Annotated in this window: 112 protein-coding genes, 4 tRNA genes and 3 pseudogenes; 77 read left to right on the top strand and 42 right to left on the bottom strand. The window is 61.4% G+C overall.

Translation table 11 applies throughout. From position 1 onward, the window contains the following. Nucleotides 1-175 precede the first annotated feature (175 nt). Nucleotides 176-313: a hypothetical protein gene (locus FJ548_RS29945; RefSeq protein ID WP_181165518.1), complete on the bottom strand. Its 138-nt coding sequence runs from the start codon at nt 311-313 to the stop codon at nt 176-178. Here FJ548_RS29945 and FJ548_RS20390 point away from each other — a divergent pair, their 5' ends adjacent. Next, complete coding sequence (locus FJ548_RS20390) at nt 314-880, top strand: hypothetical protein (RefSeq protein WP_140778807.1); 567 nt, start codon at nt 314-316, stop codon at nt 878-880. A 243-nt stretch (nt 881-1,123) separates the two neighbouring features. Next, complete coding sequence (locus FJ548_RS20385; RefSeq protein ID WP_140607510.1) at nt 1,124-1,393, top strand: hypothetical protein; 270 nt, start codon at nt 1,124-1,126, stop codon at nt 1,391-1,393. 62 nt (nt 1,394-1,455) lie between these two features. On the opposite strand, the gene FJ548_RS30765 is transcribed toward FJ548_RS20385, so the two are convergent. Then, the gene (locus tag FJ548_RS30765; protein WP_281406639.1) at nt 1,456-1,587 is read right to left on the bottom strand and encodes a hypothetical protein; all 132 of its coding nucleotides are present in this window, start codon (nt 1,585-1,587) and stop codon (nt 1,456-1,458) included. 75 nt (nt 1,588-1,662) lie between these two features. Between FJ548_RS30765 and FJ548_RS20380 the strand changes: the two genes are divergently transcribed. Beyond that, a complete protein-coding gene (locus FJ548_RS20380; protein WP_140607509.1) occupies nt 1,663-1,902 on the top strand; it encodes a hypothetical protein in 240 nt (79 codons plus the stop codon). Between the two features lie 274 nt (nt 1,903-2,176). Here FJ548_RS20380 and FJ548_RS20375 read toward each other — a convergent pair whose 3' ends face one another. The 6 genes from FJ548_RS20375 to FJ548_RS20350 all read right to left on the bottom strand — a co-directional run bounded on the left by FJ548_RS20375 (nt 2,177) and on the right by FJ548_RS20350 (nt 5,169). Then, nucleotides 2,177-2,374 carry a hypothetical protein gene (locus FJ548_RS20375; RefSeq protein WP_140694420.1) on the bottom strand — a complete coding sequence of 66 codons (198 nt, stop codon included), beginning with the start codon at nt 2,372-2,374 and terminating at the stop codon, nt 2,177-2,179. A 70-nt stretch (nt 2,375-2,444) separates the two neighbouring features. Next, nucleotides 2,445-2,792 carry a hypothetical protein gene (locus FJ548_RS20370; RefSeq protein ID WP_140778806.1) on the bottom strand — a complete coding sequence of 116 codons (348 nt, stop codon included), beginning with the start codon at nt 2,790-2,792 and terminating at the stop codon, nt 2,445-2,447. A 116-nt stretch (nt 2,793-2,908) separates the two neighbouring features. After that, a tRNA-Leu gene (locus FJ548_RS20365) sits at nt 2,909-2,994 on the bottom strand. A gap of 333 nt (nt 2,995-3,327) precedes the next feature. Continuing rightward, the gene (locus FJ548_RS20360) at nt 3,328-3,993 is read right to left on the bottom strand and encodes an outer membrane protein (protein ID WP_140607506.1); all 666 of its coding nucleotides are present in this window, start codon (nt 3,991-3,993) and stop codon (nt 3,328-3,330) included. A 92-nt stretch (nt 3,994-4,085) separates the two neighbouring features. After that, nucleotides 4,086-4,298 carry a hypothetical protein gene (locus FJ548_RS20355; protein WP_140607505.1) on the bottom strand — a complete coding sequence of 71 codons (213 nt, stop codon included), beginning with the start codon at nt 4,296-4,298 and terminating at the stop codon, nt 4,086-4,088. A gap of 19 nt (nt 4,299-4,317) precedes the next feature. Next, nucleotides 4,318-5,169 (bottom strand): alpha/beta hydrolase, encoded by an 852-nt coding sequence (locus tag FJ548_RS20350; RefSeq protein ID WP_140607504.1) that lies wholly within the window; start codon nt 5,167-5,169, stop codon nt 4,318-4,320. A 147-nt stretch (nt 5,170-5,316) separates the two neighbouring features. Between FJ548_RS20350 and ade the strand changes: the two genes are divergently transcribed. Beyond that, entirely contained in the window at nt 5,317-7,134 is a 1,818-nt protein-coding gene (gene ade, locus FJ548_RS20345; protein WP_140778805.1) for an adenine deaminase, read from the top strand. A 23-nt stretch (nt 7,135-7,157) separates the two neighbouring features. Here ade and FJ548_RS20340 read toward each other — a convergent pair whose 3' ends face one another. Both FJ548_RS20340 and FJ548_RS20335 read right to left on the bottom strand, forming a co-directional pair. Then, a complete protein-coding gene (locus FJ548_RS20340; RefSeq protein ID WP_140778804.1) occupies nt 7,158-8,321 on the bottom strand; it encodes an alpha/beta hydrolase in 1,164 nt (387 codons plus the stop codon). A 143-nt stretch (nt 8,322-8,464) separates the two neighbouring features. Next, the gene (locus FJ548_RS20335; RefSeq protein WP_181165517.1) at nt 8,465-9,589 is read right to left on the bottom strand and encodes an alpha/beta hydrolase; all 1,125 of its coding nucleotides are present in this window, start codon (nt 9,587-9,589) and stop codon (nt 8,465-8,467) included. 345 nt (nt 9,590-9,934) lie between these two features. On the opposite strand from FJ548_RS20335, the gene ilvA reads away from it, so the two are divergent. Next, complete coding sequence (gene ilvA, locus FJ548_RS20330; protein WP_140699878.1) at nt 9,935-11,191, top strand: threonine ammonia-lyase IlvA; 1,257 nt, start codon at nt 9,935-9,937, stop codon at nt 11,189-11,191. Further along, nucleotides 11,188-11,745, top strand: coding sequence for a DUF1697 domain-containing protein (locus tag FJ548_RS20325; RefSeq protein WP_140699881.1), 558 nt, complete (start codon nt 11,188-11,190; stop codon nt 11,743-11,745). The genes ilvA and FJ548_RS20325 overlap by 4 nt, the downstream gene beginning before the upstream one ends. 12 nt (nt 11,746-11,757) lie before the next feature. Here the strand turns inward: FJ548_RS20325 and FJ548_RS20320 are convergent, their stop codons facing one another. Further along, on the bottom strand, nt 11,758-12,051 hold the full coding sequence (locus tag FJ548_RS20320) for a DUF2218 domain-containing protein (RefSeq protein ID WP_140607498.1): 294 nt from the start codon (nt 12,049-12,051) through the stop codon (nt 11,758-11,760). A gap of 139 nt (nt 12,052-12,190) precedes the next feature. Then, nucleotides 12,191-12,631 carry a VOC family protein gene (locus tag FJ548_RS20315; RefSeq protein WP_140607497.1) on the bottom strand — a complete coding sequence of 147 codons (441 nt, stop codon included), beginning with the start codon at nt 12,629-12,631 and terminating at the stop codon, nt 12,191-12,193. Nucleotides 12,632-12,848: 217 nt separating this feature from the next. Between FJ548_RS20315 and FJ548_RS20310 the strand changes: the two genes are divergently transcribed. The 3 genes from FJ548_RS20310 to FJ548_RS20300 are packed head-to-tail and all read left to right on the top strand — an operon-like array spanning nt 12,849 to nt 14,821. Then, nucleotides 12,849-13,445, top strand: a complete 597-nt coding sequence (locus tag FJ548_RS20310) for a cold-shock protein (RefSeq protein ID WP_140607632.1) — start codon at nt 12,849-12,851, stop codon at nt 13,443-13,445. Nucleotides 13,446-13,469: 24 nt separating this feature from the next. Then, nucleotides 13,470-14,033 carry a DUF192 domain-containing protein gene (locus tag FJ548_RS20305; protein ID WP_140767273.1) on the top strand — a complete coding sequence of 188 codons (564 nt, stop codon included), beginning with the start codon at nt 13,470-13,472 and terminating at the stop codon, nt 14,031-14,033. Between the two features lie 20 nt (nt 14,034-14,053). Continuing rightward, the gene (locus tag FJ548_RS20300; RefSeq protein WP_181168857.1) at nt 14,054-14,821 is read left to right on the top strand and encodes an alpha/beta hydrolase; all 768 of its coding nucleotides are present in this window, start codon (nt 14,054-14,056) and stop codon (nt 14,819-14,821) included. Nucleotides 14,822-14,843: 22 nt separating this feature from the next. Here the strand turns inward: FJ548_RS20300 and speB are convergent, their stop codons facing one another. Beyond that, entirely contained in the window at nt 14,844-15,809 is a 966-nt protein-coding gene (gene speB / locus FJ548_RS20295) for an agmatinase (RefSeq protein WP_140778803.1), read from the bottom strand. 135 nt (nt 15,810-15,944) lie between these two features. After that, nucleotides 15,945-16,550 carry a hypothetical protein gene (locus FJ548_RS20290; protein WP_140699893.1) on the bottom strand — a complete coding sequence of 202 codons (606 nt, stop codon included), beginning with the start codon at nt 16,548-16,550 and terminating at the stop codon, nt 15,945-15,947. Between the two features lie 133 nt (nt 16,551-16,683). On the opposite strand from FJ548_RS20290, the gene cysE reads away from it, so the two are divergent. Together cysE and FJ548_RS20280 are read left to right on the top strand one after the other, a co-directional pair. Beyond that, nucleotides 16,684-17,532 carry a serine O-acetyltransferase gene (gene cysE, locus FJ548_RS20285; protein WP_140699896.1) on the top strand — a complete coding sequence of 283 codons (849 nt, stop codon included), beginning with the start codon at nt 16,684-16,686 and terminating at the stop codon, nt 17,530-17,532. Between the two features lie 153 nt (nt 17,533-17,685). Continuing rightward, entirely contained in the window at nt 17,686-17,889 is a 204-nt protein-coding gene (locus FJ548_RS20280; protein ID WP_140699899.1) for a DUF3126 family protein, read from the top strand. Between the two features lie 52 nt (nt 17,890-17,941). On the opposite strand, the gene FJ548_RS20275 is transcribed toward FJ548_RS20280, so the two are convergent. Continuing rightward, entirely contained in the window at nt 17,942-18,673 is a 732-nt protein-coding gene (locus tag FJ548_RS20275; RefSeq protein ID WP_140778802.1) for a hypothetical protein, read from the bottom strand. A 122-nt stretch (nt 18,674-18,795) separates the two neighbouring features. Between FJ548_RS20275 and FJ548_RS20270 the strand changes: the two genes are divergently transcribed. Both FJ548_RS20270 and FJ548_RS20265 read left to right on the top strand, forming a co-directional pair. Then, complete coding sequence (locus tag FJ548_RS20270; RefSeq protein WP_140778801.1) at nt 18,796-19,137, top strand: hypothetical protein; 342 nt, start codon at nt 18,796-18,798, stop codon at nt 19,135-19,137. A 19-nt stretch (nt 19,138-19,156) separates the two neighbouring features. Next, the gene (locus FJ548_RS20265) at nt 19,157-19,684 is read left to right on the top strand and encodes a gamma carbonic anhydrase family protein (protein WP_140607488.1); all 528 of its coding nucleotides are present in this window, start codon (nt 19,157-19,159) and stop codon (nt 19,682-19,684) included. Between the two features lie 113 nt (nt 19,685-19,797). Here FJ548_RS20265 and FJ548_RS20260 read toward each other — a convergent pair whose 3' ends face one another. The 5 genes and pseudogenes from FJ548_RS20260 to FJ548_RS20240 all read right to left on the bottom strand — a co-directional run bounded on the left by FJ548_RS20260 (nt 19,798) and on the right by FJ548_RS20240 (nt 23,638). Continuing rightward, nucleotides 19,798-20,292 carry an ankyrin repeat domain-containing protein gene (locus FJ548_RS20260; RefSeq protein WP_246678720.1) on the bottom strand — a complete coding sequence of 165 codons (495 nt, stop codon included), beginning with the start codon at nt 20,290-20,292 and terminating at the stop codon, nt 19,798-19,800. A 46-nt stretch (nt 20,293-20,338) separates the two neighbouring features. Then, nucleotides 20,339-21,091, bottom strand: a pseudogene (locus FJ548_RS20255) (NYN domain-containing protein). Between the two features lie 271 nt (nt 21,092-21,362). After that, the gene (locus FJ548_RS20250; protein ID WP_140778800.1) at nt 21,363-21,971 is read right to left on the bottom strand and encodes a transglutaminase-like cysteine peptidase; all 609 of its coding nucleotides are present in this window, start codon (nt 21,969-21,971) and stop codon (nt 21,363-21,365) included. A 297-nt stretch (nt 21,972-22,268) separates the two neighbouring features. Continuing rightward, nucleotides 22,269-22,886 carry a PilZ domain-containing protein gene (locus FJ548_RS20245; protein WP_091578409.1) on the bottom strand — a complete coding sequence of 206 codons (618 nt, stop codon included), beginning with the start codon at nt 22,884-22,886 and terminating at the stop codon, nt 22,269-22,271. Between the two features lie 119 nt (nt 22,887-23,005). After that, complete coding sequence (locus tag FJ548_RS20240) at nt 23,006-23,638, bottom strand: PAS domain-containing protein (RefSeq protein WP_140607485.1); 633 nt, start codon at nt 23,636-23,638, stop codon at nt 23,006-23,008. Between the two features lie 388 nt (nt 23,639-24,026). On the opposite strand from FJ548_RS20240, the gene FJ548_RS20235 reads away from it, so the two are divergent. From FJ548_RS20235 to FJ548_RS20215, 5 genes are all read left to right on the top strand, one after another. Continuing rightward, nucleotides 24,027-24,782, top strand: a complete 756-nt coding sequence (locus FJ548_RS20235; RefSeq protein ID WP_140607484.1) for a rhomboid family intramembrane serine protease — start codon at nt 24,027-24,029, stop codon at nt 24,780-24,782. 87 nt (nt 24,783-24,869) lie between these two features. Beyond that, nucleotides 24,870-25,301 carry a CBS domain-containing protein gene (locus tag FJ548_RS20230; protein WP_140607483.1) on the top strand — a complete coding sequence of 144 codons (432 nt, stop codon included), beginning with the start codon at nt 24,870-24,872 and terminating at the stop codon, nt 25,299-25,301. 263 nt (nt 25,302-25,564) lie between these two features. Then, nucleotides 25,565-27,064 (top strand): Asp-tRNA(Asn)/Glu-tRNA(Gln) amidotransferase subunit GatB, encoded by a 1,500-nt coding sequence (gene gatB, locus FJ548_RS20225; RefSeq protein WP_140699049.1) that lies wholly within the window; start codon nt 25,565-25,567, stop codon nt 27,062-27,064. Between the two features lie 5 nt (nt 27,065-27,069). Further along, nucleotides 27,070-27,570, top strand: a complete 501-nt coding sequence (locus tag FJ548_RS20220) for a GNAT family N-acetyltransferase (protein ID WP_140766878.1) — start codon at nt 27,070-27,072, stop codon at nt 27,568-27,570. Between the two features lie 144 nt (nt 27,571-27,714). Then, on the top strand, nt 27,715-28,413 hold the full coding sequence (locus tag FJ548_RS20215) for an AIM24 family protein (protein WP_140699055.1): 699 nt from the start codon (nt 27,715-27,717) through the stop codon (nt 28,411-28,413). Nucleotides 28,414-28,549: 136 nt separating this feature from the next. Here FJ548_RS20215 and panC read toward each other — a convergent pair whose 3' ends face one another. Continuing rightward, on the bottom strand, nt 28,550-29,407 hold the full coding sequence (panC, locus tag FJ548_RS20210) for a pantoate--beta-alanine ligase (RefSeq protein ID WP_140699058.1): 858 nt from the start codon (nt 29,405-29,407) through the stop codon (nt 28,550-28,552). Beyond that, nucleotides 29,404-30,246 carry a 3-methyl-2-oxobutanoate hydroxymethyltransferase gene (gene panB, locus FJ548_RS20205; protein ID WP_140699061.1) on the bottom strand — a complete coding sequence of 281 codons (843 nt, stop codon included), beginning with the start codon at nt 30,244-30,246 and terminating at the stop codon, nt 29,404-29,406. The genes panC and panB overlap by 4 nt, the downstream gene beginning before the upstream one ends. Nucleotides 30,247-30,473: 227 nt before the next feature. Here panB and FJ548_RS20200 point away from each other — a divergent pair, with 227 nt between their 5' ends. The 3 genes from FJ548_RS20200 (at nt 30,474) to FJ548_RS20190 (ending at nt 32,069) form a co-directional block, all read left to right on the top strand. Further along, nucleotides 30,474-30,872, top strand: a complete 399-nt coding sequence (locus tag FJ548_RS20200) for an NADH:ubiquinone oxidoreductase subunit NDUFA12 (RefSeq protein ID WP_140607477.1) — start codon at nt 30,474-30,476, stop codon at nt 30,870-30,872. 142 nt (nt 30,873-31,014) lie between these two features. After that, on the top strand, nt 31,015-31,608 hold the full coding sequence (locus tag FJ548_RS20195) for a DUF2155 domain-containing protein (RefSeq protein ID WP_140699064.1): 594 nt from the start codon (nt 31,015-31,017) through the stop codon (nt 31,606-31,608). Nucleotides 31,609-31,682: 74 nt separating this feature from the next. Then, entirely contained in the window at nt 31,683-32,069 is a 387-nt protein-coding gene (locus FJ548_RS20190; protein WP_140607475.1) for a hypothetical protein, read from the top strand. Between the two features lie 10 nt (nt 32,070-32,079). Here FJ548_RS20190 and aat read toward each other — a convergent pair whose 3' ends face one another. From aat to FJ548_RS20160, 6 genes are all read right to left on the bottom strand, one after another. After that, nucleotides 32,080-32,697, bottom strand: a complete 618-nt coding sequence (gene aat / locus FJ548_RS20185; RefSeq protein ID WP_140699067.1) for a leucyl/phenylalanyl-tRNA--protein transferase — start codon at nt 32,695-32,697, stop codon at nt 32,080-32,082. Between the two features lie 12 nt (nt 32,698-32,709). After that, nucleotides 32,710-34,053 (bottom strand): acetyl-CoA carboxylase biotin carboxylase subunit, encoded by a 1,344-nt coding sequence (gene accC, locus FJ548_RS20180; RefSeq protein ID WP_140607473.1) that lies wholly within the window; start codon nt 34,051-34,053, stop codon nt 32,710-32,712. 10 nt (nt 34,054-34,063) lie between these two features. Then, nucleotides 34,064-34,528, bottom strand: a complete 465-nt coding sequence (gene accB, locus FJ548_RS20175) for an acetyl-CoA carboxylase biotin carboxyl carrier protein (RefSeq protein ID WP_140699070.1) — start codon at nt 34,526-34,528, stop codon at nt 34,064-34,066. A gap of 26 nt (nt 34,529-34,554) precedes the next feature. Next, on the bottom strand, nt 34,555-34,989 hold the full coding sequence (aroQ, locus tag FJ548_RS20170; RefSeq protein WP_056566522.1) for a type II 3-dehydroquinate dehydratase: 435 nt from the start codon (nt 34,987-34,989) through the stop codon (nt 34,555-34,557). Nucleotides 34,990-35,134: 145 nt separating this feature from the next. Beyond that, on the bottom strand, nt 35,135-35,935 hold the full coding sequence (locus FJ548_RS20165; RefSeq protein WP_140699073.1) for a DsbA family protein: 801 nt from the start codon (nt 35,933-35,935) through the stop codon (nt 35,135-35,137). Between the two features lie 73 nt (nt 35,936-36,008). Further along, complete coding sequence (locus tag FJ548_RS20160) at nt 36,009-37,400, bottom strand: M48 family metalloprotease (RefSeq protein ID WP_140778799.1); 1,392 nt, start codon at nt 37,398-37,400, stop codon at nt 36,009-36,011. Nucleotides 37,401-37,546: 146 nt separating this feature from the next. On the opposite strand from FJ548_RS20160, the gene FJ548_RS20155 reads away from it, so the two are divergent. Both FJ548_RS20155 and FJ548_RS20150 read left to right on the top strand, forming a co-directional pair. Beyond that, nucleotides 37,547-38,695: an aminotransferase class I/II-fold pyridoxal phosphate-dependent enzyme gene (locus tag FJ548_RS20155; RefSeq protein WP_140778798.1), complete on the top strand. Its 1,149-nt coding sequence runs from the start codon at nt 37,547-37,549 to the stop codon at nt 38,693-38,695. Nucleotides 38,696-38,699: 4 nt separating this feature from the next. Continuing rightward, entirely contained in the window at nt 38,700-39,629 is a 930-nt protein-coding gene (locus FJ548_RS20150; protein ID WP_140778797.1) for a glutaminase, read from the top strand. Between the two features lie 104 nt (nt 39,630-39,733). Here the strand turns inward: FJ548_RS20150 and FJ548_RS20145 are convergent, their stop codons facing one another. Continuing rightward, entirely contained in the window at nt 39,734-42,727 is a 2,994-nt protein-coding gene (locus tag FJ548_RS20145; RefSeq protein ID WP_140778796.1) for a ribonuclease E/G, read from the bottom strand. A 651-nt stretch (nt 42,728-43,378) separates the two neighbouring features. Here FJ548_RS20145 and FJ548_RS20140 point away from each other — a divergent pair. The 7 genes from FJ548_RS20140 (at nt 43,379) to FJ548_RS20110 (ending at nt 51,575) form a co-directional block, all read left to right on the top strand. Then, nucleotides 43,379-44,641: an N-acetylmuramoyl-L-alanine amidase gene (locus FJ548_RS20140; RefSeq protein WP_140778795.1), complete on the top strand. Its 1,263-nt coding sequence runs from the start codon at nt 43,379-43,381 to the stop codon at nt 44,639-44,641. A gap of 214 nt (nt 44,642-44,855) precedes the next feature. Then, nucleotides 44,856-47,312, top strand: coding sequence for a penicillin-binding protein 1A (locus FJ548_RS20135; protein WP_140609739.1), 2,457 nt, complete (start codon nt 44,856-44,858; stop codon nt 47,310-47,312). A gap of 225 nt (nt 47,313-47,537) precedes the next feature. Next, a protein-coding gene (gene prfB, locus FJ548_RS20130) for a peptide chain release factor 2 (RefSeq protein WP_140778794.1) occupies nt 47,538-48,669 on the top strand; the annotation gives its coding sequence in 2 pieces (ribosomal slippage) (nt 47,538-47,603 and nt 47,605-48,669; 1,131 coding nt in all). Nucleotides 48,670-48,977: 308 nt separating this feature from the next. Continuing rightward, complete coding sequence (locus FJ548_RS20125; protein WP_140609741.1) at nt 48,978-49,355, top strand: hypothetical protein; 378 nt, start codon at nt 48,978-48,980, stop codon at nt 49,353-49,355. Nucleotides 49,356-49,561: 206 nt separating this feature from the next. Continuing rightward, nucleotides 49,562-49,930, top strand: coding sequence for a GFA family protein (locus FJ548_RS20120; RefSeq protein WP_140699104.1), 369 nt, complete (start codon nt 49,562-49,564; stop codon nt 49,928-49,930). Between the two features lie 143 nt (nt 49,931-50,073). Then, complete coding sequence (locus FJ548_RS20115; RefSeq protein WP_140609742.1) at nt 50,074-50,724, top strand: OmpA family protein; 651 nt, start codon at nt 50,074-50,076, stop codon at nt 50,722-50,724. Between the two features lie 242 nt (nt 50,725-50,966). Beyond that, on the top strand, nt 50,967-51,575 hold the full coding sequence (locus tag FJ548_RS20110) for a hypothetical protein (protein WP_140778793.1): 609 nt from the start codon (nt 50,967-50,969) through the stop codon (nt 51,573-51,575). A gap of 168 nt (nt 51,576-51,743) precedes the next feature. Here the strand turns inward: FJ548_RS20110 and FJ548_RS20105 are convergent, their stop codons facing one another. Together FJ548_RS20105 and FJ548_RS20100 are read right to left on the bottom strand one after the other, a co-directional pair. Then, nucleotides 51,744-53,333 (bottom strand): DEAD/DEAH box helicase, encoded by a 1,590-nt coding sequence (locus tag FJ548_RS20105; protein WP_181168856.1) that lies wholly within the window; start codon nt 53,331-53,333, stop codon nt 51,744-51,746. 191 nt (nt 53,334-53,524) lie between these two features. Further along, the gene (locus FJ548_RS20100; protein ID WP_140699101.1) at nt 53,525-54,298 is read right to left on the bottom strand and encodes an NAD kinase; all 774 of its coding nucleotides are present in this window, start codon (nt 54,296-54,298) and stop codon (nt 53,525-53,527) included. Between the two features lie 964 nt (nt 54,299-55,262). Between FJ548_RS20100 and FJ548_RS20090 the strand changes: the two genes are divergently transcribed. From FJ548_RS20090 to FJ548_RS20080, 3 genes are all read left to right on the top strand, one after another. Then, nucleotides 55,263-56,297, top strand: a complete 1,035-nt coding sequence (locus FJ548_RS20090; protein ID WP_140778791.1) for an extracellular solute-binding protein — start codon at nt 55,263-55,265, stop codon at nt 56,295-56,297. Between the two features lie 96 nt (nt 56,298-56,393). Then, on the top strand, nt 56,394-57,821 hold the full coding sequence (locus tag FJ548_RS20085) for an amidase (protein WP_140698575.1): 1,428 nt from the start codon (nt 56,394-56,396) through the stop codon (nt 57,819-57,821). A gap of 29 nt (nt 57,822-57,850) precedes the next feature. Continuing rightward, nucleotides 57,851-58,615, top strand: coding sequence for a TetR/AcrR family transcriptional regulator (locus FJ548_RS20080; RefSeq protein ID WP_246673507.1), 765 nt, complete (start codon nt 57,851-57,853; stop codon nt 58,613-58,615). Nucleotides 58,616-58,620: 5 nt separating this feature from the next. On the opposite strand, the gene FJ548_RS20075 is transcribed toward FJ548_RS20080, so the two are convergent. Genes FJ548_RS20075 through FJ548_RS20055 form a run of 5 tightly spaced genes read right to left on the bottom strand, consistent with a single transcriptional unit; the run spans nt 58,621 to nt 63,193 of the window. Next, the gene (locus tag FJ548_RS20075) at nt 58,621-59,379 is read right to left on the bottom strand and encodes an MBL fold metallo-hydrolase (RefSeq protein ID WP_140698578.1); all 759 of its coding nucleotides are present in this window, start codon (nt 59,377-59,379) and stop codon (nt 58,621-58,623) included. 3 nt (nt 59,380-59,382) lie between these two features. Beyond that, nucleotides 59,383-60,447, bottom strand: a complete 1,065-nt coding sequence (locus tag FJ548_RS20070; RefSeq protein ID WP_140698581.1) for an ABC transporter ATP-binding protein — start codon at nt 60,445-60,447, stop codon at nt 59,383-59,385. Continuing rightward, the gene (locus FJ548_RS20065) at nt 60,444-61,226 is read right to left on the bottom strand and encodes an ABC transporter permease (RefSeq protein WP_140778790.1); all 783 of its coding nucleotides are present in this window, start codon (nt 61,224-61,226) and stop codon (nt 60,444-60,446) included. Before FJ548_RS20065 ends, FJ548_RS20070 begins: the two co-directional genes overlap by 4 nt. A gap of 1 nt (nt 61,227) precedes the next feature. After that, complete coding sequence (locus FJ548_RS20060; protein WP_140609751.1) at nt 61,228-62,094, bottom strand: ABC transporter permease; 867 nt, start codon at nt 62,092-62,094, stop codon at nt 61,228-61,230. Nucleotides 62,095-62,107: 13 nt separating this feature from the next. Continuing rightward, the gene (locus tag FJ548_RS20055; RefSeq protein WP_140609752.1) at nt 62,108-63,193 is read right to left on the bottom strand and encodes a spermidine/putrescine ABC transporter substrate-binding protein; all 1,086 of its coding nucleotides are present in this window, start codon (nt 63,191-63,193) and stop codon (nt 62,108-62,110) included. A gap of 91 nt (nt 63,194-63,284) precedes the next feature. On the opposite strand from FJ548_RS20055, the gene FJ548_RS20050 reads away from it, so the two are divergent. Together FJ548_RS20050 and FJ548_RS20045 are read left to right on the top strand one after the other, a co-directional pair. Beyond that, nucleotides 63,285-63,899, top strand: a complete 615-nt coding sequence (locus tag FJ548_RS20050; protein WP_140609753.1) for a TetR/AcrR family transcriptional regulator — start codon at nt 63,285-63,287, stop codon at nt 63,897-63,899. A gap of 128 nt (nt 63,900-64,027) precedes the next feature. Further along, the gene (locus tag FJ548_RS20045; RefSeq protein WP_140778789.1) at nt 64,028-64,594 is read left to right on the top strand and encodes a DUF2569 family protein; all 567 of its coding nucleotides are present in this window, start codon (nt 64,028-64,030) and stop codon (nt 64,592-64,594) included. A gap of 58 nt (nt 64,595-64,652) precedes the next feature. On the opposite strand, the gene FJ548_RS20040 is transcribed toward FJ548_RS20045, so the two are convergent. Continuing rightward, nucleotides 64,653-64,728 (bottom strand) — tRNA-Thr (locus FJ548_RS20040). A gap of 156 nt (nt 64,729-64,884) precedes the next feature. On the opposite strand from FJ548_RS20040, the gene FJ548_RS20035 reads away from it, so the two are divergent. The 3 genes from FJ548_RS20035 to FJ548_RS20025 all read left to right on the top strand — a co-directional run bounded on the left by FJ548_RS20035 (nt 64,885) and on the right by FJ548_RS20025 (nt 65,997). Next, entirely contained in the window at nt 64,885-65,052 is a 168-nt protein-coding gene (locus FJ548_RS20035) for a hypothetical protein (RefSeq protein WP_081850636.1), read from the top strand. Between the two features lie 201 nt (nt 65,053-65,253). Next, nucleotides 65,254-65,466 carry a hypothetical protein gene (locus FJ548_RS20030; protein WP_140778788.1) on the top strand — a complete coding sequence of 71 codons (213 nt, stop codon included), beginning with the start codon at nt 65,254-65,256 and terminating at the stop codon, nt 65,464-65,466. Nucleotides 65,467-65,691: 225 nt separating this feature from the next. Next, the gene (locus FJ548_RS20025; protein WP_140609755.1) at nt 65,692-65,997 is read left to right on the top strand and encodes a BA14K family protein; all 306 of its coding nucleotides are present in this window, start codon (nt 65,692-65,694) and stop codon (nt 65,995-65,997) included. Between the two features lie 75 nt (nt 65,998-66,072). On the opposite strand, the gene FJ548_RS20020 is transcribed toward FJ548_RS20025, so the two are convergent. Continuing rightward, on the bottom strand, nt 66,073-66,507 hold the full coding sequence (locus tag FJ548_RS20020) for a hypothetical protein (RefSeq protein WP_140778787.1): 435 nt from the start codon (nt 66,505-66,507) through the stop codon (nt 66,073-66,075). Nucleotides 66,508-66,633: 126 nt separating this feature from the next. Next, nucleotides 66,634-67,452, bottom strand: coding sequence for an HTH-type transcriptional regulator BhcR (gene bhcR / locus FJ548_RS20015; protein ID WP_140778809.1), 819 nt, complete (start codon nt 67,450-67,452; stop codon nt 66,634-66,636). Nucleotides 67,453-67,666: 214 nt separating this feature from the next. On the opposite strand from bhcR, the gene gcl reads away from it, so the two are divergent. The 3 genes from gcl to FJ548_RS20000 all read left to right on the top strand — a co-directional run bounded on the left by gcl (nt 67,667) and on the right by FJ548_RS20000 (nt 71,372). After that, a complete protein-coding gene (gene gcl / locus FJ548_RS20010) occupies nt 67,667-69,448 on the top strand; it encodes a glyoxylate carboligase (RefSeq protein ID WP_140609757.1) in 1,782 nt (593 codons plus the stop codon). 17 nt (nt 69,449-69,465) lie between these two features. After that, complete coding sequence (otnI, locus tag FJ548_RS20005) at nt 69,466-70,263, top strand: 2-oxo-tetronate isomerase (RefSeq protein WP_140778786.1); 798 nt, start codon at nt 69,466-69,468, stop codon at nt 70,261-70,263. A 191-nt stretch (nt 70,264-70,454) separates the two neighbouring features. After that, a complete protein-coding gene (locus FJ548_RS20000) occupies nt 70,455-71,372 on the top strand; it encodes a 2-hydroxy-3-oxopropionate reductase (RefSeq protein WP_140609759.1) in 918 nt (305 codons plus the stop codon). Between the two features lie 132 nt (nt 71,373-71,504). On the opposite strand, the gene FJ548_RS19995 is transcribed toward FJ548_RS20000, so the two are convergent. Beyond that, nucleotides 71,505-72,353, bottom strand: coding sequence for an RNA methyltransferase (locus tag FJ548_RS19995; RefSeq protein WP_140778785.1), 849 nt, complete (start codon nt 72,351-72,353; stop codon nt 71,505-71,507). A gap of 200 nt (nt 72,354-72,553) precedes the next feature. Here FJ548_RS19995 and FJ548_RS19990 point away from each other — a divergent pair. The 6 genes from FJ548_RS19990 to FJ548_RS19970 all read left to right on the top strand — a co-directional run bounded on the left by FJ548_RS19990 (nt 72,554) and on the right by FJ548_RS19970 (nt 75,091). After that, a tRNA-Tyr gene (locus tag FJ548_RS19990) sits at nt 72,554-72,638 on the top strand. Nucleotides 72,639-72,729: 91 nt separating this feature from the next. Further along, nucleotides 72,730-72,803 (top strand) — tRNA-Gly (locus FJ548_RS19985). Between the two features lie 183 nt (nt 72,804-72,986). Further along, nucleotides 72,987-73,466 (top strand): hypothetical protein, encoded by a 480-nt coding sequence (locus FJ548_RS29940; protein WP_181168855.1) that lies wholly within the window; start codon nt 72,987-72,989, stop codon nt 73,464-73,466. Then, nucleotides 73,427-73,996: a tyrosine-type recombinase/integrase gene (locus FJ548_RS29935; RefSeq protein ID WP_181168854.1), complete on the top strand. Its 570-nt coding sequence runs from the start codon at nt 73,427-73,429 to the stop codon at nt 73,994-73,996. The genes FJ548_RS29940 and FJ548_RS29935 overlap by 40 nt, the downstream gene beginning before the upstream one ends. A 416-nt stretch (nt 73,997-74,412) precedes the next feature. Beyond that, entirely contained in the window at nt 74,413-74,619 is a 207-nt protein-coding gene (locus FJ548_RS19975; protein WP_140609762.1) for a CsbD family protein, read from the top strand. Between the two features lie 244 nt (nt 74,620-74,863). Continuing rightward, nucleotides 74,864-75,091, top strand: coding sequence for a hypothetical protein (locus FJ548_RS19970; RefSeq protein ID WP_140778783.1), 228 nt, complete (start codon nt 74,864-74,866; stop codon nt 75,089-75,091). 24 nt (nt 75,092-75,115) lie between these two features. Here FJ548_RS19970 and FJ548_RS19965 read toward each other — a convergent pair whose 3' ends face one another. Continuing rightward, nucleotides 75,116-75,421: a hypothetical protein gene (locus FJ548_RS19965; protein WP_140778782.1), complete on the bottom strand. Its 306-nt coding sequence runs from the start codon at nt 75,419-75,421 to the stop codon at nt 75,116-75,118. A gap of 125 nt (nt 75,422-75,546) precedes the next feature. Between FJ548_RS19965 and FJ548_RS19960 the strand changes: the two genes are divergently transcribed. The 4 genes and pseudogenes from FJ548_RS19960 (at nt 75,547) to FJ548_RS19945 (ending at nt 78,194) form a co-directional block, all read left to right on the top strand. Then, nucleotides 75,547-75,990: a hypothetical protein gene (locus tag FJ548_RS19960; protein ID WP_140778781.1), complete on the top strand. Its 444-nt coding sequence runs from the start codon at nt 75,547-75,549 to the stop codon at nt 75,988-75,990. Nucleotides 75,991-76,042: 52 nt separating this feature from the next. Then, on the top strand, nt 76,043-76,615 hold the full coding sequence (locus FJ548_RS19955; RefSeq protein ID WP_140778780.1) for a flavodoxin family protein: 573 nt from the start codon (nt 76,043-76,045) through the stop codon (nt 76,613-76,615). A gap of 110 nt (nt 76,616-76,725) precedes the next feature. Then, nucleotides 76,726-76,923, top strand: a pseudogene (locus tag FJ548_RS19950) (ACP phosphodiesterase); the annotation flags it as partial. 641 nt (nt 76,924-77,564) lie between these two features. After that, nucleotides 77,565-78,194 (top strand): DsbA family protein, encoded by a 630-nt coding sequence (locus tag FJ548_RS19945; protein ID WP_140778779.1) that lies wholly within the window; start codon nt 77,565-77,567, stop codon nt 78,192-78,194. Nucleotides 78,195-78,349: 155 nt separating this feature from the next. Here the strand turns inward: FJ548_RS19945 and cls are convergent, their stop codons facing one another. Next, a complete protein-coding gene (cls, locus tag FJ548_RS19940; protein ID WP_140778778.1) occupies nt 78,350-79,810 on the bottom strand; it encodes a cardiolipin synthase in 1,461 nt (486 codons plus the stop codon). Between the two features lie 463 nt (nt 79,811-80,273). Here cls and FJ548_RS19935 point away from each other — a divergent pair, with 463 nt between their 5' ends. The 26 genes and pseudogenes from FJ548_RS19935 (at nt 80,274) to FJ548_RS19810 (ending at nt 108,033) form a co-directional block, all read left to right on the top strand. Beyond that, on the top strand, nt 80,274-82,541 hold the full coding sequence (locus FJ548_RS19935; RefSeq protein ID WP_140778777.1) for an FdhF/YdeP family oxidoreductase: 2,268 nt from the start codon (nt 80,274-80,276) through the stop codon (nt 82,539-82,541). An 89-nt stretch (nt 82,542-82,630) separates the two neighbouring features. Continuing rightward, nucleotides 82,631-84,043, top strand: a complete 1,413-nt coding sequence (locus FJ548_RS19930) for a cytochrome ubiquinol oxidase subunit I (RefSeq protein WP_181168858.1) — start codon at nt 82,631-82,633, stop codon at nt 84,041-84,043. 5 nt (nt 84,044-84,048) lie between these two features. Further along, nucleotides 84,049-85,053 carry a cytochrome d ubiquinol oxidase subunit II gene (cydB, locus tag FJ548_RS19925; protein WP_140609768.1) on the top strand — a complete coding sequence of 335 codons (1,005 nt, stop codon included), beginning with the start codon at nt 84,049-84,051 and terminating at the stop codon, nt 85,051-85,053. After that, complete coding sequence (locus FJ548_RS30760; RefSeq protein WP_140609769.1) at nt 85,053-85,169, top strand: DUF2474 family protein; 117 nt, start codon at nt 85,053-85,055, stop codon at nt 85,167-85,169. Before cydB ends, FJ548_RS30760 begins: the two co-directional genes overlap by 1 nt. Before the next feature lie 64 nt (nt 85,170-85,233). After that, nucleotides 85,234-86,523: a mechanosensitive ion channel family protein gene (locus tag FJ548_RS19915; protein WP_210242683.1), complete on the top strand. Its 1,290-nt coding sequence runs from the start codon at nt 85,234-85,236 to the stop codon at nt 86,521-86,523. Between the two features lie 93 nt (nt 86,524-86,616). Beyond that, nucleotides 86,617-87,615: a cation diffusion facilitator family transporter gene (locus tag FJ548_RS19910; protein WP_246671488.1), complete on the top strand. Its 999-nt coding sequence runs from the start codon at nt 86,617-86,619 to the stop codon at nt 87,613-87,615. 106 nt (nt 87,616-87,721) lie between these two features. Beyond that, on the top strand, nt 87,722-89,506 hold the full coding sequence (locus tag FJ548_RS19905) for a KUP/HAK/KT family potassium transporter (protein WP_140778775.1): 1,785 nt from the start codon (nt 87,722-87,724) through the stop codon (nt 89,504-89,506). A gap of 48 nt (nt 89,507-89,554) precedes the next feature. Continuing rightward, nucleotides 89,555-89,764: a hypothetical protein gene (locus FJ548_RS19900; protein WP_140609771.1), complete on the top strand. Its 210-nt coding sequence runs from the start codon at nt 89,555-89,557 to the stop codon at nt 89,762-89,764. 479 nt (nt 89,765-90,243) lie between these two features. Beyond that, on the top strand, nt 90,244-90,810 hold the full coding sequence (locus FJ548_RS19895; protein WP_140609772.1) for an HdeD family acid-resistance protein: 567 nt from the start codon (nt 90,244-90,246) through the stop codon (nt 90,808-90,810). A gap of 124 nt (nt 90,811-90,934) precedes the next feature. Further along, complete coding sequence (gene grpE / locus FJ548_RS19890) at nt 90,935-91,585, top strand: nucleotide exchange factor GrpE (protein ID WP_140609773.1); 651 nt, start codon at nt 90,935-90,937, stop codon at nt 91,583-91,585. Nucleotides 91,586-91,660: 75 nt separating this feature from the next. Then, complete coding sequence (locus FJ548_RS19885; RefSeq protein WP_140609774.1) at nt 91,661-92,077, top strand: hypothetical protein; 417 nt, start codon at nt 91,661-91,663, stop codon at nt 92,075-92,077. Between the two features lie 152 nt (nt 92,078-92,229). Continuing rightward, a complete protein-coding gene (gene dnaK, locus FJ548_RS19880) occupies nt 92,230-94,179 on the top strand; it encodes a molecular chaperone DnaK (protein WP_140609775.1) in 1,950 nt (649 codons plus the stop codon). A 140-nt stretch (nt 94,180-94,319) separates the two neighbouring features. Next, nucleotides 94,320-95,012: a CDGSH iron-sulfur domain-containing protein gene (locus FJ548_RS19875; RefSeq protein WP_140778774.1), complete on the top strand. Its 693-nt coding sequence runs from the start codon at nt 94,320-94,322 to the stop codon at nt 95,010-95,012. A gap of 75 nt (nt 95,013-95,087) precedes the next feature. Then, nucleotides 95,088-95,990 (top strand): J domain-containing protein, encoded by a 903-nt coding sequence (locus FJ548_RS19870; RefSeq protein WP_140778773.1) that lies wholly within the window; start codon nt 95,088-95,090, stop codon nt 95,988-95,990. 2 nt (nt 95,991-95,992) lie between these two features. Continuing rightward, on the top strand, nt 95,993-96,268 hold the full coding sequence (locus FJ548_RS19865) for a chaperone modulator CbpM (RefSeq protein ID WP_140778772.1): 276 nt from the start codon (nt 95,993-95,995) through the stop codon (nt 96,266-96,268). Nucleotides 96,269-96,400: 132 nt separating this feature from the next. Beyond that, nucleotides 96,401-97,798 carry a sigma-54 dependent transcriptional regulator gene (locus FJ548_RS19860; RefSeq protein ID WP_140609779.1) on the top strand — a complete coding sequence of 466 codons (1,398 nt, stop codon included), beginning with the start codon at nt 96,401-96,403 and terminating at the stop codon, nt 97,796-97,798. 8 nt (nt 97,799-97,806) lie between these two features. Further along, complete coding sequence (locus tag FJ548_RS19855) at nt 97,807-99,819, top strand: HAMP domain-containing sensor histidine kinase (protein ID WP_140778771.1); 2,013 nt, start codon at nt 97,807-97,809, stop codon at nt 99,817-99,819. Between the two features lie 147 nt (nt 99,820-99,966). Further along, nucleotides 99,967-100,274: pseudogene (locus FJ548_RS19850) on the top strand (co-chaperone GroES). Nucleotides 100,275-100,350: 76 nt separating this feature from the next. Next, nucleotides 100,351-101,955 carry a chaperonin GroEL gene (gene groL, locus FJ548_RS19845; RefSeq protein ID WP_140609781.1) on the top strand — a complete coding sequence of 535 codons (1,605 nt, stop codon included), beginning with the start codon at nt 100,351-100,353 and terminating at the stop codon, nt 101,953-101,955. Between the two features lie 104 nt (nt 101,956-102,059). Then, complete coding sequence (gene clpB / locus FJ548_RS19840) at nt 102,060-104,672, top strand: ATP-dependent chaperone ClpB (protein ID WP_140778770.1); 2,613 nt, start codon at nt 102,060-102,062, stop codon at nt 104,670-104,672. A gap of 92 nt (nt 104,673-104,764) precedes the next feature. Then, complete coding sequence (locus tag FJ548_RS19835; protein ID WP_140609783.1) at nt 104,765-105,019, top strand: DUF2171 domain-containing protein; 255 nt, start codon at nt 104,765-104,767, stop codon at nt 105,017-105,019. A 97-nt stretch (nt 105,020-105,116) separates the two neighbouring features. Continuing rightward, the gene (locus tag FJ548_RS19830) at nt 105,117-105,821 is read left to right on the top strand and encodes a type 1 glutamine amidotransferase domain-containing protein (RefSeq protein ID WP_140778769.1); all 705 of its coding nucleotides are present in this window, start codon (nt 105,117-105,119) and stop codon (nt 105,819-105,821) included. Nucleotides 105,822-105,921: 100 nt separating this feature from the next. Further along, nucleotides 105,922-106,785, top strand: coding sequence for a succinate dehydrogenase iron-sulfur subunit (locus tag FJ548_RS19825; RefSeq protein WP_140778768.1), 864 nt, complete (start codon nt 105,922-105,924; stop codon nt 106,783-106,785). 2 nt (nt 106,786-106,787) lie between these two features. Beyond that, entirely contained in the window at nt 106,788-107,192 is a 405-nt protein-coding gene (gene sdhC, locus FJ548_RS19820) for a succinate dehydrogenase, cytochrome b556 subunit (RefSeq protein WP_140778767.1), read from the top strand. Nucleotides 107,193-107,246: 54 nt separating this feature from the next. Continuing rightward, nucleotides 107,247-107,579, top strand: coding sequence for a succinate dehydrogenase, hydrophobic membrane anchor protein (gene sdhD, locus FJ548_RS19815; protein WP_140778766.1), 333 nt, complete (start codon nt 107,247-107,249; stop codon nt 107,577-107,579). Between the two features lie 259 nt (nt 107,580-107,838). Next, nucleotides 107,839-108,033 carry a hypothetical protein gene (locus tag FJ548_RS19810; protein WP_140778765.1) on the top strand — a complete coding sequence of 65 codons (195 nt, stop codon included), beginning with the start codon at nt 107,839-107,841 and terminating at the stop codon, nt 108,031-108,033. Nucleotides 108,034-108,213: the final 180 nt, after the last annotated feature.

Here is a 108,213-nt window from a genome sequence, read left to right as displayed (position 1 = left end):
ATCCAGCAGACATGATGAATCAGATATTCTCGCCGATGGGAATCCCTCGCGATTCCGTCAGGTCAGATTATGCTCTAATTGACGATCTTCTTCCCGCATTTCCGAAAAAAGGCGACCAAGGTCAGGGATGACCGACTCTACCATTGGGGCGTTCCTTTCTTAGGAAAAAGCCCGCTCAATCAGCGGGCTTTTCTTCCTTTTTGACCGGCTTCTTACCGGGCTTTGCGCTGGCCTTGTTGGGGTCAGGCGGCGTCTTCACCAAGCGCTCCATGATGCGCCTCGTTTCATCCAGGTCTTTGTCGGTCTCAGCCATATGCCGGAATTCCCAAAAGAGCTAGTTTTCCGCCCAACGCGCGACGAAACCTACATCGCATTTGCTGCTGCCGTCGACGCTTGGTCGAAGGTCGAATGGCAAATGATGTTTCTGTTCAATTCCGTCAGCACTCCCACCGATCTTAACAAGTCTGGCTCGATCCTCCTGTCAATCATCGGGATTCAAGCGCAGTTGCGCGTCATAGAAGCAGCTGCGCGGTCTCACCTTCGCAAACACCCCGATCTTCTGAAAGACGTAGAACGCACAACCGAAAAAATCGGGAAGAAGGCGACGGTCAGGAACCGTATAATTCATGGGCGATGGAATGAAACGCATCACTTTATTGGCGAAGAATACCAGCATACTGAACCGCTCCGCACCTTCTCTGTCGAGCAGATTTTCGGTCCTAGCTACACAACGGAACAAGAGCGGAAGGCTTTGCTAGGAAAATTCCTTTTCGACAAAGCCGAACTCGACAAGGCAGCCGAGATGTTCGAGCATTTATCGAAAACCATATTTGAACTTCAGTTCAGGATCGTGAGCGCGTTCCTGCCAAGATTGGGTTAGCGAGCAGCTGCGCAGCAATCAGCTCGAAACGCGACTGAGAATCGTTAGCACCAACGCCAAGCCCAACCGCCTCGCGTATTTCGTTCGCAAACGCGGTTATGATTCCTTGATCTGTTGGCGGGTTTCCGCCTAGTGCCGGCCTGTCGCCTTCCGGCTTATGTGATTTGGTCGCTTTTGTCATGTATATAATTAGGAATATAATCCTTCCGTAGCGGCGACCCCTTCAAGAACGGAGATCGCCAAATGGCCAGGAGCAAACCATCCAAACAGCTTTCCGAGGCGGAAATCGAGCGCTTCCTAGCGGCGGCCGAGGCGCTTCACTTGAGCATCGTGAAGCCATTTATATCGCCGCAGTGCAATCATTACCGCTCAATGCAAGACCTTCATGAGGCGCTGTTGAAGGCCGTGCGGGAAGTGACGGGAAAGGAGGTCGAGTTCATCCAGTGGAATACCACGGGGCCGGTGCGGCCGAGTGACCCTTATGAGATCAACCCGCTACAGCGTGGCCTATAGCGATGCCCAGGCCGATCGCGAAGCCTTGCGGACGCGTCGAAGCCCTATCTATCTACGTCGTTTCAAACAAGCCCCGACGTTTGGATCAGGTGGGCAACTCGCATACCGAGGCGAATGGTGAATTCGCCTTGATTGGCGGCGAAGTCCCAGCCGAAAATTGCCGCCCAGCCAAAAAGCACAATGGAGAAGCGCATGCTCCAATTCTAAATTGGGCGCATTGAACAAACGTTAAGGTGTGGCTTGGCTGGTGTGCGCTCGGCCCGCAGACTGTGAGCGGCTTTGACGACGGCAGGGGCATCCCATACGACGATCGCGAACTGGACAACAGCGACGATGAGGACGACGGCACCGAGGAGCCGACGCTAGGCGCACCGAACCGTCACCACAATCAAACGCATTGGGCGGACGGCGCGCGTGGCGACCATGAACGGGAGGTATGCACCGACCGCGAAATGGACCATGCCGAGTGCGATTTTCCCGGCTTTATCGAGGGCGGGCAGGGGATCTGAAATCCCCAGTTTTATCAAAGTCTAACGACCGGGAAAGCGAACTGGAAAGGACACTTAGTAACAGTTGATTCAACCATTGCTGGTATTATTCCATGTATGGTGGCGGCTCCGACAGTGCGGCGGGGGCTGGGTTGCCGGAGCCGCCTGCGCAGTCCGGTTGGGGGTTTGACCGCGCTGTTCCAAAATAGGACAGCGCGGTCAACGATTCATTAAGATGCTCCCCAGCACCTCCGCTGATTGCCCGGCGGCTTCGGCTTCCGGGCCTTTTTACTGCTCAGTCGAACTCCGCTGGTGTGTCAGGATCGTTCGACCAGATGGTCTTGCCATCCTTGTCGATCGCCAAGAACAGGAAGCGGCGCGACTCAAAAATCTCTTGAGCTTTGTTTTTTGCTTCCTCGCGGTCCTCAGTTTCCAAAAAGCAATAGGTCCACTCGTCTTCGCTGTTCGAGGCCCAAACCTGATAGACGGCCATTACCATCCCCTTTTTGGCCCAACCGCTTAATGGCCGGGCTGTGTCTTTTTAATCGACCCTGTAAGCAAAATTATTGCAGGCTTCGAATCCTCTGCACCAACCGGAACTTTAGGCCTTCCTCCGGGCTGTATGTGACATCATCCACCGCGTAGATCGCGATGTAGCCCTTGCGTTCGAAGCCAATTAGGTTTCCAGCAGCATCAACGATCGGTTTGTCGTCGGTGAGGATCACCCGCTCGGTTTGTTGAACTGCTTGGACCAATTCCAAAATTTGCGAAGAGTTAGCGTAGCCTCGCCTCTGAAAGCGGTCGTGGTGGACGAGACCTTTGACCCAATACTTGTGGACGCATGGGAGGCTCTCTCCGTCGACATTGGCGAACCACGATCCTCGATGGCCCTTAGCTTTTGCTGGCGTCATGCAAGTGTTCTCCCTCCTAGTTGACTGTCTCGGCTACCTTGGCGGCTACCCACGTCACGTTTTTTCAGGGTAGCCTACGGCAATGGTAGATTTCAAATAAGTAAGCAATTTCAAACTGGTGCGGACGACGGGAATCGAACCCGTACGATCAGAGATCGAGGGATTTTAAGTCCCTTGCGTCTACCAATTCCGCCACGTCCGCAGGCCAGCCCTTTTCAGATGCCAGACACAGGCCGTCAAGTCGTGTTCTCGCGTTCTCGAACGCGCAACCCAGAGGAGGGGGGCGTGGCGATACTGGCGCGATCGCGGAATTATCAACGGCGCAGGCATTGCTAAACATCCTCGCGGTGGATTTGATCCGCCAATTCCGGCGCCTCTCAGGCCACCCCATTCCCCCGCCCCCTGCGGGCGTCGGCCGCCCCACATCCGGCAGGATTGATCCGCGCGCCATCTGTCCAGCAGTGGCGCTGTCAAAGCAATTCCAGGAAAGCTGTGCAGGCGGCTTTCCCTTCGGAATGGCGGGGAAGAGCCACGCTCAGAACTTGTAGCTCAGATTGACGCCGACGGTGTTCAGCTTCACGTCCTGATCGCGGTCGGTGAAGCCGTTCGACCCGTCATAGTGCTCGGAGCCGAAATCGTAGTAACGATACTGCGCGCCGACGACGAACTTGTCCGTCAGCGCGTAGTCGACGCCGGCGCCCACGGTCCAGCCGACATTCGTACGTGTGTTGGAGAATGCCGGGCCCGCGGCTTGCGAGGTTTCGACGCCGGCGAAGGCGACGCCGCCTATGCCGTAGACCAGCACGCGGTTCATGGCATAGCCGGCCTTGGCATTCATCGATCCGAACCACTTGATGTCTGTGCCGAACACGTTCCCCGGTTCGGGTTCGGCCGTGCCGTCGATCGAGGAATAGTTGAGTTCGGCCTCGGCGCCGAGCACCGCCTGGTCGAACTGCCACAGACCGGCGACATGACCGCCGACGAAACCGCCGTCGAGATCGGGCGAGACCGAAAACGGCCCGCCGCCTGTCCCGGTGATATCCGATTGCCCCCAGCCATAGCCGGCCTGCAGGCCGGCATAGTAGCCGGTCCAGTCAAAGCCGGGCGCGGTCATTGGCAAACCGGCACCAACGTCCGCGGCCGAGGCCGGCCCGGACAGCAGGGCAAGAAAACCGGCACTGGCGAGCGTTAATCGACGCATCGAGCACCCCGAAATGGCGGTTTCGAAAGACTCCTGGCGCACAACCTAACCTTATTCGCCGCGAAACGGAATTGGCTTCAGGCAACAGCGGTTTACGTTGGCGGGTCGCGCGCCCTGTCCTCCAAATCGCGCTGCTTCTCCAGCGGCGATGCCAGCCGGTTGAAGGCGTATTCCGCGAGCACCGAGCCGGCGATGAAAATCAGTATCGGCGCCAGCCATATCCAGAACGAATGCAAAGCGAAGAAGGCCAGGCCGGCGAGGCAGGCCGACACCGCGAAGATCGCGAACCTGATCGTCTGTGCCATCGACAAGGCTCGTCACCGGCTATTTGGCGTCGATGAAATCCAATACAGCCTGGCTGTATTGGTCCGGCGCCTGCAGCATGGCGAAATGGCTGGCGTTGGGCAGGATGATCAGCTTCGCGCCCGGGATGGCGGAGGCCATGTACTCGGTGTGTTCGCGCTTGATCGCCTCGTCATGGTCGCCGGCGACGATCGCCGTCGGGGTTGTTATCTTGCCGAGCTGTTCCTTCGTCCAGGCCGGCTGCGATTCCCACATATGGCTGATCTGCGCGACAAAGGCATCATACTGGGCCGGGGTCTTCGACAGCTTCTTGTAGTCACGGCCTGAGCGGTCGATGTAGGCGGCGAAGGTCTTGTTAGTCATGACGCCCGGGTCGACGCCATCCGTGGTGACGTTGGCGGCCTGTGCAAACAGCCGCGTCAGACGTTCGGGATGATGAAGCGCGATGTCGATGCCAATGATGCCGCCATCGCTCCAGCCGACAAGGGCGGTCTTGTCGATCTTGAGGTAATCCAGCAGCGCCAGATAGTCCGAGGCCATAAGGTCGTAGCCGTAAGGCTCGTCCGTGCGGGTCGAGCGGCCGTGGCCGCGGCTGTCGGCGACGATCACCTTGTGGGTCTTGGAAAGTGTCGCCACCTGGTTCGCCCAGACGTCCGCATGGCCGAGGCCGCCATGGATGAGCAGCACCGGATCACCCGTCCCGAAAACGGCGTAGTACATCTGGATGCCGTTGACCGGCGCATAACCGCTCTGCTCGGCCTTGGGCATGGCCGCTGGCTCCGGCAACGTCTGCCAGCGCTCCTCTGCAACGGCAAAAGACGTCGATACAATGAACAGGATGATGGTGGCGAACGCTTTCCAGTAACGGGTCATGGCTCCCTCGTATGGTTCGGGTTCGACAGTCAGCATCGCCTTTTGGCTGGAATAGTCAACGCGCGGCTTTCCGGCGGATGGCGGGCAAACGGCTCTGGCTCCGCGCTCCGAGATTTGCCAGACTGGCCGCAGCAAAGGAACCTCCCCATGACGCATGCCAAACCCGCCAGCCCCACAAAGCCCAAGCCTTGGACCGAGATGGCGAGGCATCTGGTCGATGTCGCCATGGGCAGGAAACCCGCCGACCTCGTCGTCCGCAACGGGCGCTGGGTGAACGTGCATTCCGGCGAGATCATCGCCGGCACCGATGTCGCCATTGCCGGCGGCCGTTTCGCCTATTGCGGGCCGAACGCCAGCCATGCCATCGGCCAGGGCACCAAGGTGGTCGATGCCGGCGGGCGCTATCTGGTGCCTGGCCTGTGCGACGCGCACATGCATGTCGAGAGCGGCATGGTGACGGTGACCGAATTTTGCCGCGCCGTCATCCCGCACGGCACCACGTCGATGTTCATCGATCCGCATGAGATCGCCAATGTGCTGGGCCTGCCTGGCGTGCGGCTGATGCATGACGAGGCGGTGGCCATGCCCATCAACGTGCATGTGCAGATGCCGTCCTGCGTGCCCTCCGCACCCGGGCTCGAACATGCCGGCGCCGAGTTGACGGTCGCCGATGTGACGGAGGCGATGACCTGGGAAAACATCATCGGGCTCGGCGAAGTGATGAATTTTCCCGGCGTCGCCGCCAACGATCCGGTCATGTCGGGTGAGATCGCCGCGACGGTTCATGCGGGCAAGACGGTTGGCGGCCACTATGCCTCGCGCGATCTTGGCCTGCCCTTCCACGGCTATGTCGCCGGCGGACCCGAGGACGATCATGAAGGCACGCGCGCCGAGGACGCCATCGCCCGCGTGCGCCAGGGCATGAAGGCGATGCTGCGGTTAGGCTCGGCCTGGTATGACGTTGCCTCCCAAATCAAGGCGGTGACGGAAGGCGGCATCGATCCGCGTAACTTCATCCTGTGCACCGACGACAGCCATTCCGGCACGCTTGTCCACGAAGGGCACATGGACCGGGTGGTGCGCCATGCGATCCAACAGGGGCTGAAGCCGATGACGGCGATCCAGATGGCGACGATCAACACCGCCCAGCATTTCAGGCTGGAGCGCGAGATCGGTTCGATCGCGCCGGGCCGGTTGGGCGATCTGCTGATTGTGTCCGATCTCGCCGCAATGACCATCGACGAGGTCTATGCGCGCGGCGTGAGACTGGCCAAGGGCGGCAAGCTCGATATCGACATTCCGGCCTATGATTACCCGAAGTCCGCGAAGAACACCGTCAAGCTCGGCAAGAAGCTGAAGGCAACCGATTTCGACATCGTGGCCCCCAAGGGCGCCAACGAAGTGCGGGTGCGGGTGATCGGCGTTATCGAGAACCAGGCACCGACGCGCGCGCTGGAGGCCGACCTTGCCGTCGAGGACGGGCTGGTCGCCATGGATCGCCGCAACGACATCTGCCAGATCGCGCTGGTCGAGCGTCACCGGGGTACCGGCGGCGTCACCAACGCCTTTGTTTCCGGCTTCGGCTATATGGCCGATTGCGCCATGGCCTCCAGCGTGGCGCATGACGCCCACCACATCATCTGCGTCGGCACCAACAAGCAGGACATGGCGCTGGCGGTCAACCGACTGGGCGAAGTCGGCGGCGGCGTCGTGCTGTTCTCCAAGGGCAAGGAACTGGCGCTGGTCGAAATGCCGATCGCCGGGCTGATGTCCGACGAGCGCGCCGAGATCGTCGCCGCCAAGGCCGAGAAACTGACCGAGGCGATGCGCAAGATGGGCTGTTCGCTGAACAACGCCTACATGCAGCACTCGCTGCTGGCACTGGTGGTCATTCCGGAGCTCAGGATTTCAGACGTCGGGCTGATCGACGTGACGAGCTTCCAGAAGGTCGATCTGTTCGTCTGAGATCAGCCGCCGGCGCTTCGCTCTCAGCCGCCGGTGGCGATGGTCAGCACCTTGAACGGCGTCGTGATGACGATCTCGGCGACCGAGCCGACGGCCTTGCCAAGGCCCTGGCCGAGATTGTCGAGCTGACCTGGCGGCGTCTCGTCCGACGCCAGACCGGCCGGCGCCCGCAGGCGGTCGCCAAGCAATTGCACCAGGAAGGGGTTGTCGGCGAATTTGGCGTGGTTCAGTTGGTCGCCGCCCTTGGTTTTGGTCAGATCGACGACCGCCACGCCATAGCTGGCAAGATCCGCCGCATTGCCGTAGTCGCCGACGCGCGGCTTGTCGCCAGAAATGAACGACGAGAGCTTCAGTGCCCGGTCGTCGCCCGAAAGCAGGATCGCGAAAGGCTTGGTCGGTTTGCCGTAGCGGATCATCTGCTTCTTGAACACATCGACATCGATGTCCGGCGAGGCCAGGATCACATAGCCGAGCTTGCCGTCAAGATCGCGGTCGCCGGTGATGGCGAGCTGGCGCAGCGCTTCCATGGTCAACCAGGTTCCCATCGAGTGGGCGATGATGTCGATGCTCTTGACGCGGGTCTTGGCCAGCATCCGCAACGTCGCCTCGAGGTCGTCGCGCGCGGCATTGGCACTGTCCTTGTCGTAGAGATAGCCGGTCGTCTTGGCGCTTGAGGCCCATGAGAACAGCACTGGCGTGCCGGGATATTTCGTATCGTGGGCGACCTGCGTCAGGCGGTAGATGCCGTCGTCGAAACCATTGTTGAAGCCGTGCACGAAGACCAGCGCGCGGTCGCCGCGCATGGCGATGTCGGTCCCAAGCGCCTTGGCGAATTGCGGTGCATCCTTGTAGTAGATCACGTCCTTCGCGGTGAAGTCCTTGGCCGGGTTGCTGTTTGCGGACCCCTTGGCGCGCTCGATGGCGCCGACCTTGTGGCTCTTAGGAACTGTGACATCGACCCGGGCGTAGCTGGTGGTGAGCGAGCGATCACCATCGAACACCTGCCGCGGCTCCTTGGTCGCCTTCTGCCGGGTCGTGGCGACGAAGATCTCGTGCGTGGCCGCGATGTCGGATGCGGGCACCGCGACAGTCGTCCTGTTGAGCAGGTCATGCGTGTTTTGGCCGGCACAGCCGGCAATGGTGAGCGCAAACGCGGCGGCGACGACACTCTTGAAGCGAAAGCTCACGCGCCGGCTCCCGTAGGGGACGTCAAACGCCTGACGTCGCTCCTATCCCCGATAAAGCCAGAGACCGGCGCGGTCCAGTTCAAAGTGGGCCGATATATCTCAACGATGGTGAAGCAGATACGGCGAAACCCGCGGCGCCGCATCTATTGGCCGAGCAGGCTGATGCGGTCGGTCACGTCTCGATCGCTGGCAAAGCCGTCATCCTCGCGCAGCCGCTGGCCGATCATCTTCACCAAAGCGGGATTGTCGGCGAATTTCGTATGATTGAAACTGTCGCTGCCCTTGACCTTGGAGAGATCGACGACCGTAACACCATAGGAGGCAAGATCGGCGGCATCCTTGTAGTCGCCGACGCGCGGCCGCGCACCGGCGATCAGGCCGGAGAGCCGGAGCGCACGATCATCGTCCGACAACAGCAGGATGAACGGCTTGTTGGGCTTGCCATAGCGTCGCATCTGACTCTTGAATACATCGACGTCGATGTCGGGCGAGGCGAGCACCACGTCGCCGAGCTTGCCGCCGAGATCGCGGTCGCCGGTGATGGCGAGCTGGCGCAGCGTCTCCATCGTCACCCAGGTTCCCATCGAGTGGGCGACGATGTCGATGCGCCGCGCGCCGGTCTGTGCCAGCATCCGCAACGTCACTTCAAGCTGGTCGCGCGCGGCACTGGCGCTTTCCTTGTCATAGACATAGTCCGTCGTCTTGGCGCCCGAGGCCCAGGAGAACAGCACCGGCGTGCCGGGATAACCGGAATCGTGAACGATCTGGGTCAAGCGGTAGACGGCGTCGTCAAAGCCGGTGTTGTAGCCGTGAACGAAGACCATGACGCGGTCGCCGCGCGCCGCGATATCGGTGCTCAGCGCGCTGGCGAATTTCGGCTGCGTGTCGTAGCCGACGACCTCGGAAGCCATGAAATACTTCGTCGGATCATTCGATTTGCCGCGCGAGCGCCGCTCGATCTGGCCGGTTGTGTGGGTGCCCGGTACGGTGACATTGACGCGCGCGTAGTTCAGCGTCGCCGAGCGTTCACCGTCGAAAACCTTGTTGGGGTCGTCGGAAGGCTTGCGCGTCGTGGCAATGAAGATCGAGTGGTTGCCGGCGATTTCCGTCACCGGCACGGACATGACCGCGCTGCCGAGCAGTTCCTCGGTTTTGCGGCCGCCGCCACAGCCTGCCACCAGCAAGGCAAGTGCAAGAATGCAAATAGTCTTCAAATGCACGTCAAAATTCCACTCGAGCCCAAAAGGGCCTTCCACTCTCCGCGACATCTTCCCAGCAGGCGAAGTGCGGCGGAAGTAAGTCGTCTCCCGCCGAAATGTGGTTGGCGTCCGGCAGCGGCCATTGCACTGTTGCGCGAAAGCGAAGATGTCGGCGAGAACGGCCACAACAGGAGAAGGTCAGCGCTCTGGGTCTGCGCCGGAGATGCCGCACAATGCCCGTGAAGGTGCCGAAACCTCGATCCGGCTGGCATGAACAAACGCTTCCAAGCGCCTGCAAGCATGGCGGGAATGCCCGTTGCAGGCGTAAGCTCAACCTGGCAATGGTCTTGCGGGGCCGGATGTGCGATAGCCTTCCGTCTAACGCGCCTGCGGGCGGACCGGGATGATCTTGCCATGACCAGTTTTGCCTCGCGCGTCGCCATCGCTGCCTCCGCGATCCGCCAGATCTTTCCGGAAACGCCGCTGCAGGAAAACGACTATCTGTCGAAGAAAACTGGCGCCCGGGTTTTGTTGAAGCGCGAGGACCTGAGCCCGGTGCGTTCCTACAAGATCCGCGGCGCCTTCAACTTCTTCCGCAAGGCGCTTGCCGCCGGCAATCAGGCCGAAATGTTCGTCTGCGCGTCCGCCGGCAACCATGCGCAGGGCTTCGCGTTCGTCTGCCGTCATTTCGGCAAGAAGGGCGTGGTCTTCATGCCGGTGACGACGCCGCAGCAGAAGATCGACAAGACCCGGCTCTTCGGCGGCGATTTCGTCGAAATCAGGCTGGTCGGCGACTTTTTCGACGACTGTTATCGCGCCGCCTTCGAATTCACCGAAAGCTCCGGTGCGCACATGGTGCCGCCTTTCGACCACAAGGACATCATCGAGGGGCAGGCCACGGTCGCCTACGAGATCGTCGATCAGATGCCGGGCGCACGCATGCCCGACATCGTCATGCTGCCTGTTGGCGGCGGCGGGCTCGCCGCCGGCGTCACCCACTATTTCGCCGATCAGGGCCGGGAAGCGCGTTTCATCTTCTGCGAGCCTGCTGGGGCGCCGAGCCTGCATGACAGTCTTGCAGCGGGAAAGCGGCTGAAGCTCGCCAAGGTCGACAATTTCGTCGATGGCGCGGCGGTGGCCGAAGTCGGCCGCGAACCCTTGCGGTACCTCAAGGAATTCGCCGCCGACACCGTGCGGCTAATCCCGGAAAACCGGCTCTGCGCGACCATGATCGAGATGCTCAATGTCGAAGGCGTCGTGCTCGAGCCTGCGGGGGCATTGGCCATCGATGCGTTGAAGGATTTTTCCAGGAAGGAGATCCGGGGCAAGACCATCGTCGCCGTGGTATCGGGCGGCAATTTCGATTTCGAGCGGCTGCCTGACGTCAAGGAACGGGCGCTGCGCTTCGAAGGCCTGAAGAAATACTTCATCATCCGGTTCCCGCAGCGGCCGGGCGCCTTGCGCGACTTCCTTGAGATGCTGGGTCCCGACGATGACATCGCGCGCTTTGAATATCTGAAGAAGTCGGCGCGCAATTTCGGTTCGGTGCTGATCGGCATCGAAACCAAGGACCGCCGCAATTTCGACCTGCTGAAGGCGAACTTCGAGGCCGAGGGTGTTCAGTATCAGGACATCACCGACAACGAGACATTGGCGGGGTTCATCATATGAGCGGGAAGGTCTTCATCGCCCTTTTTTCGGGCATCAATGTCGGCGGCAATCGCATCGTCAAGATGGCGGAACTGCGTTCGTTCTTCGAGGATCTCGGCTTTTCCGACGTCGCCACCTATGTGCAGAGCGGCAATGCCGTGTTCCGGGCTGACAAGGACGATGCCGCCACGCTGACGAAACAGATCGAAGCAGCCTTCGAGAAGAAATGGGGTTTTCATTCGCGCATCATGGTGCGCGACGCGGATTGGTTCGAGCGGCTGGTCGCGCAAAATCCCTATCCGGAAGTTGCCGGCGAGCCGACCAAGCTCCACGCCTATGCGCTGGAGCGGGAACCGACCGAAGAGGAGGCGGCCCGGTTATCGGAAAAATGCACAGGTCCGGAAAAATTCGAGATCAAGGGCGACGTGCTTTACCTGCATGCCCCCGATGGACTTGGAAAGTCTGTGTTCGCCGGCCTGATCGGGCGCACGCTGAAAGTACCAGGCACCGCGCGCAATTGGCGTTCGGTGCAGGCATTGTTGGAGATGGCCGGTAAAGCCGGCAGCGGCGGCTGACTTCGGATATTTTTACGCTGCCGGAGCCTGCTTCCAGTCGAACACCAGCTCTTCGCGGAAAGCGAAGCGCTTGATGTGATCGGCGACGACGCTTTCCAGGCGTTCGAGCGATCCCGCTTCGTCGGTCGACACGATGATGTGCAGCGCGCTCGCATCGGCATCCATGACCGTGCGGCCAAGCGACAGTTCGATCGTGCCATGATGCGGATCGAACTCGACCGGGAATTTGTGCGCCCAGTGCTTGCACAATTGCTGCAGGTAGCGGCTGGCATGTTCGGTGGCGACGTCGGCACGGCTGGACGGCATGACTGGATTCTCCTCGGGCGGGCGCCCGGTTGCATGACAATGCGCCGGCGCCGGGGCCGGCGCGACTTCAGGCAGATAGGCGCTGGCTCGCCGAAAGGCAAAGGCCGGCGATATCCGCGCCCGGCAAGGGGCTATAGCCTTACCAGCTTCCGGTGTTCGCCATCGACGCCCAGGGTTCGGCCTTGGCCTTGGCAGGGCCTTTCTGCAAAAGCTCGATGGAGATGCCGTCCGGAGACCTGATGAAGGCCATGTTGCCGTCGCGCGGCGGCCGGTTGATGGTGACGCCCTTGTCCATCAGGTTCTGGCAGGTCGCATAGATATCGTCGACCTCATAGGCGAGGTGGCCGAAATTACGCCCGCCCTTGTAGTCTTCGGGATCCCAATTGTAGGTGAGTTCGACTAGCGGCGCCTTCTCGTTGATGCCGCTTTGCTCGTCCTCCGGCGCGGCGAGGAAGATCAACGTGAAGCGGCCTTGCTCGTTTTCGTAGCGGCGGACTTCCTTCAGGCCGAGCTTGTTGCAGTAGAAATCGAGCGAGGCATCGACATCGGCGATGCGGACCATGGTGTGCAGATAGCGCATGTGTTTTCCTCGATTTGTTGGGTTGCGGCGCAACATAGGGTCGGCCCGGTCAAAGGGCAATCGCCCGGCGGCCGGCAATGCCGGCAAAGAACAAATCCGGTATTCCCGCAATGAACCGTGAAAAAAGGCACGGCAGGTCTTGCACACACCGGAAGCCGCAGTGTTAATCTGGTATCAAGAATCAGTTGCAGTGTTCTTGAACAAAGGGGGCATTCTTATGGGGGAAAAGGCCTCTTTGACGGGGCGGGCCGGAACCCTTGGCGACGCTGTGAAGCGCGACGAAGGCGGCGAGGCCGCCGACCTGACCGAAATTGCCGGCGCCATTAAATGGTTCGATGTGGCCAAGGGCTACGGGTTCATCCTTCCGGATGATGGTGTTTCGGGCGATATCCTCCTCCATGTGACATGTCTTCGACGGGACGGTTTCCAGACAGCTCTGGAAGGCGCGCGCGTGGTCTGTCTCGTCAAACAAGGCGAGCGCGGACTGCAGGCCTTCCGTGTGCTTTCCATGGACATCACCACTGCCGTCCACCCCGCCGAAATGCAGGAACAGCGCACCCATGTTTCGGTGACGCCGGAGAGTGGGCTCGAACGCGCGCTGGTCAAGTGGTTCAACCGCACAAAGGGCTTCGGCTTCCTGACGCGCGGCGAGGGAACCGAGGACATTTTCGTCCATATGGAGACCTTGCGCCGCTACGGCATCACCGAGCTTCGGCCGGGGCAGGTGGTGCTTGTGCGTTTCGGACGTGGTGACAAAGGCCTTATGGCCGCCGAAATTCACCCCGATATGGGCACCTTGCCGGTTTCGCACTAGGGCGACCCCGGCCGAGGATTTCGCATGACTCACATGAACAGGCTGACGGCGGGCGTGATGTGCGCCGTTGCCGCCGTCATCATCGCCGCGGGCGCCTTCTTCTATTTCCAGGCACCCAGCTCGGCCAATGGCCGGGCGATGATCCTTCCCGTCGATCCGGCGCCGCTGATCGCGGTGACGAAAAATGGGGAACGCTCCTTCTCTATCGAAGTCGCCGATACCGATGCCGAGCGGGAAGCCGGCCTGATGTTTCGCGAGGACATGGCCGCCAATCATGGCATGCTGTTCGTCTTCGACGAGACACGCGACGTCAATTTCTGGATGAAGAACACGCCGATGCCCCTTGACCTGATCTTTGTCGGCCAGGACGGCAGGATCCGTGCGATCAAGCAGGGCGAGCCGCAATCCGAGGCGATCGTGTCGCCGGGTGAGCCGGTCCGCTTCGTGCTCGAGCTCAAGGCCGGCACCGCAGCCCGCGACGGCATCAGGGATGGCGATCTGCTGCGTCATCCCGTGATCGGCACCGCACCGGAGCCCGGCATGCCGCCGGCGAACAAGGGCGATTCTCCGAACGTCGATTCCGACTGAACGCGAGGGGATCGCTTCCCATGCAGTTTTTCTCCCATGATGGATTCGATCTCGCCTTCCTCGACCGCCAGCCGGCATCGGGCGAGGGCGATCCGGTGCTCATGATCCACGGTTTCGCCTCGAGCCACTACGTCAACTGGGTGTCGCCGGGCTGGTTCAAGACGCTCAACGACGCCAGCTATCGCGCCATCGCCTTCGACAATCGCGGCCACGGCTCGTCGTCGAAGAGCTATGACGAGGCCGATTATACACCAGCGAAAATGGCTTCGGATGCCGCCGCCCTGCTTGACCATCTCGGTATCGAACGGGCCCATGTCATGGGCTATTCGATGGGCGCGCGGGTCGCGGCGTTCATGGCACTGTCCGATCCCGACAAGGTGGCGACGCTGGTCTTTGGCGGCTTGGGCATCGGTATGATCGACGGGGTTGGCGATTGGGATCCGATCGCGGAGGCCCTTCTTGCCGACGATCCGGCCGCGACCACCCATCCGCGCGGCCGCTCGTTCCGCGCCTTCGCCGATCAGACCCGCAGCGATCGCCGGGCGCTTGCCGCCTGCATCGCCACGTCTCGCGAATTGCTGAGCGAGCAGGATATCGCCCGCATCGCCCAGCCGACGCTGATCGCGGTCGGCACCGCCGACGACATTGGCGGCTCGCCCGACGAGCTTGCCGCCCTGATGCCGAACGCCAGGGCCTTTCACATCGAGGGCCGCGACCACATGCTGGCGGTTGGCGACAAGACCTTCAAGCAGCGCGTGCTGGAGTTCTACGCCGAATATCCGCTTTGATCCTGTGCAGGCATGCTTGGGGTCAGTCCGGCGCTCTCGCTTCTTGAACCGATTTCGCCAGCACACACAACAGTTCGAACATCATCGTTGCACCCGCCAACGCCGTCATGCCGCCAAGATCGAAGGGCGGCGCCACTTCCACCACATCGGCGCCGACAATGTTCAACCCGTCAAGCAGGCGCACCATTTCCTGCGCCTCGCGGGTGGTGAAGCCGCCGAGCTCGGGCGTGCCGGTGCCCGGTGCCATCGACGGATCGATGCAATCGATGTCGAAGGTCACATAGGTCGGTCCGCTTCCGGCGATGGCGTGCGCTTCTTCCATGACGCTGGCGGCGCCGCGCCGAACGAACTCTTCCATGTAGATGATGCGGATGCCCTGGGCGACCGCCCAATCATGCTCGCCGGGTTCATAGATCGAGCCGCGAATGCCGATCTGCACGACCCGTTTGGGATCGAGCAGGCCCTCTTCGATCGCGCGTCGGAACGGCGTGCCATGCGTGTAGGGGTTGTCGCCGAAATAGCGGTCATTGGTGTCGGAATGGGCGTCGAAATGGATCATGCCGACCGGCCGGTTCCTGGCAACGGCACGCAACACCGGCAGCGTCGTCAGATGATCGCCGCCCGCCGCCAGCGGAATGGCACCCGCCGCCACGATAGCCGCGATGCCCTCCTCGATGCGCTTCAACCCATCCAGCAGGTTGATCGGATTGACCGAGAGATCGCCGACATCGGCGACATTGGCGATGCTGAACGGCTCGATGCCGGAGACATGATGGGCGCGCCGCATCAGGCTCGATTGGTTGCGGATCTCGCGCGGGCCATGCCGCGCGCCGGCGCGGTTGGTCGTGCCGCCGTCCCAGAGTATGCCGACCAGCGCGATGTCGAGCCCCTCGGCGGTTGTCACCGCTGGCAACCGCATGAAGGTCGAGAGCCCGGCAAAGCGGGGAACGGACGAGGCGTCGACCGGCTGGAAGAAATTGCTGCTCATGATGTCGGCACCTCAGAAGAATTCATGTTGGACGATACCCTCGGAAGGCGTTTTTCGCAGCCCGCTTCGATACTGTGCCCGCGGCAAGGCCGATACAGGGCCACATGCAAGCGCTATGATATCTTCCGACAAAAATCATGTGGAGCTTTCCAGGGCCTCCAGCGACCGCGCCATGTTCAGCCTGGCTTGAGGCTCGAAACGCCGGCGAAATTCTTCGGTGTGGAAAATGTGCGGGCGGGCAAGGAAAGCCTTCAGCACGGCGGCACGTCCGGCGCGCCACATCGGCTCCTCCACCCAGTCATATTCGCGGCGGACTGCGCGTTCATAAGCGTCGAACGCGGCCGGCGCGGCACCCAGGATCGACAGGTCCATGTCGAGGAAAAGACCGGCGTCGCGCATTGCCGCTGCGTCTTCGAAGCGGGGCAAATGATGCGTGGCTGTGGCGAGGATCATCGCGCTGATGCGGGCCAGGCGACCGGCATCGCCGCGGCCCGCGAGCCTTGTCTCGGCAAGGGCGGCACTTTGCGCCTCATTGTCCTTGGCCTTGCTGTCGTAGATGGCGTCGTGGAACCAGATCGCCGCTTCGACGGCTTCCGGGTCGCCTAGTAGCCCCCGGTAGTCGCCGGCCAGCGCAAGCATCGCCTCGATATGGGTAAGATTGTGGTAGTGGCGATCCCCGGCCCGGTAGAGCGCTGAAAGCTCGGTTTTCAGGGCTTCGTCGATCAGGGGTTCGTTTTCCATCGCGGCTTGAATTCCTGCCAACCAAATCCATTTGACAAAGCACTAAGGAAAATTGAGTTCAACCGTGCTATGATCTGGCTTATATGTGCGGCCGCACAACAGGCAAGCCCGCAGGACGCAGGACAAGACGTCGATGAACAGCATCAGCATTTCCCGCCACGGCGCATTGCAGCCGGTCGATCCGATCTGGCGCTCCATCCGTGACGAAGCCATGGAAGCGGTCAACCGCGATCCGTTGCTGGCCGCGTTCCTCTATTCGACGATCCTCAACCAGGAGAATCTGGAGGAAGCGGTCATTCATAGGATCGCGGAGCGGCTTGCCCATCAGGATATCGGTTCCGATCTCATCCGCCAGACCTTCAAGTCGATGCTGGCCGATGACAAGGACTGGCCGACGACGGTGCGCGTCGACATCCAGGCCTATTATGACCGCGACCCGGCCTGCGACCGGTTCATCATGCCGGTGCTCTATTTCAAAGGCTTTCACGCCATCCAGACCCATCGGCTGGCGCACTGGCTGTGGAACCAGGGCCGCAAGGATTTCGCGCTCTACCTTCAAAGCCGCTCATCGTCGGTCTTCCAGACCGATATCAACCCGGCGGCGCGCATCGGCAAGGGCATCTTCATCGATCACGCCACCGGTCTTGTCGTCGGCGAGACCGCGGTCATCGAGGACGACGTATCGATCCTGCACGGCGTGACGCTGGGCGGTACCGGCAAGGCCGGCGGCGACCGTCATCCCAAGATTCGCCGTGGCGTGCTGATCGGCGCCGGAGCCAAGATTCTCGGCAATATCGAAGTCGGCCATTGCTCCAAGATCGCCGCCGGATCGGTGGTGCTGTCGCCCGTGCCGCACAACAAGACAGTCGCCGGCGTGCCGGCGCGCGTCGTCGGCGAAACCGGCTGCGATCAGCCTTCGCGCCAGATGGACCAGCTCCTGCCGTCGCAATCGATGGACCAGGTCGTCAGCTTCGACATCTGATTTTTCACGCCGGCGCGTCCTCCGCCCTTGACCGCGTTTTGCCCGGCGGTGCTGCCGCTTCCGGTGCAATACGGCCCGCTTGCCTTTACATCGCCATTGTCGGCGTGCCAGAAGCGCCGTTCAAACCAGCAAGCCGATGATCGGAGAAGACTGTTGAAGCCGGACGAAATCAGAAAGCTGGACGCCTATTTCAAGCGCGTCTTCCAGAACCCCAAGCTTATGGTCAAGGCACGGCCGCGCAAGGAAGATTCGGCCGAAGTGTATGTCGATGAGGAGTTCCTCGGCATCGTCTTCAAAGACGAGGACGACGGCGACTACAATTTCTCGATGGCGATCCTCGACATCGATCTGGGCTGAGCCCGCAATCCGAGGGCGGGCCACGCTGAGCGCGGCCTGCCCCACCGGTCCGTCAATGTCCGGTTTTCAGGAAACGTCCTGCCTCGGCCGTGATCGCAGCATCGAGCGCCTGCCAGTCGCCAAGGAATTCCTTGGGAAAACGGTAGGTGAGGCTGAGATCGTCGCCGACATGGATGTCCCGCTCGCAGGGCGCCAGCGATTCGCCGGCACTCGGTCCGCTCAGGCAGCGGGCCACGAAGGGGTCCTTGCCCCCGCGCTTGCCGACCACCAGCACCTCGTTCAGATAGCCTGATTTTTCATTGAAGCCGTAGACCGTCGTGGCGCCAGGTCCCGGAATGCCGGGCTGGACGATCAGCGCACTGTAGATCGGCGCGAACCGGCCGCTCATGTCGCGCGACATCATCCGCGGTTCGAAGGACAGAAAAATGATGTTCCTGTTGGTTCCGGAATGGTTGAAATCGTCGCGGGCCGCCTCGCTGTAGCCGTCCATCTGGGGATAGCGCAGATAAAGATCGAGACGTGAGGCAATACCGTCGCGGCGGGCCTGCTCGAAACGGATGAAATTGGCCGGCACGGAAATCACATTGTTGCCGATCACCACCTCGCGCACTGTCGTATCGTCGGTGTATCCGGCCATGGCGATGGAACGGCCGAACCATTTGCCGCCAAGACTGATCGCCATCGACAGCAGCGCCAACGCCGCGAAGGCGTAGAACACCCGCTTCATCAGCATGGAATCGACCACGGTGAGTTCAGGGCCGTCGGCGATCGCTGCCTGCTTCATCTCGGTCCTCGGATCCAGCTTGCTTGCGCCCTTGGGTGTCCCTTGGCGGCACACATCGCTCGGCATGGCTCTTGCAGCCTTGTGGAGCGACTGTGCAGTTTCATGGTAAATGGACGGTAAAGATGGGCCAGATCGAACTTACTCTGTTTGCTTTTGTCGTCGGGCTGACGGCGTGCGGGCTGGCTGGCTCGGCGATGGAACTGGTGTCTGGCCGCAAGGTCGCCTTCGCCGAACCTTACGTCTCGCCTTCGCATGTGGTGCGCTCGCTAGCGGCGACCGCTTGTGCGGGGCCGTTCATGCTGGTCAACGATGCCCTCGATGCCCGGCGCGAGAACCGCATTTCGACAATGGCGCTCTTGTCATACGGCTGTACGGCGATCACATGGTCCCTGGTGCTGGGCATCGTCGTGCTTGCCATTGCCTCATGGACGATCCGTCTCCTAGGGTCCGGCATTCCAGCCTGAGACGATTCGGAGGCCGACAATGCCGCTTTATGCGATCAATGGAACAGAACCCAGCTTCGCCGACGCAGAATCGAACTGGGTCGCGCCCGACGCGACGCTGATCGGCGACGTCAGGGTCGGCCGCAATGCCGGCTTCTGGTTCGGCGCCATCATTCGTGGCGACAACGAGCCGATCGTCATCGGCGCCGACACCAATGTGCAGGAACACACGGTCATGCATACCGACCCCGGCTTTCCGCTCACGATCGGGCAGGGCTGCACGATTGGCCACCGGGCCATGCTGCATGGCTGCACGATCGGTGACAACAGCCTGATCGGCATGGGCGCCATCGTGCTGAACGGCGCCAGGATCGGCAGGAATTCGCTGGTCGGCGCCGGTGCCTTGGTCACCGAAGGCAAAGAATTTCCGGACAATTCGCTGATCGTCGGCTCGCCGGCCAAGGCGATCCGTGTGCTGGACGACGCGGCCGTCGAAAGGCTGCGCGGCTCGGCCGCGCATTACGTCGCCAATGGCAGGCGCTTCAAGGCGGGGCTGAAAAAGCTTTGAGGCCTATCGACTGGTGTCGTCGGAGCCACGCCTGGTCATCGCCTCGCGCAGCAGCGTGGCGCCAGCATCGAAGCCCGCATGCTCCGCTCCTTCCAGGGCTGTTGCATGGTCATCTACGCGCGTTTTGAGCGAGGGGTCGGCGCCGGCCGACAGAAGCAGGCGGATCGCATCGGCTCGCGGACCGCCACCGCATAGTGAAGCGGCGTCCAGTCGTTCACGCCCCGCATGTCGAGATCCGCGCCAGCATCAATCAAGATCCGCATGATTTCCAATTTGTCAGCGCGCTCCGTGGAGAGCACCGCAATGATCGACGGAAATCCGCCGTGATGGCTGTAGTTCGGATTTGAACCCGCGCTCAGCAGGGTGGAAATGAAGGCGAGGGGACTCCAATAGATCGCGTATTCCAGAGGATGCCCGAGGCCGAGCTCGAACGGCATCTGTTCGTCAAACCAGCGTCGTGAGCCGCCCAGAAGTGCGCCCAAAGTCCCGAAATCTCCGACCTTGAAGGCGTCGTCGATGGCCCTGAACAGCCGATGGTGTTCGCACCGATCTTCCGGGATTTCCAACATAACCATGATCCGAAACGGGATGGACAGCCGATAGTGCATTGGTTGACTGTCCCTGGGAAGCCGGACAGGAACAGAACTCCGGCACCTATCCGAATTTGTTTTTCGCCTTTTTCGGGGCAGCAGGTTGGAGGCGTATTCGCATAGCCCCGCCTTTAGGTTTTTCGATTTCGAATGCAGCGGTTTCTCTCACCAGATCGCTTAGCTTGCTGAAGCCATAGGTGCGGGGGTCGAAATCGGAAAAGAGATTTGAGAGTTGCTTACCGAAGGTGCCGAGAAGCACCCACCCATCCTCGCTATCCATCTGGCCGATGGCTTTCTTCAACATTGGGGTTGCTGCGCTTGGCGACTGAAGTGGCCTTTTTGCCGGCGCCGCGTCTTGAACGTTCGCCACGCCAGGGAGAAGGTTTTCGGTGTAAACGAAACGTCGACATGCCTGCCGGAAACTCTCCGGGGTTTTCTGTTCTCCAAAGCCGAACACATCGACGCCTTGTTCGCGGATACGAGCGGCAAGTCTCGTGAAGTCGCTGTCGGACGAAACCAGGCAGAAGCCATCAAGGCGACCGCTGTGGAGTAGGTCCATGGCATCGATCACCAGAGTAATATCAGACGCATTCTTTCCCGTCGTATAGGCGAACTGCTGTTGGGGGATGATCGCGTGCTTCGATAGAACGTCGGCCCACCCCTTGGATCGAGCGCTCGAGAAATCGCCTTAGATGCGGCGGACACTGGCCTCGCCGATCCTCGCGATCTCTTCGAACAAGCCATCCGCAATCTTGGCGGAAGCATTGTCTGCATCGATGAGAACCGCAAGGCGTGGAGATCTGGCTTCTGTCGGCATGCGGCGCTTTCTTTGACTGGCGTCTCCAGAGTTGCTCTGGCCGAGCCTTCCGGCAAAGTCTAAACCGTTGGAAACTTGCCATAGTAAGGTCCTGGTCCAGAAATGGCGGAGCCGGCCCGGGGACGGGGCCGGCTCCTTTGACCCGGTCGTTGGGGACGGGGAGGGTGGGGACTCGACCGGGTTTCTCCTTAAGCGCGTCGCGTCAAGGCGACGCGCTTGATCTCGGTTCATGCATGCCGCTGTCACAAGGCCGCGGCCTGCATCTGCGTCCCTAGCGGACGCTGGCGACCGCGTCGGAGCGGCCGTCGTTGATCGTCACCCAAACGCCGGAATTCTCCGTCGATTGACGCTTGAGATAGGTGTAGTCGGTGTCCGTCCAGGACAGCACCTTGGTTTCCAGATTGTCGAGAATGAACTCACCAAGGCGGGTGCGCACGGTCAGCACGGCGTGGCCGTCGCCATTGGGTTGGCGCGCGACAGTCATCAGCAGGTCGCCGGCGGCCACGCCAACATCCATGAGTTCGCGGCGCTTTTCCAGCGCGTAGTCCTCGCAATCGCCATAGCCATTGTCCGGATAGGCCCAGTACTCCTCGACACCATAGTTTTCCATGTCGGTGCGCGGCTTGATGCGGGTGTTGACTGAATTGTTGATATTGACGATCGTCGCCCAGAGCTTGCGGGTCAGCTCGACCGGCGCGCCCTTTGGCGTCTTTTCGTTGCATTCGCCAGGGATGCGCTGGCAGAATTCATAATGGCCAACGGGCTGAGTCGTGCGGCCGCCGGTGTGCATATAGGCCGGTCCCGCGGCATATGCTGATCCCCAAGCGGAAAGCTGCATCGCCATTGCCATCAGCAACAGCTTGCCCCTCGTTTTTTTCATTTCTAGTCTCCCCGTTCGAAGGAGACATTGCCACAGGCGGATTTATTTGACGCAAAGGTGCGAAGTAGATATTAAGTAAAACGTCCATAGAATAAACATAAAATTTGAATCATTTGAGTATTGATTTGTTCGGATCGCGTCCGGCCCGTTAGGTATGGGGCCTTGCATCAGGCACCACAGATGACGCTCGGGCTGTCAGAGCGGTTCTGGCGCTTCCGAGAAATTTCAATGGCGGTTGCCACAACAAAAAACCGGCCGCGAAGGGCCGGTTTGATTGAGGCGTGCTGCCCGATCCGGTCAGGCGCGCGGCGTGTTGAACTCGGAATCAAGCGTTTCGGGGCGCTGGATGACGGCGAACTCGATGGCGACGCCATCCTCGAAATGACGAACGATCTGGCCGCGCATGGTGCCCAGCATGACCTGGACGCCGATCGCCGGCTTGACGTCGATCTCGATCGCGGCGCCGGACAGCGACAGGTCGATGATCCGGCACTGGTACTGGCGGCCGTCGGTGAGCTGCAGCACGCTGGTCGGGTTGCGCGGCGCCACGCGCTCGTGGCGGCGGTCTTCCGGCAAGTCAAGCTCGTGCTTGTTGGCAAGCCAGGTCAATTGCGCGGCAAGCTTGTCCTTCTTGCGGTCGGACGCAATCACGGTCATCGCGAAGCCGTCCTGCAGCGTACGTGTGACGACGCCCTCGATGCGGCCGATATGGTCGATATAGGCAATGACCTTTTCGCCGGGCATGCCGACGCGGTCAGTGCGCAACGCGACGTTGCCGGGCGACATGTCGACGACCTGGCAAGGATGCTCGGTGCGGTCTTCCAGCATGAATCGCCCGTATATCTTGACCCGGACGCGCTGAAAGTTACGCCTTTCAGCTTGGGACGGCGCATAGTCGACCGCCGCTGACCTCATGACTGCCTACACCCCGTTTGGCATTCCCGCGCGTGGATGCGAGGAACTTCAGCAGAGAACTACAACAAAACGGGTTAACAAAGGGGAAAAACGGGCTGGCGGGACCGTACGATTGTCAACTATTCCTCGCGCCCGCCATCGAAGACGACGAGATGGCGGATGCGGCGCGCGCGGCCGAGTGCCGAGATCGTTTCGGGCGCCTCGATGTCGTCGGGAACGAGCGAGGGAACGCTGATCGCCGGACGGTTGTTCAGGAGCTCCTTCTCCGGGTCGATGACGCGGATAGAATCGATCAGTGCGTCCGTGATCGGATCGGCACCCAGCCAGAATGGCTTCTCCGCGGCGCTGACCACGCCGAGGCAGCGCGGGTTTTCGACGCCGCCGTCAAGCGGCAAGGCAAGCAATTCGAACTTGTTGGAACGGCCGTTGCGGCTGAACCCCTCGAACATCATCAGCACGACGGATTTCTGGTCGAAAACTCCTTGAATCAGCCGCGAGACCAGCCGCTGATCCTTCTCGCGCCACAGTGACGGGAAGGAGAACCCCTTGAGTTCGCGGCCATAGCAGGCGCAGAGCCTGGTGCCGGCGAGGCGGAATACGGCTTGCCCGCGGGTGTCCCTTTCCAGGATGAACGTATCGGCCAACAGCGACTTGATATCGGCCGGCTCGACTTCCGATCGCTTCGGAGCAGGGCGCCCGTCACGCAGTCGGTTCCAATAATGGAACAGCGTGATCGATCCGTTTTGGTTCATGGTATGCTGCTCCGCGCATTCTGTCGTCTGATGTCCCATCGGTGAACAGAAGGGCGCCCTCCGATGACCTACATGCGTTGCGGAGCAGGAAGCGTGCCAGCGTCGTTAACACTTGTTCACGGGTCGGGGCCGTTAAGGTTAACAAGTAGTTTACGTTGCGCCTAGGCGAGCCCTGTGGCACACCAAAACCACTCCAAAAGCGGTCGTTTCGCGACGATCGGCAGCACTTCAGTCAAGAGTTTCGGGGTAACAGGGGACTCGACCAGCCGTTCAAGGGAAACCTTGGACGGCTTCTTTTGATTCGCACCGGGACGATTCGCCGTTTGCGGTTCCATTGGCGGTGATCTAGATGCTCGCCAGATCGAACCAGCACCGAGTGCGATTGCAGATGAGCGAACCGGTAAATCCTTCCGAGACCGAACAGGTCGAGAGCGTGCCTCCGCCGGCGCGCGAGCCGGTATTCAACCTGCCGCCGATCGTGCTGGCGGTGATCGGCATTTGCGCGGTCGTCTATCTGCTGCAGCAGTACGTACTCAGCGATGCACAGCAAATGACGCTGCTGTACGACGGGGCCTTCATCCCTGTCCTTTACACCGGGCAGTACGGCTTCGACTGGTTCCTGTTTACCCGCCCCTTCACCTATGCCTTCATGCATGGCGGCTTTGCCCATATCGCCATCAACATGGTCTGGCTTGCCGCCTTTGGCTCGCCACTGGCCAATCGCCTTGGCGGGCTCTGGTTCGCCCTGTTCTTCGCTGCTACCGGGCTGGCTTCCGTGGCGCTGTTCTGGGCCATGCACCCTTATGGCGAGGCGCCGCTGGTGGGTGCATCTGGCGCCATATCGGGCATGATGGGTGCGGCCGCGCGTTTCGGTTTCCGCACCGACCGTTCGGCCGGCAAGGCGGCCTTCGCCGGTCCCGTGCTGCCGATCGCGAGTGTTTTGCGCTCGCGCGGCGTCGTGATCTTCCTCGCCATGTGGATGATCATCAATCTTGCCACCGGCCTGCTTGGCTTTGCCCCCGGTGTAGAGGGCCAGATCGCCTGGGAGGCCCATATTGGCGGTTTTGTCACCGGCTTCTTCGGCCTGCGCTGGTTCGACCGGCGATGGCAGGCGCCAAAGTGGGAAGCCCCCGATCACACTTGAAATGCAACCGATCACGGCGCACGATGTTCACTCTCAAGTGAAAGCCGGCCAGGGCAGGAACCGGTTGGCAAAGTAGAGGAGGACGCCATGACGGTTAAGGCCATTCTGGAGCAAAAAGGCCATGACGTGTTGACGCTCGGGCCAAACGAAAAACTCAGTGAAGCCATCCGCATCCTCACAGAACACAAGATCGGCGCACTGGTTATCACCAATGGCGATCGAAAGATCGTCGGCATCCTCTCCGAGCGCGACATCGTGCGGGTGATCGCCAAGGAAGGAGCCGCCGCACTCGACATTGCAGTGCGCTCGGCAATGACGCCGAAGGTGAAGATCTGCAATGAGAACCACACCGTCAACGAGGTGATGGAGATCATGACCAGGGGGCGCTTCCGCCATCTGCCCGTGGAGAAGGATGGCCTGCTGGATGGCATCATATCCATCGGCGACGTGGTCAAGCGTCGCATCGAGGATGTCGAGCGCGAGGCCGAGGAAATACGCGCCTACATCGCCACCGCCTGAGGCGATGAAAGAAAACCGCCGGTCGGAGGGCGGCCGGCGGAACCGATGGTCTACCGGTTGTCGAGTTCGGAGCGGACGAGCTCCAGACCCCCTTGTGATGCTGTAGGGACCGCCGTGCGAGGTGGTGGAGGATGCGCTGTCCCCACAAGCGCCGAGGGTTTGCGCTTGTCTCTTTTGGCGGTTTGCACTAGCGAGGCGGGTACGATTTGTACCTGCTGAATGTGCAGCGCATTCGGCATTCATCCGAAATTTGACGGCAGGCTATGAGCATCATCGATACCCGCACACCCGACGCAAAACGCCTGATATCAGGCGCCACCGGCGACTGGGAGATCATCATCGGCCTCGAGGTGCACGCGCAGGTCATTTCGGAGGCAAAACTTTTCTCTGGCGCTTCGACCGCTTTCGGTGCGGCACCCAATGCCAATGTCAGCCTGGTCGATGCGGCAATGCCGGGCATGCTGCCCGTGATCAACGAGGAATGCGTCAAGCAGGCGATCCGCACCGGCCTCGGCCTGAAGGCGCAGATCAATCACAAGTCGGTCTTCGACCGGAAGAACTATTTTTACCCTGACCTGCCGCAGGGCTATCAGATCTCGCAGTTCAAGCAGCCGATCGTCGGCGAGGGCACCGTGATCGTGTCGGTCGGTCCCGACCGCCAGGGCGAATTCGAAGACATCGAGGTCGGCATCGAGCGGCTGCATCTGGAACAGGATGCCGGCAAGTCGCTGCACGACCAGCACCCGACCATGTCCTATGTCGATCTCAATCGCTCCGGCGTGGCCCTGATGGAGATCGTGTCGAAGCCCGACATGCGCTCTGGCGACGAAGCCAAGGCCTATGTGACGAAGCTGCGCACCATCATGCGCTATCTCGGCACCTGCGACGGCAACATGGACGAAGGCTCGCTGCGAGCCGACGTCAATGTCTCGGTACGCCGCCCAGGGGGGGCCTTCGGCACGCGCTGCGAAATCAAGAACATGAACTCGATCCGCTTCATCGGCCAAGCCATCGACTATGAGGCGCACCGCCAGATCGCCATCCTGGAGGACGGCGGCAAGATCGAACAGGAGACACGGCTGTTCGATGCCGTCAAAGGCGAGACCCGCTCGATGCGCTCCAAGGAAGAGGCGCACGATTACCGCTATTTCCCCGACCCCGATCTTCTGCCGCTGGAGTTCGACCAGGCCTATGTCGATGCACTGGCCAGGGAATTGCCGGAACTGCCCGACGACAAGAAGGCGCGGTTGGTCTCCTCTCTCGGGCTGTCGACCTATGATGCCTCGATCCTGGTGTCGGAAAAATCGATCGTCGACTATTTCGAGAAGGTGGCTGCCGGCCGCGACGGCAAGCTCGCCGCCAACTGGGTTATCAACGATCTGCTCGGACAATTGAACAAGGCAGGCAAGGACATTGAAAGCGCTCCGGTTTCGCCCGATCAGCTTGGTGCCGTCATCGACCTGATCAAGGATGGCACGATTTCCGGCAAGATCGCCAAGGACCTGTTCGAGATCGTCTGGAACGAGGGCGGCGATCCGCGCCAGCTGGTCGAAAGCCGTGGCATGAAGCAGGTCACCGACACGGGCGCCATCGAGAAGGCGGTCGACGAGGTGATCGCGGCCAATCCGGACAAGGTCGAACAGGCGCGCGCCAAGCCGACCATGGCCGGCTGGTTCGTCGGTCAGGTGATGAAGGCAACCGGCGGCAAGGCCAACCCGCAGGCGGTCAACGACCTCGTCAAGGCCAAGCTCGGCATAGAGTAGCCGCCATGTTCGTGCGCACCGCCGGAGAGCGCGACCTCGGTGCCATCCGCACGCTGCTGGTCGAAACCTGGCATGCGACTTACGATGCGATCTACGGTGCCGGGCGGATCAATGAGGTTATCGATATCTGGTATTCGCCGGCGAAACTGAAAGCGAGCCTGGAACGGCCCAATGCCGAGTTCCTGGTCGCCGACGATAGCAAACGCATCGGCGGCGTCGCCCATGCCGAAAGCGCTGAGGGCGGCGCCGTGGTCGATCTGCACCAGCTTCTTGTCGCACCCGATCTGCAAGGCCGAGGCATCGGCGGCATGTTGCTCGACGAGGTGATCGAGAGCTTTCCGGAAGCCCGCGCCATACGTCTTCAGGTCGCGGAACAGAACAGGCGCGCCGTCGCCTTCTATCTGGGGAACGGTTTCGTCCAGATCGGCCGGACCGACAACCACGGGTCGGGACAGTCCGGCATTGCGGAGCTTATCCTTGAGCGGTCGCTGAGCGCTGAGCGCTGATTCTCCCGGGGACTGCATCACGTTGTTGCGAGCAGCTCCCTCAACCGCAGCTTTCATTTGACGGTCGTCCTCGGCAAATGCTGCTGTGGCTGACGCGCCTGTGACGGCCTGTCGTCGACCGGCGGCATGGCGCTAGGGGGAATCATGCCAAGCTTGCCGGAACTGATGCCGACACAGGTGTCGGACGAAACCTTTGGCGGCGTCACCTATCACATAGCGGGCGAACTTGTGCCCGTGCTTTCGGTCGATGTGACGCGCATGCCTGTCTATTTCGAGCACCACATCCTGTTGTGGAAGAACTCCAGCATCACCATCGGCCTGAAATCGCTGAAGGGCGCATTGAAGCGCATGATGGCCGGCATGCAGATTTTCGTCACCGAAGCGTCGGGGCCGGGCATCATCGCCTTCAGCCGCGACGGGCCAGGTCACATCGTGCCGATCCATCTCAGGCGCGGCGAGGAAATCCAGGTGCGCGAACATCAGTTTCTCGCCGCCACCGGCAATATCGACTACACATTCGAGCGTGTACGAGGCCTGGCGACGATGCTGTTCGGCCAGAGCGGCTTCTTCATCGACCGGTTTCGCGGCGATGCCGGCGACGGCATCGTCTGGCTGCACGGTTACGGCAATGTCTTCGAAAAGACGCTCGCACCGGGCGAGACCATCGACATCGAGCCGGGCGGCTGGCTGTTCAAGGATGCCTCGGTCAGGATGGAAACCAAGATCGACCGCCTGTCGAGCGGCTTCTTCGGCGCCAACATGAACTTCATCGTCAATCGCTTCACCGGGCCGGGCCGCGTCGGCATTCAGTCGATGTACCTGCATATGCCGACCGAGGAATAGATCGAGGGGTGCAGAGCACGAGAAGGATACAGGCCGAGGTCAGCGTGAGCGCAGCGGCGGCGACAGTTCCCGTACCGGCAAATTCGGGTTTCATTTTGCGCATGCCGATTCGCGAACCGGATCGGGAGGCTGAAGCTCACACTCGGGCGGCGGGAACTGCCACATTGTCGATCAGCCTGGTTTTTCCCAGCCAGGCGGCGGCGAGAACGCGGCCCGCGCGGTCGTGCCGCCATGGCGCGAGTGTCAGGCTTTCGCGGGCCTCGACATAGTCGACCTTCCGGAAACCGGTGGCGATCAGGGCGCGGATGGCTTCGGCGATCGCGTCTTCCTGGCCGACACCTGTCGCCAGCGCCGCTGCGGCCTTGCGCAGGATCACGTTGAGCTCCCGGGCGGTCTGGAGTTCGTCCTCGCCGAGATAGGCGTTACGTGACGACATGGCGAGGCCATGCGTGTCGCGTATGGTTGGCGCGCCGATGATGTCGAGAGGCAGGTCCAGGTCGCGGCAGAGCTGCCTGACGACGCAGAGCTGCTGATAGTCCTTTTCGCCAAAGACCGCATAGTCGGGCATTGCCTGCAGGAAGAGCTTGGCCACCACGGTGGCGACGCCCTCGAAAAAGGTGGGGCGAAAGTCTGATTCGAGCCCGGCGGATGGGCCGCCCACCGAGATTCTGGTGGCAAAGCCGGCGGGATACATCGCGTCAACCGCCGGTGTGAAGGCAAGATTGGCCTTGACCATTGCCAGCATATCCAGATCGCGGGCGAGCTGGCGCGGGTATTTTTCGAGGTCCTCGCTCGGCGCGAACTGCGCCGGGTTGACGAAGATCGACACCACGCAACGCTCGGCTTTTTCCCTTGCGATCCGGATCAGGGAGAGATGTCCGTCATGCAACGCGCCCATGGTTGGCACCATGGCGACGCGCAGGCCATCGCGCCGCCAGTCGCGAACCCGCGCGCGAAGCGCGGCGATGCTGTCGACGACGTCAGGCCGGTTCATGCCTCATCTCCGCCGTTCGTGTTCGAAAAGATGTGGGAGGGGCCGGGGAATGTCCGGCTTCGCACCTCCGATGCGTAGCGCTGCGCGGCTTGCGCGATCACGCTGCGCAGATCGGCGTATTCCTTGACGAATTTCGGCACGCGGTCGACCGTCAGCCCGACCATGTCGTCGATCACCAGGATCTGACCGTCGCAGTTGCTGCTGGCGCCGATGCCGATGGTCGGTATGGCGATGCGGCGTGTGATATCGGCGGCGACAGCCTCGATCGTGCCTTCGATGACTACGGAGAACGCTCCGGCCTTTTCGACCGCGAGCGCGTCGGCGATCAGTGCCGCGACATTCTCATCCGTGCGGCCCTTGATCTTGTAGCCGCCATCCTTTTCCACGGATTGCGGCAGCAGGCCGATATGACCCATCACGGGAATGCCGGCGGCCACGATCGCCGCGATCTGCCCGGCCATGCCGACGCCACCTTCGAGTTTCACTGCCTGGCAGCCGGTATCGCCAACGATGCGCCGCGCCGAGACGACTGCCTGCGCCGGCGAGTCCTCATAGGTCCCGGCCGGCATGTCGACAACCACGCAAGCCCTGGCAGAGCCCCGCATCACGGCTTGACCATGCGCGATCATCATCTCGAGCGAGGCGCCTAGTGTCGTCTCATGGCCATGCAGAACCATGGCGACGCTGTCACCGACCAGAAGCAGGTCGACATGGCGGTCGAGCAGGCGAGCGACGGGATAGGTGTAGGCTGTCAGGCAGACCAAGGGCGTGCCGCCCTTGCGGCGACGAATCAGCTCGGCGCCGATGCGAACGTCGGTGGTCGGCAATTGCGTGGCCAATCGTCACCTCCTTCGGCCCGTTGCCGGATGGATACCCGCATCGGAGCTGAGCTTTAGAAAGAGCGGAAAGGCTTGGCAAGCGTGCATCCTGCCGCTTGCAGGGATCACAGGCTCGTATCCGGCCTCTGGCGCGCCATTTGCGCACTCCCGGCGGCAAAACCCTTGCCTTCGCGAAGGCCTGACGCCATAAGCAGGAAATAGGCGCCGCCAGCGCGAAGGGTTCCGAAATGAAGACTTTCCTGACGCAGTTTTTCACCTGGTGGAACAGCCAGACGCTGGGGACGCGCCTGCACACCTGGCGATTCGGCAAGAAAGTCGGCCAGGACGAGACCGGCAATGTCTATTACGAGGGCGGCATCGATTCGGAAGGCCGCACGCGCCGCTGGGTCATCTACCGCAACTATTCGGAAGCCTCGGCGATCCCGCCCGGCTGGCACGGCTGGATCCATCACCGGGTCGATACGGCACCCCCGAGCGACAATTATAAGCCGCGCGACTGGCAGAAGCCGCATGAGCCCAATCTGACCGGTACGCCGGCGGCCTATCGCCCGAAGGGCTCGGTGCTGACCAACCAGCATCGCCCGCAGGTCACGGGCGACTACGATGCCTGGACACCCGGGTCGTAACGGCCCCGGTTTGTAACGGCGCAAAGGTGCAGGCCGGTCCTTTATCGCCACAATTGGCGTTTAGCTGCTTGCTGATCAGAAAACGGCGATTAGCCTTGGCGATCGACGGAATCACCTGGGCGCGAACCTCCGGTACCCCTGTATGAGTTTTTTCAACCTGATATCGACGGGCGGTCTCACGCTAGCCGCCGGCCTTGCCGTCAGCACCGCCGCCTTTGCGGCTTCGCCCGCGCCGGCTGCACCCGCCGCACCCGCGCCGGCGCCGCCCGCGGGATCCGATCGCATCACCAATCCGGTCGCCGAGTTCGCTGGCATCGACAAGATCACCGGCCGCATCATCACCTTCGACGTCTATATCAATGAGACGGTGCAGTTCGGCGCTTTGCAGGTGACGCCGCGCGTCTGCTATTCCCGGCCGCAGAACGAGGAGCCGAAGACCGATTCCTTCGTCGAGGTTGACGAGATCACGCTCGACCGCAAGATCCGCCGCATCTTCACCGGCTGGATGTTTGCCGAAAGCCCGGGTCTCAATGCCGTCGAACATGCCGTCTATGACGTCTGGCTGAAGGAATGCAAGCAGAAGTCGGATGTACCGGCGCCAGATGCCACCAAGGCTGACGCTTCGAAGCCTGTCGCGGCCAAGCCCAAACCCGCTTCGGCCAAGCCGAAGCCCGGGGCTACTCCGGACGTGGAACAGTCCGACCCCACGGAACCGGATACGACCACGACCAACTGATCCCCGGAACCGTCGCGGCCACCACACGTTGGACCACGCACGACCGCGCATCGGTGCGCGTGGAGGATATTGCGATGTCAGACAGCAAGCGACTTACGGCCAACAAGGCGGAATTGCTGGAACTCGAAAAGGGGTTCTGGACGGGCGATGAGGCCTACTACGCGGCCAATGCCGATACCGAGTGCCTGGTGGCGTTTCCGCAGATGGCGCAGGCCATGGATAACGCCGATCTGGCCAAGACCGCGTCGAAGCCCAACCGGTGGCGCAATCTGGACATCGAGCTCAAAGGAATAATCGAACCCGGCAGCGACATCGTCATGCTGACTTATGAGGCCCATGCGACGCGCGAGAATGGCGAACCCTACGCAGCGCTGGTCAGCACAGGCTACGTCCATCGCGTCAACGGCTGGAAGATGATGTTCCATTCGCAGACGCCGCTGGAAGCCGCCGCGGTGAAGTAAGGCAGATCCTTTACGGGAAAAAGGCCGCTTCGCCCTTCAGAGCCTCCGCCAGCATCTTCTCATACTTGCCGCGCGGTACGTCGACCGCACCGAAGCGCTTGAGATGCTCGGTGGTGAATTGCGTATCAAGCAGCGCGAAACCGCGTGACTTCAGGCGTTCGACAAGGTGCACGAGGCAGATTTTCGACGCATCTGTCTCCTTGGAAAACATGCTTTCGCCGAAGAACACCCGTCCGAGCGAGACGCCATAGAGGCCGCCGACCAGCCGCTCTTCGCGCCAGGCCTCGACCGAATGGCAATGACCCATGCGGTGCAGTTGCACATAGGCCTCGCGGATCGGCGCATTGATCCAGGTCGAGCGGCGCTCCTCACGCTTTTCGGCACAGCCGTCGATCGTCGCCTCGAAATCGAAGTCGAAGCGAATGTCGAACGGGTTCCTGCGAATCGCCTTCTTCAGGCTTTTGGGTATGTGGAAATCGTCGAGCGGTATGATGCCGCGCGTCTCCGGCCGCACCCAGAACACCTCCGGATCACCGGCACTTTCGGCCATCGGGAAGACGCCCGAGGCGTAGGCCTTGAGCAGAAGGTCGGTGGGTATGCGATAGCCAGGCGCGTAAGGACGGGTCATCGCGTCCCCGAACTATTCTTCCTTGGCCAGATATTTTTCCAGCCAATGGATGTCATAGTCGCCATTGGCGATGTCGGCATTGCCGACCAGGTCGCGAAACAGCGGCAATGTCGTCTTGATACCGTCGACGACGAATTCGTCAAGCGCCCGGCGCAGCCGCATCATGCATTCGACGCGATTGCGCCCGTGCACGATCAGTTTGCCGATCAGGCTGTCGTAGTAAGGCGGGATCTTGTAGCCGGAATAGACACCGGAATCGACGCGGATGCCGAGACCCCCAGGCGTGTGGAAATGGGTGATGGTGCCGGGCGAGGGCGTGAACGTGCGCGGATCCTCGGCATTGATGCGGCATTCGATGGCGTGGCCATTGAACTTGATGTCTTCCTGTTTGACCGAAAGTCCGCCGCCGGAAGCAACGCGGATCTGCTCGTGCACGAGATCGATGCCGGTGATCGCTTCCGTCACCGGATGCTCGACCTGCAGGCGAGTGTTCATCTCGATGAAATAGAACTCGCCGTTCTCGTAGAGGAATTCGATCGTGCCGGCACCGGAATAGCCGAGATCGGCGATGGCCTTGGCGCAAATGCCGCCGATCCGGGACCGCTCCTCGGCATTGAGTGCTGGCGAATTGGCCTCTTCCCAGACTTTCTGGTGACGCCGTTGCAGCGAACAATCGCGCTCGCCGAAGTGCACGCCGCGGCCAAAGCCGTCGCCGAACACCTGCACTTCGATGTGGCGCGGCTTCTGCAGGTATTTCTCGATATAGACGGCGTCGTCGCCGAAGGCGGCGCCCGCTTCCGAGCGCGCAGTCTGCAAGGCGACTTCGAGGTCGGCCTCGCTGTGGGCCACCTTCATGCCGCGCCCGCCGCCACCGGCCGATGCCTTGATGATCACGGGGTAGCCGATCTCGGCGGCGATCCGCTTGGCTTCCTTCTCCTCGCTCACCGCGCCGTCGGAACCTGGCACGACCGGAATGCCGAGACGCTTGGCGGTACGCTTGGCCTCGATCTTGTCGCCCATGATACGGATATGGTCGCCGGACGGGCCGATGAAGGTGATGTTGTGCGCGGCCAGGATATCGGCGAACTTGGCATTTTCGGACAGGAAGCCGTAGCCCGGATGCACGGCGTCGGCGCCGGTAATCTCGCAGGCCGCGACGATCTGGTGGATGTTGAGATAGCTGTCGCGCGATGGCGGCGGGCCAATGCACACGCTCTCGTCGGCAAGCCGCACATGCATGGCGTCGGCATCGGCGGTCGAATGCACCACCACCGTCTGGATGCCGAGTTCTTTGCAAGCGCGCAGAACCCGAAGCGCGATTTCGCCGCGATTGGCGATGAGGATCTTCTGGAACATCCGACCCGCTCTACTCGATCACGACGAGCGGCATGCCGTATTCGACCGGCTGCGCGTCCTCGAACAGGATCGCCGTCACCGTGCCGGCGCGCGGCGAGGGGATCTGGTTCATCGTCTTCATCGCTTCGATGATGAGCAGCGTCTGGCCTTCCTTGACCTTCTGGCCGATCTCGATGAACGCCTTGGCGTCCGGCGACGGCGCCAGGTAGGCGGTGCCGACCATCGGCGAGGCCACCGCGTTTTTCGATACGTCGACCGCTGCCGCCGGGGCGGCCGCGTTGGAAGGCTGGCCCGCAGCCGCCGGCGCATAAGTGGGCTGGTGCGCCGCAATCGCATGGACGGCAGGTGCCTGCCGTGACACGCGCACCTTCAGGTCGCCCAGTTCAACCTCGATCTCGGTCAGGTTGGTGTCGTTCAGTATACCCGCAAGATCGCGGATAAGCTGCTGGTCAACACCGGTCTTCTTTATGGACATTTTCGAGCCTTCTGTTTGTTGACCGGTCATAGGCGTGCGGCCAGCGCCTGCAGCGCCAGCGTGTAGCCGAGCGGCCCAAAACCACAGATCATGCCGACGGCGACCGGCGCGACCATGGAGACATGACGGAATGATTCCCGCGCGTGGATGTTGGAAAGATGAACTTCGGCGACCGGTAATGGCGCCACCGAACGAATGGCGTCGTGGATCGCGATCGATGTATGGCTGTAGGCGCCCGGGTTGATGACGATACCGGCAGCCTTATCGCCGGCTTCCTGGATCCAGTCGACAAGGTCGCCCTCGTGGTTCGACTGGCGAAAATCGATCTCGAGCCCGAGCGATGTGCCCGCCTGCTTGCAGTCGTCGGCGATCGCGGCAAGCGTCTTGCCGCCATAGATGCCCGGCTCGCGCTTGCCGAGCGCGTTGAGATTGGGACCGTTCAGGACGAAAACCGTTTTCAAAAAAGCCGACCTTTTCCGGCGCCGGTATCAAACCGCCGCGCTGGCTCTCTATAATGGGCATAGCCGTCCGCGAAAAGAGCGCAAGTGCGTTCTTTCACTGTCCACAACAGGCCGAAATGCGACCGTGAGCAAAACCCGCGGCGGATCAAAGCGCGGCTTTCGCCGCCTCGATCTTTTCCGCAAGCACTTGCTGCCCGAGAGCTCCGAACACGACCTCGTTGCCGACGACATAGGACGGCGTTCCGGTGATCGACAGCTTGTTGGCGAGATCATAGGTCTTAGAGAAGGCCTCGGGGATCGACGGGTCCTTCATCTTCTCGCGCAGCGTCGCCTCGTCGGCACCGAGCGAAAGCGCGATCTTGATCGCGGTCGCCTCGGTGGCGCGTCCCTGGCCGCCAAGCAGCGCGTTGTGGAACTCGCCGTACTTTTCCGGCATCATCAGGTGAAACGCCATCGAAACGAAGCTCGCCTTCTGCGAATCCGGGCCGAGGATCGGGAATTCCTTGAGCACGAAGCGCAGATCCGGATCGGTTTTGGTCAGCGCCCGCATGTCCTCGATGGCGCGTTTGCAGAAGCCGCAATTGTAGTCGTAGAACTCGACGATCGTCACCTTGCCGTTCGGATTGCCGACGACGCCGTCGAAGGCGGAGTTGAAGATCTGGTCCTTGGCGTCCTTGATGACGCCAAGATGAGCGATGCGCTGCTCTTCCTTCTGTTTGGCCTCCAGCGCGTCCTGCACCTCGAGCAGCACTTCCGGGTTCTTCAAGAGATAGTCGCGGATGATTCCCTCGATCTCGGTGCGGTCGATCTTGGTATCGGCCACCGTCTGGACCGGCTGCGTCGTGCCGGCCTTCGCGATCTGTGGGCTGCCGGCCACGAAACCGAAAGCCAGCATGGCAAGGGCTACAGCGATCCCCGTGGTGCCCAGCAGCAGTGCCTTTTTCATCGTTTTCGTTCCTTTTACCTGTTTTCCCGGTCCGGCTGTGTCGCAGCGCGTGGCCGAAAGGTTCATGAGATTACTAGATCTTGCCTGACGATTTGTAATTTATGATGTCCTGGGCGCGTATCCAGCGCGGCTCGCCGCGCTTCATCCGCTGCTGCGCCCGCATGGCGAAGATCTTCGCGTCCTTGTAGTTGCCGGAATAGAAATGACCTTCGGCCGTGGCAAGCTCAGCACCCGGTATGTCTCCCAGTTCGCCGTAAGCCTGCGCCAGATAACGGTACCCCTCGGAATTTTCCTTATCGCGACCCAGGCCATTGTTGATCTGAATGATCGCCTTCTTGAGCGAGTCAGGTGTACCGACGGCCATCAGCGCCTGGCCAAGCGAGACAGGCAGCAGGCCGGACCGCGCCGGATCGAGGCTGACCGCCTTGGCGTAGGCGTCCGCCGCTTCCCCAGGCTTGTTCGCCTTCATCAGTATGTCGCCGCGCAACTCCTGGAAGTAGGCATTCTTGGGCTGCGCCTTGATCAGGGCGTTGGTCTTGACGAGCGCTGCGGGAAGGTTGCCGTAAAGGTAGGTCGACTGGGCATCGCCATATTGCGCGGCCAGGCTGCCCCGCATCTTTTGCATCAGCCGCGCCGCGGCGGCCTGGCCACCCATGTAGACGGCGATCTTCACCCGCATCATGTCGTGGCGCTGCTGCAGCGCCGGCGGATCGAGCTTGTCGACATTGGGGCTCTGTTTGACCAGCACTTGGAGGTTGGCGATTCGCTCTTGCGGCATCGGATGGCTGATCCGGTAGGGATCGATCTGGGCGCCCGACAACGACAAGGCCGTCTGGAAGCGGGCAAAGGTCTTCAGCATGCCCATGCCGGACTGACCGGTGGCATTGAGATAGGTGATCGCGGAGCGGTCGGCCGTGATCTCCTCGGTGCGTCGGTAGGCAAGAATGCTGCGCTGGGCCATCTCGCCGCCGCCGGCGGCGACGCCCATGCCGGCGCCGGCAAGACCGCGGCTGTTGGTGGTCGCACCGGCGACGATCGCGCCGGCACCAAGCAATGTCGCGATGACGGCCATCGTCTTGGCGCGCTCGAGCTGGTCACGCAATTTCTGCTGGTGACCGCCGGCCAAATGGCCGGCTTCGTGCGCGATCACGCCAATGATTTCGTTGGGCGTCTCAGCCATCATCAGTGCGCCGGTGTTGATGAACATCCGGCGTCCGGTGACGAAGGCGTTGAAGCTGGAATCGTTGACCAGCACGATGTCTATGCCATCATTCGCCAATCCGGCAGCCCTGAAGATCGGCCGTGCGTAATCGCGCACCAGAGCCTCGATCTCGGCATCACGTATCACAGGCACGCCCTGGGCAAAGGCGGTGACCGAACTCGCCACGGCAACGGCGAAGCCGAGCGAAAGCGTGGCAAAGACACGCGCTGCTTCGGTTATCATCGGTCTGGGTCGGCTCAACATAACGTGTCCACTGGTAGACGAGCGGGCGAAAGATGAAAAGTCGGCACCGGAAAACTTCCTCAACTTGTGATCCTCACATCAATCGGGCATTTGTGCGGCGCATGCGTCAGGGGCATGGCATCCTCAATCATCGGGGCAGGGATAAAATGGTCGTTTCACTCTCACGCCGCGGCAATGTCGAGCCATTCCACGCCATGGATGTGCTGGCCGAAGCGAACCGGCTGAAGGCCCAAGGCGTGCCGGTGATTTCCATGGCGGTCGGCCAGCCGTCCGACCCGGCGCCCGCACGCGTTCGCGCCGCGGCGGCCAAGGCCCTGGAGGATGGCCGCATAGGCTACACCGACACGCTGGGTCTGGCCGGTCTGCGCAAGGCGATCGCGGGGCACTACGCCGATCATTATGGGCTCGATGTCGATCCTGGCCGGATCGCGGTGACGACGGGATCGTCGGCGGCCTTCAATCTAGCCTTCCTGGCGATGTTCGATCCGGGTGACCGCGTCGCCATCGCCGCGCCCGGCTACCCCGCCTATCGTAACATCATGGCGGCGCTCGGCATCGACGTGGTCGAGATCGAACTCGGCGATGAGGCTTACTTGCATGCCGATCATCTGGAGGCCGCGCACCGCGAAAAGCCACTGAAGGGCGTGCTGTTTGCAAGTCCTGCCAATCCGACCGGCGCGGTCATACCGGCCGACGAACTGTCGGCGCTGATCAGCATGGCGGAGGCCCTGGGGATCGCCGTCATCTCCGACGAAATCTACCATCGCCTGGCCTACGCCGCGCCCGATACGACGGCGCTTCGCTACGGCAACAGCGTGACGGTGATCAATTCCTTCTCGAAATACTACTGCATGACCGGCTGGCGCATCGGTTGGATGGTCTTGCCGGAAGAGTTGGTGCGGCCCGTCGAGCGCATCGCCCAGAGCCTCTACATCTCGCCGCCGGAACTGTCGCAGATCGCCGCGATCGAGGCTTTTGCCGCAACCGAGGAACTGGAAGCGGTGAAGGGGCGGTACGCCTGGAATCGCGAGCTCCTGATGAAACGTCTGCTTGAACTCGGTTTCCCGCTGGCCGCGCCCATGGACGGCGCCTTCTACGCTTTTTGCGATGTCACCCGGCACACCAATGACAGCATGGCCTTCGCGCGCAGGATGCTGGCCGAGGCGCATGTAGCGGCGACGCCGGGCCGTGACTTCGACACACAGGCAGGGCACCGCACAATGCGGTTTTCCTATGCCGGCAGCCACGACGACATGGTCGAGGCGCTGGCGCGCATCGACCGCTGGTTGAGGTAGCGCCATGCCGGAACTGAAGCAGGCGCTGGCCGAGGTCGCCGCCGAAATGGCCGAACGCACCGATCGCGGCGAGGTCGCTTCCTATATCCCGCAGCTGGGCAAGGTCGATCCTGGGAAATTCGGCATCGCCGCCGTCACCAATGACGGCCGCGTGCTGATGGCGGGCGATGCCGAACAGGCCTTTTCGATCCAGAGCATCTCCAAGGTATTCACCCTGACGCTCGCGCTCGGCAATGTCGGCGACGCATTGTGGAAGCGGGTAGGGCGCGAACCCTCGGGCAATCCCTTCAACTCGATCGTCCAGCTCGAGCACGAGAACGGCATTCCACGCAACCCGTTCATCAATGCCGGTGCCATCGTCGTTTCCGACATCCTGCTTGCCGGCCACCAGCCGCGCGAGGCGATCGGCGAGATCCTGCGGTTCATCCAGTTCCTCGCCGACGACGAGACGATCATCATCGACCGCGATGTCGCCGCGTCCGAGCGCGCCACCGGCTATCGCAATTTCGCACTCGCCAACTACATGAAATCCTTCGGCAACCTTCATCATGCGCCGGAGCTGGCGCTTGGCGTCTATTTCCACCACTGCGCCATAGCCATGAGCTGCCGGCAACTGGCCATGGCCGGCCGCTTCCTCGCCAATGGCGGCAAGAACCCGGCGACCGGCCATTCCGTGGTGTCGGCCGAGCGGGCGCGGCGCATCGGCGCCATGATGCTGACCTGCGGCCACTATGACGGCTCGGGCGACTTCGCCTTTCGCGTCGGTATTCCCGGCAAGAGCGGTGTCGGCGGCGGCATATTGGGCATCGTGCCGGGCATCGCCTCGCTTGCTGTCTGGTCGCCGGGTCTCAACGCCAACGGCAATTCCAAGCTGGGTTCGATCGCGCTGGAAAAGCTGGCCAGGATGATGAACTGGTCGATCTTCGCGCCTTGAAAACTTCGCGCCCTGTTGGGCCGCCAGATATGAAAAATCCCGCGCCATATGTCGATTGGCGCGGGATTTTCTTATCAAGAAATAATTTCAAGCCGTTGAAAGGCTTAGAAAAAGCCTTTCCGCTGCCACCAGCCGGCACGCTTCGGCTTTTCCTCGGCCTTGACTTCCGGCTCATCGTCGACGGTCGACGAAACCACCGGCACGACCGGTGCACCGATGGCGGCCGGCTTGCGTCGCGATGACCGGACCTTTGAAGGCTCCTCTTCGACGGCCGCGACCACTGTTTCCTCAGCGGCGGTCACCGGAGTCTCAACCGGCGTTTCCGCGGCCGCTTCGACAAGGCTTGTCTCGGCGACGGCCTCGGCGGTTGCCTTCTTCGGTTTGGCCGCACGGCGCGCCCTCTTGGGCTTCTCTGTGGTTGGCACCTCGTCGCTGACCGGAGCCACTATCGGCTCTTCCGTCGCGGCAACGGCAACCGGTTCGATCGACGCGGGCTCGCTTTCCGAAGCATCAGCCTCGGACGCCTCGGTCGTTTCGCCGGCACTTGCCTCGGCCTCGCCTTCGCCGTCTTCTCGACGGTTGCGCTTGCCGCCGCGCTTGCCGCGCCGGCGCTTCTTGCCCTGGCTGTCGTCCGACGCCTGCGTTGCCTCATCCGACGCACTGGCAGCGACCGGGGCGGCATTGTCGGTTTCGGTCTCGTCATTGACCTCCGCGTCTGCTTGATCGGAGAAATCTCCGGCCGGAGCAGAGATGGACGAGCCGTCGGCCGGCGCGCCATGCTCACGGTCGCGATCCCTGCCGCCACGACGTCTGCGGCGCTTGCGGCGCTTGCGGTCGCGGCCTTCGCCATCCTCGCCACCGGCAGGCCGCGGCTGTTGGTGCTGCTGCGGCTGTTGGCGAGGCTGCTCTGCCTGCTCCGATGCCTCATCCTCTTCGTCAACGACGACAATCTCGTCCTCGGGCTCTTCCGGCTCGACATAGGCCGGCAGGCTGCGCACCTCGACGAAGCCTTCGGGCTTTTCGGCCAGAGCGCCGCGGAAGATCGCGTAGTGCTGCGCGCCTACCGCATCGTCGGCCTCGATGGTGATGGTCAGGCCGAAACGGCTTTCCAGTTCCACCAGCGTGCCGCGTTTGTGGTTGAGCACGTAGAGTGCCGTTGCCGCAGGCGTGCGAACCGTGATGTGGCTGCGCGAATCCTTGAGCAGGAATTCCTCGATCGCCCGAACCACCATCAGCGCCACCGATGAATCGGAGCGCACATGGCCGGTGCCGCCGCAATGCGGACACGGCTTCATGGTCGATTCCAGCACGCTGGCGCGGATGCGCTGACGCGACATTTCCATCAGGCCGAAATGCGAGATGCGGCCGACCTGGATGCGCGCGCGATCGTTCTTGAGGTGATCCTTCAGCCGCTTCTCGACGGAGCGGTTGTTACGGTTCTCCTCCATGTCGATGAAGTCGATGACGATCAGGCCGGCAAGGTCGCGCAGCCTGAGCTGGCGGGCAACTTCCTCGGCCGCTTCCAGATTGGTGTGGAGCGCGGTGTCCTCGATCGAGTGCTCCTTGGTGGAGCGCCCCGAATTGACGTCGATGGCGACCAGCGCCTCGGTCTGGTTGATGATGATGTAGCCGCCGCTCTTCAGCGTCACTTGCGGCTGCAGCATGCGGTCGAGCTGCGCCTCGATGCCGTTGCGCACGAAGATCGGCGTTGTGTCGCGGAACGGCTGAACCACCTTGGCGTGGCTCGGCATCAGCATGCGCATGAAGTCCTTGGCCTCGCGATAGCCTTCCTCGCCCGAGACAAGGATCTCGTCGATATCCTTGTTGTAGAGGTCGCGCACGGAGCGCTTGATCAGGCTGCCTTCCTCATAGACGAGGGCAGGGGCTGTGGATTGCAGCGTGAGACTGCGCACGTTCTCCCAGAGCCGCATCAGATATTCATAGTCGCGCTTGATCTCGGCCTTCGTGCGGCTCTCGCCGGCGGTGCGCAGGATGACGCCCATGCCTTGCGGCACTTCAAGATCGGCAACGACTTCCTTGAGACGCTTGCGGTCGACCGCGCTGGTGATCTTGCGTGAAATGCCGCCACCGCGCGCCGTGTTCGGCATCAGCACCGAATAACGGCCGGCAAGCGACAGATAGGTGGTGAGTGCGGCGCCCTTGTTGCCGCGCTCTTCCTTGACGACCTGCACCAGCAGGATCTGCCGACGCTTGATGACTTCCTGGATCTTGTACTGGCGGCGCACCGGCTTGCGGCGGTTGCGCACTTCTTCCAGCGCATCCTCCGCACCGACCGATTCGACCTCATGATCGTCGGGATGCGAGGACTGCACCTCCTCCAGCATGCCACGATCATTGTCGGTGGAGGTGGCTTCGCTGCCCTGTTCAGCCTGCGGGGCGGGCTCGGAAATCACATCGGCTTCGACGGAGGCGGCGATCGAAGTAGAACCGCCGTCGCGGGTCTCGTTTTCGCCCTCTTCGGAAGAAGAGTCGCCCTGTTCGGAAGGACCTTCATCATGATGGGATTCATCGGCGTGTTCGGATGCATCGACATGTTCGGAGGTATCCGCCGCATGTTCGATGGTTTCCGAAACGTGGGAGGTGTCCTCGGCGATGACGTCAGCGTCACGGCCGTTGTCCTCACCTGTCTCGCCGGCGGCTTCGTTTGCCTCGTCGGAATCGGCTGAACCGGCATCGCGCTTGTGCTCGGCACGGTCGCGGCTCTTGCCGCCGCGCCGGCGTCCGCGCCGTCCGCGGTCACGGTTCTGGCGATCGTCGCCATCGCCATCCTCGTCCTCCTCGTCTTCGGCCTCCTGCGCTTCCGCGCGCAGCAGTGCCTGACGATCGGCGACCGGGATCTGGTAGTAGTCGGGATGTATTTCACTGAAGGCGAGAAAACCGTGACGGTTGCCGCCATATTCGACAAAAGCTGCCTGAAGGGAGGGTTCGACGCGCGTTACGCGGGCGAGATAGATATTTCCTTTGAGCTGCTTCTTGTCCTGGGATTCAAAGTCGAATTCTTCGATACGGTTACCGCGTACGACGACAACGCGTGTTTCCTCCGGGTGGGAGGCGTCTATCAGCATTTTGTTGGGCATTATTTCGTTTCCCCCCGGCAGCCGTCAGCCGCAGCTGGCGGGGCAAAGCCCGCTGCTGTGTGTCTGGATGAATGTGGGTGCCGGATAATTGAACGTCCGCCGGACGCTGCCTGCGTGTCATGGCGGTGCCGCCCGCAGCCATATTGGCGCGGTTTGATGCGGACCTTTCCATGATTGCGCTTGAAGCCATCGTCACCAGCAGAACCTTTGAACCAAAGCCCGGAAACCGGACCAGCTTGTTTGCTCATACAGAGCCGGCACGGGAACAAACCCGGCCGTTTTCCTCACGCAGGCGATTCCCCCGCCACGGGCGCACACCTGCGAAATTCGTCGCGATCACCTGTAGCCTTCTCGCGTGAAGCGAAAGGAGCCGCCTTTCATCTGACCCTGTAGCAGGAAGCTGCGGAGGAGGGCGGTTCCAGGATTGCAGTGATCCACTATCGCTTTTATGATTTGGCGGGTTGGAAGGCAACCCCGATTTCCGATGCCGGCAAAAAGCAGTTCCGCAGCGTAACCTGGGTTCCGACCTTGCATGAAAAGGCTTGGTTAACCTTCTCTGGATACCAATCGTTAATCGAGTTCGCGGCCTAACCGGCACTTCGATGAAACGAGCAGGCGCCTGGCGCCAAACCGTGAGCGACTGGAAGAGAGATGGGACTGGCAGACTTCACAGACAAGGGATGTCGTGTTGGCGGCCAGATTCTCGGCGCCTTCCGTCTCCTGCTGCTGATGGCGATTTTCCTTGCGTGCTCCTCTGTTGCCAATGCCGCGGATGCACCGCTCGTGGCGAAGAGTTACAAGATGGCGGGCGATGCCACCAAGATGCGCATCGTCATGGATTTCGATCGCGAGCCGGACATCAAATGGTTCCTGCTGCGTGGGCCCAATCGTCTGGTCATCGATCTTGCGAATACCAGGCTGGCCATCGACGCCAAGGATCTGAAGCCGCGCGGCCTGGTCAAGGGCGTGCGGCTGGGCGAGATCGGCGACGGCGTTTCGCGGCTGATCCTCACCGGCAAGGGGCCGTTCGCCGTCGACAAGCTGGATGTGCTCAAGAACGATGACGGAACCGGCTACCGCATCGCCATCGACATGTCGGCGGCCTCCGAACGGGAGTTCGACATCGCCCTTGGCAACCAGGCGTTGACCACCGGCTCCACGGTTTCGACCGACAAGGGTGGGCGGGTAGGCACCGGCCCGGTCTCCAATCCGGGCCACCGCTTCACCGTCGTCCTCGATCCCGGCCATGGCGGTATCGACGGCGGCGCCGAGGGCCTGAACGGCACCATCGAGAAGAACGTCACACTGGCGTTTGCCACGGAGTTGCGCGACAAGCTCGCGGCTATCGGCAAATACGATGTCTTCATGACGCGTGACACCGATGAATATCTGCGCCTGGACGACCGCGTGCGCATCGCCCGCCAGCATGAGGCAGACCTGCTGATCTCGATCCATGCCGACACGATCAGCGTCAAGGGCATCCGTGGCGCCACCGTCTACACCGTCTCCGACAAGGCGTCGGACCCCGAGGCACAGGCGCTTGCCGACCGCGAAAATCTCTCCGACCAGTTCGCCGGCATGGTTATCAAGGACGACAACAAGGAAGTGACAGACATCCTGATCGATCTGATCCGCCGCGAGACGCACACCTTCTCGATGAGTTTTGCCCACACATTGGTCGGCCAGCTGTCGACCAGCGTGGGCCTCATCAACAATCCGCAACGTTCCGCGGGATTCAAGGTGCTGAAGGCGCCAGACGTGCCATCCGTGCTGGTCGAGCTCGGCTATCTCTCGAACGCCAAGGACGAGGCGCAGCTCCTCAACACCGAGTGGCGCGGCAAGGCCGCGCAAAGCATAGCCAACGCTGTTGCGCTGTTCGCTTCCGCCCGGGCCGGAACCGCAACCGGGGGCTGACATGCCTCATGGGGGCCCGCAACCGGAGGCGGCGTTGCGCGACGACAACACAAGCTGCCTTTATTTCCGGCGCGCGGTCACGAAATCAGGGCTTGCCGTATTTTGTCCACATGGTGGCGACATGGGTTTTCGATTACGGTTTGGGACCGGCTCGAAAGCTTGCGTGGAAGGCGGCTTCGTTTAGGAAATTCCCGAACCAAGGACTGGAGCGGGTATGATTCGTCTCATTGGCTATTTCTTCGGCATCGGCACGACGCTGGCCCTTCTGGTCGCGGCGGGCGTTGCGATTTACATCAGCCATCTGTCCAAGGATCTGCCCGACTACGAGGTGCTGGCCAAGTATGAGCCGCCGGTGACCACCCGCATCCATGCCTCGGATGGCTCGCTGATGGCCGAATATGCGCGCGAGCGGCGCCTGTACCTGCCGATCCAGGCGATCCCGGATCGCGTCAAGGCGGCGTTCCTGTCGGCCGAGGACAAGAACTTCTACAACCACCCCGGCATCGACGTGACCGGCCTTGGCCGCGCCATCATCGTCAACTTCCAGAATCTTGGCTCGGGCAGGCGCCAGGTCGGCGCCTCGACGATCACCCAGCAGGTGGCCAAGAACTTCCTGCTGACCGCGGACCAGACCTACGAGCGCAAGATCAAGGAAATGATCCTGGCCTTCCGCATCGAGCAGGCCTATCCCAAGGATCGCATTCTCGAGCTCTACCTCAACGAAATCTTCTTCGGCTTCGGCGCCTATGGTGTGGCCGGCGCGGCGCTTACTTATTTCGACAAGTCGGTGAACGAGCTGACCGTGGCCGAGGCCGCTTATCTGGCCTCCCTGCCGAAGGGACCGAACAATTACCATCCCTTCAAGCATGCCGATCGCGCGATCGAGCGCCGTAACTGGGTCATCGACCAGATGGTCGAGAATGGCTACGTCACGCGTGAGGAAGGCAACAAGGCCAAGGCCGAGCCGCTCGGCGTGACGCCACGCCGCACCGGCACCTATCTTTTCGCCGGCGAGTATTTCACCGAGGAGGTTCGCCGCCAGATCATCGCCCGCTATGGCGAGAACGCGCTTTACGAAGGCGGCCTGTCCGTTCGCACGACGCTTGATCCGAAGATACAGCTCATTGCCCGCAAGGCGATGCAGAACGGCCTGTTGAAGTACGATACGCTGCGCGGTTATCGCGGGCCGGTGAAATCAATCGACGTATCCGGTGACTGGGGCGTGCCTCTGGGCAACGTCAAGGGCCTCGAGGATGTTCCCGAATGGTCGCTCGCCGTCGTGCTCGACAGTTCCGCGACCGGCCTGTCGATCGGCCTGCAGCCCGCGCGCCAGGCGTCTGGCGACATCGTCAAGGAACGTGTCGAAGGCACCGTCAGCAAGGACGACATGGGCTTCGCCATGCGCCATGTGGTCGGCGGCAAGACCGTCAAGGCCAAGTCGCCGGCCGAAGTGCTCAAACCGGGCGACGTCATCTTCGTGCAGAAGAACGAGGGCTCCGACAATGCCTACAGCCTGCGCCAGGTTCCCGAGGTGGAAGGCGGCCTGATCGCCATGGATCCGCATACCGGCCGCGTGCTGGCCATGGTCGGCGGTTTCTCCTACGCCCAGTCCGAGTTCAACCGCGCCACCCAGGCGATGCGCCAGCCAGGCTCTTCGTTCAAGCCGATCGTCTATTCGGCCGCGCTCGACAACGGCTATACGCCGGCCTCGGTGATCATGGACGGACCGATCACCATCCAGAGCGGCAACACGACCTGGACGCCGAAGAACTATGACGGCACCGTCGCCGGGCCGGCAACCCTGCGCTCCGGCATCGAGAAGTCACGCAACCTGATGACGGTGCGGCTTGCCAACGACATGGGCATGAAGCTGGTCGTCGAATATGCGGAGCGCTTCGGCGTCTATGATCATCTGGCGCCGTATTTGCCGATGGCGCTTGGCTCCGGCGAGACGACTGTCATGCGCATGGTTTCGGCCTATTCGATCATGGCCAATGGCGGCAAGTCGATCAAGCCGTCGCTGATCGACCGCATCCAGGATCGCTACGGCAAGACGGTGTTCAAGCAGGATGAGCGTGGCTGCGAGGGCTGCAACGCGCCTGAATGGAAGAACCAGCCGGAGCCGGAACTGGTCGACAATTCCGAGCAGGTGCTCGATCCGATGACCGCATACCAGATCACCTCGATGATGGAAGGCGTCGTGCAGCGCGGCACCGGCGCCACCATCGGCGAGCTCGGCCGCCACATCGCCGGCAAGACCGGAACGACCAATGACGAGAAGGACGCCTGGTTCATCGGATTTACGCCCAACCTCGTCGTCGGCCTCTATATGGGCTACGACACGCCGCGCGGCCTTGGCCATGGCGCCACCGGCGGCGGTCTCGCCGCTCCGATCTTCAAGGATTTCATGCGTGTGGCGCTGGACGGCACGCCCAATGTCGACTTCAAGGTTCCCGATGGCATGAGCCTGATCGCCATCAACCGCAAGACCGGCATGCGGGCGACACCGGGTGACCCGGGCACCATCATCGAGGCCTTCAAGCCAGGTACCGGCCCCGCCGACAGCTATTGGGTGATCGGCATGGGCGCCGACGGCTCCAACGCCTCCGGCGGCGCACTATCGCCGCAGGCCAACCAGGCCATTCAGGACGGTGGCGGCGGCCTCTACTGACGGTTCAAATCCCGACCATGGGCCAGCCCGGGGCTGGCCCATTTCGCTTTACACGCGGCAGCACCGTCCCTATGTATCGCGCCGACCAGAGCAATTCCAGGAAAGTGCCTAGCGGTTTTCCGTCCGGAATTGCGTCAAACAGAAAAGTTGCAGCGGTTCGGCGTTTCCTTCAAACACCGATCCGCTCTAACCGTCACTTTCAGCAACAGGACAAAATACCAGGCCATGCGCGCGGAAACGCAGAATATTGTCGACGAGATCAGGCAGGCGATAACCCTGCTGAGGAGGCATCTTTGACTGGGATCAGGCCATTAAACGGCTTGAATACCTGAATGTCCGTGCCGAGGACGCCAGCCTCTGGAACGAACCGCTGGAAGCGCAGAAGCTGATGCGCGAACGCCAAGGCCTCGAGGAAGGCATAGCGGCGGTCAAGGGCCTGACCCAGGCCCTGGAAGACAATATCGGCCTGATCGAGCTCGGCGAGGAAGAGGGTGACGAGGGCGTCATTGCCGAGGCGGAAGCCGCGATCCGCTCGATGCAGGGCGAGGCGAAGGCCCGCCAGGTCGAGACGCTGCTGTCGGGCGAAGCCGACGCCAACGACACCTATCTCGAAATTCATGCCGGCGCCGGCGGCACCGAGAGCCAGGACTGGGCCTCGATGCTTTTGCGCATGTACACGCGCTGGGCCGAGCGCCGCCGGTTCAAGGTCGAGGTGCTGGAAGTGCATGACGGCGAAGAAGCGGGCATCAAGTCCGCGACATTGCTGATCAAGGGCCACAATGCCTATGGCTGGCTGAAGACCGAATCGGGCGTCCACCGCCTGGTGCGTATTTCACCTTATGACAGCAACGCGCGCCGGCATACGTCCTTTTCCAGTATCTGGGTCTATCCTGTCGTCGACGACACGATCGAGATCGATGTTTCCGAATCGGACGTGCGCATCGACACCTATCGCTCCTCCGGCTCAGGTGGCCAGCACGTCAACACCACCGATTCGGCCGTGCGCATCACCCATATCGCCACGGGCATCGCGGTCGCCTGCCAGGCCGAGCGTTCGCAGCACAAGAACCGGGCAAAGGCTTGGGAAATGCTGCGCTCGCGCCTCTACGAGGAAGAGCTGAAGAAGCGTGAGGCCATCGCCAATGCCACCGAAGCCTCGAAGAGCGACATCGGCTGGGGTCACCAGATCCGCTCCTATGTGCTGCAGCCCTACCAGTTGGTGAAGGACCTGCGCACCGGTGTCGAAAGCAGCAGCCCGTCGAGCGTGCTCGACGGCGACCTCGATGAATTCATGGAGGCCTCGCTGTCGCAACGCATCGAGGGCGGCGCGGGCGAAGTGATGGCGGACCTGGATTAGGTCAGCCGATGTCCTGCGACGCAGGCCAGCGAATGACAGTCGCGCATTTGGTTCGCCCTTTTTCACCATTGTCGCGACGAGCTGGCGCTGTGTGAAAGCGCGCTGTGGCTGCCGCGATGGCAGCGCATGGGCCGGCTACGCAGCTATTGCTTGCGCCGGCTCGCATTTCGGCTCACCATTAGAGGTAGGAGGAGGCAAAGCATATATGGCCGGTCGCGGCATATCTGCTGACGGTTCGGCCACTGGGAAGACACGTTCCGGGAACGGGCAAGCGAAATGCTTGAATCTCGTTTGAAAGGAGCGTTGCCATGTTCTCTGCCGGTTTTAGATCGGCCTTTGCCGTTCCATCGGTTGGCCGGCCTCTCCTGCCTCTGTGTGCTGCCTGCGCGATAGCTGCCCTGACGGCGCCAGCCCTGGCGCATGACGCCAAGCCGACCGCGGCCAAACCGCAAGGCTGGAGCTATCCGTTCGCCTGCTGCGCGAACTACGACTGCCGCGAGGTATCGCAGACCTCGATCAGCGAGCGCCCGGAAGGCTATGTCATCAAGGATACCGGGGAGGTGCTGGCCTACAGCGACAGGCGGATCAAGGATTCGCCCGACGGTGAGTTTCATTGGTGTGCTCACGTGGCCGGTCTCGATGCAGGCAAGACGATCTGCCTGTTTGTGCCGCCGCAGTCTTACTGATGCATGTCGCCTGGGTCCCGGTTCCGGGAGCCCGACAAGCATGAAACAGAGACCTAAAGTGCGTCGCCACAATCCGTTCGAACGCGACACGCTTTAGAGCCGCTGACTGCTGTCCGCGGGCAAAAGCCTGCTGACGGACAGTTGTCAGGATCGCTTCTTTATGGTGCCTTGCCGCGCGGGCGGCGGACAATGGAGAGGTGATGTTCATGACCATCAAGGGAAGCTGCCACTGCAAGGCCACCGCGTTCGAGGTTTCGCAGGCGCCAGAAACGGTGACGCGATGCACCTGTTCGTTCTGCTCGAAACGCGGCTCGCTCTGGGCCTACTACACCCCATCGCAGTTCAAGCTTATTACCCCGATGAAAAACGTGACGTTCTATCAATGGGGCTCGAAGACTGTAAAACATGGTTTTTGCCCGACCTGTGGCTGCGGCACCTTCACGGAAACGCCGGATTGGTCGACTGGCGAGCCGGATTTCGACAATCCGAAGATCAGCGTCAATTCTCGGCTATTCGACGATTTCGATCTCGACAAGATCGAAGTGGTGGTCATTGACGGCAAGAATCTCTGGTAGCCTTCCAAGCGTCAGTCAGCTCCGGGGAAAAGCTGCGGCAGGCGCTTTTGCCATTCCGCTTTTCGCCGTATTTCATGGTACAAGTCGCGGGAAGGGCTGATTTGGCGCCATCGCAATGGCGTGACTTGGAGAGGGACCATCCTATGAAGAAGACCGTGCTCGTCGTTGTGGCGACGGCTTTGCTCGTGAGCGCCTGCACCACGACCGATCCGTATACCGGCGACCAGAAGATTTCCAACACGGCCGCTGGTGCCGGCCTCGGCGCCTTGGCTGGCGCCAGCCTCGGCCTGCTTGCCGGTGGCAATGATCGCCGCAACGCGTTGATTGGTGCCGGTATTGGTGCACTGGCCGGCGGCGCCATCGGCGCCACCATGGATCAGAACGAGGCCGAGCTGCGCCGCCAGCTTCAGGGCACCGGAGTCAGCGTCACCCGCAGTGGCGACCAGATCATCCTCAACATGCCATCCGACATCACCTTCAATGTCGATCAGGACGCGGTGAAGCCCGGCTTCTATCCGGTGCTGAATTCCGTCGCGCTGGTACTGAAGAAGTTCCGCCAGACGACCGTCGATGTCTTCGGCCATACCGATTCGACCGGCGGCGACCAGCACAATTTCGATCTGTCGCAGCGGCGTGCGCTGGCCGTCGCCAACTATCTGTCCGGTCAGGGCGTCGATTCGCGCCGCTTTGCCGTCACCGGCTTCGGCAAGACGCGGCCTGTCGCATCCAATGCAACGGCCGAAGGCCGCGCCCAAAACCGGCGCGTCGAGATCCAGCTTTCTCCGCTCACCTGAACTGGACGGCATGCGAATGCGAAACGGTCCCATGTGGGGCCGTTCTTGTTTGAGCCGATTTCGGCGCTCTTCAGATTGGCGCGCTGGGGAATTAGCTAGTTCTAAATAGCTGCTTTCCTGCGGCCGTGGAAAGGAATAGCATCGTGGCTGTCCAGAGGGGATGAGGCGGTACAACTGGCCGCGCAATCAGCATTTTCCGCCTCCGTCTTGAACGGCCAGATCAGAAAATCTGGGAGGAATGCATGACAAGAACAGCCTGCCTTGGGCGCTGCGGCGTCCTCGCTTTGACGAGTATTGTAGGCGCATGGTTAGGCGTCGCTTCGGCCGTGGCCGAAGACGCCAACAAGGCCGACATCGACGCCTTGAAAAAATCGCTGGCCAAATATCAGGACTACACCGTCGCCGTTCGCGACCTTTATCTGTCGACGGTCGGCTGCGTCTATTACAGCGGAGAAAAGATACCGGGCGCGATGGACTACCCGAAAGGCGCCATGGGCATCCATTTCGTCAACGCTCAAAGTGTCGGCCAAAAACTCGATCCGATGCGCCCCAATGTGCTGATCTACGAACCGACGAAAAAGGGCTTGCAACTTGTCGGGGTGGAATGGCTGGTGCCGCTGACGCCAGACATCAAGGAGCCGCCGAAACTGCTCGGCCAAACCTTCCAGGGCCCGATGGAGGGACACTATCCGCTCATTCCGAGGGAGTTCGTCCACTATGATCTTCACGCCTGGCTGTTCAGGGACAATCCGAACGGCATGTTCAGCCCGACGAACCCGAACGTGAAATGCAACAAGGCCGAGTTTCCGATGCTGGAGAAACCGACCAAGATGGTGCCTGGACCGATGTAACGGGCAAGTCAGAGCTAATGCATGTCGCCAGAAGTGGTCCCTTGGGAGCACGACATGGAGGAAACAAAGGCCTAAAGCGCGTCGCCTGACTCGGTTCACACGCGACGCGGCTAGACGCCTGCCGGCAGGGCAAGCCGGATGGCCGGCTTGCTTTCAATCGTTCGGCGATCAGACCTTGGCGACGATGCGCATGAAGGCCGGCATGTCGTCGCCGAAGCCGACGGTGCTATCATTGTCTTCCTGATGCTGGCGGGCAGGGCGGTTGCGCTGGGGCCTGGTGTCACCGCGCTCCGGTGCTCGATCCGAGGACGTCTTGCGCTCGGTGTTTTCCGAACGGATCGCATCCTTGCGCGCGCGCCGTTCGACAATGTCGGCCACGGCCGACTCGGGTGCATCGGGCTGTTCGCTCTGCTGGGCAACCGCGGCTGGGGCATCTTCCTCGCTGCGTCGGGCACGACGTTCGCCGCCTCGCTTGCGCTCGCCATTGTCCTTGCGGTCATGGGCCTTGCGGTCCTCGTCCTTGCGGCCGGCACGACGCGGCGCGCCTTTGCCACGGCGCGGAGCATCATCCTCGCTCTCGCTGGCAACAACCGTCGACAGGTCGCCGTCATGCCACTCGATCTTGGTGCCGATCAGCCGTTCGATGGCGTCGATATACTTGGTGTCGGACTTGGTCGCGATGGTGAAGGACTTGCCCGAGCGACCAGCGCGGCCGGTACGGCCAATACGGTGGACATAATCCTCTGCATGGATCGGAACGTCATAGTTGAAGACGTGACTGACGTCGGGGATATCGAGGCCGCGCGCGGCCACGTCCGAAGCGACGAGATAGCGCAATTTGCCGTCACGGAAATTGGCCAGCATCTGCATGCGGGCGCGCTGGTCCATGTCACCATGCAGTGCGCCGGCATCGAAATCATGCTTCAGCAGCGAGCGGAACAGCTCCGACACCTCGACCTTGCGGTTGCAGAAGATGATGGCGTTCTTCAGTTCCGCATCTTCGGCCTTCATCAGGTTGCGCAGCGTTTCGCGCTTGTCCCAGGGCTTGGAGCCGGATTTCACCAGCCTCTGTATGATGTTGGTGGCCGCGGACGCCGCCTTCGACACCTCGACCCGCACCGGGGCATGCAGGAATTTCTCCGTCAGCTTGGTGATCTCGGGCGGCATGGTCGCCGAGAAGAACAGCGTCTGCCGGGTGAACGGGATCATCTCGCAGATGCGCTCGATATCGGGAATGAAGCCCATGTCGAGCATGCGGTCGGCCTCGTCGATGACAAGGATCTCGACACCGTTGAGCAGCAGCTTGCCACGCTCGCGGTGGTCGAGCAGGCGGCCAGGCGTCGCGATCAGCACGTCGGCGCCGCGCTCCAGCTTCTTGTCCTGCTCGTCGAACGACACGCCGCCGATCAGCAGCGCAATGTTGAGCTTGTGGTTCTTGCCGTATTTGACGAAGTTTTCCTCGACCTGTGCGGCGAGTTCGCGCGTAGGCTCCAGGATCAGCGTGCGCGGCATGCGGGCGCGGGCGCGGCCCTTTTCCAGCCGGGTCAGCATCGGCAGCACGAAGGAGGCCGTCTTGCCGGTGCCGGTCTGGGCAATACCCAGCACGTCCTTGCCGAGCAAGGCGTGCGGGATGGCGCCGGCCTGGATCGGAGTCGGCTGCGTGTAGCCGGCATCGGTGACTGCGGAAAGCACCTTCGGCGACAGGCCGAGGTCTGAAAAGGTCAACGCTTCTTGAGCGATCGTGGTGTCTGAGGACAAGTGTTGTCGTCTTTGGCTGGTTCGGGGAGGCGCAACGTCATTCGTCGCGGCAAGCGCCGCGCGCCTGCAAAGTTGGTATGCGATTAGGCGCAAGTCCACGATTTGTCAACAGAAACAGGCGGGATTGGCGCGATTGTGAAGTCGTAACCTTAATCGCGATGCTTAATCCGGCCGCTTCTCTCTGTGCCGGCTCAGTAACGGAACTGTTCAGCCAGGATGCGTTCGTTCCAGGAATGGTTGGGATCGAACAGCAAGGTCGCCGTGGCTGTCGGCGATTCCCGCACTGTCACGGAAGTCACCGCCTTGACCTCCGTGTGGTCGGCGGCGGCGTTCACCGGCCGCTTTTCAGGCTCCAGAATGTCGAAGCGCACGGTCGCCTTGTTGGAGAGCAACGCACCACGCCAGCGGCGCGGGCGAAACGGGCTGACCGGCGTAAGCGCCAGAAGCGGAGCGTCGAGCGGCAGGATCGGGCCGTGCGCGGAAAGATTGTAAGCGGTCGATCCCGCAGGCGTGGCGATCATTACGCCATCGCAGCTCAGTTCTTCGAGCCGTATCTGGTCGTCGACACTGATGCGGATCTTGGCCGTCTGATAGGATTGGCGCCACAGCGCCACTTCGTTGATCGCCAGCGCCGACACCGTTTCGCCTTCCGAGGTGACGGCCTGCATTTCGAGCGGGCGGATCGTTTCGGCGACCGCGGCCGCGATGCGCTCGGCGAGCCCTCCGGACCGGTACTCATTCATCAGGAAGCCTATGGTGCCACGGTTCATGCCGTAGACCTTCTTTCCCGTTCCCATCGTGTCGCGCAAAGTCTGCAGCAGGAAGCCGTCGCCGCCCAAGGCCACCACAACGCCCGCGTCCGCGACCGAACACTGACCATAGCGCCTCGTCAGGCTTTCCAGCGCCGCCTTGGCGTCTGCTGTGTCGGACGAAACGAAGGCGATGCTGTTGGCGGCTGTGCTCATGGCTCCCCGATCGCGACCGATTGGCGAGATTCCGGCCGCGCCAGCGCCGGGGTAGCATGGGCGGGCGGGTCTGCAAAGAGAGCCGGTATGTCGGCCAGCGAAACTGCGCCGGGCTGCGTCGCTAAAGCCGGTAGGTCGCGCTTCATGTCAAAGCGCGGGCGAATGTGATGGTTAAGGCGGGGCTTAAACTCTCGTAAACGCGGATCGATCATGTTAGCCGGCATGGGCAGCGTGGGGCGCCCGCGGCACCGCTGTATCCTTCGGGATGTCAAATGGAGGCTGCGGCACTTTTGATCGTGCGCATGATCCCTGGAAACCTCAAGCCCGGGATATGCGCCAGCCAGACGAGGCCGACACATTGCCGGTAACACGCCTGATCGTCGTTTTTGTCATGCTGGGTAGCTTCGCGCTGGTCTTCGCCGAGCTTGTGCACCAGTCAGAAGCAATGAGCACCAGACCATTACCCACGGCGTCACGCTGCGGCGATGCCGCAGGGATGCCTTGCCCGCAAAGAGCGCTCTAGGTCGCGAAAGCACGATCGTCCATCCACGCCATGGAACCGCCGCCGATGCTCGGCATGTCTTGCCTGCTGCTGGATCGCCTGCGGTCTTGGCGGAAACCGAGGAATCGAGGGCCAGACTATCGGATTTCGCTTCCCGCCAACAGCCGCGGCTGAGCCTGCGCCGCCATTCTGTCAGCGGCTCGCCGCCTGGAAAGTGCAGGGCATCTGATTAGGTCGCGGTAGTGCCGGCGAAAAGATATTGACTGTATAGTTAGTTATAATTTAGCCTCGGGGATAACCGAGTTGGCCAGCCGGCATTTGCCTGTGAATGGCCGCGAAGAGGGAAATATCTCGACAGCCGTCCGGCCCATCATCGGGACGAAAGGCGTCAACAGGCTTGTTCATCGCAGGAAATGGACCTGAGGCGGCGACGCGGCCGGTCCCGACAATGGGAGCACTAGCATGAACTGGAAACTGACAGCGGCGGTCGTTGGGCTATCGCTTTTCGCCGTAACAGGCATTGCCCGCGCCGATGGCGAACTCAATATCTACAACTGGGGCAACTATACCAGCCCGGACCTGATCAAGAAGTTCGAGGAAACCTATAAGGTCAAGGTCACCGTCACCGACTACGACTCCAACGACACCGCATTGGCCAAGGTCCGCCAGGGCGCGTCCGGCTATGACATCGTCGTGCCCTCGGCCAGCGTCGTGCCGATCTGGATCAGCGAAGGTCTGCTCCTGGAGACCGATCCCAACAAGATGGGGAATTTCAAGAATGTCGATCCGCGATGGGTCGATGTTCCCTTTGATCCGGGCCGTAAATACACCGTTCCATGGCAGTGGGGGACAACGGGCATTTCGGTGAACAAATCAGTCTATGCCGGCGACCCGAACACATCTGCGATTTTCCTCGACCCGCCACCGGAACTCGCCGGTAAGATCAATGTCGTGCCCGAAATGGGCGATATCCTTTTCCTCGCCATCGCCTATGAGGGCGGTAAATACTGCACCGACGACATGCAAGTCCTGAAGAAGGTGCACGACAGGCTGGTCGCGGCGAAGGCGAAATGGCTTTCGCTCGACTACGCGGCCGTCGACGGCCTGGGCAGGGGCGACATTGCCGCCGGCGTCAACTGGAATGGCATATCGCTGCGCGAGCGGCTGCAGAACGACAAGATCGTCTACGGCTATCCGAAGGAAGGCTTTCCGGTCTGGATGGACAATGTCGCCGTCCTCAAGGACGCCAAGAATGTCGAGAACGCCAAGCTTTTCCAGAATTTCATCATGGATCCAAAGAATGCCGCGATGATCTCGGCCTTCGCGCGCTACGCCAATGGCATCAAGGGATCCGACGCTTTCATGCCGGACGACATGAAGGCCGCGCCTGAAGTGGCAATTCCGGCCGAATTTGCCGCCAAGGGCCAGTTCATGCAGGCCTGTCCGCCGAATGTGCAGGCGCTCTACACGAAAATCTGGACCGATCTCCAGAAATAGCGCTGCCAACCGACTCCGGGAACAGCCACCGGGCCGCAACGCGCGGCCCGGCCACCTTCATGCCAAGTGCGGTCTCTTGATCGCGGGAGACTTCCGATGTCCGATCTCGACCTTTGCTACATGCCGGCCCATGAGGCGCTGCGGCTGTTCAAGGCGAAGAAACTCTCGCCCGTCGAATTGATGCGGGCCACCATTCGCCGCGCCGAAGCCACCAGATCGGCGATCAACTGCTTCACGTTCACGCATTTCGAGGAGGCGATGGAGCTGGCCGCCAAGGCCGAGGCGAAATACGCCAAAGGCGCCAGAACCGGTGCGCTCGAGGGCCTGCCGATCGGCATCAAGGACGAGAGCTACATCAAGGGCAAGCCGACATCGCACGGTTCGCTGCTGTCGAAAGATGCCATTGGCGGCCACACCTCGACCATGAATGAGCGCATCATCAAGGCCGGCGGCATCGTCCACGCGCGTACCGCGACGCCAGAATTCAGCTGCGCCGGCTATACCTGGTCGAAGCGATGGGGCGTCACGCGCAATCCATGGAACCCGGACTTCACTCCGGGCGGTTCGTCGGGCGGCGCGGCGGCGACGCTGGCTTCGGGCACCTCCTCGATCGCAACGGGATCCGACATTGGCGGGTCGATCCGCATTCCCGCATCGGCTTGCGGCCTTGTCGGCTTTAAGCCGCCCTACGGCCGAAACCCGGATGATCCGCCCTTCAATCTCGACTTCTACTGCCACACGGGACCGTTGGCGCGAACCGTGAAGGACGCGATCCTGCTGCAGAACGTCATGGCCGGGCCAAGCCCGCTCGACATCGCGACGCTTCGCCCCAAATTGCGCCTGCCGTCCGATTACAAGCCGATCCAGGGCTGGAGGATCGCTTTCTCCATGGATCTCGGCTCCTATGAGGTGAATCCGGAGGTTCGCAAGAACACGCTTACCGCGTGCGACGTCTTCCGGTCGCTGGGCGCCACTGTCGAGGAGGTCGATCTGGGCTGGGGCGATGAGGTGCTCAAGGCCGCCATGATGTATCTCGAGCATCTGTTCGGCGCGTCGCTCTCGCAACTGCTCCAACGGCACGCCGACGACATGACCAGCTATGCCCGCAAGTTCGCCGAGGACGGGCAAAAGTCGAAGGCCACGGATTTTGTCGCAACACTGGATGTCGCCGGCAGGATGTACCAGACCCTTGGCCCGTTGCTGGAAAAGTATGACGTGCTCATTTGCCCGACAAACGCTATCCCGGCGGTTCCGGCGGAGTTCGACCAGACCAGGGACACTGTCGAGATCAACGGGAAGCAGGTGAACCCGTCGCTGGGCTGGGTGATGACGACGCCGTTCAACATGATGAGCCGCTGCCCGGTTCTTTCCATGCCGTCTGGCCACGCCGCCAACGGCGTGCCGACAGGCATCCAGATCGTCGGCCGCACCTACTGCGATGCTGATGTTTTCCGGGCCGGGCTGGCCTATGAAACGGCTCGGGGGCAATGGTATGGAAATGCCGGGACACGCCCGTCGCTTTAAGCGGTTTGGGGGATGAGCCGGCGGTCCGTATGGCAAAGCAATCCGTGCGGCGAAATATTTCCGCCACGGGTCCGAAAGGGCTGACGAAAATGGCGCAGCGCAAGGCAACCGCAAAGCCGGAGAAACGCAAGGCCGCGGCGACGAAGGGCAGGGAGTCGGCAAACGATGCCCCGTCCAGGGACCGTCGGCGCGAACGCGGCGAAGCGAGCGTGCAGCGCATCATCGACGCCACCGTCGAGCTCATCGCGGAGGAGGGCCTGGCGAGTGTCACCATGCAGCGCATTGCCGAACATGTCGGCTCGTCCAACGCGCTGGTCGTCTTCCATTTTGGCAGCAAGGAGAACTTGTTCCGGGCCGTCCTGCAATATCTCAGCGACCAGTATGACGAGCTGTGGTTCAACCTGGTGCGGGCGCCCGGCCTCTCGCCGGTTGACAGGCTGCTGGGAGCCGTCGAATGCGCGCAACGTTTTGCCCGACAGCATCCGAAATGGGTGTCGGTCTTCGTCGTGTTCTCCAGCGACCGCAAGAGCATGCAGATCTACAATGAGATTGGCCTGCCCAGTGACCTCGCCTACACCGCCGAAGCGCGCGAGCTGTTGATCGAGATCGCGCGTGGCGGCGGCTATGCCGGCGTCGATATCAACACTCTCTCAGAGAGCCTGAATTACCTGGTTCACGGTGCATGGTATTGGGATCATCTGAACCCTTCCGGCCGCGATACCGACGTTCTGCGCAAGACGATGCTGCTCCTGCTGCATCAGGCATTTCCGCGACATTTCGAATTGATGCGTTGAGCCCGTTAGGGGCGCTGCCGCAAATGGCAGCCGGCCTGGCGCTTCCGCGCCAGGTACTCGTCGATCAGCTGGCGGTAGCGCACTCTGCCGAAGCTCGGGAAATGGCCACCATGCACGACCGAGACATCAAGGTCGCGCATGGCGATCAGCGTGGCCATATAGTCCGGGATGTCCGAGTGGTAGACGTCGTCGATCAGCGGGCCGTCATAGATGATGTCGCCGGACAGCAGGATGCCGGTCTTTGTCTCGTAGAGCGCGATGCCGCCAGGCGAATGGCCCGGCGTATGGACGACCTCGAAGGCACGGTCACCGAGATCCACAATATCGCCATGCTCGAGCAGACGGTCGGCCGGCGCGGGTAAAATGTCGTAGCGCGCGGTGTCCCAGCCTTGCGGCAGCCGATCGAACATTTCGTCGGTGGCGTAGCGGTCGGCAACCGTCCATTCGCTGCGCGGATCGGCGAGGATTTCCGCTTCGGCGCTGTGCACGCAACGGTCGGGAAATTCGTGGTGACAGCCGATATGGTCGAAATGCGTGTGGCTGGCGACGCAGATGAGCTTGCGCTCCGTCAAAGGCACATGCGTGCGCAGGCTGAAATGGCCGAGCCCGGTGTCGAAGAGGAGATCGCGGTCGCGACCGCGCACATGCCACATGTTGCAGCGGAAGAACGGTTTGATCCATGGTTCATGGATCAGCGTGACGCCGTCGGCCATGCGGATGGTCTCGTACCAGTCTGCCGCGTCGATAGCTGGAAGCACACTCATGTCTCAGTCCGCCAGCTGGATGATGTCGTCAGCGTTGCACGAAACCACGACAGTGTCGCCTGCCTGAACAGTTGTGGATGCGGGTGCCTTGGCGATGAACTGCAGTGCCGGATCCAACGCCGAAGTCGCCAGCACGCGTTTGAAGCTGCCTTGGAAGACGACATCGCTGACTTTGGCGGCACCCAGCGCAATATCGCTTTTGGTCTCACCAAGGCGCAGGTGTTCCGGCCGGATAGCAAGCGCAATGCCGGTACCGGCCGGCTGAGCGCCGGACAGCGAGATCGCACCCGCTGGCGTCGAAACCGTGATTGCACCGTTTGTTGCTTTCATCACCGTTCCGGCAAGGATCGTGCTTTCGCCCATGAAGGTCGCCGAAAAGCGCGTCGCCGGCCTGGCATAGACACGTTCGGGCGGGCCTTTGTCCTCGATGCGCCCATCATTCATGACCACGCAGTGGTCGGCCAGCGCCATCGCCTCCTCCTGGTCGTGGGTGACATGGATGAAGGCGGTGCCGACGCGCTTCTGGATCGCCTTCAACTCGTCCTGCATCTGCCGCCGCAGTTTGAGATCGAGCGCACCGAGCGGTTCGTCGAGCAAAAGTACCGCCGGCTCGATGACCAGCGCACGCGCCAGCGCGACGCGCTGCCGCTGGCCGCCGGAAAGCTGGTGCGGCTTCTTGTCGAAGGCGGAGGCAAGGCCTACCAGCGCCAGCGCCTCGCGCGCCCGGGCGGCGCGTGTTGCGCCATCGACGCCCTGCATACGCAGGCCGAAGCCGACATTGCCGGCGACGCTCATATGCGGAAACAGCGCGTAGTCCTGGAACACGGTTGTCGTCGGCCGCTTGGCCGGCGGCACCGATGTGCAGTCCTCGCCACGGATAAAGACTTTGCCTTCGCTTGGGGTGACGAAGCCGCCCAGTATGGACAGCAGCGTCGTCTTGCCGGAGCCCGACGGCCCGAGCAGGATCGTATAGCTGCCGGGCTCGATCCGCAGCGAGACGTTCTTCAGCACGGCCAGCTGCCCGAAACGGTGCGAGACACTGCGGATGTCGACCAGGGGCGCGGTCATGGCTTTCTCCTGCGCAGCAAAGTCAGTTCGAACAGCACCACCAGCACGATGGAAACGGCAAAGACCAGCGAACCGACGGCATTGGTTTTTGGATTGAGGCCGGAGCGCAGCAGGTTCCAGATTTCCACGGGCAATGTGGTGTCGAAACGAGTGAGTAGGAAAGAGATCACGAACTCGTCCCAGGAGAAGGTCATCGACAGGAAGAAGCCGGCGAAGATGGCCGGCGCCATGACCGGCACGGTGATGAGGAGCAGCACCTTCCACTCCGGCGCGCCGAGGTCGCGCGCGGCACGCTCGATGTTGATCTGATGGTCGCCCATCTGGCTGTAGATGATGGCAAAGCAGAGCGGCAGGTTGATCACGACATGGCCGACACCGGCGGCAAGCAGCGACTTCGGCACGCCGGCCCAGTTGAACAGCACCAGAAGCCCCATGCCGATGATGAGATAGCTGACCGTCAGCGGCAGCGTGATCAGGCCGCGCAGCACGCCCGAGCCCGGCAGCACGAAGCGGGCGAAGCCCCAGGCCGAGAGGAAGCTGAGCGTAACGGCGCTCGCCGAGGAAAGCACCGCGACCAGCAGCGAATTGACCAGCGCCGAGGTCAGCCTGGCGTCGGAGAGCACGGCATCGTACCAGCGCAGCGACGGGCCGGTGAAGGGCGGGATGGGGAAGGAGGTCGACTGCAGCGAGAACAGCACCAGCACGACAACCGGCAGGAAGATGAAGCCGTAGACGGCAAGCGCATAGACCCAGGAAATGACGCGGACAGACCGGCGCATGTCAGGCCCGCTCGATCTTCAGCCAGCGCGCGCAGGCGAGGTAGGCGATGGTCACCACCGCCATCAAGATAATAGACAGCGCCGAGGCCAGCGGAAAATCGCCGCGCCGGCCGATCTGCATCATCACCAACTGCGGCATCAGAAGCTCGTTGTTGCCGCCGAGAATCTGCGGCGTGATGTAGTCGCCGATGCACAGCACGAAGGTCAGGAAGGCGCCGACCATGATGCCGGGCAAGGTCAGCGGCAGGATGACGTGCAGGAAGGTGCGCACCGGTCCGGCGCCGAGATCGGCGGCCGCCTTGCGATAGCTCGGGCTGAGCTGCTTGAGGTTGGCGAAAATGGTCAGCGTCAACAGCATGACGAAGAAATGCACGAAGCCGGTGACCGTGGCCAAACGCGTGTTGGCGAGCTGCAGCGGCTCCGAGATCAGGCCCGAACCTATCAGCGCGCGGTTGATGACGCCGTTCTGCGCCAGCACCAGCAGCCAGGAATAGGAGCGCACGACATAGGACGTCCAGAACGGCAGCACGGCCAGCATCAGCGCCAGGCGCTGCCAGCGCTCCGGCACCTGTTCGGCCAGGATCCAGGCGAAGGGGTAGGCGAGCAGCACCGAAACCACGGTGACGATTGCCGTGACCTGCAGCGAGTTCACCATCGCCTGCCAGTAGGAAGGGTTGGTAAAGAACTGGCTGTAGTTGGCGAGGGTGAAACCGCCGCCCTCATGCGTCGTCAGGCTGGAAAGCCCCATGGCGGCGAAGGGCAGCACGAAGAACAGCAGCGTCCAGCCGAGCGCGGGCATGACCAGCACCCAGGGCAGGGTGCGACCCGCCCGGGGCCGAGGACGCCCGTTGTTTTCAGTTGTGCTCATGAGCGGAGATCGCTCACTTTGCCTGCAGCATTTCGGTCCACATGTCCTGCATCTTCTTGTCGAGGTCGGCATTGGGCGCCGGATAGGCTTGCGCACGAGCCAGGAAGCCCGGCTGCTCGTCGAATCGCAGAACCTTCTTCTGGTCGTCGGTGAGCGCGGCCTTGGTGTTCGACGGCATGCCCCAATAGCAGGACGATGTGGCAAGCCGCGCCTGGCCCTCAGGGCTCAGTATGTATTGGATAAACTTCAGCGCCATGTCCTTGTTCTTGGAATCCTTGAACATGGCCAGCGACTGCGACCACAGCACCGCGCCCTCTTTCGGGATGGAGAAATCCAGCGCTGGGTTCTCCTTCGCCAGTCCCGCCGTCACCCACTCGCCGCCGCCGACCAGTATGTCGACTTCACCCGTGGCGAGCGCGGTCTGACTGGCGGTTACTTCGCCGACCAGCTTGGCATTGGCCTTCATCTTCAGGAGCTCTTCCTTGAGGGCGGGCAGGTCGGCCTCGGTGAGATCAGCCGTCTTCTTGCCGATGGCCAGCGCCGCCATGCCGATGACCGGCAGGTAATAGTCGTATATGGCGACCTTGCCCTTGTACTTGTCGCTGGTCAGCGACGCCAAAGACTGCATGTCGGCCGGATCGACCTTGGTCTTGTTGAAGCCGATCGTGTTGTAGCCGAACTTTTCGGTGATGCCGTAGCGCTTGCCGTCGATCATCGTCGACTTGTCCATCTTCACTTGCGGGAAAAGGTCGGCGAAGGGCAGCTTGTCTTCCGGCAGTGGCTCGAACAGGCCCTTCTCGACGCCGCGCGGCACGTCGATGGAATCGATCACCATCACGTCCCAGTCGCCGGGCTGCGATTGCTCGACGATGGCGAGACCAGCGCCGGTGCCCTCGAACTCCTTGACGTTGACCTTGACGTTGTTGGCTTCCTCGAAGGGCTGGAGCAGCGCCGGATCGGAATGGTCGCACCAGATCAGCGCGTTGAGATCGGCGGCCTCGGCGAGGCTGCCGCCCCCAAGCAACAGGGCCGCGGCGGCGCAAGCTCGATGCAGATGGCGTTTCAGGCCAGAAAGCGGATTCGCGGATTTGACGGACATCGAGTGTTCTCCCTTGCCTTTGTGGCTTCTTGCAAAAAATTGAACCAATTCTAAAATTGAGTCAATTCTGTTTTTGTGGCAAGAGGCCGACATGAGCGGATTGCGGGCAAGGCAAAAGGCGGACCGTCACAGGCGCATCATCGAGGCGGCGGCGGCGCTTTTCCGCGAGACCGGTTACGAGGGGGCCAAGATCGAGACGATAGCAGCGCAAGCCGAAGTCTCGATCGGCACGATCTACAATTACTACCAGAACAAGGGCGACATCCTCGGTGCCATCGTCTCGCTAGAGGTCAACGAGGTCCTCAATGCTGGACGCGGTGTCGTTGCCAACCCGCCGGCCAATATCGGTGATGCGCTGGACATGCTGGTCGGCATCTATATCGAGCACTCCCTGCATTATCTCAGCAAGGAGATGTGGCGGCAGGCGATGGCGATCTCGACGCAGCTGCCAGACAGCCCTTTCGGGCAGGCCTACAGCGCGCTCGACCGATCGCTGACCGAGCAGATAAGCGCACTGATCGCCCGGTTGCAGGCGCTCGGCCTGGTACGTCAGGACATCGACGGGGCGTCACTCGGCGAACTGATCTTCAACAACATGAACATGATGTTCATCGAGTTCGTGAAACGCGAGAAGGCAGGGATACCGGAATTGCGCGCGGCGATAAGGCGGCAGAACCGGATATTGGTGGCGGCGATCGGGGTGTGAAACTAACTGTCAGGAGCAGGCAGCAGAAATCGCCGCTTCGGCATCCGACGTGCCTTCTCGCGAGCTTCACCTCTTGAGTTGAATTTAAAATCTGATACAACCTGAAGGGGCATAAAAGGGGGATAAAGATGTCGTTTTCCATCTGGCATTGGGCAATAGTACTGTTGCTGATCGGCGTGCCTGTTTTCTTTGCCGTCCGGTCAGCCGCGAAGCCATCACAGAATCCAGCGACACTTGCGGGTTTCGGCGGCTGGTTGATGCTGCTGGCGATCGGTCAGACATTGTCACCGCTGCGTACGATCGCGGAATTGGCCAATTCGGTCGAAGGTTACCAGCAACTCGTGACCCTGCCGAACGGGGCTCTGGCGGCGTATGGCGAAGTTGCCCTCAATCTGGCGTTTCTGGCGCTTCAGCTGGTCGTGCTGGTTTCGATGCTGAGACGAAGCCACCGCTTCCCGCAATTGTTTCTGTTCCAGTGGTTTGCAATTCCGCTCGTGTTCATCCTGGACACGATCTGGATCTCATCGATTTTGGGCGTCTCGGTGAACCAAGCGCTTGCAGGCGATGCATTGGTGGCACCCATAGCCTCGTTTGTGGTGACCGGCATCTGGGCCGCTTATCTCCACAGGTCGATCAGGGTGAGAAATACGTTCACCAGGACGAACGTGTCTGCCCAAATCGCGAGCGCCTCGTAGAGGGGAGCGCCTGTGGTCGAATACAGTTTTGGGCTGCTGGGTCGTACACGTTAGGAACTGGTGCCCCCGGCAGGAATCGAACCCGCGACCTTCGGTTTACAAAACCGCTGCTCTACCAGCTGAGCTACAAGGGCATGGCGCCCCGTTAGCATATTTGTCGCGCCAGTAAAGACAAAACTCCGTTTTTCGGCTTCGTGCCCTGGTCGATGACGCGTGGGCCCCACGCTGAAATCCGCAAACGTGCTTCCTACATGTAAGGCAGGTGCAATCGCTTCGAACTGGAGTGTCGCATGATCAGGCTTGTCATCATTCTTCCGATCGTCGTCATCGCCTGGATGCTGCTGGTGAAGCTCATCAGTGACGTGAAGAAGGCCAATGTCGACTGGACCGGCGTGACCACCATCATCGGCTTCATCGCGCTCGCCTTCTGGCTTCGCCATATCACCGGCATGGGATGAGGTCAGGAAGTAGTCAGTAGTCAGTAGTCAGTAGTCAGTAGTCAGTAGTGACCCGACGTTCGTGATCCTGTCTTCACTACTCACCACTCGCTTTTTCCGGCTCAGCCGAAAAATCTCCCGGCCTTCGAACCTTTTGCCGCCCTCCGTCGACTGATCTCCAGAGGCGAATGGTCGCCTCGGTCAAGGATCCAGGAGATCATCATGTTCAAGCGCACGCTCACTTCCGCTCTCGTAGCCATTTTCGTCGCCACAGGCGCGCTGGCCGCCACGGTTCAGACGTCGTCAGCTTACGGTATGCACCACCATCATCATTACGAGGATTGGTCGTACTATTCAGACTACCCTGATTACCCGGATTACTGGTGGCACCATCATCACCACCACCATCATTACCATCACATCATCGTCTACTGAACATAGCCTGACGGTGCGATCGAAGAAGGGCGGCTTCGGCCGCCCTTCTTGCGTCCGCGTGCCGCCATGCGCCGATTTCATCGTTGATGACTGGCGCCACGTGGCCACGTCGAGCTGGCCGATATTTGTCCGCCCGAAAAATCTTTCGAACCTTTTTCCTTGTCACTGCGACAGATGATCAAGAGGCGGATGGATCGCCTCGGTCAATGAACCAAGGAGATCGTCATGTTCAAGCGCATACTCGTTTCCGGCCTCGTCGCCACCACTGTCGCCGCCACCGCTTTGGTCGGCACCGTTCAGCCCTCGGCGGCTCACTCGCATCACCACGACCTCGGCATCGGCATCGCTGCCGGCGTTGGCGGTTTCGTCCTCGGCAGCCTTCTCGCCCAGCAGCAGCCGCGAACTGTCTATGTCGACGAAGATGGCGGTTCCTGGCATGTACGCCGCTGCTTCGAACGCTACTCGAGCTACGATCCGGACTCCGACACCTATATCGGCCACGACGGCTACAGCCACTACTGCCGGCTTTAAGAGGAGGTGTGCCAACACAGGCAAGAGGGGCTGCACGCGGCCCCTTTTCCTCGTTTGAACGGCGGAAGGTCGCGTTTAGAGACTAGCCTTCAGTTTGGAGTCCAGGATCGCCAATCCGGCGGCACGGCAGGTGTCGCCGATGAGGAGGCTCGCATTCGGTGACTGGTCACCCATCGCGACGAGTTCGAAGCTGCTTCCCGCGTCCGGATAGATCTTGGCAGCGAAAGGTTCGTCGGTGCCATGGTCGCCGGACGATTTCTTGACGCTGACATGGCCGCAGACCACGATCTCCCGGTGGCCGTTGAGGATCCGCTCGCCGGCAAGCACCGTTCCGAACCTGGCGGAGGCAGGGTCCTCCAGGCGCTGGCGAATGCCGGTGGTGACGATCTCCTCCAGGGCAAGCGAGATCGGGATCGGATTAACGCGCTGGTCCCCAGGATCGGGTTTGGGCGCTACCGCCACGCATCCGCAAAGCGAAGCGGCAAGCAGAAGCGGAACCGTTTTCCTCATGCCTGCCCTTTTTCCAATCACGCCGCTTGTCGTCGGCCTTTGGCGCGGCAACCCACGATGTATAGGCATTTGATGCGCGTCCAGCGGGCCAAACTCCTATCAGCGACAAGAGCGCGCTGCAGCCGATCAACCCGTTGTTCCGCCGATCATTCTGGTCACCTCGGCGGCCGCGTTGCGCACCATCGGGCCGATTTCGGCCAGCCGCTCCGGCGTCACCCGCACGGTCGGGCCCGACACCGAGACGCCACCGATCGGTTCGCCGAACTCGTTGAAGATGGCCGCCGCCACGCAGCGCATGCCGGGGTGCCGTTCCTCGTCGTCGACCGACCAGCCGCGCTGCTTGATCGTCGCCAGGTCGTGGGCGAGGGCAGGGATATCGGAGAGCGTCTTGTCGGTGAAACGCTGCAGGCCGGCCTTGCGCAGGATGGTCCCGACGCGCTCCGGTTCGAGATGCGCCAGCACCGCCTTGCCGATACCCGACGCATGGAAGGGGCTGCGCGTGCCCGGACGGAAGAAGGCGCGGATCGCCTGGTGCGTCTCGACCTGGCTGACGAACACCACGCAATCATCTTCGGCGACACCGAGATTGGCCGTTTCACCGGTGTTTTCCATCAATTCCTGCATGACGATGCGGGCGCGGTCGACCAGCTTGCGGCGGCGCAGGAATGCCGCGCCCATGCGGTAGGTCTCGACACCGATCGACCACAGCTGGTCGCCCGTGTCGAACTCGACCATGCCGTGGTTTTGAAGCGTCGTCAGCATGCGGTAGACGGTGGAGGCCGCAAGCCCGCTCCGCGCCGACACCTCGCTCAGCGACAGGCCGCTACCCTCGGCGACGATGGCCAGGATCCGCAAGGCCCGATCGAGCGATTGCACTGAATTGGCCTCGGATGGCCCGTTGAAGGCGCGCGGACGGCCGCGCTGGCGTTTTTCGGCGGTTTCCATCGCACCATTGTCACCGATTTCGTCGAACAAGGAAATGAAAAAGTTTTCCACCGCTATCGGCGGGAAAATTCCTGAAAAACCGGAAGGCAAATGAAATCAAAGCGTAGCGGCCTTTTTCTAGAAATGAAAAAATATTCTGAAAAAATTGAAAAATAGCCGGCTTGCTGACATCCTTAGCCAATCCAACAATGACAACCCCTTGGAGGGCCGGAAAATGGCCAGAATGCGCGCTGTCGATGCCGCGGTTCTCGTTCTCGAAAAAGAAGGCATCTCCTGCGCCTTCGGCGTGCCGGGCGCGGCGATCAATCCGCTCTATTCGGCGCTGAAGGCGAGGGGCACGATCCGCCATGTCCTGGCCCGTCACGTCGAGGGCGCCTCGCACATGGCCGAAGGCTACACCCGTGCAAAGGCGGGCAATATCGGGCTCTGCATCGGCACCTCGGGTCCGGCCGGTACCGACATGATCACCGGTCTCTATTCGGCTGCCGCCGATTCCATTCCGATCCTGTGCATCACCGGGCAGGCGCCGCGTGCGCGGCTCAACAAGGAGGATTTCCAGGCCGTCGACATCGCCGCGATCGCGTCGCCTGTCGCCAAATGGGCGGTCACAGTCATGGAACCCTATCTGGTGCCGATGGCGCTGCAGAAGGCATTCCATCTGATGCGTTCGTCGCGGCCGGGCCCAGTGCTGATCGACCTGCCGGTCGACGTCCAACTGGCCGAGATCGAGTTCGACATCGAGGCCTATGAGCCGCTGATGCCATTCAAACCGGCGATGACGCGCGCGCAGGCCGAAAAGGCGCTGACCATGCTCAATGCCGCCGAAAAGCCGCTGATCGTCGCCGGTGGCGGCATCATCAATGCCGATGCGTCGGATCTGCTGATCGAATTCGCCGAAATCACGGGCGTGCCGGTCATCCCGACGCTGATGGGCTGGGGCGCGATCCCCGACGACCATCGTCTGATGGCCGGGATGTGCGGGCTGCAGACCTCGCACCGCTACGGCAATGCGACAATGCTGGAAGCCGACTTCGTCTTCGGCATCGGCAACCGCTGGGCCAATCGCCACACCGGCTCGGTCGACGTCTACACCAGGGGCAAGAAATTCATCCATGTCGACATCGAGCCGACGCAGATCGGCCGCGTCTTCGCGCCGGATCTCGGTGTCGTCTCGGATGCGGGTGCCGCATTGAAGGTGCTGCTCGACGTCGCCACCGAGTGGAAGACGGCTGGCAAATTGCGCGACTGGTCGGGCTGGGCGAGGGAGTGCCAGGGTCGCAAGAGGACGATGAAGCGCAAGACCCATTTCGAGCAGGTGCCGCTGAAGCCGCAGCGTGTCTATGAGGAGATGAACAAGGCGTTCGGCCGCGACGTCACCTACGTCACCACGATCGGCCTGTCGCAGATTGCCGGCGCGCAGTTCCTGCATGTCTACAAACCGCGCAACTGGATCAATTGCGGCCAGGCCGGCCCGCTTGGCTGGACGCTGCCGGCAGCGCTTGGCGTTCGCGCCGCTGATCGGGACCGCACCATCGTGGCGCTGTCGGGCGACTATGATTTCCAGTTCATGATCGAGGAACTGGCGGTCGGCGCGCAGCACAAGCTGCCCTACATCCACGTCGTCGTGAACAACGCCTATCTCGGCCTGATCCGCCAGGCACAGCGCGGCTTCTCGATGGACTATGAGGTGAGCCTCGCCTTCGAGAACATCAACCGTGCCAACGATCCCGAGGCCGGCTATGGCGTCGACCATGTCGCCGTTGCCGAGGCGATGGGCTGCAAGGCGGTCAGGGTGCGCAAGCCCGACGAATTCGCCGCCGCCTTCAAGCAAGCGCAGCGGCTGGTGAAGGAACACCAGGTCCCGGTCGTGCTCGAATTCATCCTCGAACGCGTCACCAACATCTCGATGGGCACCGAGATCGACAAGATCACCGAATTCGAGGACCTTGCCGAACGTCAGGAAGACGCGCCGACGGCGATCGTGATGCTCGACTGAGAAGAAGGACAAGAAGAATGCCGCGTTTTTCAGCCAATCTGTCGATGCTCTTCGGCGAGCACGATTTCCTCGACCGTTTTGACGCAGCCGCCCGCGCGGGCTTCAAGGGCGTCGAATATATCGGCCCCTATGATCATGCGCCTGATGTGGTAGCCGCGAGGCTGAAGAAGAACGGCCTGACGCAGGTTCTGTTCAACCTGCCGGCCGGCGACTGGGGCAAGGGTGAGCGCGGCATCGCCGTGCTGCCGGACCGTGTGCCGGAGTTCCGTCAAGGCATCGTCAAGGCGATCACCTATGCGCAGGCGCTCGGCTGCCCGCAGGTCAATTGCCTGGCCGGCATCACGCCAGCGGGCGTCGGGCGCAAGGTGCTGGAAGACGTCTTTGCCGAAAACCTCGCCTTCGCGGCGGAGAAATTGGAGCAGGCAGGCATCAGGCTGCTGATCGAGCCGATCAACACGCGCGACATTCCAGGCTTCTTCCTGAACTATTCGGAGCAGGCGCTGGCGTTCATCGATCGTGTCGGCTCAAAAAACCTGTTCCTGCAATACGACATCTATCACATGCAGATCATGGAGGGGGATCTCGCCCGGAAAATCGAGACAAACCTCGGCCGCATCGCACATATCCAGCTTGCGGACAATCCCGGCCGTCACGAGCCGGGGACGGGCGAGATCAACTATCCCTTCCTCTACGAGCACATCGACCGCCTCGGCTATTCCGGCTGGATCGGCGCCGAATACAAGCCGAAGGCGGGCACGGAGGCCGGATTAGGCTGGTTCAGCGAGTTCGCCGGGCATGGGAGCGCGGCGGCTTAGGCTGATTTTCAACCACCGCTGGCGCGGCCCCTCACCTTATCCTCTCCCCGTGAAGAACGGGGAGAGGGGGCCGCCAGCGCTGGAGCTTTGTCCCTTCTCCCTGTCTTTCACGGTGAGAAGGTGCCGGCAGGCGGATGAGGGGCAGCGCCGACCTTCGATACATTTGAACAGAGACCTTCAGGAGAAAATCAATGGAAACCATCGGCTTCATCGGCCTCGGCATCATGGGTGCGCCGATGGCAGGGCATCTGCTCGACGCCGGCTACAAGGTGATCGCGAGCGACCACCGCTCCAAGCCATCGGCGGATCTCGTGGCCAAAGGCCTGAAAACCGTCACCGGCCATGCCGCCGTGGCCGAGGCTGCCGACATCATCATCACCATGGTGCCCGACACGCCGCAGGTGGCCGATGTGCTGTTCGGCGAGAACGGCGTTGCGTCAGGCCTGACCAAGGGCAAGCTGGTGATCGACATGAGCTCGATCTCGCCGATCGAGACCAAGATATTCGCTGGGAAGATCAATGATCTCGGCTGCGACTATCTCGATGCGCCGGTTTCGGGCGGCGAGGTCGGCGCCAAGGCGGCGTCGCTCACCATCATGGTCGGCGGCGAGGAAAAGGCATTTGAACGCGCCAGGCCCGTATTCGAGAAGATGGGCAAGAACATCACGCTGGTCGGACCGAACGGCGTCGGCCAGACCACTAAGGTCGCCAACCAGATCGTCGTCGCGCTGACCATTGAAGCCGTCGCCGAAGCGCTTGTTTTTGCGTCGAAAGCCGGCGCCGATCCGGCAAAGGTCGGGCAAGCCTTGATGGGTGGGCTGGCGGCCTCGCGCATCCTTGAAGTGCATGGCGAGCGCATGATCAAGCGCACTTTCGCGCCGGGCTTCCGCATCGAACTGCACCAGAAGGATCTGAACCTGGCGCTGGAAGGCGCCAAGGCGCTCGGCGTGTCGCTGCCCAACACCTCGACCACCCAGCAACTGTTCAATTCCTGCGCGGCCAATGGTGGTGCCAAGGAGGATCACTCGGCCCTGGTCCGGGCACTGGAGCGGATGGCCAATTTCGAGGTTGGCAGCGCGGCAGCCGAAGTCAAAGGCAAAGCGGCATAGGTCAGGAGAGGGCGGTATAACGTTCCCAAGCCGCCACCTCTTGCCCTGCCCAAGAACGGGTTTCGGCTGATGTCGCCGGAACCCGTTTCTCGTTTCGTAACCTTCCCGGCAGGCGGCTCTGCCGTTTCCGGATCAGCCGCGCTTCAAAAATGCCCGCGCGGCATAGAGACTGACCGCCGCCGCGTTCGACACGTTGAGCGAGCGGATGGCGCCGGGCATGTCGAGCCGCGCTAGCGTCGTGACGGTCTCGCGCGTCTTCTGGCGCAGGCCCTTGCCCTCGGCGCCGAGCACCAGCGCTATCTTCTCGCCGGCAAAGCTGATCTCGAGTTCCGCCGGTCCGTCCGAATCAAGACCGATCGTCTGGAAGCCGGCCTCGTGCAATTGCCCGAGCGCGTCGGCGAGATTCTTCACTTCGATCTGGTCGATATGTTCCAGCGCGCCCGAGGCGGATTTCGCTAGCACGCCTGATTCCTGCGGGCTGTGACGCGCGGTGGTGATCAACGCGCCGGCGCCGAAGGCGACCGCCGAGCGCAGGATGGCACCGACATTGTGCGGATCGGTGACCTGGTCGAGCACCAGCACCAGCCTTGTGTCGCCGAGCGCGTCGAGGCGCTTGGGCTTCAGCGGCTCCGCCTCGATCAGCACCCCTTGGTGCACGGCATCCGATCCGGTGATCTTGTCGATGTCCCTGGGTTCGACCAGTTCCGCCTTGAAAGACAGGGCGGCGAGGTCGGCTATGTCAAGACGCTCGGCCGCATTGCGCGTCACCAGCATTTTCCGGATCTTGCGGCGCGGATTGTCGAGCGCGGCGCGCACCGTGTGCAGGCCATAAAGTCGCACCAGGCCATCACTGGCATTCTCGCCCGGCGGAACGGACTGGCGCGGCCGGAACGCCGGCGCGCCGCCGCTTTTCTCGTCGCGATGGGCGCGGCGCAGTTTGGCGTAGTGGGTGTCTTTCGGCGTGTTGGTCTTGTTGCTCATGGCTGGCTTCTATAGCTGGGTCCCGCAGCCAGGGATATGGCCCGTCGCCGCAGCCGGCGAACAACATCGAAAAACCCTACCAGCGCGGTTGACACCCACTGGCCTTGCCGCCATAAGGCGCTTCGCTGATTTCGGAGAAGACATCTATCTCGGGTCCGGATCGGCGTGAATGCCTCGTTGCATGGCTCCGGCGGCAGACTGGAGAGGTGCCCGAGTGGTTAAAGGGGACGGACTGTAAATCCGTTGGCTTAGCCTACGTTGGTTCGAATCCAACCCTCTCCACCACTGCCGGCCCGGAAGCCCTGAAACGAGAAAAGCATCGGAGGCGAAAAGCGCATGGCGCTTTTCGGGTGAATCCGGTACTTCAGTGCAAGGCGCGGGTATAGCTCAGTGGTAGAGCAGCAGCCTTCCAAGCTGAATATGCGGGTTCGATTCCCGCTACCCGCTCCAGATTCCATCCCCAGAATCTCCGCCTCCGCCTTCCAATGCAAGGGATCGCGCAATGCGGCTTGGTTCTCGACGAGGACGAGGCCCAGGCACGCCTGCGGTACCAGGCGGGCCGAGGCGCTGGGGTTCTCCTATCGGACGAGCTCGGAGCTGGCTTCGGGACCGCTCATCGAACTCGTCCGGCGCGTGCTTGCAATCGCCTCGGCGGGGACGTCGGCCGAAGCGGAGGCTGCGGTCCTGGGGCGCGAGGACCGACCGAAGGACGGCTGGTGGAAGGCATACGAAGTCTACAAGAACGTGATCAAGAAAGACGAGCTTGCAAAGAAGAGCCCGGGACAGCTGACGCGTTGGGACAACACGAGGAAGGGCGCGATATCAAATTTCCTTTCGCTGGTGGGCGGCGACAAACCGATCGCCGAAACGACGCGCGAAGACGGCCTGACCCTTCACGAATACTGGCTCGGCAGGGTGGTGCCGGACGACAAAAAGCAGAAGGGGCGCTCCCGCCAACAAGCAGATCGGCATACTGCGGAACATTTACTCGAGGTACTTCAGGCACCAGCAGGAGGACAGGAAGAACCCATCCTCCGACCTCAGCTTCAAGAACGGGGGGCGGGCGGAAGAGAATGCCGTTTGCGGCAGAGTGGATCCGGGACAAGATTCTAGCTCCCGGCGCGCTCGCGGCCATGAACGACGAAGGCCGCGGAATCACCCTGGCACAGGTCGAAACAGGCTGTCGCCCTGGGGAGCTGTGCAACATCGCGCCGGGGGACATCTTCCTGGACGACGAGGTTCCGTACATACACGTCAGGGCCAGGACCGACCCCGACGACACCAGGGCCATAAAGACGGAGCAGTCGGACCGGAAAATTCCGCTGGTCGGCGTCGCCCTGGAGGCGTTCAAACGGCACCCGAAGGGATTTCCCCGGTACAAGGACAAGGAGGACTCCTACTCGGCCATGGCCAACAAATATTTCAAAGAACATGGCCTGAAGCCGAGCCCGCAACATAGCGTCTACTCCCTCAGACGCGCCTTCGAGGACCGCATGCTGGAAGGCGGCGTCGACCTGGAGCTGAGGGAGGTCCTGATGGGGCATAAGCTCGACAGGCCGCTGTACGGCGAGAAGGGCACGCTGCGCTTCCGCCAGAAGGTCCTGGGCGCGATAGCTTTCGACTTCGATCCAGCGATCGTCTGACACGCCCGGATTTCGTTCAGGTGCTAGCCTGCCCGCCGCTGAGCGCCTTCCAACACGGCCGCAGCGGGCATAGTCCCGGAAAACAACAGCGGTCGCCTCTCAAACCTGTGCCCCATCAGGGCTGCGCGAAGCTCCATGTCGGCGCATCATCTAACCTTTTGGCGCGTGGGCGAACTTCGCTTGGATGAGGCGACCAGCACGGCGCGCTATCGGCCTGGGGATTTGCGCCGAGGACAATTTGACCGCAGCCATTTCGACAAGTTGTCCATCGCATTCCAACGACCTTCTGCCAAAGTATTGATTTGATTGCTTTACGAGACTGGCACGTTTGTTGCGCTTCCATGTACCGATGCTAGGCCTACTGATGTTCGGCGTGCCGAACATCCCTGACGGACGAATCAGCGAAGGAGGCGAATGTGAACTGGGATCGCATCGAGGGAAACTGGAAGGCTGCCAAGGGCGCGCTCAAAGCGACTTGGGGCAAGCTGACCGACAATGATATCGACATCATCAACGGTGATCGAGAGAGATTGGAAGGTAAGCTTCAGGATCTCTACGGCTACGACAAAAACCAAGTGCGCAAGGAGGTGGACAAGTGGGCGAGAGAGGCCAATTGGAATTGAATCTTCGTTGACCGTCCTTCGAGAACAGTGTCGACCGGTGGCATCGCCCCAACGCGATATTTCGGATCGACACCGATACTGCGCCAAGGTGCTCTGTTCGATTTTGCCTCGCTAGTTCACATGGCGACCAATGCTTGTATCTTCCTGAACAGTTACTCGTCTGCCTGTCGCCGTGTCATGTATTCCAAAGAAGGCATGCGAAGTTTTTCGGGCGACCAGGCGACGATGTTGTTAGAAGGAATGTATGATGACCAAGGATCACCACGACGCCTCGCGAGGATCACAGGATGCCAGACGACATAAGTTCGACCATGCGACGCGCGATCAATGGCTCGATAGAGACGCGGCCCTAGAAGCAAAGTGGCGCGCCTCCAGCATGACACGAGAGGAGTTTATCAGCCACAATGAAGAATTGATCGACAGGGCGATCGCAGCCAAGCTCGGTCGAGATCAGCGAGATCACAAAGATTGATAGCACTGCGCAGAGCGATACTCGCTAGGTGATTGTAATTTCCGTTCGACGGAAGTGGTTGTGTCGAGGAGGAGTCGCGTGCGGGGAGGGGGGGATCGCGGCCGAGCTGACGATGATGATATCCAACACGGCAGGGCGGCCGCCGGAGCCCACGAGCCCGCCATCATGGATGGCCATGGTGCGATGAGCAAGGCAAGTCCAGTGAAGATCAGAAAGAACGATACCTGTCGTGTGAGTGGAGGCCTGCCGCTCCTCGAACTGACGATCGATGTCAACTGGCGGAGAGATCAGTCCGATCTGGGTCGAACTCGTGCCGGCGACCGGCTGCATTTACGAATCTGCAATCGGGCTGTCTCGATGTGGCCAGTCGCGAGGCCAGCAATCTTGCGACGCACGCCTCGATGAAATTTTCCGACAGGACCCGAGCGCGATTGGACAAGACGGAGATGCGGTAAATGAACAAGTATAGCGTCCGCGGCAAGTTGATTGAGTTGGCAGCGGCCGAACTGGACGGCGCGAGGACGGCATATACCGAGCACCTTCAGGCGAGCAAGCCGGCCGAAGATCAAGCGACCGTGGTGGACGATCAAGCTCAGGCCTGGTCGCAAGCGGAGCTCGCTGAAGACCTTGAGAAGATGCTCCGCGCCGCCGAAGCTAAGGTCGCGGCATTGAATGCGCTCGATTTCGGGCCGAAGGAATTCGTCGAGCCTGGCGCGATCGTAACCGTCAATGGCCGCCACTTCGTGATCGGCGTCTCTATGGACCACTTCACCTGCGAGGGGATCGAGCTAATAGGCCTCTCACCGCTCGCGCCATTCTATCAGGCGATCGATGGATTGGAGAAATCCGACATCGTCGAGTTTGGCGTCCACAAAGTGAAAATTGAAGAAATCATCTGAGTAATTCATCTGTGCAATACGTCCCGTTCACCCGGCGATATGAGGGCAGTTCATGACCAGGATAGCGATCGTCTATTTCAGCGGATATGGCCACACCGCTAAGCAGGCCGAAGCTGTGCAGCATGGTGCTGCCGCTGCGGGTGCGGAGGTGACGATGTTCCGGATCGACGCGAATGGCGACCTGCCGGAGATCACCTTCGACACCCTGGCCGCGCAAGACGCGATAATTTACGGCTCTCCGACCTATATGGGCGGACCGGCCTGGCAATTCATCAAGTTTGCCGATGCCAGTTCCAAGCCTTGGTTCACGCAGGCGCTCAAGGACAAGGTAGCGGCCGGTTTCACCAATTCCGCGTCGGTGAACGGCGATAAGTCCTCCACTATGCTCTTCTTCTTCACCCTCTCCCAGCAACACGGCCAAATCTGGGTAGGCACCGGCCTGATGCCGGCCAACAATAAGGAGGCAGGACCCGACGACGTGAACTGGACGGCCGGTTTTGCGGGCGCGCTGGCGATTTCGCCTTCCGACGCCTCGCCGGAGGAAGCTCCGCGGCAGGGCGACCTTGAAACTGCGCGTCTGCTCGGCAAGCGCGTTGCTGAGGTGGCGGCCAAGCTGCGAGAATAGCGCATCGTCTCGCACGCCACGGGAAATCGCGGGCTTCGTCGGGTCGCGATGCGCCTCATGTGGGATTGCAATCATCATCAGCACGTTCAGGTGAACGCAGGGAGGTACAAATGACCAAGCACAAAGTCGACTATCTCACCGGCAGCCTCGCGCGCGAATCCATCAACCGCAAGCTCGCGAAGGCGCTGGTGCAGCTTGCCCCGCCGCAACTCGATATGTCGGAGATCTCCTTCAAGGACTTGCCACTCTACAGCTACGACTACGACGCCGACTTTCCGGCGGTCGCCCGCGCCTTCAAGGATGCTATCGAATTCCAGGCAGCGCTCTCGCCTTGCAACAATGCGGATCATCGGCTGACCTTGAGCCATCGATGATCCCTGCCGGACACTCTCTACTCGTGGTCACGACAACTGGGGCGGCCGGATCCGAGAGTGATGCGCGAACCTGGTCGATGATGATCGCAACAGAAGCGCATGCGGCTTTCTATCGTGGCTCAACGGGCGGAAACATCTGACGAAGGTCAAAGTCGATGGTGACCAACGTCACGTGGAACGGCGAAGGACCCATCAGGCGACGACATGGACAACGCGTCTTTCCTACGCGGACATGTTGTCCAAAATTTCCCGAAGCCTACTTGTAAGCCATTGATATCGCGGCGCACGCCAATTGGCATGCGTATTGCTGCCAGGTTCTCAGTTCCGGCCTGCCGTTCCAGGGAGTTCGCTATGTCACGACACAACGAGATGCCACCTGTGCCGCCCGCCAGTCGCAGCCCGAAAGGGGTGGGAGGAAGTCCGAAAAACAAGAAGGAAACGATATCCGAAAAGAGGATCGACAACCCGTCGGAACAGGGCGAAATCGGCAACATCCGACTAAACACGACGAATGCCGGCTTCTTTCATGGTCGCAGAGTGAAATAAGCTCGCATATCAAGCGTGCCGAGACAGCTATGATCATCGCCTATCTTTTCGACCCACTTTGCGGCTGGTGCTATGGCGCCACGCCGATGCTGGACAGACTTGCCGCGAGCGGTGTCGCGATCGACGCGCTGCCGACCGGTCTCTTCTCGGGGGCCGGCGCCCGGCCGCTGGATGCGGGTTTTGCCGCTCATGCCTGGACCAGCGACCAGCGCATCAAGCAACTGAGCGGTCAGCCTTTCAGCCAGGCCTATCTGGACAATGTTCTGAACGCGCGAGGCACGCTGCTCGATTCCGCCACCGCCACGCTAGGCATCTGCGCCGCCGGTTTCAAGGATTCGCAGCGCCGGCTACCGGCGCTGAAGGCGATCCAGCATGCCCGCTACGTCGACGGCCGCGATATCGTGACCAAACGGGGCGTGGCCGAGGTTCTGGAAGACGCCGACATGGCGGATGCTGCAAGGCTTGTGGCGGCGCCGACGGAAGAATTCCTGGTGGCTCATCATGACCTGCTCGGTTGTGGTCGCGCGCTGTTCCAGCGATTGCATGCTGAGGGCACACCGGCGCTCGCCGTGATCCGCAACGGAGCGCCGCGTCTCATCGACGCGAATGCGCTCTACGGCAGTTTTAACAGTCTGGTCGCCAGGATCCAGGCGGCCTGACCTTCGGTCTTCCTCCCGAGCCGAAGCCTCTAGGGCGGTTCACCGTTTTACGAAACGGCGAACCGCCCTCTCTTTGATTTGCCCTCTCTTTGATTTAACGCAATTCCGGACGAATGGCTGCGGCGCCTGTCCGATCACGGTTTTCCTGGAATTCCTTAGAGCACGGGCGCCGTCATGCCCACGGCGTTCTGCACCAGGCGCGTATGGAGCGGCCAGGCCGTGACGACATCGAGCGCGACCGGCAGCGATACGTCGAGATAACCCTGCTGGCGGGCTCGGACCGCGGCGACGACGCCTTCGTCCGCCACCAGCAGGTTGTTCTCGAAGTTCAGCTGCATGCTGCGCCGGTCGATATTGGCCGACCCAATCAGCGCGGTCTTCCTGTCGATGGTCATCGATTTGGTGTGCAACAGCCCTAGGGGATACTCATAGACGCTTACGCCATTGACGAGCAGCTCCGCATAGCAACTGCGGCTCGTATTTTTCACCAGCCATGAATCGTTGCGTTCAGGGAAGATGATCGTCGTCTCGACGCCTCGGCGCGGGGCGGCACACACGGCGCGCAGGACCGCCTCATCAGGCACGAAGTAAGGCGTCGTGATCACCAGTTCCTGGCGTGCGGAATAGATCGCGTCAACGAAGGAGTTGGACATGGCATTGCCGGGCGTCGTCGGTCCGGTGCCGTACATCTGCGCCACGCTCCCCGGCTGGAAGCGCTCCGGCGCGGGCTCAGCCGCGGCAAGCCCTTCCAGCGGCTCGCCGGTTTCGGCGATCCATGTGCATAGAAACAGATACTGCGCCTGACGCGCCACCGGCCCTTCGCAACGCAGGAAGATGTCCACCCAGGGCGCATACTTCGCCTTTATGCGGAATGCCGGATCCGCGCAGTTCTGGCTGCCGCAATAGGCGATACGATTGTCGATGATGACGATCTTGCGATGGTTGCGCAGGTCGACGCGGCCCACGGCCAAGTGCCCCAAGCGTGGAATGTCGTTCAACGTGGCGACCAGCAGCACACCGGCTTCGCGCAATTGCCGCCAGCGTGGACCGCGGGTGAACGCACGCGACCCCAGCGCGTCCACCATCACCCGGCAGCGCACGCCGCGCCGTGCCGCATCGGCGACGGCGTGGGCGACTTTGCCGCCGTTGTTGTCGTCGAGCCAGATATAGAAGCTGATGTGCACATGCTCCCTTGCCTGTTCGATATCCCTTACCAGCGAGTCGATTGCGCTGTCAGAATCGAGCGTCGGCTGGTCGTTGGACGCCTCGGGATCGCCAAGAAGCAAGATGCGGTTGTCCGCCACCGGGGGCAGCCCATTGATGGACCGGCAAAGCTCGAATTGACCCGCCACTTCCGGCTCGATGACCACCGGCGCATAGGCCGCATGGTTGGGCCGGACGGTTCGGTCTTCCGCCGCCTTCAGCCGTCGCGCCCGCCTGCGTCCGATGCTGGTCTCGCCGAGGAACAGATAGGCAATGACGCCAAGCAGCGGCAGCAGCATGATGACAGCCACCCAGGCTACCCGGGCGGCAGGTGTGCGGTTGGCGCGGGTGATCGCGCGCGCCACCGTGATTAGGTGTACGACGAACAGCGGCAGGCCAGACAGAGCTTGCATGCCCGTGTGAACCGCGCCCGATAACGACACCATCGCGCCCTTCGTTTCAGCTACTGTGTCGGCAAGCTAGCGCGCTGCGGTCAGGGACGACAATCGCCGGGTTGCGGTCTTGACGTCCGAACCGCCCGTTTGCTCGCCGTCAGCGGAATTCGAACGCGCCTCGCATCCGCCCACAAACCGGGGATGCCCCGCAACCTGCCGGGCAGGGGACTTCGCCTCGGAATGGTAGGTTGTCCGATCCGAGGTCGGCGCTGCCGGCAGAATGACAGGCACCTCTTCAGTGGCCTGCCCGGAGCATCATTCGTGCCAGTTCTCCACGTCGTGGAATATCAAAGGCTTACGCTCTGTTCGACTTCATCCCGAGGACATTTTGTCCAATCATGACAGACAAATTGTCTATAGATTTCAATAGGATAATATGTTTTAAGTATGATTTTCACGGGTCTACGGAGCGCTTCGCGAAATGGCCGACACCAAGCCGCTTTATAAGACGTATCACCATCCGGCTGGCGGCTGGGGAGCAGCGGCGGCAACAGCGAAAGTGCTGCTCGAGCAAAGCGTCGTCACCAAGGGTTCGCGGGCGCTGCTTGCGATGAACCAGCCGGGCGGCTTCAAATGTCCGAGTTGCGCCTTTCCCGACGCGGATTGCAAGAAGACGCTCGAGTTCTGCGAGAATGGCGCCAAGGCACTGGCGTTCGAGGCAACGAAACGGCGCGTGACCCGGGAGTTCTTCGAAAAGCACACCGTGTCGGAGCTTATGGAACAGTCGGATTACTGGCTCGAGATGCAGGGGCGCCTGACGGAGCCCATGCGCTACGATGCTGCGTCCGACCGATACGTGCCGTGCGACTGGGACGCGGCGTTTGCGATGATCGGCGATCATCTGCGGGCGCTCGAAAGTCCCCATCACGCGGAATTCTATACATCCGGCCGCACGCCGAACGAGGCGGCGTTCCTCTATGCCATTTTCATTCGGGAATTCGGGACCAACAACTTTCCGGATTGCTCGAACATGTGCCACGAGCCGACGAGCCGCGGCCTACCGCCCGCTATCGGCGTCGGCAAGGGGACCGTGGTTCTCGAGGACTTCGAGCACGCAGAGGCCATATTCGTGATCGGGCAGAATACCGGGACGAATTCGCCACGCATGATGACCAATCTGGTCGAGGCCCGGAAGCGCGGGGTTCCGATCGTTGCCGTCAACCCCATGCCCGAGCGCGCGCTGATACGCTTCACCGAGCCCCAAGACGTCGTGCAGATGGCGACCTTTGGTTCAACGGCTATCGCGAGCGAATTCGTTCACATCCGCATCGGCGGCGACCTCGCATTGATCAAGGGCATGATGAAGGTGATCTTCGAGCGCGAAGCTCAAGGCGAGAAGATCATCGACACCGACTTCATCGACAAGCACACCGTCGGGCTGGACGCCATCCGCGAAGATGCCATGGCCCAGGAATGGTCCGACATCGTCAGGATTTCCGGATTGGAAGAAGCCCAGATTCGCCGCTGCGCCGAAATCTACATCCGCTCGCGCGCGACCATGATTTGCTACGGCATGGGCCTTACCCAGCACCAGCAGGGATCCCGCCTCCTGCAGCAAGTGGCCAATCTCCTCCTGCTTCGCGGCAACTTCGGCAAGCCTGGCGCAGGCATTTCGCCCATTCGCGGCCATTCCAACGTCCAGGGCGATCGTACGGTGGGAATCGATGAAAAGCCCACGCAAGACTATCTGGACCGCGTCCGCGATGTTTTCGGGTTCGAACCGCCACGCGAACATGGGCACCACACGATAGAGACCATCGAAGCGATGGAAAAAGGCACCGCCAAGGTCTTTATCGGGATGGGCGGCAATTTCGTTCGCGCGATTCCCGACACTGAAAGATCCTACGCGGCGATGCGCAAACTGGCACTGACGGTGGGAATTGCGACGAAGCTCAATCGCGGGCACATCGTGCACGGCCGCGACGCGCTTATCCTGCCGGTTGTCTCGCGTTCCGAATGGATCAGGACGTCGGCTGGCGAACAGTTCGTCACCATCGAAGACTCCATGTCGAACGTTACTGCGTCACGCGGCGTGCTGGCGCCCGCCACCCCGCATCTGCTTCCGGAAGTGGAGATCGTTTGCCGGATGGCGCTTGCCACGCTGCCCGACAGCAAAGTGTCGTGGGAAGACTATATCCACGACTACAATCTCATTCGGGACAAGATCGCCGCGGTTTATCCGGAGATCTACAGCGACTTTTCGGAGCGGATCAGAGATCCGAAAGGGTTTCACCTCGACGTGCCGCCACGCCGCCTCGTCTGGCCGACGCCAAACGGCAAGGCGAATTTCCTCCTCATGTCCGGTCTCGAGGTGAATGATCCGGTTTCCGACCCCGCGATGCTTCGGTTGGCGACCGTGCGTTCGCACGATCAGTTCAATACCACGATCTACAGCAACAATGATCGCTACCGCGGTGTCTACAACGACCGTATGGTGCTCTTCATGAACGCCGAGGATCGCACCGATAGAGGCATTGACGCGGGGGCGCGCGTCGCGCTGGAAACGATCAGCGATGACGGCCTCAAACGACAAGTCGACGGTCTGACGGTGTTGGATTATCCGATGCCGCGCGGGGCGGTTGCGGGATATTACCCCGAATTGAACCCGCTCCTGCCTCTCGATTATTACGACAGGATCAGCGGTACACCGGCCGCCAAATCCATCCCTGTTCGGGTCGTTGCCACCTGAACGAGGCTGATCTGTCGATCAGGAAAGAATGACTTCGATGGTTGCACCCATCGAGGCGACGTGTTTGGATTGTCTGAGGAGGAAGGATGTTGCTCGATCAACTCGATCCGGTGATTCTGGCGCGTGCGCAGTTTGCGTTCACCATTTCCTTCCACTTCATCTTCCCGGCGTTTTCGATCGGGACTGCGAGCTACCTGATGGTACTCGAAGGGCTCTGGTTGAAAACCGGTCAGGGCGTCTACGCCAACCTCTATCGCTATTGGCTCAAGATCTTCGCCGTCGCTTTCGGCATGGGGGTCGTGTCGGGTCTGGTCATGTCCTACCAGTTCGGAACGAACTGGTCGGTGTTTTCCAACAAGGCCGGTTCCATAGTCGGTCCGCTCATGGCTTATGAGGTGTTGACCGCCTTCTTCCTCGAGGCAGGCTTTCTCGGCGTGATGCTGTTCGGCATGAGCAAGGTCGGAAAGAAGCTGCATTTCTTTGCCACCTGCATGGTGGCGCTCGGCACTCTGATCTCGGCAACCTGGATCATCGCCGTCAACAGTTGGATGCAGACGCCGGCGGGTTTTGCGATCAACGCCAAGGGCCAGTTCGTCCCCGCGGGCTCGTGGTTGCCGATCATTTTCACTGCGAGCTTTCCCTTCCGTCTCGTTCACACCGTGATTGCGGCATATCTCACCACCGCTTTCGTGGTGGGCGCCGTCGGTGCCTGGCATCTGCTTCGGGATCGCGCCAATCCCGGCGCGCGCAAGATGTTCTCGATGGCCATGTGGATGGCGGCGATCGTCGCGCCGATCCAGATACTGGCCGGAGACGCGCATGGGCTGAACACACTGGAGCATCAACCGGCGAAAGTGCTCGCCATGGAAGGTGATTATCAGCCGAGCCCCAATGGCGCGCCGCTCGTGCTGTTCGGCTTTCCGAGCAATGACGAGGCCCGCGTCCGCTATGAAATCTCAATCCCCCATATCGGATCCCTGATTCTCAAGCACGACCCCTATGCGCCACTACCAGGCCTCACTGACTACCCCCGAGATCAATGGCCTCCGGCACCCATCATATTCTGGTCGTTCCGTATCATGGTGGCGATCGGTTTTGCCATGCTTGGCATCGGCCTGTGGAGCCTCGCCGCCCGTTTGCGCGGCAGGCTATATGACTGGTCCTGGTTGCATCGCGCGGCTATCGTGATGGGACCGGTGGGCTTCGTCGCCGTGATCGCCGGTTGGGTGACGACCGAGGTCGGGCGGCAGCCCTTCACGGTATATGGCCTGTTGCGGACCGCGGACTCGCATTCGCCGCTCGCCGCTCCGGCGGTCGCCGCGTCGCTTATCGCGTTTGTCGTGGTCTATTTCTTCGCCTTCGGGGCAGGCACCTATTATCTGCTGCGCCTGATGGCCAAAGCGCCGGAGCGCGGCGAGACAGAGCCGGCCCACGTGCCGCAACGCGCGGCCGGCATCACGCCGGCGCTAGGCGTGGCTGCGTCCTCCTCGGCAAAGGGGTGATCGTCATGCTCGGTATTGATCTCACAATCGTCTGGGCAGCGATCATTGGGTTCGCTGTCGTGGCCTATGTCGTGATGGACGGTTTCGACCTCGGCATCGGCATCCTCTTCCCTACCCTGGAGGTGGGCGACGAGCGCGATCAGGCAATGAACTCGATCGCGCCCGTTTGGGACGGCAATGAAACATGGCTGGTCATGGGTGGCGGCGGGCTGCTCGCCGCTTTCCCGCTCGCCTATGCAATCATCCTGCCCGCGACCTATCCATTGATAATCGCGATGCTCCTGGGGCTCGTCTTCCGGGGTGTCGCCTTCGAGTTCCGATGGCGCGATCCGCGCCACCGTCCCTTGTGGGATGTGGCCTTCTCGGCGGGTTCGTTCGTGGCGGCGCTTGCGCAGGGGATCACGCTCGGCGCGATCCTGCAGGGGATCAACGTCGAGAACGATGCCTATGCCGGAGGCTGGCTCGACTGGCTGAGCCCATTCAGTCTGCTGACCGGTGTCGCCGTGGTGATCGGCTATGCCTTGCTTGGCGCAACCTGGTTGATCATGAAAACCGAAGGAACGAGCCAGCGCCAGGCGCGCCGCGCGGCATCGCTGCTTGGCGCCGCGACGCTGGTCGCGCTTGCGGCCGTGAGCATGGCTACCCCTTTCCTGCACTACGATTACTGGCGGCGCTGGTTCGCGCTGCCGGGCGTGCTGCTGACCGCCCAGGTACCCCTGCTGGTGGTCATCTGCTCCGCGACATTCTTCTGGAGCCTGAAGCGCGAGTTCGAGCGTACGCCGTTCTTCATGGCCCTGGCATTGTTTCTGCTAGGCTTCGTCGGGCTCGGGATCAGCATCTACCCCTATGTCGTGCCACGTGCGGTGACCATCTGGGAAGCGGCCGCACCGCCCGAGAGCCAAATTTTCATGCTGCCCGGCGCGCTCATCATCATTCCCGCGATCCTCGCCTACACTGGCTGGGCCTACTGGGTGTTCCGAGGCAAGGCGGGCATCCACGGCTATCACTGATGACCACGGACGTCCCCCTTTGGAAACGGCTTGCATGGATGGCCACAATCTGGGCGGCAAGCGTGGCGGCGCTTGGGCTCGTGGCCGGCGCGATGCGGCTTTGGCTCTCCGGCTGAGAGTGGTTGTCATGCGTCATTGCATTCTAGGTATTCGAGACCTGGGGGAGAGCGGCACTCCCGGTTGAACGGCGACAAAGCCAGCAACCGGTTGCGAGGGTCGATGCAAATGGAGCCAAATACGACAAGCTCGATTCCAGCGGCGCTTCGGGCATCGCTGATCGACATCTGGGCCTACGGCTTCCTCGGAATAACCGTCGGGCAACTCGTTCTCGCCATGCTCATCCTTTCGGCGGCGATGGCCGTGCGGCGGCTGTTCGGCTACGTGATACTGAAACAGATCCGCTATTGGTCAAAAAGGACGAGCAGCGTGATCGACGATGCCATCGTTGAAGCGTTGGCCCCGCCAATCCGGTTCATCCCGATTATCGTGGCGACCCTTGCAATCTCGACGTTTCTTGTTGTGCCACCGCAGGCGAAGGAGATCTTCGGCGAGATCAATCGCTCGCTGGTTGGCTTTTCGATCTTCTGGGGGCTTTTCGCAATCGTCGTGCCGGTGGGTGCGCTACTTGACGGCCGCAAGGCAGCCTTTAGTCGGGCCATGGTCGGCTGGGGCGTGCGGGTGGCCAAGGTTCTCGTCCTATCCTTGGGTGCAGCCGTCATCCTTGAAATCTGGGGTATCCGTGTCGGACCCTTCCTGGCGGGATTTGGGTTGGTCGGCGTCGCAGTTGCGCTCGGAGCGCAGGACCTGTTCAAGAACCTGATAGCCGGCATCTTCATCATCGGCGAGCAACGGTTCCGGAACGGCGACTGGATTCTGGTGGACGGCATTGTCGAGGGCACGGTTGAAGTCATCGGCCTTCGAACGACCAAAGTGCGGCGCTTCGACATGGCGCCGGTTTTCGTTCCCAATTCAAAATTGGCGGACAACGCGCTGACCAACTTTTCACAGATGACGTATCGGCGCATCTCCTGGATCATCGGCCTGGACTATCACACCACGGTCGACCAGTTCCGTCAGATCCGCGACGGTATCGAAAGCCACATCCTGGGCGATGGAGATTTCGTCCAACCTCCCGAGGCGCCGACCTTCGTGCGTATCGCCAGCTTCAGCACTTCTTCCATCGACGTCATGGTTTATTGTTTCACTCGCACCACCGAATGGGGCGAATGGCTCAAGATCAAGGAAGCGCTGGCCTACGCCCTCAAGGAGGTCGTTGCAAAGACCGGAGCAGATTTCGCCTCCCCAGGATCCGCCGTCTACGTCGAGACCATGCCGGCCGGCACCGAAGTCTTCCCGCTGCAACAGCAGCAGTCATCCGCAGCACGGCCCGGTCCGGCGGGACCTCAACCCTCGCAACCCACCACGCACAATGGCGACAAACCCGATGCCGTATCCAGACAGACAAAGTAGCGTCCCGGTTGCGGCCGTATGCACCATGCCGATGGTCTTACGGATTCGCGCGGGCGCTGTCCACGACAAGTGGCTTTTGCCGGGGAGGTTGTCGTGAGCGCAGTGCTGACTGATCCCAAACTGCATCGACGGCCATCGGCACGCCTTGTCGTTCATGCCGCGCTGGCCGGCAACATTGCCGTCGCGGCGACCAAGCTCGTGGCGGCCTTTGTCACGGGCAGCGCCGCGATGGCCAGCGAGGCTGTGCATTCGATCGTCGATTCCGGCAATGAGGGCTTGCTCCTCTACGGTTATCGCCGGGCAGCGCGACGACCGGACCTCATTCATCCATTGGGCTTTGGCAGGGAGCTCTATTTCTGGAGTTTCATCGTTGCACTGCTGCTGTTCGGGCTTGGCGCGGGCGTGTCGCTCTACCAGGGCGTCCAGCACGTCATTGCCCCGCGACCTGTGGAACAGGTCGTGGTCAGCTACGTCGTGCTCGGCCTGTCCTTCTTGTTCGAAAGCGCATCCTGGCTCGTCGCGTGGCGGACGTTTGCCAAGATCAGAGGCGATCTCGATTTCTGGGCGGCATTCAGGCAAAGCAAGGATCCGCCGGCGTTCATGGTGCTGTTCGAGGACAGCGCGGCACTTGTCGGCATCGCAATTGCCGCCGCTGGAATCATGGCTGCCGATGTGCTCGACATGCCGATCCTGGATGGTGTCGCTTCGATCCTGATCGGGCTTGTGCTTGCGATCACGGCGCTGCTGCTTGCGATCGAAAGCAAAAGCCTGCTGATCGGCGAGCGCGCTCCGCCGGCCCTCGTCGCGGCCATATGCCGGCTTGCCCAGGAACAGCCGGGCGTGGCGCACGCCAACAGCGCCTTGACCGCCCAGCTCGCGCCGGATCAGGCCATGGTTGCGCTCAGCATCGAGTTCGACAAATCGCTTGGCGCCGAGGAAATCGAGGCTTGCGTCGCCGCGATCGAAAGGCGCGTGCAACTCGCCCATCCCGACGTCGTCGCGCTCTTCGTCAAGCCTCAGACGTTGGAGCAATTCGAAAGCGCGCGAAAGCGGCGGTTCGGCGACTACGCATTTCCGGCCGCGCGGCCGTGACTGAGAAAGAGTTGGGCGAACAGGGGACAACGATTGACGTGGTCGAGCGACCATCCGCCTGATCGGCGGAATCAGCCGGCTGTCAAGCAAAGGGGCCTGACCGGCCTTGATCGCGCTGCAGGCGGCCGCGCGACCCGGCCAGGACATTGGCGCGGCGGCGGTCGGGATAGCCTCGCTGGTGATCTGGTGCCTCGTCCTGATCGTTTCAGTCAAATATGCCTTGCTGATCCTGCGCGCCGACAATCACGGCGAGGGCGGGGTGATGGCGATGCTTGCCTTGCTGGGCTCCCGCAACAGGCGGCGAGGTCGCGGACATGGCGCCCTGCTCGTGCTGGGCCTGGTCGGCGCCGCGCTGCTCTATGGCGACGGAGCGATAACACCCTCGATCTCCGTGCTGAGCGCGGTCGAAGGGCTCAAGCTTGACGCGCCCGGCCTCGAGCATGCGGTGATCCCCATAACACTCGCGATCCTGATCGCCCTTTTCCTGGCGCAGTCCAAGGGAACCGGATTCATCGGCCGGATTTTCGGCCCGATAATGTTGTGCTGGTTTGTCGCGATCGGCTTGCTGGGGTTGGTCGGCGTCGCCAGGGATCCGCAGGTTCTCAAGGCGCTGCTGCCATCCGAGGCGGTCGGGTTCGTGGCGCATGCGCCACTCGCTGTCAGCTTCGGCGTTCTGGGCGCAGCGTTCCTGGCGGTCACCGGCGGCGAGGCGATGTATGCCGACATGGGACATTTTGGCCGCAGCGCCATCCGCGCCGCCTGGTTTTTCGTCGCACTCCCGGCGCTGGTCCTCAATTACGTCGGGCAAGCCGCGCTGGTCGCGGCCGATCCCCAGGCCGCTTCGGGACCATTCTATGGACTTGCATCCGGCTGGGCGCATTATCCGCTGGTGATATTTGCGACCTTGGCAACCGTGATCGCATCGCAAGCGATTATCTCCGGCGTGTTTTCACTGACGCAGCAATCGGTGCAGCTCGGTTTCCTCCCACGCTTCCGGATCCTGCATACAGCCCGGGAGGAACATGGGCAGATTTACATTCCGGTGGCAAATTGGCTGCTTGCGACGGCGACGCTGGCAGCGGTGTTGATCTTCAAGTCGTCCGACGCGTTGGCAGGGGCGTACGGCATCGCCGTGTCGGGGCTGATGGTCATTTCGACCTTCCTGGCGGCGCTGGTGGCGATCAGATGGGGATACAATCCGACACTGGTCGTGCTGTTGAACGGCATGTTCATGCTGGTCGATCTCATCTTTCTTTCGGCCAACGCCCTGAAGCTGCTCGAGGGCGGGTGGTTCCCGCTGCTTATCGCCGGGGCCATCGCCTTCCTCATGCTGACATGGCGCAGCGGCCTCGAGCTTCTTGAGGCAGCGCGCGCCGAACGGCGTCTCGATGAAAAACGATTCATCGCCGCCCTTGAGGACAAGGCCGTCTGCCGGGTGCCCGGCACCGCCGCGTTTCTTTCCGCCGCGAGGACGGGCATCCCGCTGTCGCTTTCGATCCACCTCAGACACAACAAGGCATTGCAGGAGCGCGTCCTGCTCGTCTCGGTGGTTGTCGAAGAAATCCCGGTGATGGACGCCGACGACCGGGCTGTGGTCTCCGAATTGACGTCCGGTTTTGAGAGCGTCATCCTCAGGTTCGGATTTATGGAGATGCCCGACATACCGGGCGCGCTGGCAAAGGCGCGGGTGTGCGTTTCTCCGCACGAACTGCTGCAGACCAGCTATTATATTGGCCGCGAGACCGTAATTCCCGATGCGAATGTTCCAGGCATGTGGCGCTGGCGGGAAGCCATTTTCATGTGGATGCAGCGCAACTCGGCAACGACCGGCGCCTCGTTCGGCATCCCGTCCGGACAACTCGTCGAAATCGGGACCGAGATAAGAATCTAGCTTTACGCCCGGGAGCCCTGAAGCTCCGTCGAAACAGGAGGTACGGAGATGGCTGAGAAATATCGTTGGACGGATCCGGCCATGACGACGGTAGCCCGCGCGCCGGATGACCCGAACAACCAGGTTTCGATGGATGCGGCAGGCAACAAACCGCCCAAGGACATCCTGAATCTGGCGAACATCAGGCGGTCGAAGCTGCCGGGGGGAGACAATTCTCCGGAGTGGGTCCTCTACGGCGACAAGACGGGAGACGAATGACGCTCCTCCCGTCGGTCCCGTTGCTTCGAAGTCGGTGGACGCTGGCGACACTTGAAACCGGATCGCACAGTCATTGCCGCATGTATTGCAGGTAGATGAAGTGGCCGCTGCCGATGCGGCATTCCTCATGCGCGGATTGCTCAGGGTTGTCAGGACAAATTGTCCGTCGCGGCCGGACATTTTGATCATGCTCGCCACGACTGTATCGACAATCGGTTGATATCGCTGCCGTTCGGGATTGGCACGTGCATTGCTTATGCATTGTTGTGGTTGCCGCAAATGGAAGCGCGAGCGCCCGTGACGGCCCGTCGGCCATAATCGGTGCTCACGCGGAATCCGCGCGATCAGCAGGAAGCGGTCGGCTGCCGATCGGCCGTCAAATGTGAGGTGTCTGAAACCCGGGGCCGTCCTGTGTGACAGCGGAAAGCGAGGAGCGCAGACGCGAAAAACCCGGACGCGAAAACAAAGGGGAGGTTTCTATGACGAATGCCTATCAAGCTTCCACGCTGCCAGGAGCGTTCGCCGAGGCGCGCGCAAGGTGGGGATGGTTTCTCGTCCTCGGAATCATCTTTGTCGTCTTGGGCGCGATTGCGGTGAGCAATCTGCTGTTCGCGACGATCGTGACGGTCTACTATGTCGGCATGCTGATGATCGTCGCCGGCGTTGCGCAGATCGTCCAGTCCATGCGGGTCAAGAGTTGGGGAGGCTTCTTCCTCTGGCTCCTTAGCGGTCTGCTCTATGCCGTCGCTGGCGTCATGACCTTCGCGAATCCGCTGCTTGTATCGGCCATACTCACCTTACTGCTGGCGTTGTTGACGATCGCGTCAGGACTTATGCGCTTGTGGCTCGGATTCCAGGCGAAATCCGAACAGGGTTGGGGCTGGATCGTTGCCTCCGGCGTCGTGACGACGATCGCGGGGCTGGTCTTGGTGCTGGGCTGGCCGGTCAACAGCCTGTGGCTGCTGGGCTTGGTCCTCTCGATCGACCTGGTCTTCCAGGGCCTTACGCTGATCGGGCTGAGCCTGCGTCTCAGAACGGCGGCCTAGCTCGTCGGGGGCCTGGTCCCGCCTCGGTTGGAGTAGTGGCCAATAGCGGCGGATCGCCGATGATCGAGCGAACCTGCGGACGTCCAGTCAAATCCGGAAGAGCGTATTCTGCGAGAAGAATGACATGACCAAGAAGCACAAATCCGATGGCAACGATCCCCGGACCGGCAAGGCGCCTGCGCATGAACCGGCCGAGCGCACCGGCACTGGAGCCGCTGTTGATCGGTCCGACAGCGCCGCCAAGGACCCAGTGGGCGATCAAGACGCGCAGTCTGCGCTCGCCAGGCTTGAAGCGGAGAACGTCGAGCTGAAAGACCGCTTGCTGCGCGCTCTGGCGGAGGTGGAAAATGTGCGCCGCCGCGCAGATCGGGATATCAACGACATGCGCCAGTATGCAGTCGCGAAATTCGCCGGCGACATGCTTGGCGTGGCCGACAATATGGAACGCGCCATCGCCAGCGTCCCCGACGAGGCCCGCAAGATTGACGCGGCCGTCAAGACGCTGATCCTTGGTGTGGAGCTCACCGAAAAGGGGATGCTTCAGGCACTGGAGAAGCATGGCGTCAAGAAGCTAGTCCCCGTGGGGGAGCGCTTCGATCCGAACTTCCATGAGGCGTTGTTTGAGCTGCCCGACCTCTCTGTGCCGGCAGGCACCATCACCAAGGTCGTGGAGCCTGGGTATACTATCGGATCACGACCGCTGCGCCCGGCCAAGGTTGGCATTGCGACGGGCGCTCCCCCGGTAGGCATGCCGCTCCCTGGCAATCAGGAATAAACCCAAAAGAGGCGCTGGCCGGCCAAGGGTGCCGCCACAGATATCATTGTTCGGTTGACGAGCGAGGAGGACGTCGTGTCTTACAAGAAGATTCAGACCAAAGGTGCGTACACCGATTTCACCATCAGAGACGCCGACATCGATAAGACCTTCGATCCTCTCAAAGGGCGCGGCAAGCCGAGCGAAAAATGGGTCCTCGGTTTGGTCAATATAACCAATGAGGTTTATTCATTTGCATCCGTAGCTGGTCCGGACGGCAACTATGGGAAGTGGTTCGAAATCTCAGAGACGGGCAACAACTGCGAAACAAATTATGACGAGTGCATCGGCAATGGCCAATGGAGCGCGATCCTGGCCGTGCCCAGCAACTCGCCCCCGTTCAGCATCCGAATAGCGACTCGGCCCAACCAATTCGACAAGGCGACTGGAACTGAGTTCTTCGGGATCACCCCCAACAAGACGCACGAAGGAGGGATCATCGGAATCTCCTGAAGGCGCGAGGGTGTTCTTCAGGCGGCTGACAGAGGTCGGCGGCGGACACATTGTCCAGCATGAAGGAGACATTTTGTCCGAGCCGGTACGAGCTTGAACCGTAAGCCATTGAATTCGCCGCATATCGAAATTGGCATGTCAGTTGCTGTCGGATTGGTGAGGACAATCAGAGCAAACAAGCAAACCAGACAAGGAGCGCAGCGGTGTCCAAAGTCATCGGAATCGACCTGGGAACGACGAATTCCTGTGTTGCCGTAATGGAGGGCAAGAATGCCCGCATTATCGAGAACTCGGAGGGCGCGCGCACCACGCCTTCCATCGTTGCCTTCACAAGCGACGGTGAACGCCTTGTCGGTCAGCCCGCCCGTAGGCAGGCAGTGACCAATCCTACCAACACGATTTTTGCGGTGAAGCGGCTGATCGGCCGCCGTTTCGACGATCCGATCGTCGAAAAGGACAAGGCGCTTGTTCCCTACAAGATCGTCAAGGCCCCGAATGGCGACGCCTGGATCGAGGCCGAGGGCAAGACTTATTCGCCGTCGCAAATATCGGCGTTCATCCTGCAGAAGATGAAGGAAACGGCAGAGGCCAATCTCGGCGAAAAGGTGACCAAGGCAGTCGTCACCGTACCGGCTTACTTTAATGACGCGCAGCGCCAGGCGACGAAAGATGCCGGCAAAATTGCGGGCCTGGAAGTGCTGCGCATCATCAACGAGCCCACCGCGGCGGCATTGGCTTATGGCCTCGACAAGAAGAAGCTGGCCAAGATCGCGGTATATGATCTCGGCGGCGGCACGTTCGACATTTCCATCCTCGACATTGGTGACGGCGTGTTCGAGGTCAAATCCACTAACGGAGACACGTTCCTTGGTGGTGAGGATTTCGATATGCGTCTGCTCACCTACCTGGCGGACGAGTTTCAGAAGGAAGCAGGGATCGATCTGAAGAAGGACAAGCTCGCGCTGCAGCGGTTGAAGGAGGCGGCGGAGAAAGCAAAGATCGAGCTTTCGACTTCCACTCAGACTGAAGTGAATTTGCCGTTCATCACTGCGGATGCCACAGGGCCTAAGCATCTCCAGGTCAAGATAACCCGCGCAAAGTTCGAGTCCCTGGTCGAGGATCTTATTCAACGGACGATCGAACCATGCCTGAGTGCGTTGAAGGATGCCGACATAGCGGCAAAGGACATCGACGAGGTGGTGCTGGTCGGCGGCATGACCAGAATGCCGAAGGTTCAGGAGGTCGTTCAGAAGATCTTCGGCAAGGAACCGCACAAGGGCGTCAACCCGGATGAGGTGGTGGCTGTCGGCGCGGCCATCCAGGCCGGCGTGCTTCAAGGCGACATCAAGGACGTTCTGCTGCTCGACGTGACCCCGTTGTCGCTCGGCATCGAAACCCTGGGCGGCGTCTTCACCCGTCTCATCGAGCGCAACACGACTGTGCCGGCGAAAAAGAGCCAGGTGTTCTCGACGGCCGAGGACAACCAGAGCGCCGTCACCATCCGCGTTTTCCAGGGCGAGCGCGAAATGGCGGCTGACAACAAGATGCTGGGGCAGTTCGATCTGATGGGCATTCCCCCAGCTCCGCGCGGCATGCCGCAGATCGAGGTCACCTTTGACATCGACGCCAACGGCATCGTCAACGTCTCGGCCAAGGACAAGGGCACCGGCAAGGAGCAGCGGATCCAGATCCAGGCCTCGGGCGGCCTCTCGGAAGCGGATATCGACAGGATGGTCAAGGACGCGGAGACCCATGCCGCGGAAGACAAGAAGCGCAAGGAGACCGTCGAAGCCAAGAATTCCGCCGAGGCACTCATACACGAAACGGAGAAGTCGCTGGCCGAGCACGGCTCGAAGCTCTCGGATTCGGATCGCGGCGAAATCGAGAATGCCATGGCCAACCTTCGCGAGGCGGTGAAGGTCGACGAGGGGCCGATGATAAGCGCCAAGGCGGGCGTCCTGCAGCAACGTGCTATGAAACTCGCCGAAGCCGCTCAGTCGGCGTCGCAAGCGTCGACTGATTCCGGTTCGGCCCATGCAGACAACGACGATGGCGTTGTCGATGCCGAATTCACGGAAGTCGAGGACGACGATAAAAAGTAGGCAGCGACGCTGCGAGGAAGCGGAACTCAGAATGTGCACCGTGCCGGTCTATGCGCCGGTGTGGGGAGCCAAGCGCATCGCGCCCGCGTAGCGGGTGTGGGGCTAGCTTTTACCAGCCCTATCAGGAGGGAATGTCGGCCATGAAGACATCGGACCGCAATACGCGCGTGACCGTCACGCGAAATGGCCCATACTTGGTGACGGGCGATCTAAGCCTTTGCGAGCAGACCATCGGAACCGGCTCCGACGGTGAATCGGAAGAGTGGATCGAGAAGATATTGCCGTCGCCCGGTCCAAAGTTTGCGCTATGCCGATGCGGGCATTCGAACAACAAGCCGTTCTGCGATGGCTCGCACGCCAGGGTTGGCTTTATCGGCACCGAGGTCGCTGCTCGGACGATGTATCTTGACCAGGCGGAGGCGTTCGACGGCCCGTTCCTGGCTCTTCTCGACGTCGAAAGCTTGTGCGCGTTTGCCCGGTTTTGTGATCCGAAGGGGCAAGTCTGGAGCCAGGTTGCCAAAACCGACGATCCGGAGGTTCGCGCCACCTTCATCCGGCAGGTTCAAAACTGTCCGTCGGGGCGCCTCGTCGTCTGGGATAAGGCTCGCGGGTCGGCCATCGAGCCGGAGCTTGCGCCCTCGATCGGCCTCATCGAAGATCCTGCGGAAGGTTGCAGCGGTCCGCTCTGGCTGCGCGGTGGAATTGCTGTAGTTTCGGCTGACGGAGAGGAATACGAGGTACGCAATCGAATGACGTTGTGCCGGTGCGGAGGATCCAGGAACAAGCCTTTTTGCGATGGTACTCATGCCGCAATCAAGTTTCGGGCGAAATAGAATGCGCATGTCGGCACCGTCGGGTGGGGTTGTGGTCGCAAGTTTCGCAATCGACAAAGCCTTCCGGAGCAAGCTGTGAGGAATCCCTACGAAGTTCTCGGTGTCGCCGCCACGGCTTCCGCTGCCGAGATACAAGGCGCATACCGCAAGCTTGCCAAGAAGCTGCATCCGGACCTCAATCCTGGCGACAAGGCGGCAGAGGAAAAGTTCAAGGAGGTCGCGGGCGCCTATGACCTGCTCAGCGACACCGAGAAGCGCAAGCGTTTCGACAACGGCGAAATCGACGCCTCCGGAGCCGAGCGGCCGCAGCACAATTTCTACCGGGACTACGCGTCATCGGATCAGGGACATCCCTATGCCGATGCTTCCGGGTTCGCCGACTTCATGGACACCGACGACGCGTTCGCCGAGCTTCTGCGACGCGGCCAGAGGGCAAGGCCAAACCGCCGCGGGCAGGACATGCACTATCACCTGCCGATCGATTTCGTGGAGTCGATCGCAGGCGCAAATAAGCGCCTTACGCTGCCGGACGGAAGCACGCTGGACGTGAAGATCCCGCCCGGTCTCGTGGATGGGCAGACCTTGCGTCTCAAAGGAAAAGGGGCGCCCGGAGCCGGCAAGGGTGGCCCCGGAGATGCCCTCATCGAAGTCGAGGTCCTACCGGATCGGCGGTTCACCCGTGACGGCGACGATATTTCGCTCGAAGTGCCGATCTCGCTTTCCGAGGCGGTACTGGGCGGGCGCATCCGCGTTCCGACACCGACCGGAGATGTCACTTTGTCGGTCCCCAAGGGGTCGAACACCGGCACGACCCTGCGGCTGAGAGGCAAGGGTGCTCCGCATCGCGGCGGGGGTCACGGCGACGAGTTGGTCAAGCTCAAGGTGATGTTGCCGAAATCGACGGATCCCGAGCTCGAGGCGTTCGTGTCGAATTGGAGCAAAGGCAAGGAATTCAATCCGCGCGAGGACAGGACATGAGGATGAACAAGAAGGAGTTTCTCAAGTCCTCGGGTCTCAGAGTTCAAACGCTGGAACTTTGGCTCGAACAGCGGTGGCTTATTCCAGAGCAGACCTCGAAGGGAGCGCGGTTCGCGGATATCGATGTCGCGCGCGTTCAGCTTATCCAGGAACTGAAGAACGATTTCGGAGCCAACGATGAGGGCGTCGACGTGATCCTTCACCTCATGGATCAGCTTCACGAGATGCGCCGCGCGCTCGCACAGTTGCGTAATGACATAAAGGGGCGTTCGTTCTGAGGCGCTCCTCCCGCTTGGCCAAGGCAAATATCGCGGTCGCGGCTTTGGGAGGAGTGATCGATCAGCGGTGTGAAAGGGTCGCTTGGCCGCTTGTAGACTGATTGGCCAATGCCGGCTTCGGAAGGAGTTTGAATGTCGCAAGATCGAGCTCAAGACATCGGCGAGCCTGCCTCCGATCCGGAGTTTGGGCCGTGGCTGGCTCAGGCGTCCATCCTGGTCGTCGACGATGAACCGGGCATTCGCAACTTCCTTGTCAAGATTCTTGCGCCGCGTTGCAAGGTGATCGAGGAAGCGAAAGACGCCAAGGAGGCCTCCCGCAAGGTCGACAGCCACCATTTCGACGTCGTCATACTCGACAACATCATGCCCGAGCAGAACGGTCTTGATTGGCTGGCGCAGCAGCGTGCAATCGGATTCTTTGCCGACGTGATCCTGATGACGGCCTATGCCGACCTGGACGCGGCGATCGAAGCATTGCGCGCCGGCGTCGTCGATTTCATCCTGAAACCGTTCCGCTCAAATCAGTTGCTGAATGCGGTCGCCCGGTGCCTGGATCGCATGCGACTACAGCGCGAGAATGACGTCCTGCGGCACGAACTACGGTCGCCGTCGCACGAGATATTGCTGCGCGACAAGCTGCTCGGCAGTTCAAAAGCGATCGAGCATGTGCGCGAGACGATTGCGCGTGTTGCACCGCTGCCGACCTCGGTCCTGCTGACCGGCATGTCGGGGACGGGCAAGGAGGTGGCCGCCCGCTCTCTCCACTCTCTTTCCGATCGTTCCGACAAGCTTTTCGTGCCCATCAATTGCGGGGCAATCCCGGCAGACATGATCGAAAGCGAGCTGTTCGGTCATTTGAAGGGTGCCTTTACCAGCGCAGGCAGGGCGCGTGAGGGCCTGTTCATGCACGCCCATGGCGGCACCATTTTCCTCGATGAAATAGGCGAGCTTCCGCTCGTGCTACAGACAAAGCTGCTGCGTGTTCTCGAGGATCGTCGCGTCCGGCCGGTCGGCTCGGAACGCGAAGTTCCATTCGACGCGAGGTTCATCTTTGCCACCAACGCCAACCTTGCCAAGCGTGTTGACGCAGGCACCTTCAGAGCCGACCTCTATTTCCGCATCAACGTCATCCAGATCCATTTGCCGCGTCTGAAGGACCGTGGCAACGATGTGCTGGAATTGGCGGAGTATTTCATGCGTTCGTTTGTTTCCCAGCTTGGCATGCCCGCCGTGGCGATAAACGCTGGTGTGCGGGCTGCGCTGCTGCGCTACGATTGGCCGGGCAATATCCGCGAACTGCGAAACCTTATTGAGCGGGCAGTGATCCTTGGTGCTTTTCCGCAAGACATCGCCACGCGGGTCGATGATGAGGACGACCGGGAGGGTGCAAAGGAGAGCCTGGCCGACGTAGAGCGCAAGCACATCCTGTCGGTCCTGGATGGGGTCGGCGGCGATCGCGAGGAAGCCGCGCGGCGGCTGGGTATTTCGCGCAAGACGATCGATCGAAAATGCGCAAGCTGGAATGTTTGACGGTGCAAATGCTAGCGAGCGGGAAGCGACTATCGGTGCGCGCCCGCCTGTTGGCGATCGCGCTCGTGCCGATGCTAGTCATCCTGCCGCTCCTGCTTGGCATCAGCATTTATCGCTGGAACGCCAAATTCGATGCGATTACGGTATCCAAGGTCAATGACGATCTGACGATCGCGCATCAATATCTGGCCAGGATACTCCAGAACACCGAGGACCAACTCGTCGCCGTGGCTGAGTCGGCCCGATTTCAAGACCTGCTCGTCAAGGGCGACTATACCGACGGCAATTTTGCAGAGCTTCTGAAGGAGACGGCACGAAAACACGTTTTCGATTTTCTCTACGTCATCGATGATGGCGGGCATGTCGTGGCGAGCGAATACCCGATGGCTGCCGTCTCGATCCGCTGGGACTGGCCGATCGTCGTATCCGCCCTGCGCGGTCAACCGAAGACGGACATCGATGTCTTCGAGCCCGGCGAGCTTGCAGCCATATCTCCCGGACTCGCACGACGGGCACGCATCGACCTCGTCAAGACCACCGGCAGCGCCGACACCGATGATCGCGCGGCCGAAACGCGCGGGCTGGTCCTCCAGTCCGCGGGCCCCGTGACATTGCCCGACGGTCGCAAGGCCGCGTTGATAGGCGGCATGTTGTTGAGCCAGAACCTCGCCTTCGTCGATACGATCAACGATCTCACCTTCAAAGGGGCGGGCCTGCCCGATGGCAGCAAGGGAACCGCGACCCTGTTCCTCGGCGACGTGCGCATCAGTACCAATGTGGGTCTGTTCAAGGGCAAGCGGGCGATCGGGACACGGGTCTCGGCGGCCGTCAAGGACGCCGTCCTCGACCAGGGGCGGACATGGCTCGGCAGCGCGTTCGTCGTCGACGACTGGTACATCTCGGCCTACGAGCCGATCCTCGACAGCTTCGATCGCCGCGTCGGCATGCTTTACGTGGGATTTCTGCAGAGGCCCTTCACCGATGCCAAGTTCCAGACTTTGTTGACGATCGCGGCCGCGTTCGTACTGGCCGTGGCCGCGACGGTCCCCCTGTTCCTGACCTGGGCAAGAAGCGTCTTCAAACCACTCGAGCGCATGACCGGCACTATAGCGCGGGTGGAAAGCGGCGATCTTGCCGCGCGAACCGGGCCGATCAGGAACAAGGACGAGATCGGCCAGGTGGCACTGCATCTCAATCATCTGCTCGATCTGGTCCAGGATCGCGACGCGGAGTTGCGCCGATGGAACGAGGAGCTCAATCAGCGGGTGGAGGAGCGCGCGCTCAAGCTCCAGCAGACTGCGGCGCAGTTGGAGACGACGACCAAACAACTCGTCATGTCGGAAAAGCTTGCCGCGATCGGCGAGATCACCGCGGGTGTTGCCCACGAGATCAACAACCCGATCGCGGTCATGCAGGGCAATCTTGAAGTGATCCGCGATCTGATGGGCCCGAATGCCGAGAGCGCAGGGACGGAATTCAGGCTGATCGACGAGCAGATGAACCGCATCAGCGAAATGGTGACCAAGCTGCTTCGGTTCGCCAAACCGCAGGAATATGCCGGCTACACCGAACATTACGCGGCGGCCAACATCGTCACCGACACGCTGCCGTTGGTCCAGCATCTGCTCAGGAAGAAGACGATACGGGTCGAGAGGGAGGACCGTGCCTCGCGCACGATCATGATGAACCGCACGGAACTTCAACAGGTCCTGGTCAACCTGATCGTAAATGCCATTCATGCCATGCCGCAAGGCGGGCGGCTCACCTTGCGGACATGCGACCGAGATTTCGATCAGCGCAAGGGCGTGGCCATCGAGGTTGCGGACACGGGCGCCGGCATGACGTCCGAGGTGATGCAGAAGGTTTTCGATCCCTTCTTCACCACCAAATCACGCGAGGGCACGGGGCTCGGCCTCTCGATCAGCCAGATGCTGACGACGCGACAGGGCGGCAACATCGCCGTCGAGAGCGAACTCGGCAAGGGAACGACGTTTACCGTCTGGCTGCCCGAGGCAGGCTGACCGGCAGGTCGGTTCGAGACATTTTGTCCTACCCGCGCCCGACATATTGTCCATGTCCAGCGAGAGATCGGCAATATCCGCTTGATTTCATTGCGCGCCCAAACTGGCACGAGCGTTGCTCCTTGTCTGTCGGCAGATTTTTTTGTCATGGAGGAGATCATCGTGGCCTTCCGTCCATTGCATGACCGCATCCTGGTCCGTCGGCTCGGAGCGGATGAGAAGACAGCCGGCGGCATCATCATACCCGACACTGCCAAGGAGAAACCGATGGAGGGCGAGGTTGTCGGGGTTGGTCCCGGGCTCGCGATGAAACCGGCAACCGGATCAAGCCCAGCGTCGAGGTCGGCGATCGCATTCTCTTCAGCAAATGGTCTGGGACAGAGATCGTTCTCAATGGGGAAGAACTATTGATCATAAAGGAGCCAGACGTCCTGGAGGTCATCGAGGGCCGATAGAGGCCGATCGCACTGATGAAGTGCAACTGGTGGGACTGAATTTCCAACCATCGAACAATTGGTCAGGGAGAGCATCGTGGCAGTAAAAGATGTGATTTTCGATACCGACGCCCGCGACAAGATGTTGCGTGGAGTCGATGTTCTCGCCGATGCGGTGAAGGTAACTCTCGGCCCGAAGGGCCGCAACGTCATTATAGAGCGCCCTTATGGCGCCCCGCGTGTTACCAAGGACGGCGCGACCGTCGCGAAGGCCGTTGAGCTCGAAGACAAGTTCGAGAACATGGGAGCGCAGATGGTCAGCCAAGTTGCTGCGAAAACCGCAAGCACAGCGGGCGACGGCACAACGACGGCGACCCTGCTGGCGCAGGCGATCGTGCGGGAAGGGGCAAAAGCGGTCACCACGGGTGCAAATCCCATGGATATCAAGCGCGGCATCGACAAGGCGGTCGACGCTGTCGTCGATGAGCTGAAGAAAAATGCGAGGAAGGTGGTCAAGAATGACGAAATAGCCCAAATCGGAACCATTTCGGCCAATGGCGATGCCGAGATCGGCCGCTACCTCGCCGAAGCCATGGAAAAAGTCGGCAATGATGGCGTCATCACCGTCGAGGAAGCCAAGACCGCCGACACCGAGCTGGAAGTAGTCGAAGGCATGCAATTCGACCGCGGCTATCTCTCGCCCTATTTCGTCACCAACCCCGACAAGATGGTCGTCGAACTCGAGGACGCCTATATTCTGCTGTCCGAGAAGAAGATTTCCAATCTTCAGGCCATGGTCCCTTTACTGGAGGCGGTAGTGCAGTCGGGCAAACCATTGCTGATCATCGCCGAGGACGTCGAGGGGGAGGCGCTCGCAGCCCTGGTCGTCAACAAGCTGCGCGGCGGCCTGAAGATCGCGGCCGTCAAGGCACCGGGCTTCGGCGACCGCCGCAAGGCGATGCTTGAAGACATCGCAACTCTTACCGCTGGCCGGGTCGTTTCGGATGATCTCGGCATGAAACTCGAGAATGTCGAACTGGATATGCTTGGCAGGGCCAAGAACATCCTCATCGACAAGGAAAACACCACCATTGTCGGCGGCGCCGGCGACAAGGCAGCCATACAGAGCCGCGTCGCCCAGATCAAACGGCAGATCGAGGACACCACGTCCGACTACGACCGCGAGAAGCTCGAGGAGCGCCTGGCCAGGCTTGCCGGTGGCGTTGCGGTTATCCGCGTCGGTGGGACGACGGAGGTGGAGGTGAAGGAAAAGAAGGATCGCGTCGACGACGCGTTGCATGCGACCCGCGCGGCGGTCGAGGAAGGCATTCTGCCCGGTGGCGGCGTCGCGCTGCTGAAATCGGCCAAGGCGGTCGATGGCATTCATACCGACAATGACGATCAACGCCATGGCATTCAAATCGTAAGGCGAGCCCTTGAGGCGCCTATTCGCCAGATTGCGGAAAATGCCGGAGACGAAGGGTCGGTCATCGTCGGCAAAGTGCGAGCGACAGGCGACTTTGGTTATGGCTGGAATGCCCAGACCGACACCTTCGGAAATTTGTACCAGGAGGGCATTATCGATCCGCTGAAAGTGGTTCGCAGCGCCTTGCAGAATGCAGCGTCGGTCGCCGGGCTGATGATCACAACCGAAGCCATGGTGGCCGACAAGCCGGCCGAGGACGTGGCCGCATCCTCTTAGATCCGCGAGCGCCATCGACGTTGCCGTCTGCCATCGAGCAATGATGCGGTGTGCTCGACGGCAGCGCGCCCTGGACAGATCCTGTTGCCTTGAAAGGTAGCGCAATGAATGCAGAGAAATACACCGATCGAGCGAGGGGCTTCATCCAGTCTGCGCAATCACTGGCGCAGCGAGAGGGAAATCAGCAATTCACGCCCGTTCATATCCTCAAGGTCCTGCTCGATGACAGCGAGGGCCTTGCCGCCGGGTTGATCGATCGCTCGGGCGGCAATTCGCGCGCGATCCTGAACGCGACCGAGGAAGCGCTGGCGAAATTGCCGAAGGTTACGGGCGCCGGTGCGGGACAGGTGTATCTCGCGCCCGAGACCGCGCGCCTCTTTACCGCCGCGGAGCAAGCCGCGGAGAAGTCCGGCGACAGCTTCGTGACAGTGGAGCGGCTTCTGCAGGCGCTCGCGGCGGACAAGCACGGCGAGGCAGGAAAACTGCTCGCCCAGGGCGGCATCACGCCGCAACACCTCGACGCGGCAATAAATGCGCTGCGCAAGGGGCGCACCGCCGATAGCGCTTCGGCGGAGAATGCCTATGACGCGCTGAAAAAATACGCACGGGATCTCACAGCCGCTGCCCGCGCGGGCAAGCTCGATCCGGTCATCGGCCGCGACGAGGAGATCCGCCGCACGATCCAGGTGCTGTCTCGGCGTACCAAGAACAATCCCGTGCTGATCGGCGAACCGGGCGTCGGCAAGACCGCCATCGTCGAGGGATTAGCGCTGAGGATCATCAATGGCGACGTGCCGGAGAGCCTGAAGCATAAACATCTGCTTGCGCTCGACCTCGGCGCATTGATCGCCGGCGCAAAATATCGCGGCGAGTTCGAGGAGCGGCTGAAGGCGGTGCTCAACGAAGTCACCGCCGCCGCCGGCGGCATCATCCTGTTCATCGACGAGATGCACACGCTGATCGGCGCTGGAAAGACGGACGGCGCGATGGATGCATCGAACCTGCTGAAGCCGGCACTGGCGCGCGGCGAGCTGCATTGCATCGGTGCAACCACGCTCGATGAATACCGCAAACATGTCGAGAAGGACGCGGCGCTGGCGCGGCGCTTCCAGCCGGTGTTCGTCGCGCAGCCGACGGTGGAAGACACGATCTCGATCCTGCGCGGGCTCAAGGAGAAGTACGAGCTCCATCACGGGGTGCGGATCTCGGATTCAGCGCTGGTGGCGGCCGCCACGCTTTCGAACCGCTACATCACGGATCGCTTCCTCCCGGACAAAGCCATCGATCTCGTTGACGAAGCGGCCGCACGGCTCAAGATGCAGGTCGATTCCAAGCCGGAGGAACTGGACTCCCTCGACCGTGAGATTGTCCGCCTCAAGATCGAGCAGGAGGCGCTGAAGAAAGAAAAGGATTTCGGCTCCAAAAGCCGTCTCCAGGCATTGGACAAGGAATTGGTCGAGCTCGAAAAGAAGTCGGCCGACCTGACATCGAAGTGGCAGGCCGAGAAGGGCAAGCTGTCCGATGCACAGAAGATGAGAGGCGACCTCGAGCAGTTCCGCACTGAGCTTGCCAATGCGCAGCGCAAGGGCGAATACCAGCGGGCAGGCGAACTTGCCTACAGTGTGATCCCGGAGCTCGAGCGTAAGCTCGCCGCCGTCGAAGCCAGTGAGAATACCTCGATCAGCGAGACGGTTACCGCCGACAGTATAGCCCAGGTGGTATCGCGCTGGACCGGCGTGCCGGTCGACAAGATGCTGGAGGGCGAGAAGGAGAAGCTTCTCCACATGGAGGAGATGATCGGCAATCGCGTCATCGGACAGGCGCAGGCCGTAAGAGCGGTATCGACGGCCGTGCGCCGTGCTCGTGCCGGCCTGCAGGATCCGAACCGACCGATAGGCTCCTTCATGTTCCTCGGGCCGACCGGCGTCGGCAAGACCGAGTTGGCCAAGGCGCTGGCGGAATTCATGTTCGACGACGAGACGGCGATGGTCCGCATCGACATGTCGGAGTTCATGGAGAAACATTCGGTCGCGCGGCTGATCGGTGCGCCTCCGGGCTATGTCGGCTATGACGAGGGCGGCGTGCTGACGGAAGCCGTGCGCCGCCGGCCCTATCAGGTCGTGCTTTTCGACGAGATCGAGAAGGCGAACCCGGATGTGTTCAACGTCCTGCTTCAGGTGCTCGACGACGGACGCCTGACCGACGGTCAGGGCCGTACGGTCGATTTCCGCAATACGCTGATCATCATGACGTCCAATATCGGCGCCGAGTATCTCGTGAACCAGCCGGAAGGTGAAAAAACGAGCGCAGTGCGCGAGCAGGTGATGGCCATGGTGCGAGCGCATTTTCGCCCGGAATTCCTCAACCGCATCGACGCCATCATCCTGTTCCACCGGCTGCAAAAGAGCGAGATGGGGCGGATCGTCGAAATTCAGTTCGCGCGTCTGCGGAAAATCCTGGACGACCGCAAGATCGAGGTTTCGCTCGATGCGAAAGGGCGAAGCTGGCTCGCCGACAAGGGCTGGGATCCGGCCTATGGAGCGCGTCCGCTGAAGCGGGTGATCCAGAGCTATGTCCAGGATCCGCTGGCCGAGATGATACTGGCCGGCGACGTGCGCGACGGGTCGACGGTGAAGATCTCCGCCGGCAAGGACGGGCTGACCTTCAATGGCAAGAAGCCGGTGATCGTCGATGAGGATGAACTGGATCCGCTTTGAAGCCGGCAAGAAACGCGCCGAGACGTTTCACCACCGCTGCCGTGAAAATGACGCGGTACCACCGATTAAGAGGTTGAAGAGGAGAAATTGTGATGACGGACAAGATCAGGGAAGGCATGGAAGTAATCGGGGCCGACGGCGTGCATGTCGGCACGGTCGATCGAATGGAAGGCGACCGCATCAAGCTGAAGAAGAGCGACAGTTTCGGCGCGCATAAGGGCCATCACCATTACATCGAGATCGGCTTCGTGGCAGGCGTCGAGGGGAACAAGGTTCGCCTCTCCGCGAATGCCGACATTGCCGTGACCCTGGAGGAAGAGCCGTCGGGGCGACCAGTCCCGCTGTGATGAGCTGCCGCTGCGCCCACGATACGCGCCGCCGCATCGGCCCGCCTGGATCGTCGCGGATGCTGCCGCGCGATGCCCCCGAAGGAGATGCCCGATCATGAAGATCCTTATGGTTCTGACGTCGCACGACAAGCTCGGCGACACTGGCAAGAAGACAGGTTTCTGGCTCGAGGAACTGGCCGCGCCCTACTACGCGTTCAAGGATGCGGGAGCGGAGCTGACGCTGGCGTCGCCGAAGGGCGGGCCGTCGCCGCTTGATCCGAAAAGCAGCGATCCATCCGCGCAGACCGACGCGACGCGCCGCTTCAACGCCGACGAAACCGCGAAGGCCGAACTCGCCGCGACGCGGAAGCTCGCCGATGTGTCGATCGATGACTATGACGCGGTATTCTATCCGGGCGGCCATGGCCCATTGTGGGACCTCGCCGAGGACAAGCATTCGATCCAGTTGATCGAGCGCGCGCTGGCGGCCGGCAAGCCGGTCGCGGCCGTCTGCCATGCGCCAGGCGTGTTGCGCTACGCGCGGGATCCGCGGACCGGCGAACCGGTCGTGCGCGGCAAACACGCGACGGGCTTCACCGACAGCGAGGAGGCTGCAGTCGGGTTGACGAAAGTTGTGCCGTTTCTGGTCGAGGACATGCTGAAGGCCAATGGCGCTCATTTCGAGCGCGGCCCCGATTGGGCGCCGTTCGCTGTAAGCGATGGGCTGCTGATCACAGGCCAGAACCCGGCGTCGTCGGAACTGGCGGCTGAGAGGCTCCTCGGCAAACTTAGGCAAAAGCAGCCGGGTGGCGCCGGCTGACGGGCGCTGCGATCTTCGTCCGTTCCGGACCAGAGCCTTGTCCAGATTGCGGGCAGGCCCCTCTCGGCTGGATCGGCCGACGCGGAGTGAGAGGCACGCAATGATCATTCGATCTTCGGACCAACTCCCTCGTTTCGCCCTGCTGAAGCGCTTTCCGGTGTCGAGGAACTTTGGCCTGGCTGCCGCCTCGCGCATCGAGCGTGGCCGCAGCTGGCCGGCTCCGCATGGGACACGCCGCACAAAGGCTTTCGACGTGTATCGCTACAATCCCGATTCCGGCCTCAATCCGTCGATCGACCGATTTGAGGTCGATCTCGACAATTGCGGGCCGATGGTTCTTGATGCGCTGATCTGGATCAAGAACAAGGTCGATCCGACGCTTGCATTCCGCCGCTCGTGCCGTGAAGGCGTCTGTGGTTCCTGCGCCATGAACATCGATGGAACCAACTGGCTCGCCTGCACGCGTTTTATCTCCGAGACGGACGAGCCCTGTCCGATCTATCCGCTGCCGGGCCTGCAGATCATAAAGGATCTGGTGCCTGACCTGACGCATCTCTATGAGCAATACGAGGCGGTCCAACCGTGGCTGACGTCGAAATCGCCGGAACCCGAGGTGGAGCGGATCCAGTCGATCGAGGAGCGTCAGAAACTCGATGGACTATACGAGTGTATCCTGTGTTTCTGCTGCTCCTCGGGCTGCCCAAGCTATTGGTGGAACGGTGATCGCTTTCTGGGGCCGGCAGCCCTTTTGCAGGCCTGGCGGTGGCTTGCCGACAGTCGTGACGAGGCCGCGACAGAACGGCTGGATCGGCTCGATGACCCGTTTCGTCTCTACCGTTGCCACACGATCCTCAATTGCACGCGCACCTGCCCCAAGGGGCTGAATCCTGGCAGGGCGATTGCCGAAATCAAGAAAATGATTGTCGAACGCCAGGTCGAAAAAGCCCAAGGCAGCAAGGGTTAGCCATGCAGAACGGGGTAAGCCGGAAACGGCGGCCGAAGTCGCCCAATATACAGGTCTACCGGCCTCAGCTCACCTCCGTCTTCTCGATCGCCAATCGGATCAGCGGCGTTGTTGCGAGTGTGGGCGCGGTCGGTCTGGTGTTTTGGCTGCTTGCCGCCGCGAATGGCGAGGAGAGCTACAGGTATGCGCAATGGATGCTGGCATCTCCGTTCGGGCAGGCGGGGCTTGCGCTGTTCGTCTTTGCCCTTCTGTTTCACCTGTGCGGCGGCATTCGTCATCTTGTCTGGGATGCAGGCTTCGGCTTCGAACTCGCCACGATCTATGTATCGGGTTGGAGCGTGGTGGTGGCAAGCGTTGTCCTGACCGTGGTCGTGTGGGGGAGCGCACGGCTCTTGATCCAACAATGAAGAGTGCTTGGCAGCATCGTTTGCTATCCGCTCCACTCACGCAATGAGGTTCACATGAAGGAGGGCGCAAGGCACTGGTGGAGGGAGCGTCTGTCTGCGGTTGCGCTCATCCCTCTGACATTGTGGTTTCTCGCTTCGATTGTTGCTCACAGCGCGAGCGATTATGTCGCCTTCGTTGGTTGGCTGCGAAGCCCGATTTCGGCGGCAATGATGGTATTGCTCCTCGTTGCGAGCTTCTACCACACAGGCCTCGGCCTGCAGGTCATCATCGAGGACTACGTTCATTCGCCGGGCAAGTCGGCGATAATAGCCATGATGCGGTTGGGCTGCGTGGTGCTGGCGGCGGCCGGCTGTCTCGCAGTTGGGAGCATCGTTCTAGGCCAATGAAGATGCACGGCGAGAAGCTTTCGCTACCATCATTCAGCCACGCGAAGCCAAACGGCCAGACTGTCCAAGCGATTGGACATATTGTCCCCGGTCGGCCGGAATGCGAAGCTCAAATGATTGATGTCATTGATCGTTCGAACTGGCATGGCGGTTGCTTGACGATCGACTGTTGGCCGCAGCCGCAGGCGTTTGCGACGCCGTGCTGGAAGTGGCCGGCCCATTCCGGTCCCACTCCTGTCCACCCGAAAAGGTTGTGTCGATGCCAGAATATGATCTCTACATCAACGTCAAGAAGCCCGGCATAGGTCTCTACGTGCGCAAGGGCGCCGGTCTTCCCGATTTCGCCGATCCGAAGGAATGGGTCTTCGACGGCACCGCCGCACAGGATTTGTTGCCGCCGAGCGTCGTCGAAGGCCTTGCCGCCGACGGACACGCGTTCCGGGACATGGACTAGGGGCTGTTGATCGCGGAGCTGAAAATCGATCAAGTTGCACTGAGTTCAAAGCTTGGGTTTGATGCAACGATCGTGCCCCGAAATGCCTGCCAGATGGATCGGCCATGGTTTCAAGCTTGCCACCTCCCGTCTCTCAATCGGTCGCCGCCAGGCTTACGCGGGCAGCGATATTCCTGGTCG

Source organism: Mesorhizobium sp. B2-4-17, from assembly GCF_006441275.1.
Lineage (GTDB): Bacteria > Pseudomonadota > Alphaproteobacteria > Rhizobiales > Rhizobiaceae > Mesorhizobium.
This window is presented reverse-complemented; position numbering and strand designations above follow the sequence as displayed.

What these genes read in the sequence shown, in the direction of transcription:
- FJ548_RS19865 (WP_140778772.1), top strand. Translation starts at nt 95,993, where the DNA reads ATGAACAAGAAGGAGTTTCTCAAGTCCTCGGGTCTCAGAGTTCAAACG.
- FJ548_RS20300 (WP_181168857.1), top strand. Translation starts at nt 14,054, where the DNA reads ATGCAGTTTTTCTCCCATGATGGATTCGATCTCGCCTTCCTCGACCGC.
- FJ548_RS20360 (WP_140607506.1), bottom strand. Translation starts at nt 3,993, where the DNA reads ATGCGTCGATTAACGCTCGCCAGTGCCGGTTTTCTTGCCCTGCTGTCC.
- FJ548_RS20035 (WP_081850636.1), top strand. Translation starts at nt 64,885, where the DNA reads ATGATCAGGCTTGTCATCATTCTTCCGATCGTCGTCATCGCCTGGATG.
- FJ548_RS20085 (WP_140698575.1), top strand. Translation starts at nt 56,394, where the DNA reads ATGTCCGATCTCGACCTTTGCTACATGCCGGCCCATGAGGCGCTGCGG.
- FJ548_RS20350 (WP_140607504.1), bottom strand. Translation starts at nt 5,169, where the DNA reads ATGACCCGTTACTGGAAAGCGTTCGCCACCATCATCCTGTTCATTGTA.
- FJ548_RS20110 (WP_140778793.1), top strand. Translation starts at nt 50,967, where the DNA reads ATGACAAGAACAGCCTGCCTTGGGCGCTGCGGCGTCCTCGCTTTGACG.
- FJ548_RS20220 (WP_140766878.1), top strand. Translation starts at nt 27,070, where the DNA reads ATGTTCGTGCGCACCGCCGGAGAGCGCGACCTCGGTGCCATCCGCACG.
- FJ548_RS20310 (WP_140607632.1), top strand. Translation starts at nt 12,849, where the DNA reads ATGGGGGAAAAGGCCTCTTTGACGGGGCGGGCCGGAACCCTTGGCGAC.
- FJ548_RS30760 (WP_140609769.1), top strand. Translation starts at nt 85,053, where the DNA reads ATGACCACGGACGTCCCCCTTTGGAAACGGCTTGCATGGATGGCCACA.
- FJ548_RS20080 (WP_246673507.1), top strand. Translation starts at nt 57,851, where the DNA reads ATGGCAAAGCAATCCGTGCGGCGAAATATTTCCGCCACGGGTCCGAAA.
- FJ548_RS19970 (WP_140778783.1), top strand. Translation starts at nt 74,864, where the DNA reads ATGATGACCAAGGATCACCACGACGCCTCGCGAGGATCACAGGATGCC.
- FJ548_RS20140 (WP_140778795.1), top strand. Translation starts at nt 43,379, where the DNA reads ATGGGACTGGCAGACTTCACAGACAAGGGATGTCGTGTTGGCGGCCAG.
- FJ548_RS20060 (WP_140609751.1), bottom strand. Translation starts at nt 62,094, where the DNA reads ATGAGCACAACTGAAAACAACGGGCGTCCTCGGCCCCGGGCGGGTCGC.
- FJ548_RS20150 (WP_140778797.1), top strand. Translation starts at nt 38,700, where the DNA reads ATGCCGGAACTGAAGCAGGCGCTGGCCGAGGTCGCCGCCGAAATGGCC.
- FJ548_RS20195 (WP_140699064.1), top strand. Translation starts at nt 31,015, where the DNA reads ATGAGTTTTTTCAACCTGATATCGACGGGCGGTCTCACGCTAGCCGCC.
- FJ548_RS20135 (WP_140609739.1), top strand. Translation starts at nt 44,856, where the DNA reads ATGATTCGTCTCATTGGCTATTTCTTCGGCATCGGCACGACGCTGGCC.
- FJ548_RS20025 (WP_140609755.1), top strand. Translation starts at nt 65,692, where the DNA reads ATGTTCAAGCGCATACTCGTTTCCGGCCTCGTCGCCACCACTGTCGCC.
- FJ548_RS19825 (WP_140778768.1), top strand. Translation starts at nt 105,922, where the DNA reads ATGATCATTCGATCTTCGGACCAACTCCCTCGTTTCGCCCTGCTGAAG.
- FJ548_RS20390 (WP_140778807.1), top strand. Translation starts at nt 314, where the DNA reads ATGCCGGAATTCCCAAAAGAGCTAGTTTTCCGCCCAACGCGCGACGAA.
- FJ548_RS20385 (WP_140607510.1), top strand. Translation starts at nt 1,124, where the DNA reads ATGGCCAGGAGCAAACCATCCAAACAGCTTTCCGAGGCGGAAATCGAG.
- FJ548_RS20290 (WP_140699893.1), bottom strand. Translation starts at nt 16,550, where the DNA reads ATGGAAAACGAACCCCTGATCGACGAAGCCCTGAAAACCGAGCTTTCA.
- FJ548_RS19900 (WP_140609771.1), top strand. Translation starts at nt 89,555, where the DNA reads ATGGCTGAGAAATATCGTTGGACGGATCCGGCCATGACGACGGTAGCC.
- FJ548_RS29935 (WP_181168854.1), top strand. Translation starts at nt 73,427, where the DNA reads ATGCCGTTTGCGGCAGAGTGGATCCGGGACAAGATTCTAGCTCCCGGC.
- FJ548_RS20090 (WP_140778791.1), top strand. Translation starts at nt 55,263, where the DNA reads ATGAACTGGAAACTGACAGCGGCGGTCGTTGGGCTATCGCTTTTCGCC.
- FJ548_RS20120 (WP_140699104.1), top strand. Translation starts at nt 49,562, where the DNA reads ATGACCATCAAGGGAAGCTGCCACTGCAAGGCCACCGCGTTCGAGGTT.
- FJ548_RS20375 (WP_140694420.1), bottom strand. Translation starts at nt 2,374, where the DNA reads ATGGCCGTCTATCAGGTTTGGGCCTCGAACAGCGAAGACGAGTGGACC.
- FJ548_RS20320 (WP_140607498.1), bottom strand. Translation starts at nt 12,051, where the DNA reads ATGCCGTCCAGCCGTGCCGACGTCGCCACCGAACATGCCAGCCGCTAC.
- panC (WP_140699058.1), bottom strand. Translation starts at nt 29,407, where the DNA reads ATGAACCGGCCTGACGTCGTCGACAGCATCGCCGCGCTTCGCGCGCGG.
- FJ548_RS20235 (WP_140607484.1), top strand. Translation starts at nt 24,027, where the DNA reads ATGAGCGAACCGGTAAATCCTTCCGAGACCGAACAGGTCGAGAGCGTG.
- FJ548_RS20070 (WP_140698581.1), bottom strand. Translation starts at nt 60,447, where the DNA reads ATGACCGCGCCCCTGGTCGACATCCGCAGTGTCTCGCACCGTTTCGGG.
- FJ548_RS20030 (WP_140778788.1), top strand. Translation starts at nt 65,254, where the DNA reads ATGTTCAAGCGCACGCTCACTTCCGCTCTCGTAGCCATTTTCGTCGCC.
- FJ548_RS20115 (WP_140609742.1), top strand. Translation starts at nt 50,074, where the DNA reads ATGAAGAAGACCGTGCTCGTCGTTGTGGCGACGGCTTTGCTCGTGAGC.
- FJ548_RS20240 (WP_140607485.1), bottom strand. Translation starts at nt 23,638, where the DNA reads ATGAACCAAAACGGATCGATCACGCTGTTCCATTATTGGAACCGACTG.
- sdhD (WP_140778766.1), top strand. Translation starts at nt 107,247, where the DNA reads ATGAAGGAGGGCGCAAGGCACTGGTGGAGGGAGCGTCTGTCTGCGGTT.
- clpB (WP_140778770.1), top strand. Translation starts at nt 102,060, where the DNA reads ATGAATGCAGAGAAATACACCGATCGAGCGAGGGGCTTCATCCAGTCT.
- FJ548_RS20245 (WP_091578409.1), bottom strand. Translation starts at nt 22,886, where the DNA reads ATGAGGTCAGCGGCGGTCGACTATGCGCCGTCCCAAGCTGAAAGGCGT.
- FJ548_RS19855 (WP_140778771.1), top strand. Translation starts at nt 97,807, where the DNA reads ATGCTAGCGAGCGGGAAGCGACTATCGGTGCGCGCCCGCCTGTTGGCG.
- FJ548_RS20250 (WP_140778800.1), bottom strand. Translation starts at nt 21,971, where the DNA reads ATGAAAAAAACGAGGGGCAAGCTGTTGCTGATGGCAATGGCGATGCAG.
- FJ548_RS19995 (WP_140778785.1), bottom strand. Translation starts at nt 72,353, where the DNA reads ATGAGCAACAAGACCAACACGCCGAAAGACACCCACTACGCCAAACTG.
- FJ548_RS20355 (WP_140607505.1), bottom strand. Translation starts at nt 4,298, where the DNA reads ATGGCACAGACGATCAGGTTCGCGATCTTCGCGGTGTCGGCCTGCCTC.
- ilvA (WP_140699878.1), top strand. Translation starts at nt 9,935, where the DNA reads ATGACCAGTTTTGCCTCGCGCGTCGCCATCGCTGCCTCCGCGATCCGC.
- FJ548_RS20050 (WP_140609753.1), top strand. Translation starts at nt 63,285, where the DNA reads ATGAGCGGATTGCGGGCAAGGCAAAAGGCGGACCGTCACAGGCGCATC.
- FJ548_RS20045 (WP_140778789.1), top strand. Translation starts at nt 64,028, where the DNA reads ATGTCGTTTTCCATCTGGCATTGGGCAATAGTACTGTTGCTGATCGGC.
- FJ548_RS19895 (WP_140609772.1), top strand. Translation starts at nt 90,244, where the DNA reads ATGACGAATGCCTATCAAGCTTCCACGCTGCCAGGAGCGTTCGCCGAG.
- FJ548_RS19830 (WP_140778769.1), top strand. Translation starts at nt 105,117, where the DNA reads ATGAAGATCCTTATGGTTCTGACGTCGCACGACAAGCTCGGCGACACT.
- FJ548_RS20155 (WP_140778798.1), top strand. Translation starts at nt 37,547, where the DNA reads ATGGTCGTTTCACTCTCACGCCGCGGCAATGTCGAGCCATTCCACGCC.
- FJ548_RS20145 (WP_140778796.1), bottom strand. Translation starts at nt 42,727, where the DNA reads ATGCCCAACAAAATGCTGATAGACGCCTCCCACCCGGAGGAAACACGC.
- FJ548_RS20370 (WP_140778806.1), bottom strand. Translation starts at nt 2,792, where the DNA reads ATGACGCCAGCAAAAGCTAAGGGCCATCGAGGATCGTGGTTCGCCAAT.
- cydB (WP_140609768.1), top strand. Translation starts at nt 84,049, where the DNA reads ATGCTCGGTATTGATCTCACAATCGTCTGGGCAGCGATCATTGGGTTC.
- FJ548_RS20260 (WP_246678720.1), bottom strand. Translation starts at nt 20,292, where the DNA reads ATGCACTATCGGCTGTCCATCCCGTTTCGGATCATGGTTATGTTGGAA.
- FJ548_RS19810 (WP_140778765.1), top strand. Translation starts at nt 107,839, where the DNA reads ATGCCAGAATATGATCTCTACATCAACGTCAAGAAGCCCGGCATAGGT.
- FJ548_RS20215 (WP_140699055.1), top strand. Translation starts at nt 27,715, where the DNA reads ATGCCAAGCTTGCCGGAACTGATGCCGACACAGGTGTCGGACGAAACC.
- FJ548_RS20075 (WP_140698578.1), bottom strand. Translation starts at nt 59,379, where the DNA reads ATGAGTGTGCTTCCAGCTATCGACGCGGCAGACTGGTACGAGACCATC.
- FJ548_RS20270 (WP_140778801.1), top strand. Translation starts at nt 18,796, where the DNA reads ATGGGCCAGATCGAACTTACTCTGTTTGCTTTTGTCGTCGGGCTGACG.
- FJ548_RS20160 (WP_140778799.1), bottom strand. Translation starts at nt 37,400, where the DNA reads ATGTTGAGCCGACCCAGACCGATGATAACCGAAGCAGCGCGTGTCTTT.
- ade (WP_140778805.1), top strand. Translation starts at nt 5,317, where the DNA reads ATGACGCATGCCAAACCCGCCAGCCCCACAAAGCCCAAGCCTTGGACC.
- FJ548_RS20020 (WP_140778787.1), bottom strand. Translation starts at nt 66,507, where the DNA reads ATGAGGAAAACGGTTCCGCTTCTGCTTGCCGCTTCGCTTTGCGGATGC.
- bhcR (WP_140778809.1), bottom strand. Translation starts at nt 67,452, where the DNA reads ATGGAAACCGCCGAAAAACGCCAGCGCGGCCGTCCGCGCGCCTTCAAC.
- accB (WP_140699070.1), bottom strand. Translation starts at nt 34,528, where the DNA reads ATGTCCATAAAGAAGACCGGTGTTGACCAGCAGCTTATCCGCGATCTT.
- FJ548_RS20190 (WP_140607475.1), top strand. Translation starts at nt 31,683, where the DNA reads ATGTCAGACAGCAAGCGACTTACGGCCAACAAGGCGGAATTGCTGGAA.
- FJ548_RS19955 (WP_140778780.1), top strand. Translation starts at nt 76,043, where the DNA reads ATGACCAGGATAGCGATCGTCTATTTCAGCGGATATGGCCACACCGCT.
- FJ548_RS20125 (WP_140609741.1), top strand. Translation starts at nt 48,978, where the DNA reads ATGTTCTCTGCCGGTTTTAGATCGGCCTTTGCCGTTCCATCGGTTGGC.
- gatB (WP_140699049.1), top strand. Translation starts at nt 25,565, where the DNA reads ATGAGCATCATCGATACCCGCACACCCGACGCAAAACGCCTGATATCA.
- FJ548_RS19860 (WP_140609779.1), top strand. Translation starts at nt 96,401, where the DNA reads ATGTCGCAAGATCGAGCTCAAGACATCGGCGAGCCTGCCTCCGATCCG.
- FJ548_RS19875 (WP_140778774.1), top strand. Translation starts at nt 94,320, where the DNA reads ATGAAGACATCGGACCGCAATACGCGCGTGACCGTCACGCGAAATGGC.
- FJ548_RS19945 (WP_140778779.1), top strand. Translation starts at nt 77,565, where the DNA reads ATGATCATCGCCTATCTTTTCGACCCACTTTGCGGCTGGTGCTATGGC.
- cysE (WP_140699896.1), top strand. Translation starts at nt 16,684, where the DNA reads ATGAACAGCATCAGCATTTCCCGCCACGGCGCATTGCAGCCGGTCGAT.
- gcl (WP_140609757.1), top strand. Translation starts at nt 67,667, where the DNA reads ATGGCCAGAATGCGCGCTGTCGATGCCGCGGTTCTCGTTCTCGAAAAA.
- FJ548_RS20165 (WP_140699073.1), bottom strand. Translation starts at nt 35,935, where the DNA reads ATGAAAAAGGCACTGCTGCTGGGCACCACGGGGATCGCTGTAGCCCTT.
- FJ548_RS30765 (WP_281406639.1), bottom strand. Translation starts at nt 1,587, where the DNA reads ATGCGCTTCTCCATTGTGCTTTTTGGCTGGGCGGCAATTTTCGGCTGG.
- FJ548_RS20200 (WP_140607477.1), top strand. Translation starts at nt 30,474, where the DNA reads ATGAAGACTTTCCTGACGCAGTTTTTCACCTGGTGGAACAGCCAGACG.
- FJ548_RS20335 (WP_181165517.1), bottom strand. Translation starts at nt 9,589, where the DNA reads ATGTCGCGGAGAGTGGAAGGCCCTTTTGGGCTCGAGTGGAATTTTGAC.
- FJ548_RS19960 (WP_140778781.1), top strand. Translation starts at nt 75,547, where the DNA reads ATGAACAAGTATAGCGTCCGCGGCAAGTTGATTGAGTTGGCAGCGGCC.
- accC (WP_140607473.1), bottom strand. Translation starts at nt 34,053, where the DNA reads ATGTTCCAGAAGATCCTCATCGCCAATCGCGGCGAAATCGCGCTTCGG.
- sdhC (WP_140778767.1), top strand. Translation starts at nt 106,788, where the DNA reads ATGCAGAACGGGGTAAGCCGGAAACGGCGGCCGAAGTCGCCCAATATA.
- aat (WP_140699067.1), bottom strand. Translation starts at nt 32,697, where the DNA reads ATGACCCGTCCTTACGCGCCTGGCTATCGCATACCCACCGACCTTCTG.
- FJ548_RS20230 (WP_140607483.1), top strand. Translation starts at nt 24,870, where the DNA reads ATGACGGTTAAGGCCATTCTGGAGCAAAAAGGCCATGACGTGTTGACG.
- FJ548_RS20325 (WP_140699881.1), top strand. Translation starts at nt 11,188, where the DNA reads ATGAGCGGGAAGGTCTTCATCGCCCTTTTTTCGGGCATCAATGTCGGC.
- FJ548_RS29945 (WP_181165518.1), bottom strand. Translation starts at nt 313, where the DNA reads ATGGCTGAGACCGACAAAGACCTGGATGAAACGAGGCGCATCATGGAG.
- FJ548_RS20265 (WP_140607488.1), top strand. Translation starts at nt 19,157, where the DNA reads ATGCCGCTTTATGCGATCAATGGAACAGAACCCAGCTTCGCCGACGCA.
- FJ548_RS20315 (WP_140607497.1), bottom strand. Translation starts at nt 12,631, where the DNA reads ATGCGCTATCTGCACACCATGGTCCGCATCGCCGATGTCGATGCCTCG.
- cls (WP_140778778.1), bottom strand. Translation starts at nt 79,810, where the DNA reads ATGCAAGCTCTGTCTGGCCTGCCGCTGTTCGTCGTACACCTAATCACG.
- FJ548_RS19835 (WP_140609783.1), top strand. Translation starts at nt 104,765, where the DNA reads ATGACGGACAAGATCAGGGAAGGCATGGAAGTAATCGGGGCCGACGGC.
- otnI (WP_140778786.1), top strand. Translation starts at nt 69,466, where the DNA reads ATGCCGCGTTTTTCAGCCAATCTGTCGATGCTCTTCGGCGAGCACGAT.
- FJ548_RS20000 (WP_140609759.1), top strand. Translation starts at nt 70,455, where the DNA reads ATGGAAACCATCGGCTTCATCGGCCTCGGCATCATGGGTGCGCCGATG.
- FJ548_RS19965 (WP_140778782.1), bottom strand. Translation starts at nt 75,421, where the DNA reads ATGCAGCCGGTCGCCGGCACGAGTTCGACCCAGATCGGACTGATCTCT.
- FJ548_RS20305 (WP_140767273.1), top strand. Translation starts at nt 13,470, where the DNA reads ATGACTCACATGAACAGGCTGACGGCGGGCGTGATGTGCGCCGTTGCC.
- speB (WP_140778803.1), bottom strand. Translation starts at nt 15,809, where the DNA reads ATGAGCAGCAATTTCTTCCAGCCGGTCGACGCCTCGTCCGTTCCCCGC.
- FJ548_RS20100 (WP_140699101.1), bottom strand. Translation starts at nt 54,298, where the DNA reads ATGAGCACAGCCGCCAACAGCATCGCCTTCGTTTCGTCCGACACAGCA.
- FJ548_RS20275 (WP_140778802.1), bottom strand. Translation starts at nt 18,673, where the DNA reads ATGAAGCAGGCAGCGATCGCCGACGGCCCTGAACTCACCGTGGTCGAT.
- FJ548_RS19935 (WP_140778777.1), top strand. Translation starts at nt 80,274, where the DNA reads ATGGCCGACACCAAGCCGCTTTATAAGACGTATCACCATCCGGCTGGC.
- grpE (WP_140609773.1), top strand. Translation starts at nt 90,935, where the DNA reads ATGACCAAGAAGCACAAATCCGATGGCAACGATCCCCGGACCGGCAAG.
- FJ548_RS20055 (WP_140609752.1), bottom strand. Translation starts at nt 63,193, where the DNA reads ATGTCCGTCAAATCCGCGAATCCGCTTTCTGGCCTGAAACGCCATCTG.
- FJ548_RS20065 (WP_140778790.1), bottom strand. Translation starts at nt 61,226, where the DNA reads ATGCGCCGGTCTGTCCGCGTCATTTCCTGGGTCTATGCGCTTGCCGTC.